100 protein-coding genes, 2 pseudogenes and 1 riboswitch (1 of these 103 cut by a window edge) are annotated in these 113,026 nt (G+C 66.5%); of the genes and pseudogenes, 51 read left to right on the forward strand and 51 right to left on the reverse strand.

Annotated features, from left to right (window positions below; translation table 11 throughout):
- Window positions 1-374: 374 nt before the first annotated feature.
- Window positions 375-782 (forward strand): type II toxin-antitoxin system PemK/MazF family toxin, encoded by a 408-nt coding sequence (locus DBY63_RS08995; protein ID WP_108581691.1) that lies wholly within the window; start codon window positions 375-377, stop codon window positions 780-782.
- 50 nt (window positions 783-832) lie between these two features.
- On the opposite strand, the gene DBY63_RS09000 is transcribed toward DBY63_RS08995, so the two are convergent.
- From DBY63_RS09000 to DBY63_RS09015, 4 genes are all read right to left on the reverse strand, one after another.
- Window positions 833-2,095 (reverse strand): phage late control D family protein, encoded by a 1,263-nt coding sequence (locus tag DBY63_RS09000; protein ID WP_108581692.1) that lies wholly within the window; start codon window positions 2,093-2,095, stop codon window positions 833-835.
- Window positions 2,096-2,250: 155 nt separating this feature from the next.
- On the reverse strand, window positions 2,251-2,814 hold the full coding sequence (locus tag DBY63_RS09005) for a fasciclin domain-containing protein (RefSeq protein ID WP_108581693.1): 564 nt from the start codon (window positions 2,812-2,814) through the stop codon (window positions 2,251-2,253).
- A 74-nt stretch (window positions 2,815-2,888) separates the two neighbouring features.
- On the reverse strand, window positions 2,889-3,593 hold the full coding sequence (locus tag DBY63_RS09010; RefSeq protein WP_108581694.1) for an anti-sigma factor: 705 nt from the start codon (window positions 3,591-3,593) through the stop codon (window positions 2,889-2,891).
- Window positions 3,590-4,165 (reverse strand): sigma-70 family RNA polymerase sigma factor, encoded by a 576-nt coding sequence (locus DBY63_RS09015; RefSeq protein ID WP_108581695.1) that lies wholly within the window; start codon window positions 4,163-4,165, stop codon window positions 3,590-3,592. The genes DBY63_RS09010 and DBY63_RS09015 overlap by 4 nt, the downstream gene beginning before the upstream one ends.
- A 343-nt stretch (window positions 4,166-4,508) precedes the next feature.
- Between DBY63_RS09015 and DBY63_RS09020 the strand changes: the two genes are divergently transcribed.
- From DBY63_RS09020 to DBY63_RS09080, 13 genes are all read left to right on the forward strand, one after another.
- Window positions 4,509-5,249, forward strand: coding sequence for a response regulator (locus tag DBY63_RS09020; RefSeq protein ID WP_027599379.1), 741 nt, complete (start codon window positions 4,509-4,511; stop codon window positions 5,247-5,249).
- 2 nt (window positions 5,250-5,251) lie between these two features.
- Window positions 5,252-6,310, forward strand: coding sequence for an ATP-binding protein (locus DBY63_RS09025; RefSeq protein WP_077172803.1), 1,059 nt, complete (start codon window positions 5,252-5,254; stop codon window positions 6,308-6,310).
- Window positions 6,311-6,411: 101 nt separating this feature from the next.
- Window positions 6,412-7,014, forward strand: a complete 603-nt coding sequence (locus DBY63_RS09030) for an EF-hand domain-containing protein (protein WP_108581696.1) — start codon at window positions 6,412-6,414, stop codon at window positions 7,012-7,014.
- A 320-nt stretch (window positions 7,015-7,334) separates the two neighbouring features.
- Window positions 7,335-8,876 (forward strand): ABC transporter substrate-binding protein, encoded by a 1,542-nt coding sequence (locus DBY63_RS09035; protein ID WP_108581697.1) that lies wholly within the window; start codon window positions 7,335-7,337, stop codon window positions 8,874-8,876.
- Window positions 8,873-9,808 carry an ABC transporter permease gene (locus DBY63_RS09040; RefSeq protein WP_108581698.1) on the forward strand — a complete coding sequence of 312 codons (936 nt, stop codon included), beginning with the start codon at window positions 8,873-8,875 and terminating at the stop codon, window positions 9,806-9,808. Before DBY63_RS09035 ends, DBY63_RS09040 begins: the two co-directional genes overlap by 4 nt.
- Window positions 9,805-10,626 (forward strand): ABC transporter permease, encoded by an 822-nt coding sequence (locus tag DBY63_RS09045; RefSeq protein ID WP_108581699.1) that lies wholly within the window; start codon window positions 9,805-9,807, stop codon window positions 10,624-10,626. The genes DBY63_RS09040 and DBY63_RS09045 overlap by 4 nt, the downstream gene beginning before the upstream one ends.
- Entirely contained in the window at window positions 10,623-12,095 is a 1,473-nt protein-coding gene (locus DBY63_RS09050; RefSeq protein WP_256594369.1) for an ATP-binding cassette domain-containing protein, read from the forward strand. The genes DBY63_RS09045 and DBY63_RS09050 overlap by 4 nt, the downstream gene beginning before the upstream one ends.
- 962 nt (window positions 12,096-13,057) lie before the next feature.
- Complete coding sequence (locus DBY63_RS09055) at window positions 13,058-14,365, forward strand: OprD family porin (protein WP_256594370.1); 1,308 nt, start codon at window positions 13,058-13,060, stop codon at window positions 14,363-14,365.
- A 127-nt stretch (window positions 14,366-14,492) separates the two neighbouring features.
- On the forward strand, window positions 14,493-16,118 hold the full coding sequence (locus tag DBY63_RS09060; protein ID WP_108581701.1) for a methyl-accepting chemotaxis protein: 1,626 nt from the start codon (window positions 14,493-14,495) through the stop codon (window positions 16,116-16,118).
- A 277-nt stretch (window positions 16,119-16,395) separates the two neighbouring features.
- Window positions 16,396-16,608 carry a hypothetical protein gene (locus tag DBY63_RS09065; RefSeq protein ID WP_037007037.1) on the forward strand — a complete coding sequence of 71 codons (213 nt, stop codon included), beginning with the start codon at window positions 16,396-16,398 and terminating at the stop codon, window positions 16,606-16,608.
- 110 nt (window positions 16,609-16,718) lie between these two features.
- A complete protein-coding gene (locus DBY63_RS09070) occupies window positions 16,719-17,099 on the forward strand; it encodes a response regulator (RefSeq protein ID WP_007161706.1) in 381 nt (126 codons plus the stop codon).
- Between the two features lie 94 nt (window positions 17,100-17,193).
- Window positions 17,194-17,439 (forward strand): hypothetical protein, encoded by a 246-nt coding sequence (locus DBY63_RS09075; RefSeq protein WP_027599369.1) that lies wholly within the window; start codon window positions 17,194-17,196, stop codon window positions 17,437-17,439.
- Window positions 17,439-18,302, forward strand: coding sequence for a formate/nitrite transporter family protein (locus DBY63_RS09080; RefSeq protein ID WP_037007038.1), 864 nt, complete (start codon window positions 17,439-17,441; stop codon window positions 18,300-18,302). The genes DBY63_RS09075 and DBY63_RS09080 overlap by 1 nt, the downstream gene beginning before the upstream one ends.
- 56 nt (window positions 18,303-18,358) lie before the next feature.
- Here the strand turns inward: DBY63_RS09080 and fabI are convergent, their stop codons facing one another.
- From fabI to gloB, 3 genes are all read right to left on the reverse strand, one after another.
- Window positions 18,359-19,159, reverse strand: a complete 801-nt coding sequence (gene fabI, locus DBY63_RS09085; RefSeq protein WP_042134086.1) for an enoyl-ACP reductase FabI — start codon at window positions 19,157-19,159, stop codon at window positions 18,359-18,361.
- 194 nt (window positions 19,160-19,353) lie between these two features.
- Window positions 19,354-20,988 (reverse strand): lytic transglycosylase domain-containing protein, encoded by a 1,635-nt coding sequence (locus DBY63_RS09090; protein ID WP_108581702.1) that lies wholly within the window; start codon window positions 20,986-20,988, stop codon window positions 19,354-19,356.
- A gap of 145 nt (window positions 20,989-21,133) precedes the next feature.
- On the reverse strand, window positions 21,134-21,913 hold the full coding sequence (gloB, locus tag DBY63_RS09095) for a hydroxyacylglutathione hydrolase (protein WP_108581703.1): 780 nt from the start codon (window positions 21,911-21,913) through the stop codon (window positions 21,134-21,136).
- An 83-nt stretch (window positions 21,914-21,996) separates the two neighbouring features.
- Here gloB and DBY63_RS09100 point away from each other — a divergent pair, with 83 nt between their 5' ends.
- From DBY63_RS09100 to nudC, 5 genes are all read left to right on the forward strand, one after another.
- Entirely contained in the window at window positions 21,997-22,773 is a 777-nt protein-coding gene (locus DBY63_RS09100) for a methyltransferase domain-containing protein (RefSeq protein ID WP_007161712.1), read from the forward strand.
- Entirely contained in the window at window positions 22,766-23,230 is a 465-nt protein-coding gene (gene rnhA / locus DBY63_RS09105; protein WP_108581704.1) for a ribonuclease HI, read from the forward strand. The genes DBY63_RS09100 and rnhA overlap by 8 nt, the downstream gene beginning before the upstream one ends.
- Before the next feature lie 18 nt (window positions 23,231-23,248).
- Window positions 23,249-23,983: a DNA polymerase III subunit epsilon gene (dnaQ, locus tag DBY63_RS09110; protein ID WP_027599364.1), complete on the forward strand. Its 735-nt coding sequence runs from the start codon at window positions 23,249-23,251 to the stop codon at window positions 23,981-23,983.
- 414 nt (window positions 23,984-24,397) lie between these two features.
- Complete coding sequence (locus tag DBY63_RS09115) at window positions 24,398-26,098, forward strand: ferrous iron transporter B (protein ID WP_177411439.1); 1,701 nt, start codon at window positions 24,398-24,400, stop codon at window positions 26,096-26,098.
- A complete protein-coding gene (nudC, locus tag DBY63_RS09120) occupies window positions 26,095-26,922 on the forward strand; it encodes an NAD(+) diphosphatase (RefSeq protein ID WP_108581706.1) in 828 nt (275 codons plus the stop codon). The genes DBY63_RS09115 and nudC overlap by 4 nt, the downstream gene beginning before the upstream one ends.
- On the opposite strand, the gene DBY63_RS09125 is transcribed toward nudC, so the two are convergent.
- Both DBY63_RS09125 and pobA read right to left on the reverse strand, forming a co-directional pair.
- A complete protein-coding gene (locus DBY63_RS09125; protein WP_044341883.1) occupies window positions 26,890-27,666 on the reverse strand; it encodes a TSUP family transporter in 777 nt (258 codons plus the stop codon). The two genes, nudC and DBY63_RS09125, sit on opposite strands and share 33 nt — an antisense overlap.
- A gap of 78 nt (window positions 27,667-27,744) precedes the next feature.
- The gene (gene pobA / locus DBY63_RS09130) at window positions 27,745-28,929 is read right to left on the reverse strand and encodes a 4-hydroxybenzoate 3-monooxygenase (protein ID WP_044341882.1); all 1,185 of its coding nucleotides are present in this window, start codon (window positions 28,927-28,929) and stop codon (window positions 27,745-27,747) included.
- A 146-nt stretch (window positions 28,930-29,075) separates the two neighbouring features.
- Between pobA and DBY63_RS09135 the strand changes: the two genes are divergently transcribed.
- Complete coding sequence (locus DBY63_RS09135) at window positions 29,076-29,960, forward strand: helix-turn-helix domain-containing protein (RefSeq protein WP_037007914.1); 885 nt, start codon at window positions 29,076-29,078, stop codon at window positions 29,958-29,960.
- Here DBY63_RS09135 and DBY63_RS09140 read toward each other — a convergent pair.
- The gene (locus DBY63_RS09140; protein ID WP_108581707.1) at window positions 29,920-32,991 is read right to left on the reverse strand and encodes a hybrid sensor histidine kinase/response regulator; all 3,072 of its coding nucleotides are present in this window, start codon (window positions 32,989-32,991) and stop codon (window positions 29,920-29,922) included. The genes DBY63_RS09135 and DBY63_RS09140 overlap by 41 nt on opposite strands.
- A gap of 42 nt (window positions 32,992-33,033) precedes the next feature.
- A complete protein-coding gene (locus tag DBY63_RS09145) occupies window positions 33,034-34,302 on the reverse strand; it encodes a 3-phosphoshikimate 1-carboxyvinyltransferase (protein WP_108581708.1) in 1,269 nt (422 codons plus the stop codon).
- Window positions 34,303-34,506: 204 nt separating this feature from the next.
- Between DBY63_RS09145 and DBY63_RS09150 the strand changes: the two genes are divergently transcribed.
- From DBY63_RS09150 to DBY63_RS09160, 3 genes are all read left to right on the forward strand, one after another.
- Window positions 34,507-36,084 carry an alkaline phosphatase D family protein gene (locus DBY63_RS09150; RefSeq protein WP_108581709.1) on the forward strand — a complete coding sequence of 526 codons (1,578 nt, stop codon included), beginning with the start codon at window positions 34,507-34,509 and terminating at the stop codon, window positions 36,082-36,084.
- 94 nt (window positions 36,085-36,178) lie between these two features.
- On the forward strand, window positions 36,179-37,123 hold the full coding sequence (locus DBY63_RS09155) for a DNA replication terminus site-binding protein (protein WP_017640218.1): 945 nt from the start codon (window positions 36,179-36,181) through the stop codon (window positions 37,121-37,123).
- Between the two features lie 552 nt (window positions 37,124-37,675).
- The gene (locus DBY63_RS09160; RefSeq protein WP_108581710.1) at window positions 37,676-38,269 is read left to right on the forward strand and encodes a DUF1349 domain-containing protein; all 594 of its coding nucleotides are present in this window, start codon (window positions 37,676-37,678) and stop codon (window positions 38,267-38,269) included.
- 11 nt (window positions 38,270-38,280) lie between these two features.
- On the opposite strand, the gene DBY63_RS09165 is transcribed toward DBY63_RS09160, so the two are convergent.
- Both DBY63_RS09165 and DBY63_RS09170 read right to left on the reverse strand, forming a co-directional pair.
- Window positions 38,281-39,054, reverse strand: coding sequence for an L-iditol 2-dehydrogenase (locus DBY63_RS09165; protein WP_108581711.1), 774 nt, complete (start codon window positions 39,052-39,054; stop codon window positions 38,281-38,283).
- 60 nt (window positions 39,055-39,114) lie between these two features.
- The gene (locus DBY63_RS09170; protein ID WP_044341876.1) at window positions 39,115-40,422 is read right to left on the reverse strand and encodes a sugar ABC transporter substrate-binding protein; all 1,308 of its coding nucleotides are present in this window, start codon (window positions 40,420-40,422) and stop codon (window positions 39,115-39,117) included.
- A 248-nt stretch (window positions 40,423-40,670) separates the two neighbouring features.
- On the opposite strand from DBY63_RS09170, the gene DBY63_RS09175 reads away from it, so the two are divergent.
- The gene (locus DBY63_RS09175; protein ID WP_108581712.1) at window positions 40,671-41,585 is read left to right on the forward strand and encodes an AraC family transcriptional regulator; all 915 of its coding nucleotides are present in this window, start codon (window positions 40,671-40,673) and stop codon (window positions 41,583-41,585) included.
- A gap of 92 nt (window positions 41,586-41,677) precedes the next feature.
- Here the strand turns inward: DBY63_RS09175 and mgrA are convergent, their stop codons facing one another.
- The 6 genes from mgrA to DBY63_RS09205 all read right to left on the reverse strand — a co-directional run bounded on the left by mgrA (window position 41,678) and on the right by DBY63_RS09205 (window position 47,568).
- Window positions 41,678-42,715 carry an L-glyceraldehyde 3-phosphate reductase gene (gene mgrA, locus DBY63_RS09180; RefSeq protein WP_108581713.1) on the reverse strand — a complete coding sequence of 346 codons (1,038 nt, stop codon included), beginning with the start codon at window positions 42,713-42,715 and terminating at the stop codon, window positions 41,678-41,680.
- Window positions 42,716-43,248: 533 nt separating this feature from the next.
- Window positions 43,249-44,223, reverse strand: a complete 975-nt coding sequence (locus DBY63_RS09185) for a biotin-dependent carboxyltransferase family protein (protein ID WP_108581714.1) — start codon at window positions 44,221-44,223, stop codon at window positions 43,249-43,251.
- Window positions 44,220-45,092, reverse strand: a complete 873-nt coding sequence (locus DBY63_RS09190; RefSeq protein WP_108581715.1) for an allophanate hydrolase subunit 1 — start codon at window positions 45,090-45,092, stop codon at window positions 44,220-44,222. The genes DBY63_RS09185 and DBY63_RS09190 overlap by 4 nt, the downstream gene beginning before the upstream one ends.
- Window positions 45,089-46,462, reverse strand: a complete 1,374-nt coding sequence (locus DBY63_RS09195; RefSeq protein WP_042134117.1) for an acetyl-CoA carboxylase biotin carboxylase subunit — start codon at window positions 46,460-46,462, stop codon at window positions 45,089-45,091. Before DBY63_RS09195 ends, DBY63_RS09190 begins: the two co-directional genes overlap by 4 nt.
- Window positions 46,459-46,710, reverse strand: coding sequence for an acetyl-CoA carboxylase (locus DBY63_RS09200; RefSeq protein WP_027599349.1), 252 nt, complete (start codon window positions 46,708-46,710; stop codon window positions 46,459-46,461). Before DBY63_RS09200 ends, DBY63_RS09195 begins: the two co-directional genes overlap by 4 nt.
- A gap of 93 nt (window positions 46,711-46,803) precedes the next feature.
- Window positions 46,804-47,568, reverse strand: coding sequence for a 5-oxoprolinase subunit PxpA (locus DBY63_RS09205; RefSeq protein ID WP_027599348.1), 765 nt, complete (start codon window positions 47,566-47,568; stop codon window positions 46,804-46,806).
- 118 nt (window positions 47,569-47,686) lie between these two features.
- Between DBY63_RS09205 and DBY63_RS09210 the strand changes: the two genes are divergently transcribed.
- From DBY63_RS09210 to DBY63_RS09220, 3 genes and pseudogenes are all read left to right on the forward strand, one after another.
- Window positions 47,687-48,604: a LysR family transcriptional regulator gene (locus tag DBY63_RS09210; RefSeq protein ID WP_108581716.1), complete on the forward strand. Its 918-nt coding sequence runs from the start codon at window positions 47,687-47,689 to the stop codon at window positions 48,602-48,604.
- Window positions 48,605-48,741: 137 nt separating this feature from the next.
- On the forward strand, window positions 48,742-48,993 hold the full coding sequence (locus DBY63_RS09215; RefSeq protein ID WP_058790267.1) for a helix-turn-helix domain-containing protein: 252 nt from the start codon (window positions 48,742-48,744) through the stop codon (window positions 48,991-48,993).
- Window positions 48,990-50,275: pseudogene (locus tag DBY63_RS09220) on the forward strand (HipA domain-containing protein). Before DBY63_RS09215 ends, DBY63_RS09220 begins: the two are co-directional and overlap by 4 nt.
- 9 nt (window positions 50,276-50,284) lie before the next feature.
- Here DBY63_RS09220 and DBY63_RS09225 read toward each other — a convergent pair.
- Together DBY63_RS09225 and DBY63_RS09230 are read right to left on the reverse strand one after the other, a co-directional pair.
- A complete protein-coding gene (locus DBY63_RS09225; protein WP_108581717.1) occupies window positions 50,285-50,683 on the reverse strand; it encodes a hypothetical protein in 399 nt (132 codons plus the stop codon).
- A gap of 34 nt (window positions 50,684-50,717) precedes the next feature.
- Window positions 50,718-51,731, reverse strand: a complete 1,014-nt coding sequence (locus DBY63_RS09230; RefSeq protein WP_007161738.1) for a 1-aminocyclopropane-1-carboxylate deaminase — start codon at window positions 51,729-51,731, stop codon at window positions 50,718-50,720.
- A 159-nt stretch (window positions 51,732-51,890) separates the two neighbouring features.
- Between DBY63_RS09230 and DBY63_RS09235 the strand changes: the two genes are divergently transcribed.
- Together DBY63_RS09235 and DBY63_RS24725 are read left to right on the forward strand one after the other, a co-directional pair.
- Entirely contained in the window at window positions 51,891-52,361 is a 471-nt protein-coding gene (locus DBY63_RS09235; RefSeq protein ID WP_007161739.1) for an Lrp/AsnC family transcriptional regulator, read from the forward strand.
- A gap of 235 nt (window positions 52,362-52,596) precedes the next feature.
- Window positions 52,597-54,108, forward strand: coding sequence for a hypothetical protein (locus tag DBY63_RS24725; protein WP_139346978.1), 1,512 nt, complete (start codon window positions 52,597-52,599; stop codon window positions 54,106-54,108).
- Window positions 54,109-54,526: 418 nt separating this feature from the next.
- Here the strand turns inward: DBY63_RS24725 and DBY63_RS09240 are convergent, their stop codons facing one another.
- Genes DBY63_RS09240 through DBY63_RS09270 form a run of 7 tightly spaced genes read right to left on the reverse strand, consistent with a single transcriptional unit; the run spans window position 54,527 to window position 62,456 of the window.
- Window positions 54,527-55,681 (reverse strand): M20 family metallopeptidase, encoded by a 1,155-nt coding sequence (locus DBY63_RS09240; RefSeq protein ID WP_108581718.1) that lies wholly within the window; start codon window positions 55,679-55,681, stop codon window positions 54,527-54,529.
- A complete protein-coding gene (locus DBY63_RS09245; RefSeq protein WP_108581719.1) occupies window positions 55,681-57,075 on the reverse strand; it encodes a M20 family metallopeptidase in 1,395 nt (464 codons plus the stop codon). The genes DBY63_RS09240 and DBY63_RS09245 overlap by 1 nt, the downstream gene beginning before the upstream one ends.
- Before the next feature lie 14 nt (window positions 57,076-57,089).
- Window positions 57,090-58,052, reverse strand: a complete 963-nt coding sequence (locus DBY63_RS09250) for an oligopeptide/dipeptide ABC transporter ATP-binding protein (RefSeq protein WP_108581720.1) — start codon at window positions 58,050-58,052, stop codon at window positions 57,090-57,092.
- A complete protein-coding gene (locus DBY63_RS09255) occupies window positions 58,049-59,044 on the reverse strand; it encodes an ABC transporter ATP-binding protein (RefSeq protein ID WP_108581721.1) in 996 nt (331 codons plus the stop codon). Before DBY63_RS09255 ends, DBY63_RS09250 begins: the two co-directional genes overlap by 4 nt.
- Window positions 59,045-59,058: 14 nt before the next feature.
- Complete coding sequence (locus tag DBY63_RS09260; protein WP_108581722.1) at window positions 59,059-59,961, reverse strand: ABC transporter permease; 903 nt, start codon at window positions 59,959-59,961, stop codon at window positions 59,059-59,061.
- An 8-nt stretch (window positions 59,962-59,969) separates the two neighbouring features.
- Window positions 59,970-60,887 carry an ABC transporter permease gene (locus tag DBY63_RS09265; protein WP_007161747.1) on the reverse strand — a complete coding sequence of 306 codons (918 nt, stop codon included), beginning with the start codon at window positions 60,885-60,887 and terminating at the stop codon, window positions 59,970-59,972.
- 48 nt (window positions 60,888-60,935) lie between these two features.
- Window positions 60,936-62,456, reverse strand: coding sequence for an ABC transporter substrate-binding protein (locus tag DBY63_RS09270; RefSeq protein ID WP_027602319.1), 1,521 nt, complete (start codon window positions 62,454-62,456; stop codon window positions 60,936-60,938).
- Window positions 62,457-62,627: 171 nt separating this feature from the next.
- Here DBY63_RS09270 and DBY63_RS09275 point away from each other — a divergent pair, with 171 nt between their 5' ends.
- From DBY63_RS09275 to atzF, 8 genes and pseudogenes are all read left to right on the forward strand, one after another.
- Window positions 62,628-63,533, forward strand: a complete 906-nt coding sequence (locus DBY63_RS09275) for a LysR family transcriptional regulator (RefSeq protein ID WP_027599337.1) — start codon at window positions 62,628-62,630, stop codon at window positions 63,531-63,533.
- A 177-nt stretch (window positions 63,534-63,710) separates the two neighbouring features.
- Window positions 63,711-63,810, forward strand: a riboswitch (guanidine-I (ykkC/yxkD leader).
- A gap of 51 nt (window positions 63,811-63,861) precedes the next feature.
- On the forward strand, window positions 63,862-64,926 hold the full coding sequence (locus DBY63_RS09280) for a putative urea ABC transporter substrate-binding protein (RefSeq protein ID WP_108581723.1): 1,065 nt from the start codon (window positions 63,862-63,864) through the stop codon (window positions 64,924-64,926).
- 23 nt (window positions 64,927-64,949) lie between these two features.
- The gene (locus tag DBY63_RS09285; protein WP_108581724.1) at window positions 64,950-65,762 is read left to right on the forward strand and encodes an ABC transporter permease; all 813 of its coding nucleotides are present in this window, start codon (window positions 64,950-64,952) and stop codon (window positions 65,760-65,762) included.
- Window positions 65,762-66,466: pseudogene (locus DBY63_RS09290) on the forward strand (ABC transporter ATP-binding protein); the annotation flags it as partial. The gene DBY63_RS09285 and the pseudogene DBY63_RS09290, both read left to right, overlap by 1 nt.
- A gap of 65 nt (window positions 66,467-66,531) precedes the next feature.
- A complete protein-coding gene (locus DBY63_RS09295) occupies window positions 66,532-67,242 on the forward strand; it encodes an urea amidolyase associated protein UAAP1 (protein WP_108581725.1) in 711 nt (236 codons plus the stop codon).
- A gap of 9 nt (window positions 67,243-67,251) precedes the next feature.
- On the forward strand, window positions 67,252-67,887 hold the full coding sequence (locus DBY63_RS09300; RefSeq protein ID WP_108581726.1) for an urea amidolyase associated protein UAAP2: 636 nt from the start codon (window positions 67,252-67,254) through the stop codon (window positions 67,885-67,887).
- Window positions 67,888-68,078: 191 nt separating this feature from the next.
- On the forward strand, window positions 68,079-71,678 hold the full coding sequence (gene uca, locus DBY63_RS09305; RefSeq protein WP_108581727.1) for an urea carboxylase: 3,600 nt from the start codon (window positions 68,079-68,081) through the stop codon (window positions 71,676-71,678).
- Window positions 71,679-71,689: 11 nt separating this feature from the next.
- Window positions 71,690-73,492 carry an allophanate hydrolase gene (gene atzF / locus DBY63_RS09310; protein WP_108581728.1) on the forward strand — a complete coding sequence of 601 codons (1,803 nt, stop codon included), beginning with the start codon at window positions 71,690-71,692 and terminating at the stop codon, window positions 73,490-73,492.
- 53 nt (window positions 73,493-73,545) lie between these two features.
- On the opposite strand, the gene DBY63_RS09315 is transcribed toward atzF, so the two are convergent.
- The 9 genes from DBY63_RS09315 to urtA all read right to left on the reverse strand — a co-directional run bounded on the left by DBY63_RS09315 (window position 73,546) and on the right by urtA (window position 82,394).
- A complete protein-coding gene (locus DBY63_RS09315) occupies window positions 73,546-74,580 on the reverse strand; it encodes an AAA family ATPase (protein WP_108581729.1) in 1,035 nt (344 codons plus the stop codon).
- A gap of 24 nt (window positions 74,581-74,604) precedes the next feature.
- Window positions 74,605-75,648, reverse strand: a complete 1,044-nt coding sequence (locus tag DBY63_RS09320; RefSeq protein ID WP_108581730.1) for an aliphatic amidase — start codon at window positions 75,646-75,648, stop codon at window positions 74,605-74,607.
- A gap of 31 nt (window positions 75,649-75,679) precedes the next feature.
- Window positions 75,680-76,027: a zinc ribbon domain-containing protein gene (locus DBY63_RS09325; protein ID WP_042134146.1), complete on the reverse strand. Its 348-nt coding sequence runs from the start codon at window positions 76,025-76,027 to the stop codon at window positions 75,680-75,682.
- 49 nt (window positions 76,028-76,076) lie between these two features.
- Complete coding sequence (gene fmdA / locus DBY63_RS09330; RefSeq protein WP_108581731.1) at window positions 76,077-77,306, reverse strand: formamidase; 1,230 nt, start codon at window positions 77,304-77,306, stop codon at window positions 76,077-76,079.
- Between the two features lie 187 nt (window positions 77,307-77,493).
- Complete coding sequence (urtE, locus tag DBY63_RS09335; protein WP_108581732.1) at window positions 77,494-78,183, reverse strand: urea ABC transporter ATP-binding subunit UrtE; 690 nt, start codon at window positions 78,181-78,183, stop codon at window positions 77,494-77,496.
- 50 nt (window positions 78,184-78,233) lie between these two features.
- A complete protein-coding gene (gene urtD, locus DBY63_RS09340; RefSeq protein ID WP_108581733.1) occupies window positions 78,234-78,998 on the reverse strand; it encodes an urea ABC transporter ATP-binding protein UrtD in 765 nt (254 codons plus the stop codon).
- On the reverse strand, window positions 78,995-80,158 hold the full coding sequence (gene urtC / locus DBY63_RS09345; protein WP_108581734.1) for an urea ABC transporter permease subunit UrtC: 1,164 nt from the start codon (window positions 80,156-80,158) through the stop codon (window positions 78,995-78,997). The genes urtD and urtC overlap by 4 nt, the downstream gene beginning before the upstream one ends.
- A gap of 10 nt (window positions 80,159-80,168) precedes the next feature.
- Window positions 80,169-81,086, reverse strand: a complete 918-nt coding sequence (gene urtB, locus DBY63_RS09350; RefSeq protein WP_108581735.1) for an urea ABC transporter permease subunit UrtB — start codon at window positions 81,084-81,086, stop codon at window positions 80,169-80,171.
- Window positions 81,087-81,149: 63 nt separating this feature from the next.
- Window positions 81,150-82,394, reverse strand: a complete 1,245-nt coding sequence (gene urtA, locus DBY63_RS09355; protein ID WP_108581736.1) for an urea ABC transporter substrate-binding protein — start codon at window positions 82,392-82,394, stop codon at window positions 81,150-81,152.
- Window positions 82,395-82,689: 295 nt separating this feature from the next.
- Between urtA and DBY63_RS09360 the strand changes: the two genes are divergently transcribed.
- Both DBY63_RS09360 and DBY63_RS09365 read left to right on the forward strand, forming a co-directional pair.
- Window positions 82,690-86,085: an ATP-binding protein gene (locus DBY63_RS09360; protein WP_108581737.1), complete on the forward strand. Its 3,396-nt coding sequence runs from the start codon at window positions 82,690-82,692 to the stop codon at window positions 86,083-86,085.
- Window positions 86,082-86,738 carry a response regulator gene (locus DBY63_RS09365; RefSeq protein WP_108581738.1) on the forward strand — a complete coding sequence of 219 codons (657 nt, stop codon included), beginning with the start codon at window positions 86,082-86,084 and terminating at the stop codon, window positions 86,736-86,738. The genes DBY63_RS09360 and DBY63_RS09365 overlap by 4 nt, the downstream gene beginning before the upstream one ends.
- Window positions 86,739-86,756: 18 nt before the next feature.
- Here the strand turns inward: DBY63_RS09365 and DBY63_RS09370 are convergent, their stop codons facing one another.
- A complete protein-coding gene (locus tag DBY63_RS09370; RefSeq protein ID WP_108581739.1) occupies window positions 86,757-87,209 on the reverse strand; it encodes an Lrp/AsnC family transcriptional regulator in 453 nt (150 codons plus the stop codon).
- 103 nt (window positions 87,210-87,312) lie between these two features.
- Here DBY63_RS09370 and DBY63_RS09375 point away from each other — a divergent pair, with 103 nt between their 5' ends.
- From DBY63_RS09375 to DBY63_RS09425, 11 genes are all read left to right on the forward strand, one after another.
- Complete coding sequence (locus DBY63_RS09375; RefSeq protein WP_108581740.1) at window positions 87,313-87,924, forward strand: LysE family transporter; 612 nt, start codon at window positions 87,313-87,315, stop codon at window positions 87,922-87,924.
- Between the two features lie 42 nt (window positions 87,925-87,966).
- Entirely contained in the window at window positions 87,967-88,629 is a 663-nt protein-coding gene (locus tag DBY63_RS09380; protein ID WP_158541722.1) for an SDR family oxidoreductase, read from the forward strand.
- Window positions 88,630-88,732: 103 nt separating this feature from the next.
- The gene (locus DBY63_RS09385) at window positions 88,733-89,596 is read left to right on the forward strand and encodes a LysR substrate-binding domain-containing protein (protein ID WP_108581742.1); all 864 of its coding nucleotides are present in this window, start codon (window positions 88,733-88,735) and stop codon (window positions 89,594-89,596) included.
- Between the two features lie 116 nt (window positions 89,597-89,712).
- Window positions 89,713-90,756 (forward strand): putative 2-aminoethylphosphonate ABC transporter ATP-binding protein, encoded by a 1,044-nt coding sequence (locus tag DBY63_RS09390; protein ID WP_042134169.1) that lies wholly within the window; start codon window positions 89,713-89,715, stop codon window positions 90,754-90,756.
- Window positions 90,753-92,459 (forward strand): putative 2-aminoethylphosphonate ABC transporter permease subunit, encoded by a 1,707-nt coding sequence (locus DBY63_RS09395; RefSeq protein ID WP_108581743.1) that lies wholly within the window; start codon window positions 90,753-90,755, stop codon window positions 92,457-92,459. Before DBY63_RS09390 ends, DBY63_RS09395 begins: the two co-directional genes overlap by 4 nt.
- A 17-nt stretch (window positions 92,460-92,476) precedes the next feature.
- On the forward strand, window positions 92,477-93,304 hold the full coding sequence (phnX, locus tag DBY63_RS09400) for a phosphonoacetaldehyde hydrolase (protein ID WP_108581744.1): 828 nt from the start codon (window positions 92,477-92,479) through the stop codon (window positions 93,302-93,304).
- Window positions 93,305-93,330: 26 nt separating this feature from the next.
- The gene (locus DBY63_RS09405; protein WP_108581745.1) at window positions 93,331-94,350 is read left to right on the forward strand and encodes a putative 2-aminoethylphosphonate ABC transporter substrate-binding protein; all 1,020 of its coding nucleotides are present in this window, start codon (window positions 93,331-93,333) and stop codon (window positions 94,348-94,350) included.
- A 16-nt stretch (window positions 94,351-94,366) separates the two neighbouring features.
- Entirely contained in the window at window positions 94,367-95,491 is a 1,125-nt protein-coding gene (locus DBY63_RS09410) for a TIGR03364 family FAD-dependent oxidoreductase (protein ID WP_108581746.1), read from the forward strand.
- Between the two features lie 139 nt (window positions 95,492-95,630).
- Window positions 95,631-96,971: a tetratricopeptide repeat protein gene (locus tag DBY63_RS09415; RefSeq protein ID WP_108581747.1), complete on the forward strand. Its 1,341-nt coding sequence runs from the start codon at window positions 95,631-95,633 to the stop codon at window positions 96,969-96,971.
- A gap of 76 nt (window positions 96,972-97,047) precedes the next feature.
- On the forward strand, window positions 97,048-97,455 hold the full coding sequence (locus DBY63_RS09420) for an antitoxin Xre-like helix-turn-helix domain-containing protein (protein ID WP_108581748.1): 408 nt from the start codon (window positions 97,048-97,050) through the stop codon (window positions 97,453-97,455).
- Complete coding sequence (locus DBY63_RS09425; RefSeq protein WP_108581749.1) at window positions 97,449-98,156, forward strand: RES family NAD+ phosphorylase; 708 nt, start codon at window positions 97,449-97,451, stop codon at window positions 98,154-98,156. Before DBY63_RS09420 ends, DBY63_RS09425 begins: the two co-directional genes overlap by 7 nt.
- Before the next feature lie 6 nt (window positions 98,157-98,162).
- On the opposite strand, the gene DBY63_RS09430 is transcribed toward DBY63_RS09425, so the two are convergent.
- From DBY63_RS09430 to DBY63_RS09445, 4 genes are read right to left on the reverse strand one after another with little or no spacing between them, the layout of a single operon-like run.
- On the reverse strand, window positions 98,163-99,530 hold the full coding sequence (locus tag DBY63_RS09430) for a glutamine synthetase family protein (RefSeq protein WP_108581750.1): 1,368 nt from the start codon (window positions 99,528-99,530) through the stop codon (window positions 98,163-98,165).
- On the reverse strand, window positions 99,527-100,927 hold the full coding sequence (locus tag DBY63_RS09435; protein ID WP_074583680.1) for an aspartate aminotransferase family protein: 1,401 nt from the start codon (window positions 100,925-100,927) through the stop codon (window positions 99,527-99,529). The genes DBY63_RS09430 and DBY63_RS09435 overlap by 4 nt, the downstream gene beginning before the upstream one ends.
- Window positions 100,928-100,967: 40 nt before the next feature.
- Entirely contained in the window at window positions 100,968-101,723 is a 756-nt protein-coding gene (locus DBY63_RS09440) for an SDR family oxidoreductase (RefSeq protein ID WP_108581751.1), read from the reverse strand.
- 1 nt (window position 101,724) lies between these two features.
- On the reverse strand, window positions 101,725-102,501 hold the full coding sequence (locus tag DBY63_RS09445) for an SDR family NAD(P)-dependent oxidoreductase (protein ID WP_108581752.1): 777 nt from the start codon (window positions 102,499-102,501) through the stop codon (window positions 101,725-101,727).
- An 86-nt stretch (window positions 102,502-102,587) separates the two neighbouring features.
- Here DBY63_RS09445 and DBY63_RS09450 point away from each other — a divergent pair, with 86 nt between their 5' ends.
- Window positions 102,588-103,484: a LysR family transcriptional regulator gene (locus DBY63_RS09450; RefSeq protein WP_044341855.1), complete on the forward strand. Its 897-nt coding sequence runs from the start codon at window positions 102,588-102,590 to the stop codon at window positions 103,482-103,484.
- A gap of 5 nt (window positions 103,485-103,489) precedes the next feature.
- Here the strand turns inward: DBY63_RS09450 and DBY63_RS09455 are convergent, their stop codons facing one another.
- From DBY63_RS09455 to DBY63_RS09495, 9 genes are all read right to left on the reverse strand, one after another.
- Window positions 103,490-104,101 carry an RraA family protein gene (locus DBY63_RS09455; protein WP_108581753.1) on the reverse strand — a complete coding sequence of 204 codons (612 nt, stop codon included), beginning with the start codon at window positions 104,099-104,101 and terminating at the stop codon, window positions 103,490-103,492.
- Window positions 104,086-104,871, reverse strand: a complete 786-nt coding sequence (locus DBY63_RS09460) for an IucA/IucC family C-terminal-domain containing protein (protein ID WP_108581754.1) — start codon at window positions 104,869-104,871, stop codon at window positions 104,086-104,088. Before DBY63_RS09460 ends, DBY63_RS09455 begins: the two co-directional genes overlap by 16 nt.
- Complete coding sequence (locus tag DBY63_RS09465; protein ID WP_077172836.1) at window positions 104,862-105,659, reverse strand: ABC transporter ATP-binding protein; 798 nt, start codon at window positions 105,657-105,659, stop codon at window positions 104,862-104,864. Before DBY63_RS09465 ends, DBY63_RS09460 begins: the two co-directional genes overlap by 10 nt.
- A gap of 10 nt (window positions 105,660-105,669) precedes the next feature.
- On the reverse strand, window positions 105,670-106,701 hold the full coding sequence (locus DBY63_RS09470) for an iron ABC transporter permease (protein ID WP_108581755.1): 1,032 nt from the start codon (window positions 106,699-106,701) through the stop codon (window positions 105,670-105,672).
- Complete coding sequence (locus tag DBY63_RS09475; protein WP_042134200.1) at window positions 106,691-107,692, reverse strand: iron ABC transporter permease; 1,002 nt, start codon at window positions 107,690-107,692, stop codon at window positions 106,691-106,693. The genes DBY63_RS09470 and DBY63_RS09475 overlap by 11 nt, the downstream gene beginning before the upstream one ends.
- The gene (locus tag DBY63_RS09480) at window positions 107,689-108,516 is read right to left on the reverse strand and encodes an iron-siderophore ABC transporter substrate-binding protein (protein WP_244950584.1); all 828 of its coding nucleotides are present in this window, start codon (window positions 108,514-108,516) and stop codon (window positions 107,689-107,691) included. The genes DBY63_RS09475 and DBY63_RS09480 overlap by 4 nt, the downstream gene beginning before the upstream one ends.
- Window positions 108,517-108,595: 79 nt before the next feature.
- A complete protein-coding gene (locus DBY63_RS09485) occupies window positions 108,596-110,446 on the reverse strand; it encodes an IucA/IucC family protein (protein ID WP_108581757.1) in 1,851 nt (616 codons plus the stop codon).
- Complete coding sequence (locus DBY63_RS09490; RefSeq protein WP_108581758.1) at window positions 110,443-111,219, reverse strand: aldolase/citrate lyase family protein; 777 nt, start codon at window positions 111,217-111,219, stop codon at window positions 110,443-110,445. The genes DBY63_RS09485 and DBY63_RS09490 overlap by 4 nt, the downstream gene beginning before the upstream one ends.
- On the reverse strand, window positions 111,213-113,026 hold the 3' portion of the coding sequence (locus DBY63_RS09495; protein ID WP_108581759.1) for an IucA/IucC family protein. Its footprint extends 28 nt past the window's final position; only the last 1,814 of its 1,842 coding nucleotides appear in the window; its start codon lies off the right edge, out of view; its stop codon occupies window positions 111,213-111,215. Before DBY63_RS09495 ends, DBY63_RS09490 begins: the two co-directional genes overlap by 7 nt.

Raw genomic sequence — 113,026 nt, forward strand, 5'->3', positions numbered from 1 at the left:
CTGAAAACGCAAACGCACACTGAAAACGCAAACGCACACTGAAAACCACACTGAAAACGAAAATGCACGCATTAGAGGAACACTTAATGACTCCCAACGCCGAGAAGCAAACTGAAAGCTTCCTTTTCCGGTTAAGGAAAAAGGACTCGCCGACAGCTGTTAGTAGTTCCACTGTGGAACTGCTAATGGAACAGACCGGCATGAGTAGAACGGAAGTCGTACATCTTGCCTTGCGCCAGTTAGCAGATCGCTACTTGCCCAAGTACGAGCTGGACGATGGTCCACTAACCCCCGCTCAAATTGCCGCGATTCGTGCCGCTAGCCCAGCCACGCACATTCCGGAGGAGCACTTCGATAAGAGGCTATTCTAAACCATGACTAAACCCTTCCACCCACTGCCTGCACCAGGTGATATTGTTTGGTGTCACTTCCCTAGCCATTTGGATATGGGGAACCCAGGCCCAAAAAGCCGGCCAGCACTGGTCGTTGCGGTATCTTCTGGTAGTCATGCTGTAAAGGTCGCTTACGGCACTAGCCAGAAGGTAGATAAAATTTATCCGACTGAGTTTGTACTTTCACCGGATGATGGTGAGCCCTTCGCAGTAAGCGGCCTCGCCGCGAAGACCAAGTTTAATCTTGGTGATACGGTTAATGTTCCGTTTGATTCGGACTGGTTCCATGTACACGAGGGAGTTCATGTGAGCACGCCCCTCCCTAAAATGGGCGTTCTGCATGCCAGCTATATGTCCGCTGCAAGAAAGGCGCTTAGCCACGTACCCTAAAGCCAACGGGTGTAGAACTGGAAACCGGCCAATGGCCGGTTTTTTCATTCCTATGATTCCTGCATTTTGCGCCACTCCCTCTCCACCGCCCGCTTCGCCGTCGCCTTCGTCGCGTACAGATGCCGCAGCCGCCGCGGCTTGCTCTGGTCGCCCTCGGTGAGCGTGTGCTCCTTGCCGGTCTTGGGATCGCGGTAGTAGGCGATGATGCCGGTGTAGTCGCCCTGGATCTCTTCCGCCAGGTCGGCGACCAGGTCCTCTGGCAGCTTGGCTTCCAGCTCCAGGCGCGTGGTATAGCCGCCGTCCGCCGTGAGGCTGTGCTGCACATTCCCCCCGTACCAGATGATGGCGTCGATCTCAGCCTTCACGCCGTGCAGGGTGTAGGTGAGTTCAGGCATGAGCTCCGGCCGGCCCAGCGCGAGCTGGTAGGTAAGGGTGGCGGTACCGCGCTGCAGGCGGTTCCATTCGGCCCGGGCTGCGCGCAGCGCGGAGAGCTCGTCGGTGTAGGTGTGGCGCAGGTCCTTCACGTTGTCGCCGCCGCCGGCGATGGCCTCCTTCTTCTTGGCGCTGTTGACGTCGTAGTAGAAGGCGCGCACGGCGTCGTAGCTCTCGCGGTCGGCCTGCAGGTAGCTGTGCTGGTCGCCGTCCTTGCGGGTGAGGGTGACGTGTCCCAGGTCGGCACCGCTGACGGCCTTGCCGCCGCCGGCCGGGAGGAACAGCAGCCGGCCGGCTTTCACGGTGGCCACCGCGTCGTAGTCTTCACCCAGGCGGGTAAGGAGGTTGGCGTCCGATTCGCCGGTCTGGTCCAGCTGCAGGACCTGCTGCGCCTCGAGGTCGGGCGCGATGAGCGGGGTGAGTCCCTGGCGCGCGGCCAGGACACGCAGCACGGCGCCCAGGGTGGTGGAGCTGTAGCTCTGGTCGCGCTTGGTCTTGAGGCCCTTGCGCAGGTCGGCGCTGCGGGCGCGGATGCTGAGCACGTCGGGAGCGCCGCTGTGCTCGGTCTCGTCGACGACATAGCTGCCTTTGTCGATCAGGCCGGTGGTGGACCAGCCCAGCCAGAGGCGGATGGTGGCGCCCCGGGGCGGGATGGCCAGCAGGCCGTCGTGGTCGGACAGCACCAGGCTCAGCTGGTCGGCCTCGAGGCCGCGGTTGTCCGTCAGGTCCAGGCTGATCAGCCGCGGCGCGATGAGGGCGCTGATGTCCTTGCCGTCGACCAGGATCTGGTAGCGCGCCTGGGCGTAGGTGGCGCCCTGCACCAGGTCGCGGCCGAGGGTGCGCAGCTGGCCAGTGGTGGTGTCGAGCAGCTCCTGGATCACAGCAGCTTCCTCAGAAGGGTGCAGACGCGCCTTGCGCACCTGAGTAGTCAGCATGCGGTCCAGCATTGCTTACGAAGGATAGGCGCAATTGCCACGCGGCCTTTCGCTAAGTAGAAGCGGACACCCCTCAGCGGTGTCCGCACGCCTCCTGCCCGTTACTTCGGCATCAGCACGGTATCGACCACGTGGATCACGCCGTTGGACTGCATCACGTCGGCGATGGTGACGGCGGCTTTGCCGCCCTTGGCGTCGACCAGCCAGAGCTTGCCGTCATGCAGCTTCACGGTGAGGTCCTCGCCCTGGACGGTTTTCAGCTTGGTCATGCCGCCGTGCATCTTCGCCTCGGCCATCAGTTGCTTGGCGGTGTGGGTGCCGGGCACCACGTGGTAGGTCAGGATCTTGGTCAGGTCGGCCTTGTGCTCGGGCTTGACCAGGGTATCGACGGTGCCGGCCGGCAGCTTGGCGAAGGCTTCGTTGGTCGGCGCGAAGACGGTGAAGGGACCGCTGCCGTTGAGGGTGTCGACCAGACCGGCCGCCTTGACGGCCGCCACCAGCGTGGTGTGGTCCTTGGAGTTGACCGCATTCTCGACGATGGTCTTGGACGGGTACATGGGCGCGCCGCCGACCATGACGGTATCGGCGGCGAAGCTGAGCGGGGCGGTGGCACCTAGGATCGCGAGACTGGCTACGATGGCGATGCGCTTGAGCAAGGTGTGCATGGTACGTCTCCTGAGTTCTTCAGCCCTCCGGATGAGGGTGATGAATGTACGGAGCGGCCCGGCAAACGGATGCATCACAGCGCGATTATTTTTCCCTGGGCGATGACCGGTCCCGTGGGCGCGCCGGTCGGCGAGCCGGTTCGCGGTTCAAGGGAGACCGCCAGTACCGCTCCAGGCGTTAGTGCCGGTGCGAGTCCCGCGGGTACGGCCAGGGTCACGGCCGTGGCGTCCTGGAGAAGACCGAGCGAATGGGGTTTGCCATCCGCCGTGATGATCCAGGCCTCGGCGCTCCTGCCTGGCCAATCCGCTTTGCTGGCGGGCACGAACAGCAGCTGCCGGCCGTTCGCCTGCAAGGTGACGCTGAATGCCAGGCTGCCGTTACTCTGTTCCAGGCGGGCGAGCAGGGCGGGCGTCGCGACCTGGACCGGGCGCAGCAGCACGAGCAGCGCCAGCACCAGGGCAGCGGCCAGTGCCAGCCCGGTCGTCCAGCGCCACAGGCGCGGGTCGTTCCAGCGGCGGATCGGCTCGGGTGCCGGTTGTTCCGTCGGAAAAAGCCGTTGCTGGATGCCGTGCCAGACGCGAGCCGGTGGTTCGATGACCGGAAACTCATCGAGCCAGTCGGCGAAATGCCGCTGCCAGGCCGCCAGCTGCGCCTGGTAGGCAGGCTCCCGCCGCACGAGTTCTTCCACCTCCAGGCGTTCATCGGCGGACAGTACGCCGAGGGCGTATTCCGCGATGAGCAGCGCGTGCCGGTCGTTAGGAGGGATGTCGTCGTTCATAGGCCCAGGCACGCTCGCAGTTGCAGGAGGCCACGCCGAATCCAGCTTTTCATCGTGCCGAGCGCGATGCGGTGGCGGGCGGCCAGTTCGGCATAGGAATAGCCCTCGAAGAAGGCGACCCGGATATAGGTCTGCTGGTCCTTGCCCAGGGTTTTCAGACAGAGATCGATCTGGCGACGCTGGCGATGGGCTTCGAAGTCTTCGGCGACGGACTGGGTTGCCGGCCACTCGGCCAGGGTTTCGAGCGGCTCGTGTCGATGCTGGGCGCGGCGGCGATCGATGGCCTTGTGTCGTGCCAGGGTCGCCATCCAGGTCAGGGCGCCGGAAAGCGTGGCGTCGAAGGTGCTGGCCTTGAGCCAGATGGCGGTATAGGCCTCCTGCAGGACCTCTTCCGCCTCCGCGCGATCGCCCACGTACTGCAGGCATACGCCGAACAGCCTACTCGAGGTCACGCGGTAGAGCGTTTCGAAGGCCAGGCGATTGCCCTGGCCGCAGGCCTGCAGCAGGACATTGAGCGCGACGGGCTCCGGGTTCGTTTCAGGGCTGGCCGATGCGGCTGATCTGCTCGTCAAGGATGGCGTTCCGAAAGGAGGCACGGCAGTTTTTGTTTTTGTTCGCTAAGGGCCGCGTTTCGCTGAGCGCTGAAGCGCGAGTCCTGACGGCTTCACTCCCCAGCCCTCTGCAGGGCGACGGGCGATGGGTCCGATGTACCATCGAACGAATGGCTTCGCAATCGCGATCATCGTCGTGCGCCTACGGCGTCTCGCCTGCGGGTGGTTGGCTGCCTGGCAGGCTCTGGCTCCGTATCCGGCTCTTTACCACCTTTACACAAGCCTACATGCCAGGCCGTAGCTGCCCTGCAGGCTGAGCGGCTAGCATGCACGTCCAGATCGTCCGACTGTTCAGGTAGCCCCGATGTCGCTGTCATCCGAATCCCCGCGCTGGACCTCGCGCATCCTGCTGGTGGATGACGATCCGGCGATCCGCGAGTTGATCTGCGGCTATCTGGCGCGCTTCAGCATCAATGCCCGCGGGGTGGGTGATGGCCTGGAGATGCGCCGGGCGCTGGCGGAGGAGGCCTTCGACCTGGTGGTGCTGGATCTGATGCTGCCGGGAGAGGATGGGCTTTCCCTCTGTCGTTCGCTGCGGCGCGACAGCGGCATTCCCATCCTGATGCTGACCGCCCAGTGCGAGCCGGCGGATCGCATCATTGGCCTGGAGCTGGGCGCCGACGACTATATGGCCAAACCTTTCGAGCCCCGGGAGCTGGTGGCGCGGATCCAGTCGGTGCTGCGGCGGACCCAGGATGGCCGCGTGCCCCAGCGCAAGGCGCCGCGGACCAGTGTCAGCTTCGATGGCTGGAAGCTCGACGGTGTCCTGCACCAGCTGCATTCGCCGGCCGGGGTGATGGTGCCCCTGTCCAATGCCGAGGTACGGCTACTGTGGGTCTTCATCGAGCAGCCGCGCCAGGTGCTGAGCCGCGAGCAACTGCTCGATGCGACCCGTGGGCGGGCGATCGAGGCCTTCGATCGCAGCATCGATCTGCAGGTGTCGCGGCTACGCAGCAAGCTGGGTGATGATCCGCGGGCGCCGCAGTTGATCAAGACCGTGCGCGGCGAAGGCTATCTGTTCGATGCCAGGCAGATAGGGCACTAGCCGTGCGCCGCCTGGATACCCTGTTCGCCCGCCTGTTCGGGGTCTTTCTGCTGGCCATCCTGCTGGGCCATCTGCTGGCCTTTTTCTGGTTTCGGCATGGCCTTGGCGAGCGACCGCCGCCCCCGCCGCCGCCCATGGAGGGCGAGGCCGGCTTCGATCGGCCACCGCCGCCCCGGCCTTTCCCGCACCGGGAACCCGGCGTGTGGCGGCACATCGAGTGGTTTCTCGGCGGCCCGCTGATCTTCCAGCTGGGCTCGCTGGTGATCGCCGCCTGGCTCGGGGCGCGGTTGCTGACCCGGCCGCTGCGCCAGTTGACCGAGACCGCCGAGCACCTGAGTCACAACCTCGACGGTTCGCCCATTCCCGTCACCGGGCCTTGGGAGACCCGCGAGGCCGCACGGGCGCTCAATCGCATGCACCAGCACCTGCTCGAACAGCTCCAGCAGCGCGGGCGCATGCTCACGGCCATCTCCCATGACCTGCGCACGCCCCTGGCGCGGGTGAAGCTGCGCATCGAGGACATCGACGATCCGCGCCTGCACGCCCGGGTCAGCCAGGACGTGGACGACATGATCGAGTTGCTCGACGGTACCCTGAGGTACCTGCGCGAACAGCACCGCCAGGAGCGGCCCATCCTCTGCGACGTCCAGGCGCTGGTCGAGGCCATGGCCGAAGACGCGGCCGAGGAGGGCGCCCAGGTCGCCGTCCAGGGTAGCTGCCAGCCGCTGAAGGTGGCGCCCATGGCGCTGCGCTCCTGCCTGGGCAATCTGCTGCAGAATGCCCTGCGCTACGCCGGCCAGGCGGAGATCCGCCTGAGCGAGCAGCCGGAGCGGCTGATCATCTCCATCCTCGACCGTGGGCCGGGCATACCGGCCCAGTATCGGGAAGCAGTGTTCGAACCCTTCTATCGCCTGGAGGGGTCGCGCAACCGATCCTCTGGCGGGACCGGGTTGGGGCTGGCCATCGCCCGGGAAGCGGCGGCGCACATGGGCGGCGAGCTGACCCTCGGCGAAACCCCCGGCGGCGGCCTGACCTGCCAGGTGGTGCTGCCACGCCCCTGATGTATCGCCCGGCATACAAAGTGACCAAACGGCTGACATCTACCCAGCGGATACTGGGAGGCGCGGAACACTGATGTCCGCATTTCCCGGGAGAGACATCCATGATCAGCGGAATAGGCAGTGGCTACTCCAGCTACTACAGCAGTGCCAGCGCGATCAAAGGCACTGGCGCGACAGCGTCCGGCAGTAGCGTCAGCGGCAGCGAAGATGGTAATCCGTTGAAGAAGCTGTTCGGCAAGCTCGACAGCGATGGCGACGGCTCCATCAGCAAGAGCGAACTCACCACCGCCGCCAGCGCGGCGAGCGATACCCAGACGGATACCGACGAGAGCGGGGATATCGACGTCGACAAGCTGCTCGGCATGCTCGACCAGGATGGCGATGGCAGCGTCGGCGAAAGCGAATTCGCCTCGGCCTTCGCGCCGCCGCCGGGTGGGCCTCAGGGGCAGAGGGGCACCGAGCAATCCGGTGATTCCAGCGATGCCGGCATCGCCGGCCTGGGCGGTTCAGCGCCTCCGCGCATGCCGCCGCCACCGCCACCGCAGGGGGCGAGCGGGCAAGGGGACAGCGAGGCCGACTCCAGCACTCAGGACGCGTCGAGCCCCTACACGCAACTGGTCCAGGCGGTGTTGCGCCAGTACCAGAGCATCGGCAGCAACGGCAGCAGCACTGCCGCGGGCAGCACCTTGAACGTGGCCGCCTGAGCAAAGATCGGTAGTGCAGGGCAGGGCGGCCAGAGGCCGTCCGGTCCATGCACTCAGACTGCACTCAGACTGCACTCGACTTCCTGCACGACTCCGTATGCCTCCAATGGCGCTCACCCGAGCCTTCGGCCAGGTGAATTCGGCGTCACTCTCTGACGAAGCTCCTCAGCAAATTCTCCAGCTGTTTCAAGATGTTGCCATCACCAGCTGGCCTTGGATTCTCACGAAAACGTTATGATATAACGTGAGCCTTCATTGGCTTGGCCGATGCCCAGCTGTCGGCGGCGGGTATCGGCGCTTTCGCTCTGCTAAGGACTGTCATGCCTGTATCCCGCTCCCTTCGCCTGGTGCTGACCGCTTCGGCCCTGGCGACCCTGGTCGCCTTCGTGCCACCGCTGTCCAGCGCCGAGGAACGCGTCTTCGACGTAGTCGGCCCTTTCGAGATCGGTGGGCTGGACCCGTCGATTTCCGGTTTCGTCTTCCAGCGCATGCAGATCACCGAGACCCTGCTCGAAGCCGATGCCCAGGGTAAGCCGATTCCCGGACTGGCAGAGCGCTGGACCGAATCGGCGGATGGCCTGACCTGGCGACTCGCCCTGCGCCAGGGGGTGAAATTCCATGACGGCAGCGCGCTCACGGCCAAGGCCGCGGCGGCTGCCCTCGATGCGGCGCGGGGCAAGCCGGGGGTGCTCAAGCAGGCGGGCATCGAGTCGGTCATCGCCGAGGGCAACGAAGTGGTGATCCGGCTGGCGAAACCCTTCAAGCCCCTGCTGGCACTGCTGGCGCATTCCTCCACCAATATCCTGGCGCCGGCCGCCTATGACGCCGAAGGCAAGGTGCAGAAGATCATCGGCACGGGGCCGTACCGGCTGACCCTGCTGGAACCGCCGCAGCGCCTGGCCGCCGAACGTTTCGAAGGCTACTGGGGCGCCAAGCCGGAGATCGCCCGGACAACCTACCTGGCCGCCGGCCGCGGTGAGACCCGCACCCTGATGGCCGAGAGCGGCGATGCCGAGCTGGTGTTCCAGCTCGACCCGCCCAGCATCGCCCGCCTCAAGCGCTCCAGCAGCCTAAAGGTGCTGATCGAGCCAGTCCCGCGGGTGGTGTTGCTGACCCCGAACTCCGGCGCTGGTGCCACGGCGCCGGTCGAGGTCCGGCAGGCGCTCAGCCTGGCCATCCAGCGCGACGGCGTCGCTGCCGCCGTGTTGCGGGCGCCGGGTACCGGGGCGACCCAGTTGTTCGCGAAGAACGTGCCCGCCTGGCACGACCCCGCGCTGGCGCCGCTCGCCTACGATCCGGCGGCGTCACGCAAGCTGCTGGCGGGGCAGGGCTGGACCCCCGGCGCCGATGGCATCCTGCAAAAGGACGGCACGCCACTCAGGCTCAAGCTGCTGACCTACTCTGATAGACCCGAGCTGCCGCTGATCGCCACCGCCCTGCAGGCGCAGTTGCGCGAGGTGGGTGTGGACGTAGAGGTCGCGGTGCAGAACTCCAGCGCCATCCCGGCCGCGCACAACGATGGGTCGCTGCAACTGGCGCTCTATGGCCGCAACTTCGCCTTGGTGCCGGATCCCCTGGTCACTTTGCTCAATGACTTCAGCCATGGCGGCGCCGAATGGGGGCCGCTGGGCTGGCAGAACCCGGCCTTCGACCAGGCCCTGGCCGCGCTGCTGGCCAGTGATGATCCGGCCGAGCAACAGCGCCAGCGCTATGCCGCCATGGCCCAGGTGCAAAAGGATCTGCCGGTGATTCCGGTGGCCTGGTACCGCCAGACGATGGCCGTCTCCAATGCCGTCGAAGGCGCTGCCATCGATCCCTTCGAGCGTACCTTTGGCCTGAGCACGCTGCGGTGGGCCCAATGACCCGGCTGCTCGCCTTTCGCCTGCTGCAGGCGGTCCTGGTCGCCCTGCTGGTGGGCGGTCTCACCTTCCTGTTCATGAACCTGCTGCCGGGCGATGCCGCCTACCGCATCGCCGCCGGACGCTACGGCTATGACCTGGTGGATACCGCCGCGGCCGAGGCGGTGCGGGCCGAGCTGAATCTGGATCAACCGTTGCTGTGGCGTTTCTTCGCCTGGATCGGCGATCTGCTGACCCTGGATCTCGGTCATTCGCTGGTCTCCGGCAAGCCGGTGATGGACGTCGTCGCCCACGAACTGGGCAGCTCCATCCGTTTGGCCATCGGCGCCGTGTGCCTGTCGCTGCTGCTGGGTCCGCCGCTGGGCGTGATGGCCGGTCTGCGCCCGGGCGGCCTGCTGGACCGCGGCCTGCTGGTGCTGACCACGGCGATCCGCGCACTGCCGCAATTCGTCCTGGGCGTGATCTTCGTGCTGCTGTTCGCCATCTCCTGGCAACTGTTCCCGGCGGCCGGCCACGGTACCTTCTGGCACAGCGTCCTGCCCACGCTGACCCTGGCGCTGGGACTGGCCGCGGTGTCGTCGCGGGTCGCCCGGGATGCCACGGTGGAGGTGGCCGCATCCGCCTACTACCGCTTCGGCCGCCTCAAGGGCCTGAGAGGCGCTGGCGTCTTCCTCCGCCATGGCCTGCGCAATATCGGCGTGCCGGTGGTGACCTACCTGGGCGTGCAGCTGGTGTATCTCATCGAAGGCGTGGTGGTGGTGGAGACGCTGTTCGCCTGGCCGGGCATCGGCCACGGCCTGGTCCACGCCATCGTCCAGCGCGATGTGCCCATGGTACAGGGCACCGCCCTGGCGATGGGGCTGCTGTTCGTCATCCTCAATACCCTGGTCGATCTTGCCAACCACCTGATCGATCCGCGCGGGAGAAACGCATGAATCTCGACGCTACCGTCGCTTCGGCGGCGCCTCCGGTCAAATCCTCCGCGCGTGGGCTCGGCCTGGGTCTGCTGGCGGCCCTGATCGCCTTTGCCGTCCTCACCCCGTTGCTCTGGCAGGGCGACATCGCCCGCCAGGACTATGAGGCGATCCTCGCGGCGCCCAGCAGCGCCTATCCGCTAGGCACCGATCACCTGGGTCGCGACATGCTGGCGCGGCTGGCGGTCGCCATCCGCTTCTCGCTGGGGCTGGCCTTCATCAGCGTCTGCACCGCCGCCATTCCCGGTGTGCTGCTGGGCATCCTGGCCGCCTGGAAGGGCGGGCTGGTGGACAAGCTGCTCGGCGGCCTGGCCGAGCTGTTCCTGGCGCTGCCGGGCCTGCTGCTGGTGCTGCTGATCGTCGCGGTGTTTCCCGGCTCCTTCGTCGCCCTCTACAGCGCCGTGGCCCTGGTGCTCTGGGTGGAGTACTTCCGCATGACCCGGGCGCTGGCGCGTACCGTGCTGGCCTCGCCGGCGGTGGCCGCCAGCGGGCTGCTGGGCTTCGGCCCCGTCTACATCGTCCGCCGCCACCTCTGGCCGCAGCTGGCGCCGGTGCTCCTCACCATCGCCGCCTTTGGCGCGGCTTCGACCATCATGGCCATCGCCGCTCTGGGCTTCGTCAGCATCGGCGTACGCCCGCCCACCGCCGAGCTGGGGCTGATGATCACCGAGTTGCTGCCCTATTACGCCGAGGCGCCGCTGGTCATAGGTCTGCCGATCCTGGCGATCTTCCTGACCGTGCTGTCGCTGCTGCTCATCACCGGAGGCCGCAAGCCATGACCGCCTTGCTCACCACCACGGCGCTGGAGATCCGTACCGCTGATACCCAGCTGGTGGAACCGCTGTCCATCCGCCTGGCGCCGGGTCAGGTGTTGTCGATCATCGGCGAGACCGGCTCGGGCAAGAGCCTGTTCGCCCAGGGCGTCGTCGGCAATCTGCCAGCGGGGCTAGAGGCCCACGGGCAGATAGGCCTGGCGGACGGCTTCAGCGAAGAAGGCCGCCAGAGCGGTCGCCGGACGCATTGGGGCAGGGGGCTCGCGGTGCTGCCCCAGGAGCCCTGGCTAAGCCTGGACCCGACCATGCGGGCGCTGTCCCAGGTCGCCGAGACCTATACCCAGGTGGTGGGCATCGGTCGGACCGAAGCCCGCGACAGGGCCAGCGCGGATCTGGCGCGGCTGGGCCTGGCCGGCGCCGAGCGCAAGTATCCCTTCCAGCTGTCCGGGGGCATGGCCCAGCGCCTGGCCTTCGCCGCCACCCATGCCGGCGGCTCGCCGGTGCTGATCGCCGACGAGCCCACCAAGGGGCTGGATCGCGACCGTATCGACGAGGTCATCGATCTGCTCAGGGCCATGCTCGCCGAAGGCGGCAGCCTGCTCATCATCACCCACGATCTGGAAGTGGCGCGCCGGCTGGGTGGCGAGGTGATGATCATGCTCAAGGGACGGGTCATCGAAGCCGGTCCGGCCGAGCAGGTGCTGGGCCAGCCGCAGCATGCCTATACCCGCCAGCTGCTGGCCGCTGATCCCGCTCAGTGGCCAAGACGTCCGTCGCGGCCACTCATCGACGAAGCCGTGGTCGCGGTGGAAGGGCTCGCCGCCCGGCGCGGTGGCAGGCAGCTGTTCGAGGAATTGTCCTTTACCGTCCGGCCCGGGGAAATTCTTGGGGTGACCGGGCCGTCGGGCTGTGGCAAGTCGACCCTGGGCGACGTCCTGCTCGGCCTGGCCGCGCCCGGCGCTGGAGCGGTCCGCCGTCAGCCAGGCCTCGGTCCCTTCGCCTTTCAGAAGCTGCACCAGGATCCCGTGGCCGCCTTCGCGCCCTCGGTGACCATCCGCCAACTGCTGGCGGATCTGGTGCGACTGCATCGGCTGGATGCGACGCGCATCGGTCGGCTGATGCAGCGTCTGCGCCTCGACGAGCGCCTGCTGGATCGACTGCCCGGCAACATTTCCGGCGGTGAGCTGCAGCGCTTTTCCCTGCTGCGGGTGCTCCTGCTCGATCCGGCGCTGATCTTCGCCGACGAGCCGAGCTCGCGGCTGGATCTCATCACCCAGAAGGAGATGATCGAGCTGCTGGTTGAAACCGCCGATGAATCCGGAACCGCCATCCTCTTGGTCAGCCATGACGAAGACCTGGTGGACGCCGTCGCCGATCGGCGCATCCACCTGGCAGATCCGGCGCTTGCGCGGAGTCTGGTGGATCGGCAATCCCGTTCCAGGGGGATGGAGGTGGTCTCCACCGCTCAGGAATAGGGTTTTCGCCGGCATCCCTTGGCGCCGGCTTCACCCTCCCAGCCAAGAGCGCCTCCTGACACCCGGCGGCCACAGTCGCGTGTTGCGTGCAACGGCCGCGGCTAACAGCCCTGGGTAGCGGGCAGGAGGTGGCCACACCCTGCTTCGAGCGCCGCAGATTCAACTTGGTATTACTTTATTGCAAGTTGCCGGTAATGCGCTTTGGGTCAGTTAGAGCGGAATCTCGGTTGGCGGCACAACACTGGGCGACTTGATCTAGGTTTTTCGTCGACCTTTGTTTGGTTGGGGCGTCCACTGCGAAGTTCGCAAGTTTCCGCTGTTCAATTAAGGCATTCTTATAATACGTCCGCTTTTTATCGTCAGTGCTAGTTGGTTGTCGGCGGCTGTTGGCGCTAAAAGCCTTGGTGTCTCAAATGTCCAAATTTGAATTTTGAGTGAAAGAGCGCCTTATTACTTGACGCATGCTGAAAAGAAAAAGCAGCATTATGCATCCCGTGTAGACGTGCCCCTCTTGCAATCGACTGCGCCAGGCGATTGCAAGGCGGTGTCCGTACAAGAGAACGCTCTAGCAATGAAGTTCATGTGACGACTGATTTCTACACCCTTGGTTGGGCAAGAGTACAAAAGTTTATGTGGCCCATTTTGACAAGGGCCTCAAGTTCTAGCGAAGGGCTGAATTAGTCAGCTTGCAACTCCGCTTTTTGGCGCTAAGGAACTGATGATTCTTATATCCGCAGTCTTTTCTTTCTGGTAGTCGATTCGCCAGCGCAATGACCTGATTTTAGAGTCCGTACTGGGGAGTGCGGGCTCTCTTCAACGCGCATATCAAGCCTCGCCGGTGCGGCTCTGCTCTCCGGCGCGCGTCTGGCTGCGCGTCTTCAACCACTAGTAGTCGCCGACAATGAATAGGGGAAGTTATGCAAAGCTCGCGTTATCAGAAAGGAGCTATATCCAATAGCCCTTTGACCAGTTTCAGCCGATTCTTCGGCCCCTGGACGCTTGGGGTGGTGGGCGGCTGTACGCTGCTGCTTGGCTGCAAGGCAGCCTTCGCCGAGGGCTTGGTCGACGACAGCAAACTGGTGCTGACGGTACGCAACTTCTACTTCAACAGTGACCGCGCCAACGGACGGGCGAACCAGGAAGACTGGACTCAGGGTTTCCTGCTGGACTATCAGTCAGGGTTCACGCCGGGCCCGGTGGGGGTCGGGATCGATGCCTTCGGTTACCTGGGCCTCAAGCTCGATGCCGGCCCGGGGCGCCGTGGCACCGGTAACTTGCCCGTCCATGCCGGGAAGGAGCCGGCTGACGAATATTCCCGTGCCGGCGCTGCGCTGAAGCTGCGTCTGGGCAATACCGTGGTGCGCTATGGGCAACAGGCGCCCACGGCGCCGGTGTTCGCCATCAGCACCAGTCGCCTGCTGCCGCAGACCGCCACGGGTTGGAGCCTGCTCAGTAACGACGTGACGGATCTGTTGCTGGAGGCAGGGCATTTCACCTCTTCCACCGATCAGGTCAGCACCAACCGCAACGGGGATCTCTGGGCCGGATACGCACGGCAGCGCGCCGACCACATCGATTTCGCCGGTGGCAAGTACAGCCCGGTCAAGGGCGTCAGCCTGTCGCTCTATGCGGCGCAGCTGGATGACATCTGGAACCAGTACTACGGCAACCTGAATCTGGTGAAGGCGCTGTCCGGCACCCAGGCGCTGACCTTCGATGCGAATCTCTATCGCACGCGGGATACCGGAGCGGCCAAGGCGGGTCCCATCGACAATACCTCCTATAGCCTGGCCACCGCCTTCAGCCAGGGGCCGCATACCTTCACCCTGGGCTGGCAGCAGATCCATGGCGATACGCCGTTCGACTATGTGGCCCTGGGCGACAACGACCGCCTGGGCGGCGGAATCTTCCTGGCCAACGCCGTCATGCTCTCCGATTTCAATGCCCCGGGCGAACGCTCCTGGCAGGCGCGCTACGATCTCAACTTCAAGACGCTCGGCGTGCCCGGCCTCAGCCTCATGACCCGCTACCTCGAGGGCAGTGGTATCGATGGCCGTGATCTGCCGGCCAACAGTGCCTATCGCGGGCTCTATGGCGCCGACGACCACGAGCACGAAATCGACCTGGAGGGTCGCTACGTGCTGCAGTCGGGCGCGGTCAAGGGGCTGTCGATCCGGGTCCGCCAGGCCTGGCACCGCGGCTCGCCATCCACCGGCGGTTCGGTCAATCAGCTACGGGTCATCCTCGACTATCCGCTGCAATTGCTCTGACGCTACCGTCCTCCAAATGGACGCCGCAACCGCTGGCAAGCGGTTCGCGGCCGTCCGTCGCCCCTGGCTTAAGGGGGCACCGCTGCGCCGATATCCCTAATAGTCATTTTATTAGGGATGCCCACCCATGAATCTTCGCAGCCTGAACGTCGCGCCCCGCGCCGTGCTGTTCTTTTCCGTGATCGTCCTGATCGTCTTCGCCCTCGGCGGCGTCGCCGTGGTGCAGATGGGCAAGCTGTACGATGCGGAACAGGAGGTGGAGACCAATTGGCTGCCGGGCAACCAGCTGGCGGCGAAGATGAGTGGCGGATTGCTGCGGCTGCGCCTGGAAAGCCTCAGGGCCACCACCACGCCGGATCCGCAGCTGCGGGCCCAGACCGTCGCGGCCTTCCCCGGCTATCGCGAGGCCTTCTTCACCGCGGTCAAGGACTACGAAAGGACCGTGGCCGACGCTGAAGATCGCCAGCTGTACGCCGCCGTGGTCAAGGGCGCCGAAAGCTACCGGACACTGCTGGATACCTTCGAACCCAAGTTGCGCGCGGGCGACAACGAAGGCGCCATCGCCCTGATCAACACCTCGATCCGTCCGCTCACCAACGCGCTGGAAAAGACCATCGCCGAGCTGAACGCTTTCAACGAGCGCGGTGCCAAGGCCGCTGGGCAGGCGGCCGGTGCCACCTATGCCAACGGCCTGCTCTGGGTCTATGGGCTGATCGGCCTGACCATAGCGGCCACCGTCGTGCTGGCCGCGCTGCTGATCCGCAGCATCACCCTGCCGGTGGGCGAAGCCCTGCGCATCGCCCAGCGGATCGCGCGCAAGGACCTCACCGAGCGCATCACCGTGGTCGGCCGTGACGAGGCTGCGGGGATGTTGCAGGCGCTGGCCCAGATGCAGGGCAATCTGCGCGACACCGTTTCCCATATCGCCGACAGCTCGACCCAGCTGGCGTCCGCAGCGGAAGAAATGACCGCGGTGATCGATGAAGCCGGGCGCGGTTATGTGCGGCAGAACGACGAGGTCAATCAGGCTGCCAGCGCCGTGACCGAGATGAGTTCGGCGGTGGAGGAGGTCGCGCGCAACGCCGCCGATGCGGCCAGCACCTCGCTGCATACCCAGACCCTGACCAGCGATGGCCTGGACAAGGTCACCCGCACGGTCCAGTCGATCGAGGCACTGGCGCAGAACGTGGCCAGTACCAGCGAGCAGATCCAGGCCCTGTCCTCCCGTGCCCAGGACATCAACGCCGTGGTCGAGGTCATTCGCGGCATTGCCGAGCAGACCAACCTGCTGGCGCTGAACGCCGCCATCGAGGCGGCCCGGGCGGGCGAGCAGGGCCGTGGCTTCGCCGTGGTCGCCGACGAGGTACGGGCGCTGGCCCATCGTACCCAGCAGTCGACTCGCGAGATCGAGCAGATGATCGGCGCCATCCAGAGCGATTCGTCGCTGGCCGTAAAGGCCATGGCCGAGAGTCAGCAACTGGCGGGCGAGTCCACCTCGGTCGCCCAGTTGGCCAATGTGTCCCTGGAACAGATCGCGGCATCCATCTCCCAGATCAACGACCGCAATGCGGTCATTGCCACCGCCGCCGAGGAGCAGGCCCAGGTGGCCCGCGAAATCGATCGCAACATCACCAGCATCCGCGACCTGGCGACCCAGAGCGCGACCGGAGCCACCCAGACCGCCAGCGCTAGCGCCGAGGTCTCCAGGCTCGCCACCGGACTGAATCGCGTGGTGCGGGAATTCGCCGTCTGACCTGGCATCGTCGCGCCGTTCCCGCCTAGCCCGGGCAGGAAGGGCGCGCAGCCTCCCGCTGCATCTTTGCCTCAGTCACCCATGCTGCAATAGCCTGACTACTACCCGTCGCGCGGCACTCTTCCAAGCGGCGGCGGGGCCTCTGGCACGCCCGCTCGGCGCTGGCACACCCGCCAGACTGTCTTTAGTATCCCGTTACATCGCGTCTGGCATCCGGTAGAGAACGAATCGGCGCTTGGCCTGCCTAAACAGTGTCCAATCAACCCGGAGTCCTACCATGAACGCGAAGAAAATCTCTGCCCTGATGTTTGCTGGTCTGATCGCCGCCAGTGGCGCTGCCTTCGCCACCGAAGGTGCAGGCAATCCGCCGAAGGCCAACAGCGCCGGTATGGGCACCCCGGCGGGTCAGAAGACCGGTGAAGGCGCAGGCGCCGCTACCGGTGCTGGCAAGACCACGCTCAACGAGCAGGGCCAGAAGCAACAGCAGTAAGGTCGAAGGGTCGCTGGCACCGCCGGCGACCCTGAACCTGCGTCTAGAATGGAACTTTACAGGCCTCTTGTGTCCAAGGGAGCCGAGCGTGTGGGTACAGGGGTCGGATGGTGAGTGCGGAACAGAGCAAGGTTGTCCTGGTCGTCGAGGATGAACCGCAGATTTTGATGATTCTTGCGGATTATCTTTCCGAACTGGGCTACACCGTCCTGCAAGCCCCCTCGTCGCTCGAAGCCTTCCGGATCCTGGCCGGGCGGCCACGGCTGGATCTGCTGATCACCGATTTCCGTCTGCCCGACGACGTGTCCGGCGTGATGATCGCCGAGCCGGCGCTCAAGCTGCGCCCCGACCTCAAGGTCCTCTTCATCAGCGGCTATCCCGCCGAAATCATCGACACCGGTTCGCCGTTGCTGGGCAAGGTCCCGCTGCTGACCAAGCCTTTCTCGCTCGAGCGTCTCCACCTCCAGGTGCAGAAGCTGCTCGGCGCCTGATCCTCGCCATCGCCACAGATCGTTTTCCTGCCTGGGCAGTCTATTGATCAGGTGCGACCAGTCCGGTCGCCTCAGGTTGGAGACATCGGCGTCCATGGCTATCAAGCATTTCGATCATCACGAAGCGATCTCGTCTGCCGTTCCGGCTGAACAGGGTTTTGAAGCGGTCATCGCCGTCAAGGCGCGGCGCGATGACGCCCGCCCGACCTTTCACAAGGTCGCCACCGAACGGCATTTCGATCTGGCCTCCGAGGCGGAAGAAGCCGCTGATGCCGCGCTCAATCGGGTGACGGAAATCGGCGAGAACGATGAGCTTCTCTGGGACGAGCAGGCCGTCTGATGAAGAGAGACCAGGAGCAGGGCGAAGAACCTCGACAGACCCAGGAATCCACTCCGGAAGATCCGGAGCTGAGTCGTGAAGAAGAGGAGGATGTCGGCGAGAGTCAGCTGCCTCGCGCGGTGGTTCTCCACGAGATCATCCGCACCCAGGGTGATCATGAACTGGAGCGGACGATCGCGGCGTTGTTCTGGTCGGCACTAGCGGCCGGTTTGACCATGGGCCTGTCGTTGATGGCGATGGGGTTGCTCAATGCCAACCTCCCCGAGGGTGGCTACAGCAAGGTTATTGCCAGCTTTGGCTATTCGGCCGGCTTTCTGGCGGTGATCCTGGCTCGTCAGCAGCTGTTCACCGAAAACACGCTTACGGCAGTCCTGCCGGTGATGAGCGAACCAACGCTGCACAACTTTGGCCGTCTGGCCAGGCTGTGGAGCATCGTGTTGGTGGGCAACCTGATCGGTACCATCTTGGTGGCCTATGTGGTACTCCACCTGCCGCTGTTCGACGCCAAGACCGACGCGAAATTTCTGGAAATCGGCACCCATGTCATGGAGAACGACGCCTCGGCGATGTTTGCCAAGGGCATAGTGTCGGGCTGGATGATCGCTACCATGGTCTGGATGCTGCCAGCAGCAGAGAACGCCAGGATCTGGATCATCGTGCTCATCACCTACCTGATGGCCCTGGGTGACTTCACCCACATCGTGGTGGGTAGCGTCGAGGTGGCCTATCTGGTCTTCGCAGGTGAGGCGAGCTGGAGCGATTTCCTGCTGACCTTTGCCGGACCGACCCTGGCCGGCAACATCGTCGGCGGTAGCCTGATCTTCGCGCTGATCAGCCACGCCCAGGTGCGTAGCGATACCTGAACGCAAAAGGGCCGGCAAATTGCCGGCCCTTCGCAGTGATCAGGTAGCTGCCGCGATCACTCGTCGTCGTTCAGCTGACCCATGGCGGTGGTGTTGAAGCCACCGTCGACGTAGAGGATCTCGCCGCTGATGCCCGACGCCAGGTCGGAGCAGAGGAAGGCGCCGGCATTGCCGACTTCGTCGATGGTCACATTGCGACGCAGGGGCGTCTGACGCTCGTTGGCGGCCAGCATCTTGCGGAAGCTCTTGATGCCCGAGGCGGCCAGAGTGCGGATGGGACCGGCGGACACGGCGTTGACGCGGGTGCCTTCCGGGCCGAGGCTGCCGGCCAGGTAACGGACACCGGCCTCGAGGCTGGCCTTGGCCATGCCCATGACGTTGTAGTTGGGCATGGTGCGCTCGGCGCCCAGGTAGGACAGGGTCAGCAGGCTGCCGTTACGGCCGCGCATCATCTCGCGACCGGCCTTGGCCAGGGCGACAAAGCTGTAGGCGCTGATGTCGTGGGCGATCTTGAAGCCGTCACGGGTGGTCACGGCGGTGAAGTCGCCGTCCAGCTGGTCGCCCGGGGCGAAGCCGACCGAGTGGACGATGCAGTCCAGACCATCCCACTTCTTCGCCAGCGCGGCGAACACGGCTTCGATCTGGGCGTCGTCGGCAACGTCGCAGGGGAAGCACAGCTCGGGATTGGAACCCCAGCCCGCGGCGAATTCTTCGACGCGACCCTTGAGCTTCTCGTTCTGGTAGGTGAAGGCCAGCTCGGCGCCTTCGCGGTGCATGGCCGCGGCGATGCCGGAGGCGATGGACAGCTTGCTGGCGACGCCGACGATGAGAACGCGCTTACCGGCGAGAAATCCCATGGTTTTTTCCTCTTCTGTGTTGATTCCCGGGCAGCAGCCTTGGGCTGAGGTCCGGGTTGGGCAGGGCTCTGCGCAGGTCAGAGCGAGATCTTGGCCTGACTCCGCTAGGGGTCAGGCACGGGTGGGGCGGTAAGGTAGCAGGTCGATACCCGGGACAAAAGCGCTGGTTGACCGCTGCGGTGAGCGGTCGCGCCTCAGTTGAGGAACAGCGTCAGGGTCTGACCGGGGGTCAGGGCGGAGGCGATGCGCGGATTCCAGTCCTGCAGCGCCTGCACGCCGATGTTGTAGCGCTTGGCGATCTGGTAGAGCGAATCGCCCGCCTTGACCCTGTAGTAGGTGGGCGCGGCCTTGGCGGTCTTGGTCGCCTTGGCGGCGGCCTGGGTGGTCTTGACGGTATAGGACGCCGGCATCGCCACGGCGGAGGCGCTGCTGCTGCCCGTGCCGTGCAGCTTCAGGGTCTCGCCGACCTTGAGGCCGCGCTTGCCGAGATCGTTCCAGCGCTTGAGGTCGGCCAGCTCCACCTCGTTGGCCCGGGCGATGGACCAGAGGCTGTCGCCGGTGCGGACCTTGTAGGTGCGCACCACGGGCTCTTCGGCCACGGCGATGGTTTCCAGCGGTGTCGTGGTCTTGCCGGTCTCGCGGCGCGGGATCATCAATTCCCGGCCTGCGGACAGGCGGCTGCTGCTGTTGAGCTTGTTGAGGGCGGCGAGCTGCTCGACGCTCACGCGATTGCGCTTGGCCACGCTGCGCATGGTATCGCCGCGGCGCACCCGGTATTCCTGCCACTGCACCACGGCGTCGGGGGTGATGTTGGGCAGGGTCGCAACCAGGCGCTTGGCCTTTTCCGCCGGCACCAGCAGGTGCTTGGGGCCGTCCATGGTGACGCGCTGGGTGTAGGCGGGATTCAGGCGATAGAGTTCGTTGGCATCCAGGTCCGCAAGCTCGGCCACCCGGGCCAGGTCCAGGTGCTGCTTGATGTCCACCACTTCGAAGTAGGGCTCGTCCGGGATGGATTCCAGGGCCAGACCGTAAGCGTCCGGGTTGCGCACGATCTGGGAGACGGCGAGCAGCTTGGGCACGTAGTCCTGGGTTTCCGGAGGCAGCGACGACAGATTCCAGTAGTCGGTGGGCAGGCCAAGCGACTGGTTGCGCTCGATGGCGCGGCTGACCGTGCCTTCGCCGGCGTTGTAGGCGGCCAGCGCCAGCAGCCAGTCGCCGCCGAACATGTCGTGCAGCTTGCTCAGGTAATCCAGGGCGGCATTGGTCGAGGCGGTGATGTCGCGGCGACCGTCATAGAAGCGGGTCTGGCGCAGATTGAAGTACTTCCCCGTGGTGGGGATGAACTGCCACAGCCCGGAGGCGGCGCTGCGCGAGAGGGCGTTGGGGTTGAAGGAGCTTTCCACCACCGGCAGCAGGGCCAGTTCCAGCGGCATGTTGCGCTCTTCCAGGCGCTCGACGATGTAATGCAGATAGGGCGCACCGCGACTGCACGACTGCGCGAGGGCGGCTTCGTGGCTGGCGTACCAGAGGCGCTGGCGATCGATGCGCGGGTTGGTGCCGTTGTCGCCGGCGCCCTGCAACTGATAGCCGTCCCGTACCCGGTCCCAGATGTCGCCACTGGTCGCTGCCGCGGTCGGCGCCTTGCGCAGCCATTCCGGCGGGCGCTGGATCTTGCTGGGCGTCATGTGCAGATCGGCCTGGTAGGCACGATTATCGGGCTGCTGATTGCTCTGACAGCCGGCGAGGAAGACGGCGAGGCAGAGCGCCGAGACTTTGAAGGAGGTGGCCAGCACGTCTATTTCGCGGGTTTTCGGCGTCGCTGGCGGCATCGGTCTGGGCTTTCCGGGAGCTGAAGGATGGGCGATTCTAGGAACCGCATCCCGGGGGGTCAAGGAACAACCCCTTGGCCTGTGACCTGTACGACGACCGAAAACCCTGGGTTTCAGCGCTCTGGCAGGATCTGGGCAATAGGTGTCAGAACGTGTCCTTCCAGCCGCGCAAGGCGGCGAAATAGGTATCCTCCGACGCCTCGGCCGGCACCCCGCGTTCTTCCTGAAGGCGTTGGCGCACGCTGCTTTCGCCGGTTCTCAGGAAGGGGTTGATCTGGCGTTCGCGGCCCAGGCTGGAGGGCAGGGTGGGGCGCTGGGCGTCCCTGAGTTGCCGGGTCTCGGCCAGGGCCTCCCGGACCGCGACATTGTCCGGCTCCACTGCCTCGGCGAAACGCAGGTTGTTCAGGGTGTATTCATGGCCACAGTAGATTTCGGTGGCGTCCGGCAACTCGGCCAGGCGCTGCAGCGAGCCGAGCATCTGGCTGGGCGTGCCTTCGAAGAGGCGGCCACAGCCGGCCGAGAAGAGGGTATCGCCGCTGAACAGCAGGGGCCGCTTGCCAGGGACATGGAAGGCGATATGGCCGGCGGTATGGCCAGGCACGCGCAGGACTTCGAAGCGGGCGCCCAGCACCTCCAGTTGCTGGCCGTCGGTGAGCGGCAGATCGACCGCGGCGATGCGTTCGTCGGCTGGCGCGCTGACCCGGGCGCCGCTGCGCCCCTTCAGGGCGGCGATGCCACCGGTGTGGTCGTTATGATGGTGGGTGATCAGGATGTCGGAGAGGCGCCAGTCCGGATGGGCGTCGAGCCAGGCCAGGACGGGGGCGGCATCGCCGGGATCGACCACGACCGCCTGTCTTGTCGCGGCGTCCTTGATCAGCCAGATGTAGTTATCGTTGAAAGCGGGCAACGGAAGGATGTCGAACATGGATGGGCTCTCTGGTCGGACGGCTGGCCCCTAGGGTAGCAGTCGGTGGAAGGGCTTAGGCTTCAGTATGAGAGGACCAGACGATGCACGATGAATTCTCCGCCCAGGTCGATCCGCGCTGGCTGAAATTGATGAGCTCGGCACGGGAATGGCTGGCCGGCCCGCTGGGCCAGTTGCTGCTGGAGCAGGAGCGGGTGCTGATCGATGAAGAGCTCAAGCGTCACTTCGGCAGCTATCTGATCCATTACGGTCCGCACCCCGAGGCGCCGGCCAATTGCGGCCAGCTCCGCCATGCGGTGCGCATCGGTCCGCCGCTGGGGGATGTCGACATCGTCTGCGAGGAGGGCGCCTGGCCGCTGGGTGAGCACGCCGCCGACGTGGTCCTCCTGCAACACGGTCTGGACTTCTCCCTGGCGCCCCATCGGCTGTTGCGCGAAGCGGCTCTGAGCGTGCGCCCGGGCGGGCATCTGGTGGTGGTGGGCATCAACCCCTGGAGTCTCTGGGGCATGCGCCATTACCTGGCCCGGGACGCCCTGCGCAAGGCCCGTTGCTTTGGCCCCAGCCGGGTCGGCGACTGGCTCTCGGTACTGGGCTTCGCGCTGGAGAAACGTCGCTTCGGGTGTTATCGTCCGCCGCTTTCATCCCCCAAGTGGCAGCAGCGGCTGGCCTGGATGGAGCAGGGCGAGGCCGAACCCAACTGCGAACAGGCGGCGGGGGCGGGCTTCTATCTGCTGTCGGCGCGCAAGCTGATGTTCGGCCTGCGCCCCGTGCCCCAGGCGCGCAAGGAACCGCGTGGCAAGCTGGTGCCCATGCCGGTGGCCAAGATCAGCCGCCGCGAATCGAGTGAATCCAATGAGTGACGATATCGTCGAGGTCTTTACCGACGGCGCCTGCAAGGGCAATCCCGGCCCGGGCGGCTGGGGTGCCTTGCTGAAATTCAAGGGTGCGGAGCGCGAGCTCTGGGGTGGCGAAGCCAACACCACCAACAATCGCATGGAGCTGATGGCGGCCATCCAGGCGCTGGCGGCGCTCAAGCGCCCCTGCCAGATCCGCCTGACCACCGACTCCGAGTACGTGATGAAGGGCATCACCCAGTGGCTGGTGAACTGGAAGAAGCGCGGCTGGCAGACCGCCGCGCGCCAGCCGGTGAAGAATGCCGAATTGTGGCAGGCCCTGGACGAGCAGGTTCAGCGCCATCAGGTCGAGTGGTGCTGGGTGCGCGGCCATACCGGCCATCCCGAGAACGAGCGGGCCGACCAGTTGGCCAACCGCGGTGTCGATGAAGTCCGGCAGGCCAAGCAGGCCGCCAGGGCGTAACCAGCCAAGAGGTTAGCGATGAGATACGTAGTTCTGGATACCGAAACCACCGGCATGCCGGTGACCGATGGCCATCGAATCATCGAGATCGGTGGGGTGGAGGTCATTGGCCGGCGGCTGACCGGGCGGCACTTCCATGTCTATCTCAATCCGGATCGTCAGATCGACGAAGGCGCCATCGCGGTCCACGGCATCACCGACGAATACGTGGCCGACAAGCCGCGCTTCGCCGAGATCGCCGACAGCTTCTTCGAATTCATCGAAGGCGCCGAGCTGGTCATCCACAACGCGCCCTTCGACGTGGGCTTCATCAACATGGAGTTCGCCCGGCTGGGCGCCCATCCCGAGCGGGCCGACATCACCCAGCACTGCTCGGTGCTCGACACCCTGGTCATGGCCCGCGGTCGGCATCCCGGGCAGCGCAACAGCCTGGATGCGCTCTGCAAGCGCTATGGCGTAGACAACTCCAACCGCGAGCTGCACGGCGCCCTGCTGGACGCCGAGATCCTCGCCGACGTCTACCTGGCCATGACCGGTGGCCAGACCAGCCTGTCCCTGGCCGCGCACGGCCAGGAAGGCAATGGCGATGGCAACTACGTCATGCCGATCCGGCGGCTGCCGGCCGATCGCCAGCGCACGCGCGTGATCAACGCCAGCAGCGCCGATCTCGATGCCCATGCGGCGCGCATGGCGGCCATCGAGAAGAGCTGTGGCCGGACCCCGCTCTGGCTGGCGGGCGCCGGAGCCGAATAACGCCTTCCTCCCTTCTCCTCAGCGCCCGGTCAGTGCCTGACCGGGCGTTCGCGTTCGTCCGAATAAGCTGAAAGACCTCACAATTTTCAGCTATTGTTCAACTAAGATGCTGCAGGCTGGTCATTTGAGCCCGCATGAAGCCTCGAATTTCGAATTGCGCGGAACTTTATTGGTTCCTGAAAATCATATGACGATTCGGAATTATCGCTTCGCTTTTGTGGATTTACAGGTCTAGCGTTCCAGAGCAAGGTTCCCTGGCGTGGCGTGAGGTCGAATCCCCGTCCGCCTGGAATGATTAGTGTGGCCCGGTCAGGAAGACGCAGGTACCTAGGCTCCAGTTGGAATAGCAAGCCTTTCTTCCCGTTTTAAAATGGCGTTGGCGAGGTTGTAATGGCGCAGGAGGCGTAAGGCACTATGGTGACCGGAGCAAGAGCTTTGAGCTTGGTCCGCGAACAGCTGTTCGCGACCATAGAGGAAGCTGAATCCCATCTTGAACGATTCATCGTCGAGCGGCACTGCAGCAGCCTGTTGCAGCGCGCGGTCGAGAGTATCGGCCAGATTCGCGGCGCCCTGACGCTGATCGAGCTGGCAGGCGCCCAGTTGCTCGCCCATCAGACGCTGCAGATTGCCAACGACATCCCGGCCGGCGCCGGTCCCGAGCATGACGAGCACCTCATGGCGATCTGCCGTGGGCTGCATGTCCTGCGCCGCTATCTCGAACAGCTGCGCAGCGGCCAGGACGAGATGCCCGAATTGCTGCTGCCGGCGATCAATGCCCTGCGCCTGGCGGGCGGCGAACCCGAACTTCCGGAAAGCTATTTCTTCAGCGTCCGCCTCGATCAGCGCCCGCTGATCAGCGCCACCACGCGCCTTGGCCTGCGCGAGCGTCAGGCCCAGGCACGCCGGATGCGCCAGATGTACCAGGTCGGCCTGCTGGGCTTCCTGCGCGACGTCAATGGCGTAGCCAGTCTGCGCCTAATGGCGCGGGCGCTGGAGCGCTCCGCGGCGCTGCTGCACGATCAGGTCGGCGGCTACCTGCCCTGGGTCGCCGCGGCTACCGTCGAGGGCTTCGCCCAGGGTCGCCTGACTGCCACCCGTGAACGCAAGCAGCTGTTCGCCCGGGTGGATCGCGAATTGCGCCAGATGCTGGGCAACGAATTGCACGAGCCCGCGCGCAGCACTCTCAAGGAGTTGCTGTATCTGCTGGCGCTGGCCGGTGTCGAAGGCGCCCATCCACAGGAAGTCATGAATGCCTACGGTTTCGAGCGACTCGGTTTCACCGACGCCCAGCTCGAAGCCGGCAAGAAGCGTCTCGCCGGTCCGGGTCATGCCGTGATGCATTCGCTGTCGGCCGCCATCCGCGAAGAGCTGGAGACGGTCAAGGACCTGATAGATCTCATTGAAACCGAGTTGCGCAACGGCGCCGAGCAGAATCGGCTGCCACGCTCCGACAACTTCTCCCGGCTGTATGTCCAGGTCGGCCTGCTCGGCAAGACGCTGGAGATGGTTGGCCAGGAGAATGCCGGCCAGGTCCTGCAGCAGTGCCTGCCGAATATCTCCCAGTTCCGCGACAAGTCCCTGGTGCTGGACGATCTCGCGCCCCTGGCCGATGCCCTGCTGCTGGTGGAAAGTCTGCTGGGCCAGCCCGAAGGGCAGGGCTCGCTGATCGACGTGCCGCTGGAAGCCGATGGCGTCCAGGTCAGTGTCGCCAATTACCAGCTGGGCGAAGCCCAGGCGCTGTTGCATCGGGAAGCCTACAAGGGCCTGACCGACGCCAAGCGCGCCATCGGTGCCTTCCTCGATTCGCGGGGCGACGCCCTGCACCTGGCCACCGTGCCGGCGCTGCTGGATACCGTCCGCGGGGCGTTGTTCTTCCTGGGCAATCCCCGGGCGGCCGAGCTGGTGCGTGCCTGCACCGGTTACATCCAGCGCTGCCTGATCGAGGGCGGCCAGGCCTGTGAGCCGGCGACCCTCGAGGTGCTGGCGGATGCCCTCAGCAGCATCGAATTCTTTGTCGAAAGCGGTGGCACCGAGAGTCAGGACGGTACCCCGGAAATCCTCGATATCGCGGCGCAAAGCATTCACGCCCTGGGCTGGACCTCGGCTGCGGCATGAGTGTCTGGCAGCCCGGCTGGTTCCAGACTGCCCAATCCTCTGGCGGTTGGCTGGTCGTCCATAGCGGCCAGGCGTTTCTGACCTCGGGTGCGGACGTGCTCTTCGCCAGCGACGATTCGCGGGTGCAGGGATTCGAAGGAGAGCGCCACGGCCTTGGCCAGTGGCAGGCCCAGCCGGTCACCCTGCTCGAGCTGGACACCCCGCCGGACATCGAGGGCTGCGTCTGGCAACCCTTGCGGCCGCTGATGCTGCAATCGCCCCATGCGCTGTTCAAGTTGCTGGGCTATGCCAATCAGATCGGGACCTGGGCACGCCAGCATCGCTTCTGCGGACAGTGCGGTACCCGCACCTTCGCCCTCGATGGCCAGCGCGGCCTCAAATGCCCGAATTGCCAGCTCACCCAATATCCGCGCCTGTCGCCGAGCATGATCGCCCTGGTCACGCGCGGTGACGAGGTACTACTGGCGCGGTCGCCCCGTTTCGCGCCCGGGGTCTTCAGCACCCTGGCCGGCTTCGTCGAGCCGGGCGAGTCGGCGGAGGCCTGCGTGCACCGGGAGATCATGGAAGAGGTGGGCGTTTCGGTCACCAACCTGCGCTACCAGGGCAGCCAGAACTGGCCCTATCCGCATTCCCTGATGCTGGGCTATCACGTCGATTACCTGAGCGGCGACATCCGCTGCCAACCGGATGAAATCGAAGATGCCCGCTGGTTCCACCTGCGCGAGTTGCCGACGCTGCCGCCGGCCTTTTCCATCTCGCGCTTTCTGATCGATCGCTATCGGGTCGAGCGCCTAGGCGGCGCTGAACCAGTGCTGCCAGATTAGCTTGACGGTCAGCGCCAGCACGACGCAGATGAACACCGGGCGGATGAACTTGGCGCCGCCGGCGATGGCGCTGCGCGCGCCCAGGTAGGCCCCGAGGGTCAGTGACAGACCCATGGTCAGCCCCAGCACCCAGAGCACCTGTCCCAGGGCGATGAACATCACCAGGGCGACCCCGTTGCTGACGAAATTCATGGTGCGCGCCACGCCGCTGGCCTTGAGCAGATCCAGGGGATAGAGCAGCAGGCTGCTGACCGTCCAGAAGGCGCCCGTGCCTGGCCCGAACAGGCCGTCGTAGGCACCCAGCGTCAGGCCCTGGGGCCATTGGCGCCGTTGCGGCACGGGCGCATCGCTGAGCACCGGTGCCTTGGGCGTGCCGCCGAACAGCAGATAGAGGGCGCAGCTGAACACCACGACCGGCAGCAGCTGATTGAGGAAGTCCGCGGAGAGATGGTGGGCCACCAAGGCGCCGACCCCCGCACCGAGGGCGGTAGCCAGCAGCGCATGCCGCCACTGACGGGGATGGAACAGCTTGCGGCGGTAGAAGGTGTAGGCGGCGGTAGCGCTGCCAAAGGTCGAGCTGAGCTTGTTGGTGCCGATCGCCAGATGGGGCGGCACGCCGGCCATCAGCAGCGCCGGCACCGTGAGCAGGCCGCCACCGCCGGCGATGGCGTCGATGTAACCGGCGAGGAAGGCGACCCCGGCGAGCAGCGTCAGGGTCATGGGGTCCAGGGCGAATTCGAGCATGAGGGTAGGGCGCCAGGTGGAACGGGGGCGCCATCATGCATCAGACGCGCAGCCGTCACCACCTGCGGGCGACCTCGATCAATCCAGGGCGGGGAAGGGCAATCCGACGTAGTTTTCCGCGAGGGTCGTGCGACCCGCTCTGGAATCGAGCAGCGCCTGGAGTTCGGCGTCCTGCACCCGCTGGGTGAAGGCATCGGTATCCGGAAAACGGTGCAGGGCGGTGGTCATCCACCAGGAGAAGCGCACTGCCGCCCAGATCCGCTTCAGGCAGAGCGCCGAGTAGCGTTCGAGGCAGCTGGCGTCGCCGCTGCGATAGGCGCGTTCCAGCAGCAGGTGCAGATTGCGCACGTCGCCCAGGGCCAGGTTGAGTCCCTTGGCGCCGGTGGGCGGGACGATATGGGCGGCATCGCCGACCAGGAACAGCCGGCCGTACTGCATGGGTTCGACCACATAGCTGCGCAGCGGGGCGATGCTCTTTTCCAGCGAGGGACCGGTCACCAGCTGGGCCGCCGTCTCGGCCGGCAGGCGCGCCTTGAGTTCCGCCCAGAAACGCTCGTCCGACCAGTTCTCCACCGAATCTCCGGCTTCCACCTGCAGGTAGTAACGACTGCGGGTCGCCGATCTCATGCTGCATAGCGCGAAGCCACGCGGGTGATTGACGTAGATGAGTTCGTCGGCGGCAGGCGGGGTATCGCTCAGCAAGCCCAGCCAGCCGAAGGGATAGACCCGCTCGTATTCGGTGAGTACGCCGTCCGGGATGCTGCGGCGCGAAACGCCATGGAAGCCGTCGCAGCCGGCGATGTAATCGCAGTCGATGCGCAGCGTCTCACCGGCGACCTGGCAGGTGACATGAGGACGCTCGCCCTTGAGTTCGTGGGGCTGGACCTCGCTGGCCTGGTAGAAGGTAGGGGCGCCGCTGGCCTGGCGGGCGGCCATCAGGTCGCGGGTCACCTCGGTCTGGCCATAGACGGTGACGCAGCGTCCGCCCAGCAGATCGTTCAGGTCCAGTCGCTCGCGCTGGCCGTGGATGGCGAACTCCACGCCTTCATGCACCTGGCCTTCCTGTTCCAGCCGCCCGGCGACGCCGGCCTGGCGCAGCAGATCGACCGTGCCCTGTTCGAGCACGCCGGCACGGATGCGGCTGAGTACGTGGTCGGCGCTCTGGCGCTCGACGATGACGTTGTCGATACCCGAGCGGGTGAGCAGCTGGCCCAGCAGCAGTCCGGAAGGGCCCGCGCCGATGATGACGACTTGGGTGCGCATGGAGTCTGTCCTCTTGTCTGGCGTGATCGCCGTTTATTATGGGGCTCCGGTATTTTTGGACGGTTTTCTCTGGTATCGACAGAGACCTTTGCGAAACTTTCTGGTACTTTTCAATGATTCGTGCGGCTATCGCCCAAGGACTGACGATGACCACTGCCTTGCCACCCATCTTCAAGCTGTATGGCGAGGCCCAGGCTTGGCCAGCGCCGGACCTGCTGCACTGCGAAACCATCGAGAGTCGCAGTCGGCTGCATGCCTGGCATATCGAAACCCATCGTCATGCGGATCTCGCGCAGTTGCTCTATGTGCGCCAGGGCGGGGTGCGCCTGCAGCTGGAAGACTGGCAGGGCGAAAGGACCGGGCCGCTGCTTGTGGTGCTGCCGGTGTTGTGCGTGCATGCCTTCGAATTCGAGCCTTCGGTGGAGGGCTTCGTGGTCACCCTGCCGGTGCCTCAGCTGGAGCGCCTGAAGCAGCGCTGCCAGAGAGCCGGGCAGGGACTGTTCCTGGCCGCCGGGTGCCTGGACCTGAGCGGACCCGACGCCCCCTGGATCGACCAGTTGATCGGTCAGCTCGTCGCCGAATACGAGGGCCACAAGCCCGGTCGCGAGGTCATGCTCGAAGCCCTGCTCGATAGCCTGGCGATCTGGCTGTTGCGGCAGCATCGGCCCGAACAGGGCGCGACCCTGCCACGACGCGCCGAACAGCACCTGGGACGCTTTCTGGCGCTGGTGGAGCAGCACTATCGCGAGCACTGGAGCCTGGGGCGCTACGCGGCGGCGCTCGGGATCTCGGGAGTACACCTGAACGGCCTCTGCCGGCAGCTGGCCGGAGCCTCGGCGCTGGCCATCGTGCACCAGCGCCTGCTGCTGGAGGCGCGCCGCACCCTGACCTACACCCAGGCATCGGTGGGCGAGATCGCCGATGCCCTGGGCTTTGCCGATCCCGCCTACTTCGCCCGCTTCTTCCGCCGCGGCACCGGCCAGAGTCCGCTCAGTTATCGCCGTCTTGCGGGCCAACAGCCGCCGAGCTGAGGGGCAGGGGATCGGCTGCCAGGGTTTCGCCGACGCGCGTGGCCAGAGCGTCGAGATTGAAGGGCTTGGTGATCAGGGTCATGCCGGGGTCGAGATAGCCTTCCAGGTGGGCCCCCTCGGCATAGCCGGTGGCGAACAGTACCTTGAGGCCGGGCCGGCGCTGCCGCGCGATCTCGGCCAGCTGGCGACCGTTCATGCCCGGCAGGCCGACATCGGACAGCAGCAGGTCGATGGGGCGGCCGCTTTCCAGCAACGGCAGCGCGCTGCGCGCGTCTTCGGCCTGCAGGGTCGCGTAGCCCAGTTCGCGCAACAGATCCACCACCATCTGCCGGACCACGGGTTCGTCTTCCACCACCAGCACGGTCTTGCCGGCGCTGTGAGCGGTGACCGTAGGGGAGGCCAGCCGCGGCGGCTTGACATCGGCGCCCAGGTAGCGGGGCAGGTAGAGGCCCACGGTCGTGCCCTGGCCGGGCAGGGAATCGAGCCGGACATGCCCCTTGGACTGCTTGGCGTAGCCATAGATCATCGATAGCCCCAGGCCGGTGCCCTGGCCGATGGGCTTGGTGGTGAAGAAGGGGTCGAAGGCGCGTGCCATGACCTCGGGTGGCATCCCAATGCCGTTGTCCGTCACCAGCAGCGCCACATAGTCACCGGCGCTCACGGCGTCCAGGCCATTGCCGCTGTCGCTGAGATAGACATTGCGCGTCTCGATGCGGACGGTGCCGCCATGAGGCAGAGCATCGCGGGCATTGATAACCAGGTTGAGCAGGGCGCTTTCCAGTTGGTGAGCATCGGTGAGCGCCTGCCAGAGTCCGGCGTCCAGCTCGAGCTGCAGGACGATATCGCCGCGCAGACTGCGTAGCAGCAGTTCCTCCATGGAGCGCACGCAGTCGTTGACGTGAATGGGCTGCAGATCCAGCGCCTGGCGCCGGGAAAAGGCCAGCAACCGCTGGGTGAGGGCGGCCGCGCGCTGGGCGGAGGTCAGCGCCGAGTGCAGATACTGGTCGAATTTGTCCTGGCGACCGGCCTTCTGGTGCCGCTGCAGCATGTCGAGACTGCCCATGATGCCGGTCAGCAGATTGTTGAAGTCGTGGGCGATGCCACCGGTGAGCTGACCCACAGCTTCCATCTTCTGCGCCTGGCGCAACTGCTCCTGCAGCTCCTGCTGCTCGGTGACGTCGCGCCCCACGGCGTAGATCAGCTCGTCTTCGGCGCTGGCGGTCCAGTCGAGGATGCGATAGCTGCCATCGCGGCCACGCAACCGCGCCCTGAGATTGGCCGAGCCCTGCTGGCGGCCCAGGCTGCGCAGGGTATCGAAGACCTGGCGCTGATCGTCGGGATGGATGAGTTCAGTGAGCTGGATGCTGGCCAGATCGGTCTCACGCCGTCCCAGCAGGCGGGTAGCGGCGCTGTTAACCGTCTTCACCTCGCCATCGGCGCGGCAGATCACCATGAGGTCATGGCTGATGCGCCACATCCGGTCACGCTCGCGGGTGCGCAGTTCGATCTGTTGCTCCAGCTCCTGGCGCGAACGGGTGAGGACCTCCCGCGCATCGACGATGCTCTGGATATCGGTGCAGGTGCCGAACCATTGCTCGATGCGGCCCTTGGCGTCACGCACCGGTTGCGCCCGGCCGAGCACCCAGCGGTAGCGCCCGGAGCGATGCCGCAGGCGGTATTCGATGTGGTAGGGCTCGCCGGTGCTGAGGCTGTGGTGCCAGACCTTCCAGGTGCGCTCCTGGTCGTCCGGGTGGAAGACGTTGGCCCAGCCTTCGCCCTCCGTGGAGCCTTCCGGCACTCCGGTGAATTCGTACCAGCGGTTGTTGAAATAGAAGTGGTGGCCATCGGGGCGGGTGGCCCAGACCATCTGGTCGATGGAGTTGATGATGGCGCGCAGCTGCGCCTCGTTGCGGGCCAGCTCCTGAGCCTGACGGCGATGATTGCTGATGTCGATGAACAGCACCGCGAAACGATCGCCCGGCAGCTTGTGGGCGCGCACCTCGTACCAGTGTTCATGCTGCAGGTGCAGCAGGATGTCGAACTGGGTGAATTCGGCATCGCCGTTCATGAAGTCGACATAGGCAGGCAGCAGGTCGGCTTCCAGCTGCGGCAGGGATTCGCGCAGCGTCCGCCCCAGGACCTGATCCAGGGGGATGCCGGTGAGGGTGGCGAAGACCGGATTGACCTCCAGGAAACGGAAATCCTCCATCCGGCCAGCGGCATCGCGGATCGCCTGGGCCATGTAGAAGCCCTCGCGCATGCCGTGGTACAGCTCCTGCAGCCAGAGATCGCGTTCGGTGATGGCGGCTTCGTTGAGCTTGCGCTCGGTGATGTCGTAGCACACGCCCAGATAGCGGCCGCCGCCCTGGCTGGTCATCAACTGGCCGCGCCGACCGAGCCAGCGCTCCTCGCCGGTGTCGGCACGGCGAATGCGGTATTCGAGATAGTCGAGGGCGTCGTCGTCCGGCGCCGCGGTCAGGGTTCGCAGGCTGGAGACGTCGTCGGGATGCAGCTGCCGGATCAGCTCTTCCAGGGGATAGCTGCGGCGGACCGGTAAGCCCCACAGCTGGCAGAATCCCGAGGACACCAGCAGTCGGGCCTCGCCGGGTAACAGCTCGAAGGTACCGACGCGCCCGACCTCCTGGGCCAGTCGCACCCGCTCTTCGGCTATCAGCTGATCGGTCCTGTCCTGCAGCACATGCACGAAGCCGAGCGGGTGCTCGGCGTCCTTCAGAGCGGTAGTGGCGATCTCCACCCAGCGTGGCGTACCGCCCTGCACCGTGATCCAGCCGGCGCCCTGGCCGTGCTCGTCGACCAGCGCCTGATGCAGGGCGGTGGTCAGGAAGGCGGCGTCCCGACCCGACGTCAGCAGATCAGCGAAGCGCTGGCCCCGGGCTTCGCTGGCCGGCCAGCCACATAGCAGCTCGGCCCCGCGGTTCCAACGCTCGATGCACCCGTCGCGGTCGGTGATGACCAGAGCGTGGGAGGTCAACTGCAAAAGCGCCTGCTGTTCGAGCAGAGAGGTCGACATGCGGGGATTCCATTCAGCGAGCGGGCGTGTGACGGGCGTTACCTAGGCTTCGATACCCTCGCTCAGCTGGACGTTCAAACTGCGCAGGGCATTCCAGTATTCAGGATAGGTCTTGCCGACGCATTCGGGGTCCAGAATGCGGATGCCTGCCACCTTCAGGCCGGCCAGGGCGAAGCACATGGCGATCCGGTGGTCGGCGTGGGTCTCGATCACGGCATCGGTCCGGGTACCGGCCAGGGCAGGGTCGGCCGCCACCAGCAGGTCATCACCCTCGACGCTGGCGAGACCGGCGCGAATGGCGTTGAGGCCGTCGTGCAGGGCCGCCACCCGGTCGCATTCCTTCACGCGCAGATTGGCCAGGCCCACGAAGCGCACGGGGGTCTCGTTGAAGGCTGCCAGGACCGCCAGGGTAGGAATGGCATCCTGCATCTGCGAGCCGTCGATGACCGCCGGCAGCCGAGGGAAGGCGGCGATGTGGTCGAGGGCCTTGGCATCGGGCTGGGTGAAGGCGTCGTCGGCCACCCCCAGGTCGATGGTTCCGCCGGTGAGGGCCTGGGCTGCCCAGAGATAGGTGGCGGCGGAGGCGTCCGGCTCGATGAAGTAGTCCCGTGCGACGTAGCCGGTCGGGGCGACCCGCCAGGTGGCGGCGTCCAGCTGCTCGACCTGGGCGCCGAAGGCGCGCATCGCCTCGACGGTCAGGTCGACATAGCCACGGGCACCGATGTCGCTGCCGCGCAGGGCGACGTCCACCGGTTCGCTGCCGAGCGCGGCCAGCATCAGCAGGGCGGAGACATACTGGCTGGACAGGCCGGCATCCACCTCGAAGCGGCGCGCGGTGAGACGGCCCTGGCCGGTAACGGTCACCGGCGGGCAGCCGCTCGGCGCCTCCACCTGGATGCCATTGGCGCTCAGGGTCTCCAGCAGGGGACCGATCGGCCGCTTCTGCATATAGGCGTCACCGGTCAGGGTCACGGCGCCGTCGACGGTGGCCACCGCCGCGGTCAGGAAGCGCACCGCCGTGCCGGCATTGCCGAGAAACAGCGGTGCTTCCGGTTGCTGCAGGCGCCCGGAGCTGGTCACCACGAAGGTAGTGGCGTCGGGTTCGTCGACGGTGACACCCATCTGCCGCAGCGCCTCGGACATGTGCCGGGTGTCATCGCTCTTGAGAGCGCCGGTCAGGCGGCTGGTGCCCTTGGCCAGCGCTGCCAGCAGCAGGGCGCGGTTGGTGATGGACTTGGAACCGGGTGGGGCGACCCGTCCATGCAGCGCGACGTTGGGCGGGGTGACGGTGATGTAGGGTCTGGCGGACATGGGGGCTCCAAGCAACTTCGCGACGGCCACAACGGCGGATCGTAATGGGGGCGCCATGATGCCATTTCAGACCGCCCAGGCCAAAGCACCCGTACTTTAATACCACCCCTATAGGGACCGTGGCTTTCACCTGATACCCCTATTGTCACGAACGGGTCATCAAGGCGGGGTAGTGCTAGCCTTTTTCCGCCAGAGGCCGTTGCCATGTCCCTTATCCGTCCCGATCGTCGTCGCGTTCTGCAAGGCCTGGGTGCCACGCTGCTGTTGCCCGCCCTGGGCCAGCGAACCTGGGCCGCACCGGCAGGGCGCCCGGGAATACCCGATGGGGTCCAGGCGGGGGATGTCACCGGCGGGCAGGCGCTGATCTGGAGTCGGACGGATCGTCCGGCGCGGCTGCTGGTGGAGTGGGATACCCAGGAGAGCTTTCGCTCCCTGCGCAAGGCGACGGGTCCCGTCACCACGGCGGCCCAGGACTATACGGCCCGCATCGACCTGGCCGGGCTGCCGGCCGATCAGCACATCTTCTACCGCGTGCGCTTCGAAGACGTAGACAGCGGCGCGCTCAGCGAGCCCGTCATCGGCCACCTGCGCTCGGCGCCCAGCCAGCGCGGGGATATCCGCTTCGTTTGGGGCGGCGACACCGTGGGGCAGGGCTTTGGCATCAATCCCGACATCGGCGGCATGCGCATCTACAACGCCATGCGCGAGCGGCGGCCGGACTTCTTCCTGCACAGCGGCGACACCATCTATGCCGACGGCCCGGTCCCGGCCCAGCTGACGGTGGAAGAGGGCCGCATCTGGCGCAACCTCACCACCGAGGCCAAGAGCAAGGTGGCGGAAACCCTGGACGAATTCCGCGGCAACTATCGTTACAACCTGATGGACGCCCACCTCAAGAGATTCAACGCCGAGGTACCCCAGGTGTGGCAGTGGGACGACCACGAGACTACCAACAACTGGTCGCCGAGCAAGACGCTGGATGATCGCTACCGGGTCAAGGACATCAATGTCCTGAGCGGTCGGGCCCGCCAGGCCTTCCTGGAATACGCGCCCATGCGGGGCGTCTCGGCCGACGGGGCAGGGCGCATCTATCGACGGATCGCCTATGGCCCCCTGCTGGATGTCTTCGTGCTGGACATGCGCAGCTATCGCGCCGGCAATGACAGCAACCTGGGTAGCGAGGAGGGCGGGCAGGGCGCCTTTATGGGTCAGGAGCAACTCGACTGGCTGAAAAAGGAGCTGCAGGCGTCCAAGGCGACCTGGAAGGTGATCGCGGCCGATATGCCCATCGGGCTGCAGGTCCCGGATGGCAAGGACGCGCAGGGCCAGGCGCGCTGGGAGGCGATCGCCAATGGCGATCCCGGAGCCCCCAAGGGGCGCGAGCTGGAAACGGCCGACCTGCTGCGTTTCATCGCCCGGCAGGGGATCCGCAACACCGTCTGGCTTACTGCGGACGTGCATTACTGCGCCGCGCACCACTATCACCCGGACAGGGCGGCCTTCCAGGGTTTCGAACCCTTCTGGGAATTCGTGGCGGGGCCGCTGAACGCCGGCAGCTTCGGTCCCAATCCGCTAAATGCCACCTTCGGGCCCGAGGTGGTGTTCCAGAAGGCGCCGCCTCAGGCGAACACCTCACCGCTGAGCAACTTTCAATTCTTCGGGGAGGTGGAGATCGACGGCAAGACCGCCGAATTGCAGGTCACCCTCAGGGATCAGGACGGCCGTCCGCAATTTACCCAGAAGCTACAGCCCCTGAATAGCAATACCACCCCTATAGCATAAACACATTTAGTGATGATCCTCTGCACAGCTATCAAGAAGAGGCCCAAGTTCTTGTAAATGCTACAATCTGGTAGTTATCAGGTTGGAGTTGGCCATGCACGAAGACATCAAGAGCGCGTTCGAAGACCTCAAGCGGAGCATCGCCATCTTCAATGAGCGCTGGCCCGGGAAGGTGATAGCTGCCCGGGTCTGGCGGCTGCCGCTGCTGGCCCAGCAGCGGGTGCCTGACCACATCGCGGCGGAGTCCTTCGAGGGCAGCGCCGCGGTGGAACTCACCCGCGATGCCTTGCTGGCCTTCCACCTGCAACCCGGCCAGGCACCGGGTACGGTCAGCCGACTGCCCGGTTATATCGCCCTGGCCGAGCCGCTGATGGAGGAGATCCTGGCCATCAATACCTGCAAGGCCGCCTTCAGCGCGGCGATCGAGCAGACACGCCTGGAGCTGGAGCTGGCGCCGGAGGCGCGGCCCCGCATCATGCGCAAGGCCCTGGGTGGCGCCTTCAATACCAAGCAGCTGATCCGCAAGGTGCATGGCTTTCCCGATCCGGTCCGGCAGCTGACCTTTACCTGGGCCGGGCACACCGCAGGGGGAGAGCGGGTCAAGGTGGCCAAGGTGCGCGAGCAACTCAAGACCCTGGCCATGGCCCGTGCCGACCGGGAGCGGATCGCTCTGGATCGCACTCCGGAATGGCAGGAACACCAGGCACTCAATCGCATGGCGGACGATGACATCCTGGTCCGCCACAAGAAGATCGCACCGCATCCCCGGGCGATGCTCTGGTTCGGCGAGGAGAGTCGCTATGACGCCATGATCCACGCGAACCTGCCTGTGTTCGTGGTACCGGCTCAGGACGGCATGCAGGTCGTCGATCTGCGCGACTTCGACCGGACTCAGCGCGGGGCCCTGCGACCCGACATCAAGCCGCGGCGCGAGGTGCTGGCCACGCGGTTGCTGTACCTGCCCACCGACAACCCGGAACGGCCCGCCGCCCAGCGCAACAACGAAGCGACGCTCAAGCGCTCGACCTACAGTCGCTGAGCCCCGATGACGTTACCGAGCGGGTGGATGTCGTAACCAGATCCTTCATGGCCGAGTGAAAAGGTAACGAAATCCTCCGCAACAGTTGCCTGCACATCAGCCTCGAATCAGATAAACCCAGTATTTTCAACGACTTATGAATGTTGGCACGGCGAGTGCTTTATTACTGGCACAAGAACAACAAGATGCGCCGCTAACCGCCCACAACAAGAACAAGACGGCCAAGGCTCGCGAACCGATCATTTTGGAACGCTCCAGAGCAACCAAAGTAATCTGTTCACTTCCCACCTCGTTGGTGGGGCGTACTAAAGATCGATGACGTCGACGTCCGACAACAAAAACAAGAGGACAGCAGACGTACTTGAACGGGGGAGCCTCAGGGCTCCCTTTTTTCATGCCTGCAAAAAAGTCGCTGGAGGGCAGGGAATGGCGCCTGGCACGGCGCTCAGCGCTCTGCTCGCGGTCCTCGCAGTACGATTTACCGTCTGGCTTTGGCGCATCGGGCATCCGTGATCTATCGTGAGCGCAGCCCATCCGCCGCGGATACCTGTCATGACCCTTGCGAAGACCCTGCCTGCCCATTGGCTGAACGAGCCGACGCGCTGGTCCGATACGGACGGCCTGCTGCATATCAGCACCGATCGCGAGACCGACTTCTGGCAGAAGACCCAATACGGCTTCGAACGTGACAGCGGACATTTCCGGGGTTATGCGGCCGGCGCGGATTTCACCGTGCAGGTGCGGATCACCGGGACCTTTACCGAGCTGTACGACCAGGCCGGTCTGATGGTGCGGCAGGGCAGCGAGCGCTGGTGCAAGACCGGGCTCGAGATCAACGATGGCATTGGCCATCTGGGCAGCGTCCTCACCCTGGGGCATTCCGACTGGGCCCTCGGGCCGATGCCGGATGCGGTCAGGGGATTCTGGCTGCGCATGACGCTGCACGCCGAGGTGCTGCGCCTCCAGTATTCCCTGGATGGCCAGACCTGGCCGCTGTTGCGGCTGTGCCGCTTCGCGAGCGAAGAGGGCGCGGCGCTGCAGGTCGGGCCCTATTGCTGTTCGCCGCAGCGCGAGGGCCTGGAGGTCAGCTTTGCCGACCTGCAGATCGGGCCGGCGATCGTCAAGGAACTGCACGACCTGAGCTGACCGCGCGGCGATCAGCTCATCCAGTTGCCGCCGTCGACGTTGTAGGTCTGGGCCACCACGAAGTCGCTGTCACTGGACGCCAGGAACAGCGCCATGCCGACCAGGTCCTCGGCGGTTCCCATCCGGCCGTAGGGCACGGCTTCGCCGACCAGGCGCTTCTTCTCGCCCAGCGGTCGTTGCTCGTAATGGGCGAAGAGGGCGTCCACACCTTCCCAATGCTCGCCATCGACCACGCCCGGGGCGATGGCATTGACGTTGATGCGGTGCTTGATGAGGTCGAGGCCGGCCGACTGGGTCAGGCTGATCACCGCCGCCTTGGTCGCGCAATAGACGGCCACCAGGGCTTCGCCGCGGCGACCGGCCTGACTGGCCATGTTGATGATCTTGCCGCCATGCCCCTGGGCGATCATCTGCCGGGCAGCGGCCTGCAGGGTGAACAGGGGGCCGGCCACGTTGATGGCGAATAGCCGGTCATAGCTTTCCCGCGAGATCTCGACGATGGGTGCCAGGTCGAACAGGGCAGCATTGTTGACCAGGATGTCGAGCTTGCCGGCGGTAGCGACCACCTGGGCGATGGCCGTGTCGATGGAGGCCTGGTCGGTGACGTCCATGGCCAGGGCGTAGGCGCGCTCGCCCAGTTCCTCGGCCGTTTCGTGGGCTCTATCGATGTTGATGTCGGCGATGGCCACCGTCGCGCCTTCCCTGAGGTAGGCCTGGGCGAAGGCCTTGCCGATCCCGCGCGCGGCACCGGTGATCAGGGCGCTTTTTCCTTCCAGTCTGTTCATGGTCTTGGCTCCAATCGAGAGAAGCCGACCGCGCGGTCGGCTTCTTGGGGTAGAAAGGGATTACTTGAGATAGCCCGCGCGTTTCATCTCGCGGGTCGTCGAGGTCTGGGCCGCGTTGAGGGCCTGTTCGACGCTCATCTGGCCGGTGAGGGCAGCCGAGAACAGCTTGCCGACCGAGGTGCCGATGGCCTGGAATTCGGGAATGGTCACGTACTGGATGCCGACATAGGGCACCGGCTTGGCCGAGGGATGGGCCGGGTCGGCGTGCTGCATCATTTCCAGGGTGATTTTGGCGAAGGGCGCAGCGCTCAGGTAGGCCTGGCTGTAGGTGGACTGGCGAGTGCCCGGCGGGACGTTGGAGATGCCGTCCTGCTCGGCCACCAGCTGGATGTATTCCTTGGAAGTCGCCCAGGTGATGAAGGTCTTGGCCGCCTCCTTGTGCTTGGCGCTCGCCGGGATCGCCAGCGACCAGGCATACAGCCAGGACGAGCCCTTGTCGGTGACCTCATGGGGCGAGGCGGCGAAGCCGACCTCGTCCGCCACCTTGCTCTGGCTCTTGTCGGTGGTGAAGGAACCGGCGACGCTGGCATCTACCCAGAGCGCGCACTTGCCGCTGTTGAACAGGGCCAGGTTCTCGTTGAAACCGTTGCTGGAAGCCCCGGGCGGGCCGTACTTCTTCATGTTGTCGACATAGAAGTTGGCCGCTGCCGTCCACTCGGGACTGGTCAGTTCGGGGTGCCACTGCTCGTCGAACCAGCGCGCGCCGAAGGCATTGCCCATCAGGCTGAGCAGCGCGACGTTTTCCCCCCAGCCGGCCTTGCCCCTCAGGCAGAGGCCGTATTGCTCCTTGTCCGGCTGGTTGAGCTGGCTTGCGAACGCGGCGAGTTGCGACCAGGTCGGCTTGTCGGGCATCTGCAGGCCGGCGGCCTTGAACAGGTCCTTGCGGTAGTAGGTGACGGTGCTTTCGCCATAGAACGGCAGGGCATAGAGATGGTTGTTGACCGACAGCCCCTGGCGGACCGCCGGGAAGATGTCTTCGACGTCATAGCTGGCAGGCAGGTTGTCGAGCGGCTCCAGCCAGTTCTTGGCCCCCCAGAGCGGGGTTTCGTAGGTGCCGATGGTCAGGACATCGAATTGGCCACCACCGGTAGTGATGTCGGTGGTCAGTCGCTGCCGCAGCACGTTTTCTTCGAGCACCACCCAGTTGAGCTTGATGTCGGGGTGCCGTTGTTCGAACACCTGGGACAGCCGCTGCATGCGCACCATGTCGCTGTTGTTGACGGTGGCAACGGTGACCGATTCGACGGCCTGGGCAATACCGGTCAACCCGAGACCGGCCAACAGCAGCAAGGCGATAGGGCGCTTCATCTTCTTCTCTCCGTGACTGCCACAACGGGCAGCTTGTTGTTGTTATCAATGACTGGCCGCCGATATAAATCTGATCTCGACAGCGCAGCTGGAGAGGATTACAACAGCAGGGCCAAGCCGCTGGCTAACCTGGCACTGACCGATTACCGATACATTTTTGACCTGGATCGCCGAGCGCACCGAGGTCAAAAAAGCATCGATAGCCAGGCCGGCCGGTGCGGGCCTACAAGAACGAGCAGAGGTGCATCATGAAGGCGACCGCCTTCCTCAAGGCGCGGCCGGCAGAGCTGGAAGTGATCTTCGCCGCGCCCGACCAGAGCTTTCGCTGGTACGAGCACGACTATCCCTACGCCTTGGCGCGCTGGAATCATCATCCGGAATACGAGATCCACCTGATCCGCCAGGGCAGCGGCCGGCTGCTGGCCGGCGACTATGTCGGACCCTTTGCCGCAGGTCACGTGGCCATGATCGGGCCGGATCTGCCGCATGACTGGATCGGCGATCTGCCGCGCGGCGAGGTGATCGCCGGCCGTGACGTGGTCATCCAGTTCAACGGCGAACTGTTGCGCTCGCTGAGCGCCGTGGCGCCGGAACTGGGCGATTATCTGCCGTTGCTGGAGCAGGCCCGACGCGGGCTGGAGTTCAGCGGCGACACGGCCCGCGAAGCGGCTGCCTTGATCGAGGCGATCGGCCAGGCCCAGGGCGCCGAGCGGCTACTCAGGCTGTTCGCCTTGCTGGGCTTACTGTCCCGGGCGCCGGGAAGCGAGAGGCTCGTCCTGGCCAGTGCCTGTTATGCGCCGGCGCTGGATGCCCGCAGTTCCGCACGGGTACATCAGGCCTTCGACTATCTGCTGAGCGAACTCACCGAGGATATCCGACTGCCGGTGATCGCCAGGCGCGTCGGCATGAGCGAGGCGGGGTTTTCACGCTTCTTCAAGAAGGTCACCGGCCACGGTTTCATCGAACTGGCGCGCAAGCTGCGCATCCAGCGAGCCTGTCGGCTGCTGCTGCAGGCGGAGTTGTCCATCGCCGCCATCTGTTTCGAGGTGGGCTATTCCAACCTGTCCAATTTCAACCGGCATTTCCGCAACGAGACCGGACGGACGCCCAGTCAATACCGGCAGGAGCAGATCGGAACCCGGCGTCAGCAGCCGCATGGGTGAGGGCGGGCGAGGGTGGTCATGCCCTGGGCCGGTAGGCGCTCATAGAGGTAGGCGTACCTGGCCCTGGAGCGCCAGATACGCCGAACACAGCCTTATTCCGCGCTGGACGGCTTGGCCCAGAGGTTGATGTCGCCTTCGACCGCATGGGTGTCGATCTCGGCCAGTTCCTCGGCGGTAAAGCTCAGGTTGTCTAGGGCCGCGACGTTTTCCACGATCTGTTCGGGCCGACTGGCGCCGATCAGGGCGCTGGTGATGCGCGGATCGCGCAGGGTCCAGGCCAGGGCCAGCTGCGCCAGACTCTGGCCGCGGCGCTTGGCGATGGCATCCAGGGCGCGGACCCGGGTCAGGTTCTCGGCAGACAGATGGCCTTGCTGCAGCGACTGGCCACCGGGCTGATTGACCCGGGCTTCGGCCGGAACGCCATTGAGGTACTTGTCGGTCAGCAAGCCCTGGGCCAGTGGCGTAAAGGCGATCACGCCGCTGCCGATTTCCTCGGTCGCATCCAGCAGATCCTTTTCGATCCAGCGATTGAGCAGGTTGTAGGCCGGCTGGTGGATCAGCAGCGGGATCTTCCAGTCGGCCAACAGCTTGGCCATTTCCCGGGTCTTGGTCCCCGAATAGGAGCTGATGCCGATATAGAGCGCCTTGCCTTGCTGGACCGCGGTGGCTAGGGCGCTGGCGGTTTCCTCCAGTGGCGTGTGTTCGTCGAAACGGTGCGAATAGAAGATGTCGACGTAATCCAGGCCCAGGCGCTTGAGGCTCTGGTCCAGGCTGGCCAGCACGTATTTGCGCGAGCCGCCACCTTGGCCATAGGGCCCGGGCCACATGTCCCAGCCGGCCTTGCTGGAGATGATGAGCTCGTCGCGATAGGCGGCGAAGTCTTCGCGCAGCAACCGACCGAAATTGATTTCGGCGCTGCCATAGGGCGGCCCGTAATTGTTGGCCAAGTCGAAGTGATTGATGCCCAGATCGAAGGCGGTACGCAGCAAGGCACGCTGACGATCCAGTGGCGTGGTATCGCCGAAGTTGTGCCAGAGGCCCAGCGATAGCGCCGGCAGCACGAGCCCGCTGCGACCCACGCGGCGGTAAGGAATACAGTCGTAGCGATCGGAAGCGGCTTGATAAGCCATTCAAAACTCCTCGGGATGGAATACTTGTTGGAAACCCAGGACATTCGCGCGTGGTGACACAGGCGGAGGCGCGACCATCGGGAAAGAGCTCCGGGAACGGACGCCATCCGATTAAAGCTGTCGACGGCATCTTGTACAAACGGCCGCTGCGGAATTTGCGCTGCAGGTGTGCGGTAAGCGGCGATCTGAATCCCTGAAGCAGTAATGTCTGGCAAACTGGCAAGGCGGTAGCGGATTTTAGAAAGCCGCCAGCGTGAAAAGGCAGACACTCGGTGCAGCGCGCCATAACCATAACTTCGCATAATGTATATTATGTTAAATTGAATATGGACCTAGACTGACAACTGCCCTTTGCCATCCCCTCCAGTCTTTAACCTTATCCCTGATTCGGCCACCTGCTTCGACTCCGGCTTCCCTACCCTGGCCCTGTCGATCAGCGATCAGGATCTCCTTGAATGACGATCCTGAAAACGCGTCCGTTACGAACGACGCCTTCAGGATCTCTCGACTGATCACCGGCTGCCATCGAGTCCCTAGTTCGCCAACAGCTGCTCCAGTCGCTGCAGGCGCTCCTTGTACACACGCCGTGCTGCCAACGCGTCTTCCAGGGTTACCGCCACGAATCGCGCCTTCTGGTTCGGCTGCAGCTGACCGATCAAATCCAGGTCGCTGCTGATGACCGTGCCGATCATGGCGTAGCCGCCACCCGACACGGCGTCTCGGTGCAGGACGATGGGTTCGAGGCCCGCCGGTACCTGGATCGAGCCGATGGGATAACAGCTGTCGACGATATTGGACGGATCCGAGCCGGCACCAAAGGGTTGTTCGCGCGGCGTGAATTGCAACGGCCGGCCGCCCTTGAATCTGTAGCCGATTCGATCGGCTTCGGAGCCCACCGTCCAGGTATCGGCGAAAAAGGCCTCGGCGGCGTCTGCGGTCAGCCGGTGATGATAGAGCCCCGGCACTACACGCAGGGTCACCTCGCCACCGCAAGCCGGCACCAGGTCGACTGGCAACCGGATGCCAGCCTTGGCGCCTGTCGCTGGGCTTCCGACAGTCAGTTCGTCGCCCGCGGCGAGCCTTCGACCCTGGAAGCCACCGAGGCCGCCCAAGGTGTACGTCGAGCGACTGCCCAGCACCTCGGGCACGGCGAAACCACCCGCCACGGCCAGATAGCCACGGGCGCCAGCCTTGAGGTAATCGAACTTGAGCACCTGGCCGGCGCGCACGCTGAAGGCTTCGTCCAGTGGCATTTCGGCGCCGTCCAGGCGTGGCGTCATGCGCGCGCCGCTCAGGGCGACCAGGGCGTCTTCGGTAAAGTGCAGCTCCGGGCCGAGCAAGGTGCATTCCAGGGCGGCGGCGCCGGGTGCGTTGCCCACCAGCAGATTGGCTGCGCGCAAGGCGTAGCTGTCCATGGCCCCGGACGGCGGGATGCCCAGGTGGTAGTAGCCTTCGCGACCGAGATCCTGGATCGAGGTGGCCAGGCCGGGTTTGAGTACCTTGATCATGCCGGCTCCTCCATCAGGGTGCGCGGATAGCCACGGGGATCGTCGAGAAAGGCGTCCAGGGAAAAGTCCACCGGACGGATATTTAGGGTGAAGCTACCCTCCTCTACCTCGGCCAGCACCCGGTCGTATTCGGCGCGGTCGATGGCGCGGAAACGGACGATGTCGCCGGGCCGGAAGAACACCATGTGGTCCTGCAGGTAATCGAGGCGCTGGGCCGGATCGTAGATGGGCGCCGGCGTCACGCCGAACATCTGGTAGCCGCCGGCGCCTCGTACCGAATAGATGCAGCCGAAGCAGCCGCCGTGGCCGAGGGTCTGTTTGGGCGTGTCGGTGCGGGGTCGCAGGTACTTGGGTACCTGCAGCTGCCGCTCGGCCTCGACCATCTGGAACATGAACGGCAATCCGGCGACGAAGCCCACCATGGAGACGAACCAGGGCGCGCCGCTGTGGGCCTCGATGAAGGCCTCGACATCGGCCAGGCCGTTGATGCGGGCGGCGTATTCCAGATCGGTAGCGGTCGGATCCTGGTGGCGATCGCGAAAGCGCATCAGCGTCTCGTGGGTCCAGGGGTCGTTGTAGAGCACCGGGATCTCGATCAGCCGCGTGGCCAGTTGGCGCTCGGCCACCGCCTGGTCTTCCACGCCCTGGACGGCGGCCAGCAGCCGGTCGGGCGGCAGGACATCGGGATCGAAGCGGATCTGGAAGGAGGCATTGGCCAGGCAGATGTCGTGGATGCCGGGCAGTTGCAGCGCCTGCACCGCACGGGTCATGGCCAGGCCACGGAAAAACGCCTCCAGGGACATGCTTTCGGACAATTCGACGAACAGGTGCTCGTCGCCGCCGAAGCTATAGCGGATCGCAGTCGTCATGCGGGAATCTCCTCGGCCAACCAGTGTTCCAGGGTACCGGTGTCGAAGCGGGCTTCGATCACCCAAGGTTCGTCCAGCAGGCGGCGATGCAGACTGGCGGTAGTAGCCATGCCGGTCAGACGCAACTGGTCCAGCGCCTGGCGAGCACGGGCCAGGGCCTCGCCGCGATCGGCGCCATGGGCGATGAGCTTGGCCAGCAGCGAGTCGTAATAAGGCGGCACTCGGTAGCCTGCATAGAGATGACTGTCGACGCGGATGCCCGGACCCTGCGGCCAGGCGAGCTGCTCGACGGTCCCGGGGCTGGGAAAGAAATTGCGCGCCGGATCTTCGGCGTTGAGTCTCAGCTCGATGGCGGCGCCCTGCAGATGGATGTCTTCCTGGCGCAGCCCCAGGGGTTCACCTCCGGCGATGCGCAACATGGCCTGGACCAGATCAATGCCGGTGACCATCTCGGAGACCGGATGCTCCACCTGGATGCGGGTGTTCATCTCGATGAAGAAGAACTCGCCGCGGGCTTCGTCGAACAGGTATTCCAGCGTGCCGGCGCCCCGATAGCCGAGGCTTTCGGCCAGGCGTACCGCGCTGGCGCAAAGGGTCTCGCGCTGGGCGGCGCTCAGGACCGGCGATGGCGCCTCTTCCAGGAGCTTCTGCCGGCGCCGCTGCAGCGAGCATTCGCGCTCGAACAGATGCACGGCGCGCTGGCCATCGCCAAGGATCTGCACCTCTATATGCCGAGCGCGCTCAATGAAGCGCTCCAGATAGAGGGCGCCGCTGCCAAAGGCGGTCTGGGCTTCACGCTGGGCGATGGGAAACTCCCGCGCCAGCTCGGCGGCGTCGCGCGCCAGGCGGATGCCCCGGCCTCCTCCTCCGGCCGATGCCTTGATCAGCAGCGGATAGCCCACCGTCGCGGCTGCCGCTATGGCGGCCTCTATATCGGCCGGTTCGCCGGCAGAGCCCGGTACCACCGGGACGCCGGCCGCCAGCGCGGTGCGCCGCGCCTCGGCCTTGTCGCCCATGCGGCGGATGATGTCACCCGAAGGGCCGACAAAGATGGCACCGGCCTCCTCCACCGCATCGGCAAAGGCGGCGTTCTCGGCCAGGAAGCCATAGCCGGGATGCACCGCATCGGCGCCGCTGTCTCGCAAGGCCGTGAGCAGAGCCTCTATATTGAGGTAGCTGCGATCCGCCCGCGCCGGGCCGATCACCACCACGGCATCGGCCTGGCGCGCCGCCAGCGAATCCCGGTCAGCCTCGCTGCAGGCCAGTACCGTCTCGATGTCCAGCGCCTTGGCGGCGCGCAGGATCCGGACGGCGATCTCGCCGCGATTGGCCACCAGCAGACGGCGGATGCCGCCCCCTGTCGTATTCACGAGGCGGCTCCGTTCAGGGTGGCCAGCAACTGACCCGGCTCGACCGGATCCCCGTCCTCGACGGCGAAGGCCGTCAGGGTCCCGGCGACCTCGGCGTGAACCTCGGAGAATTGCTTCATCACCTCGACCAGGCCGATTACGGTGCCGGCGGTGACGGTTTCCCCGACATCCACATAGGGCGCCGCATCGGGCGTGGGTTTGCGATAGAACGTTCCGGGCAGGGGCGAGAGCACCGAATGTTCGGCCATGACGATTCCTCTTCTAGGCAATGTTGTCGGAAAGGCAGGCGTAGCTAAGGGCAGGAGGACCCGGCATCTTGGCGCCGGTGTCCGCATGGAAAACTAGCCGGCGCCCGGGGCGCGGATGGCGATGCCGGCGGCCTCCAGGCGCTGGCGGATGGCCTGGGCCAGGCCCAGCGCCCCGGGGGTGTCGCTGTGCAGGCAGATGGATTCGAAGGCCACCTCGACCTCGCCCCCCTCCACCGTGGCGACCCGTCCCTGCTGGCAGGCTTTGAGCACCCGGTCGGCCACCGCCTGAGGATCCAGCGCGCCCATGCGCCGGACCAGGACGATAGAGCCGCTGGCGTCGTAGTCCCGGTCGGCATAGAACTCGCGTACCAGGGGCTGGCCCAGCTCGCGACCGATTCGCCAGGTGGCCGAATCGGGCAGGCAATAGAGCAGCAGCCCGGGTTCGAGGCGTTGCAGCGTCTCCACCAGCAGCCGGGCCGCCGCCTCGTCCCGGGCCAGGTGCATGAACAACGCACCATGGGGCTTGAGGTGCTGCAGCCGCAGGCCATGCAGCCGGGCGAATTCACGCAGGGCGCCGAGCTGATAGACGATATCGGCCACCAGTTCGTCGGCAGGCATCTGCAGGGGCCGACGGCCGAACCCCACCAGGTCGCGATAGCCCGGATGGGCACCGATGGCCACGTTGCGGGCCTTGGCCTGCTGCACGGTGCGCTGCATGAGGCCGGGATCGCCGGCATGGAAGCCGGTGGCGATATTGGCCGAGCTGACCAGGTCGAGCAGCTGGTCGTCCACGCCGTCGCCCAGCGTCCAGGCGCCAAAGCCCTCGCCCATGTCGGAATTGAAATCCACCTCGATCATTGCGGTATTCCCTGGCAGCGGTGCGTTGTCCTCGACCTTAGGACTGCTCTGCCCCCTTGGGAAGATTTATTATCCAAAGCCCAGTGTTCGGAAAAATCGATACCTCAGGACAGTCGCCATGGCCCTCACCCTGCGCCAACTCCGTTATTTCACCGCGACGGCAGAACTGGGGCAGATCTCCCAGGCGGCCATCCACCTGAACATTTCCCAGTCGGCGGTGACCAGCGCCATCCAGGAACTGGAGGGCCTGCTGAGCACCAGTCTGTTCGTCCGTTCGGCGCAAGGGATGGCGCTGACCGATGCCGGTCGGCATTTCCTCAACCATGCCTATGGCATTCTTCGCGGCGTCGACGACGCCCTCAGCAGCGCCCTGCCCGATCACCGCGCCAGCGGCGAGTTGCGCATTGCCGCCAGCTACACGGTGATCGGCTACTTCCTCCCCCACCACCTGCAACGCCTGGCGCAGCTCTATCCCGAGGTGACGGTGGCGGTACACGAGCAGGAGCGCCAGGCCATCGAAGAGGCGCTGCTGGACAGGCGCATCGACATGGCGGTGGTGCTGACCGCCAACCTGACCCACGAGGACATCGTCTCCGAGACGCTCTTCAATTCCGAACGCCGGCTCTGGCTGCCCAGTGGCCATCCCTTGCGCGATCGACCCAACGTCAGCCTGGCCGATGTCGCCCGCGAGCCCTATGTCCTGCTCACCGTCGACGAGGCCGAACAGAGCGCCATGCGCTATTGGCGCCAGGCCGGTCATGAGCCCCGGGTGCGGTTGCGTACCAGCTCGGTGGAGGCCGTGCGCAGCATGGTGGCCAACGGCAGCGGTGTCGCCATTCTTTCCGATCTGGTCTATCGGCCCTGGTCGCTGGAGGGCAAGCGGCTGGAGACCCGCACCCTGGTGGAGCCCATTACGCCCATGAGCGTGGGGCTGGCCTGGCATAGGGAACATTCGCTGACGCCGGCCATGCAGGCCTTTCGCAGCTACTTCCACAGCGCCTTCCTGGCGCCCCAGCAGTTGGGTGCGCGGCGATGATTGCAGGGATAAATCCTCACGAGCGAAAGGATTCGATCCGTATAACCGTCTGAATAGCTAAAATCCTCACGACCTTGAGGATTGCACCGGCTATCCCTTTGGCGTTAGCCTGATCCTCACGCTCGTGAGGATAAATCATGCAGGTGCTACTCAAGAATGCCGCCGACCTCGGCGCCCTCGTCCGCCAGGCACGCAAGGCCCAGGCCCTGCGCCAGGACGACGCCGCCGGTAGCCTCGGCGTCAGTGAAAACTTTCTCGGCAAGGTCGAGCGCGGCGGCGAAACCGTTCAGTGGGGCAAGCTGTTCCAGGTACTGGAAGGCCTGGGCGTGCGCCTGATCGTGGATCTGCCCCCCGAGGTGGAAGCCCAGCTGGATACCCGGACACCATGAGGCGTGAACTCCTGGCCTGGATCGACGACCAGCTGGTGGGTCGGCTGGCTGACGAGAACGGTATCTGGTCGTTCCAGTACGAATCCGGTTGGCAGACCTTCGGACTCTGTCCGCAATTGCCCTTGCAGCCAGAGCCGCTGATCGATGGCAGTTCGCAGCGACCGGTGCAGTGGTACTTCGACAACCTGCTACCCGAGGAAGGCCAGCGGCAACTGCTCGCCCAGGATGCGCGCCTGGAGGCCGCCGATGCCTTCGCCCTGCTCAGCTGGTACGGCGCCGAGTCCGCCGGCTCCCTTACCCTGCTCGCCGAAGGCCAGCGCCTGCCGCCGGGGGATCGCCGCCCCTTGAGCGACGCCGACCTCTCCCGACGGATCAAGGCCATGCCGCAGTTGCCACTGACCCAAGAGGCGCACAAGCGCATGTCGCTGGCCGGCGCCCAGCACAAGCTGGCGGTGATCCTTGATGAGCAGGGGCTGCAGGAACCCGTGGGCGCCCTGCCCTCGACCCATATCCTCAAGCCGGACCATCCCCACGAAGCCTTCGCCCATTCGGTGATCAACGAGTGGTTCACCATGCGCCTGGCAGGTATGGCCGGGCTGATCGTTCCTGCCGTCGAGCGCCGCTACGTGCCCGAGCCGGTCTATCTGATCGAGCGCTTCGACCGCGTCCGCACCCCGGGCGGCTGGCAGCGACGCCATGGCATCGACGCCTGCCAGGTGCTGGGGCTGGATCGTCATTTCAAGCACCAGGCAGGCAGCGTGGAGCGGTTGGCCGAGCTGGCACGGCTGTGCGAAGCGCCCGCCGTGACCCGAACGCGGCTGTTCAATTGGCTGGCGTTCAACGTGCTGGTGGGCAATACCGATGCCCATCTGAAGAATCTGGGCTTTCTGGTCTCACCGCGGGGACTCGCCCTGGCGCCCTGCTATGACCTGCTCTGTACGGCCGTATACGAGAGTCGCGCCTTCGACCAGCAGCGCTGGCCGGACGCAACCACCCTCGCCTGGCCGATCCTGGGTGAAAACCGGCTGGCGGCCATCGACCGCGAGCGATTGCTGGATGCCGCGGAGGTGCTGGGTATCAAGCGCTCGCCGGCCGCCGCCCAGTTGCAACGCCTGCGCCAGCGCCTGCCCTCCCAGGCCCAGCAGTTGCTGGAACAGACCGAGCGGGAGAATCAGGTTCTGGCCGCCACGCGACGGAGTTGCGGGCAGTCTTCGCCGGCGAGTTGCGCTGCCTGCGGGCGATCAGGGCGCTGATCGCCGAACAGGTCGAGCGGCTGGCCTGACGGCCACCCTTAAAGCGGCAACACCGCCAGCAGGCGCTCGCGTCTGAGCTGCTGTAGGCGGGCGACCAGCTCGCGCGTGGGGGTGCCGCTGGTGAGCCGTTGCAGGCGTTGCCCGGCGACCGATCCCAGCCATTCCAGCTCGTTAAAGCCTTCCGGCTCGACCGCCAGCAGCAGGCAGTCACCGCCCAGCCGGGACAACAACCCCACGATCCGGCTGCGTGGACCCTGCGCCAGCCACTCCTCGTGCAACCCGACGGCGTCCTCCAGTTGCAGCACCGGGAGGTCGCTGCAACCGGGCAAGCCGCTGCGCAATTCAGCCGTCACGGCGGGGTCGAGATCGCCATGCAGGATGACCAGCGCCACGGCCGGTCGGAGGTCGTCTACCGCTGTCCAGGGTTGGCTCGTCATGCTGGACCTCCTCGTGACCGGTCGAAGCCTGGGCTCAGGCGAAGGCGTTGTGATAGGCGTTGAGCGCCGGTGCGCCCCCGAGGTGAACATAGAGCACCCGGCTGCCCTTGGCGATCTCGCCACTGCGCGCCATGGCGATCAGCCCGGCCATGGATTTGCCCTCGTAGACCGGGTCGGTGAGCATCCCCTCCATCTGCGCGGTGTAGCGGATGGCCTCGACGGTGGGGCCATCCGGCAAGCCGTAGTCGGGGCCGCAGAAACGCGGCTCGATGATGACGTCCTCGTCGCGGATCTCCTTGTCCAGGCCAATCATCTCGGCGGTGTTGCGCGCGATTTTGGTCACTGCGGCGCGGGTCATCCCGGCGTCCGCCGCCGTATCGATACCGATCAGGCGACGCTCGCGCTCCTGGGCGCGAAAGCCCACCACCATGCCGCCCTGGGTCGAACCGGTGCAGGTGGCCGTGACCACGGTATCGAAGAAGAGGCCCTGGTCGCGCTCCTGCGCCGCCAGCTCGTCGGCGAAATGGGCATAGCCGAGGCCACCCAGGGGATGGTCCGAGGCGCCGGCGGGAATGGCGTAGGGCTTGCCGCCCTCACGCCTCACCTCGTCCAGGGCGCGCTCCCAGGTGGCTTTCACCGCGGTGGAATAGCCCTCGCCTTCCAGCAGCGTCTGGGCGCCCATCAGGCGGGACAGCAGGATGTTGCCGACCTTGTCGTAGACCGGGTCTTCCCACTTGGTCCATTCCTCCTGGACCAGCCGGCACTTCATGCCCAGCACCGCGGCGACGGCCGCTACCTGGCGCGTGTGGTTGGACTGGATGTTGCCGATGGACACCAGGGTATCGCAGCCCTGCGCCAGGGCATCGGCGGCCAGCCATTCCAGCTTGCGCACCTTATTGCCGCCATAGGCGAGACCGGAGGAGACGTCGTCACGCTTGGCCCAGAGTTCGATACCGAGGTCCTTCGACATGCGCTCTAGCTTGTGCAAGGGCGACGGGAAATAACCGAGCTTGACGCGGGGAAAACGTTTTTCGAGATCCAGGGACATAGCAGCGACTCCAGTGGTGAGAGAACGCTTTCAATGCTAGGGAAAACGTTGAAAAAGGTGCTTTCGAATGAGCGGTACGAAATCTGCTTTCCTTTTGGCTACCTCGATTTCCTCCCATAGACGTTCTTCCAGAGACCACTTTTCAAGGAGAATCTTTCGATGAGCGAAGCTGCGGAACTCACCTCGGTCGAACGCAAGATCCTGCGCGCTCTGCAACAGGACGGACGGCTCAGCAATGCCGAGCTGGCGCGCCAGGTTTCCCTGAGCCCAAGCGCCTGCTGGAACCACACGCGCAAGCTGTTCGAGAGCGGGGTCATCACCGGTGTCAGGGCCCATGTGGACCCCAAGGCGGTGCAACGGGAGACCGCAGTGCTGGTGGGCGTGGTGCTGGACAGGTCGACCCCCGAATCCTTCCAGGCCTTCGAGGCGGCCGCCCGCGCCCTGCCCCCGGTGCTGGAGTGCTACCTGGTGGCCGGCGACGTGGACTACTTCATCAAGCTCAGGGTCAAGGACATTGCGGCTTTCAATCGCCTGCACAGCGAGCGGCTGATCGCCCTGCCCGGCGTGCGCCAGGTGCGCACCTTTTTCGTGCTGAACGAGATCAAGACCGATGGGTTGTTGCCTATCTGATTTGGCGGGTGGCGCCTAGGGAGGGACGGGTACCGAGCGGCGCCCGTTCAGGAGCGGTGTCGGCTTCCGAAATTGTTGTGAAATTTTGGGGATGCCTAAACCGGAATCAGCTAATGACAGGAATCGATCCAAAGCTGCCGGTGGTGAAGAGGTGGTATCAGGTAACATCGACCTGAACGAGCGGTCTGGGTTATACCGTCGGCTAGAGAACCACCTCCTTACTGCGGACGACTTCATGAAGTTCGGCTCCTTACTTGGAAACCGCTTTTCCCCCAACAGCTTTACCTACCTACTATGCTGGCTGGCGGTACTCTGCTGGACCGCCTCATTGTTTCTTCCGGCCCTTGGCTCCAGTCCTGAAAAGCTGTTCAGAGGCAAAGATTTGTTGGCTATCGGCTGGGTGGCTTTACTCGCCGGAAATGTGGCCTGGCTTGCAAACCTATGGTTCCTCTGGGCAGTCGTGCGGGTGCTGCGTCAGCGCTCGGCAAGTTTGCTAGCGCTATTGGCGCTAGGGTGCGCGCTTGATACATGGCGGCTCACGTGGTACTTGCTGAACGAAGGCGGCACTAAGGCTCAAGTGTATGGGTACGGATGGGGAGCAGTATTGTGGCTACTGGCGATGACGCTATTGCTAGCCGCAAGCGGCAGTGTGCCTGAACGCTCAAACGATGGTTCACCGGCAGCCCGTAGAATCCGTTGGTTGAAGCCGATAGGGTTGTTGCTAAGTGCGGTGGTAATTATCTCGACAGGTACGTTGTCAACTCTCCAGCATAATAACAGCAGCAAATTCGAGCAGGAGAGGCTCCAAGGTTACGCCTTCAAGCGCAGCCCAGTCTGTAGTTTGGAAGTAGCCGCCGTTCAATCCCCACTGACAGGGTTTACTGGGCCTATGGAGCTGGACCTAGCAAGCACACAGCTATCAGGCCCTTATCCATTTATCCGCCTGGAAAGTATGTTGTCGTGGGGTGTTCCCAGTATCAGGAGCGGTGGACGAGACTTTAGATTACTCTCCATAGGCAAGGAAGTATTGCTCATGTCGACCCCTGCGCAAGGCGATGCCGCTGCGACCTTGACCATCCGCGAAAATAAGACATCCTTGGTGGCTACGCTGAATGCACTGGATGGAGGCCAGGTATTTTCACAACAGTGGAACGAGCAGCCCGATGGGGAGCACTGTCCCGAATTCTCGCCCTTCCCTTCGTCCGGCCGGCAGCCTCGCAAACTGTTGACAGATGCCTTAGGTTTGGCGCCTGTAGCACCGGAAACAACAACCTGGACAGCCGAAAGCACACAGGGAGTGGTCATCGGCCACCTAGAGCCTTCCAGCACCTTCGCTGCTGTGCCGAACGAAGGTTGCCCGGCCAATACGGGTTGGACTGCCAAAGCCAGCACTGGATCAATGCCAGAAAGGAACTTAGACGCACCTTTCCAGATCGCAGAGCGACGTTACTATCCGGACCGCTCTGCCGGCCGGCGTGTCTTGTGCATAGGGCAGGTCGCTTACCTGTACGACATTCACAGCGTGAGTAAGGGGCTGACCGTGCAGCTTCAACGGCGTGATTTAAAAGATTTTCGAATGATATGGAAAACGTACATCCGTATTCCTTCCGACGTATTCGGTGACAAGGGGATTGACGTAAAAATTAATATTATTAATGAGCAAGATGGTGGCATCATTCTAAGTATGACGCACACACCTACGGGGGAGGCAATGCTGATCAAAGCCAAGGTTTTTTTCGCACCGTAAATTGACCTTCAGCGGATCTATCTATCACTAGACGCGCCGACAGCAACAAACATATCTTGTGTTGACGCCGACATCGTAGTTACTAGGATTACATGGCCGCTTAGGGTCGATAGCAGGCCTTCGAGCTGTTCACACTATTAAAGGCAATCCCTAAACTCCTAAACTGTTCACGGAAAATTCTGCAGGCAGTCTCAGCTATTACAACCAGATCCTAGGGCCGTCGCGTGAATTGCCACTAACAGTCGCCGCAATTTCGAAAATCTAGGTTCTGTACGAAAAATCGCCGAGCGAAGGTCAAGCGAAGCCTTTTTCAACGAAGCATCACCAAGCACAGGCATTTTTCGTACAGAGCCTAAAGCCGCCAATTGAGGCCCTCGCCGGCTGGGAGTCGCACCTGTTTCGGAAACCGGCAAGAGGATCAGGCCTTTACGGCCAGAGCCAGGATGGTGGCGACCAGCGCCTGGGTGCGCGGAACCAGGGTGTCGAGCACCAGGAATTCGGCATCGGTATGCACCTTGCCACCGACCGGGCCCAGGCCACAGAGGGTGGGCACACCCAGGCTTGCGGTAAAGCCGGAATCGGCGCAACCACCGGTGAACTCCCCCTCCACGCTGAAGCCAATTGCCTGCGCCTCGCGCTGGTAGAGCGCCAGCAGGTCACGGCTCAGGTGCTCTTCCATGGGCAGGAACAGGCCGGTGATGGTGACGCTGGCCCGGGTTCCCGGCAGCTCTTCTTCGGCGACGATGGCCTCGATGCGCGCCTGCAGTTCGGGCCAGTCGGCCAGGGCCACGAAGCGCACGTCCAGCCGCGCGGTGGCGCTGGGCGCGACGGTATTGCTGGACGTGCCGCCCTCGATGAGGCCGACGTTGGTGGTGATGCCGCGCCCGTAGTCGGTCAGGGCATGCAACTTGATCACCTTGAGCGCGAGGGCCTGGATAGCGCTGGCGCCTTCGGCGTGGTTGACCCCGGAATGAGCCGCCCGCCCGCTGACCTTAATGGTGAGGCTGGCGCCCCCCTTGCGCGCCTTGACCACGTTGCCGCTGACCCGTCCGGGCTCGCAGTTCAGTACCGCCCGGGCCGCGCGCGCCGCGGCTTCCAGATGAGGGCGCGCCGTGCCGGAGCCGATCTCTTCGTCACCGGTGTAGAGCACCCGTACCGGGAATGGCAGCTCGCCGGCACGCTTGAGCGCGCGCAAGGCGAAGCAACTCGCCACCAGGCCACCCTTCATGTCCGCGACACCGGGGCCGTAGGCCTGGCGGGCATCCTGGGTGAAGCCGCGGCTGGCCACGGTGCCCGGCGGAAAGACGGTGTCGCGATGGCCCAGCAGCAGCACCGCGGCGCCCGTGGCAGGCCCCACCTGGGCGGCGAGGATGTCACCGAAGTCGGTCACCGGCGTCCGGGCGACCTCGATGCCATCCTCGGCCAGGGCCGCGACGAGCACCGCGCCGACGGCATCGACGCCGGCCTTGTCATAGCTGTTGGAATCGGTGTCGACCAGGCGTTGCAGGAGGCTGGTCATGGGTTCGCGCTGGGTGGCGAGCCATTCCAGGGCGGCGGTCTTGGCAAGGGACATCAGTTGCGGCTCCAGCGATCGCCCAGGTCCCAGAACAGGCCAGCCATGAGTTGCAGCCCCTGCCGCGCGACCGGGGCCAGGAGGTGCTCGTTGGGCGCGTGCTGGGAGCAGGCGGGATAGGAATGGGGTACCCACAGGGTGGGCAGGTCGAGGATGTCGGCAAAGATGTCGTTGGGCAAGCCGCCACCGAAGTTGGGCAGCAGCGCCGGCTTCTCGCCCAGGGTGCGGGTCAGGGAGGTCAGGGCCCAGTCCACCCAGGGATTCTCCGGGTCCAGCCGCGAGGCGTGGAGGATCTCGTCCTTGGCACGGGTGACCCGCACCGCGGCGAAACCCCGCTCGGCCAGGTGCGCCTCGATCAGCGGGATGAAGGTCGTGCAGTCGCAGCCGGCGACGAAGCGGATCTGGCAGTGGGCACGGGCAGTACCAGGAATGGCATTGACCGGTGCCTCGGGGTTGCCGGTGGTGAAGGCCAGCAGTTCGAAGGTGTTCCAGCCGTAGACACGTTCGGCCGGGGTCAGACCGGGCTCGCCCCAGTGGGGATCGATGGCCGGATCGCCCGGCGCGCCGCCCACCTCGATGTCGGCCAGGGCACGGCGCACCGGTGCGGGCAGCTCGGTGGGCTTGAGCCCCGCGACCTGGATCTGGCCCTGGGCATCCACCAGGCTGGCCAGGGCATGGGCGAGGATGATGCCGGGGTTGGCCAGCAGCCCGCCCCAGTTGCCGGAGTGATGGCCGCCTTCGCGCAGGTCCAGATGCAGGTCGAAGTTGAAGGTGCCCCGGGCACCCAGGAACAGCGTGGGCCTGGATGCCGAGACCCGCGGACCGTCGGAGGCGATGAACAGGTCGGCGGCAAGGGCCTGGCGCTGCTCCTGGCAGAAGGTGCGCAGGCCGACCGAGCCGATCTCCTCGCCCATTTCCAGCAGCAACTTGACGTTGTAGCCCAGGCGTCCGCCGCGCGCGGCGATCACCTGCTCCAGCGCCGCCAGGTTGAGCAGGTGCTGGCCCTTGTTGTCGGCGGTACCGCGGCCGTACCAGCGCTCGCCCTGCTCCACCAGCGTCCAGGGCGCGAGGCCTTCGCGCCAGCGGCTGGCATCGCCGCGCACCACGTCGCCGTGGCCATAGCTGAGCAGGGTCGGCAGCGTCGGGTCCTCGATCCGCTCGGCGATCAGCAAGGGCCCCTTGCCGGCGACCGGGTTGTCCAGCCGGCGACTGGTGAAGCCGAGACTGGCCACGTAGGGGGCGATGAAGTCATCCAGGTAGCGGCCCAGCTCCGCCTGGCGCTCGGGTTCCTGGCTTTCGGTGGGATGGGCCACGGCGGTGGCGAGCCGGGCACGGAAGGCGCCGCTGTCGAAGTGCGCGGCGGCAAGCTCAAGGGCATGGGTACGGCTGGTCATGACGGACTCCGGGGTCAGGCGGGCTCGGACAGGTGGCAGCGCTTGCTGCCGCCGGGGATGGTTTCGCGTTCCGGATAGCGCTCGGCACAGGGGCCGAAGCAGCGCGGGCAGCGGGGATGGAAGGCGCAGCCGCTGGGCGGCGAGATGGGATTGGGAAAGCTGCCGCCCAGGCCCAGCGCCGGGAGCCCCAGCGCTGGATCAGGGGTGAGCACCGCGTCCAGCAGCGCCCGGGTATAGGGATGCGCCGGCTGGGCGAACAGCGCCGCCCGCTCCCGCTCCTCGACGATCTTGCCGAGGTACATCACCGCCACCCGGTCGGCCAGGTGTTCCACCACCGCCAGGTTGTGGCTGATGAGCAGATAGGTCAGGCCGAATTCTCGCTTGAGTTCCAGCAGCAGGTTGAGGATCTGCGCCTGCACCGAGACGTCCAGCGCCGAGGTGGGTTCGTCGCAGATCAGCACGTCCGGGCGCATCACCAGGGCGCGGGCGATGGCCACCCGCTGGCGCTGGCCGCCACTGAGCTGGCCGGGATGGCTGTCGGCGGCGCGGCGCGGCAAGCCCACCACGTCGAGCATCTCCGCGACCCGGCGTTGCTGCTCGGCGGGCGTGCCCAGGCCATGCACCTTGAGCGGCAGCGCCACGATCTCGCGCACCGTCTTGCGCGGATTAAGCGACGAATAGGGGTCCTGGAAGATCGGCTGGATGTGCCGGGCCATGCGCTTGCGATCCACCCCGCGCAGGTGCTCGCCACCCACCAGGATGTCGCCGCTGGTGGGCGCCAGCAGCCCCAGCAGCAGCTTGGCCAGGGTGCTCTTGCCGCACCCCGATTCCCCCACCAGCCCCAGGGTCTCGCCGCGATAGAGCCGCAGCGAGATGCCATCCACCGCCTTGAGGGTGGCCGGCGGGCGGAACAGGCCGCGACCCAGGGTGAATTCGCGGCGGATGTCGCACAGCTCCAGGGCGATCTCGCGGCTCATCGCACACCTCCGACCCGGCGCAGGGGCTCGCTGGGCAGGGCGAAGTGGCAACGCGCCAGGTGCGCGCCCTCATCCAGCAAGGGCACGCTGTCGGTGCAGGCCGCCACCGCCTGCGGGCATCTATTGCGAAAGGCGCAGCCGTGCTGCTCGCCGACCAGGCTGGGGACCAGCCCGGGAATGGCGCCCAGCGGCTGCCCGGGACGAGTCCGGCCCGGTACCGGGATGCTTGCCAGCAGGCCGCGGGTATAGGGATGTCGGGGGGCGGCGAAAAGCTCGGCGGCCGGTGCCTGCTCGACGATCTGGCCGGCATACATCACCGCTACCCGGTCAGCGATGCGCGCCACCAGCCCCAGGTCGTGGGTGATGAAGACGATGGCCGTGCCGAATTCCCGCTGCAGGTCGCGCAGCAGGTGCAGGATCTGCGCCTGGATGGTGACGTCCAGCGCCGTGGTGGGTTCGTCGGCGATGATGAGGTCCGGCTCGCAGAGCAGCGCCATGGCGATGACCACCCGCTGGCGCAAGCCGCCGCTGAGCTGGTGCGGATACTGGCGCAGGCGCTCGCCGGCGTTGCTGATGCCGACCTTTTCCAGCATGGCCTCGGCGCGGGCCCAGGCGGCCTTGCGGTCCAGCCTGCGGTGACGCCGCAGCACCTCGGTGAGCTGGTCGCCGATGCTGTAGGCCGGATTGAGGGCGGTCATGGGCTCCTGGAAGATCATCGCCAGGCGATTGCCGCGCAGGTCGCGCATACCCCTCTCACCCAGGGTCAGCAGGTCGTGCTCGCCCAGCGTCAGCCGCGCCGCCTGGCGCCGGGCCTGGCGCGGCAGGAGGTCCATCAGCGCCAGGGAGGTGAGCGACTTGCCGCAGCCGGATTCGCCCACCAGGCAGAGCATCTCGCCCCGCTCCACCTGCAGGTCCAGGCCGCGCACGGCGTGTAGGGTATCGTCCCCCAGGGGAATGTCGATGCGCAGGTCTTTAACGTCGAGCAGTGCCATGGTCAGTCCTCCGCTTAGTTGCGCCCGCTGGGCGCGGCCAGATCCCGGATGCCGTCGCCGAACAGGTTGATGGCCAGCACCAGCAGCATCAGGGCGATCCCGGGGATGGCGATCACCCAGGGCGAAAAGAACATGTAGGGCTTGCCTTCGGCGATCATCAGGCCCCAGGACGGCAACGGCGGCTGCACGCCCACGCCGAGAAAGGACAGGGTCGCCTCCAGCAGGATGGCGTGGGCCATCTCCAGGGTGATCACCACGATCAGCGCCCCCAGCAGGTTGGGCAGGATCTCGCCGACGATGACCCGCCAGGGCGAACAGCCCAGGGCCTGGGCAGCGGCGACGTATTCGGCGTCGCGGATCTGCTGCACCGCGGCGCGCACCACCACGGCGAAGCGATCCCACAGCAGGCAGCCGAGCAGGATCACCACCACCTTCAGCGAGCCGCCCACCAGCGAGGCGGCGGCCAGGGCCACCATCACCACCGGCAGGGCCAGGCGGGTGGTCACCAGGTAGCTCACCAGGGCATCGACCTTGCCACCGTAATAGCCGGCGAGCACCCCAAGCAGGGTACCGATGGCGCCGGAAATGAGCGCCGCGGCCAGGCCGATGAACAGCGAGATGCGTGCGCCATAGAGCAGGCGGGACAAGTAGTCGCGGCCGAGCTTGTCGGTGCCCAGCGGATGGGCCCAGGTGCCCTTGGCCATCCATACCGGTGGTTTCATCCGCTGCATCACGTCCTGGGCATAGGGATCGTGGGGCGCCAGCCAGGGTGCGGCCAGGGCGGCGAACACGATGATGACCAGCAGTACGGCGCCGAGGGCGAAGCCGCGGTGGCCGAACCAGCGGCGCAGCTGGCGACCCAGGGTCGGTCGTGGGGGCAGATAGTCGTCGAGCACGAAGGGATTGGCGACGGTCATGGGGCCTCCTAGCGCACGCGAATGCGCGGGTCGAGCAAGGCGTTGAGCAGATCGGCCAGCAGCGTCAGCACGATGTAAATCAACGCGATCAAGAGGACGATGGCCTGCACCACCGGGAAGTCGTTACGGGCGATGGCGTCCCAGGCCAGCTGGCCGATGCCCTGCAGCGAGAACACCGCCTCGATCACCACCGAGCCGCCCAGCATGAAGCCGAACTCCACCGCGGCCAGGGCCACCACCGGGATCAGCGCATTGCGCAGGGCGTGCTTGAACAGCACCCGTGCCGGACTCAGGCCCTTGGCCCGGGCGGTGCGGATGTAGTCGGCGCCCAGCACGTCGAGCATCCCGGCACGGGTCAGTCGCATCAGCGAGGGGGTGGCGTAGTAGCCCAGGGCGATCGCCGGCAGGATGAAGTGCTGCCAGCTGGTATTGCCGGACACCGGCAGCCACTTGAGGGTCACGGCGAAGACGACGATCAGTACCAGGGCGAACCAGAAGCTGGGCATCGCCTGGCCAAAGGTCGCCAGGGTCAGCGCCAGGCGGTCGATCCAGGTGTCGCGCTTGACCGCGGCCAGCACCCCGAGCGGGATGGCGATGAGCAGCGCCACCAGCAGCGCGATGGCGCCCAGGGTCAGGGTGATGGGCAGGCGGCTGGCGATGAGATCCCGCACCGACTCCTGGAAGAAGAACGACTGCCCCAGGTCCAGCCGCAGCAACTGCCCGACCCACTCGACGTACTGGGTCGCCAGGGGTTTATCGAGTCCGTGTTGATGACGCACCACCTCGATCTGTTCGGCGGTGGCTTCGGGGCCGGCGATGGCGGTGGCCAGATCGCCGGATAGGTGCAGCAGAAAGAAACTTATGAGGGAAACGGTAAAGGCCACGGCCAGGGCGATACCCAGGCGGCGCAGGAGGTATGCTGACATGCTCGGCTCCTCGGCTAGGAGCGCCCCCGTGCGGGGCGCCGGGACGGATCAGTTCCAGTGGGCCAGGGCGAATCGCGGCAACTCGTCCGGATAGGGCTGGAAGGCCAGGTCCGAGGTGAAGGCGTAGTTGATGGAATAGTTGAACACCGGTGCCCAGTAGGCCTGCTCGGCGATCCGCTGCAGCGCCTTGCGGTAGTTCTCCTTACGCACGGCCGGGTCCATGGCGGTGTCGGCCACCTTGAGCCAGTCGATCACCTGGGGATCCTTGGCCACGTCGTCGGCATTGCCCTTGAAATAGACGCCGGTGGCCGCCGAGGCATCGGCGATGGAGAAGGAGCCCCAGGCGAGAAAGGCCATGGGCACCTTGCCGGCGCGCTGCTGGTCACGCAGCGCGGCGTATTTCAGATAGCGCAGCTTGGCGTCGATGCCCACCGCGCGCAGGTCGCCGATCAGCGCCTCGACCACGTCGCGGTCGCGGTAGGCGAAGATCTCGGTGCTGAAACCGTTGGGGTAGCCGGCGGCCTTGAGCAGCGCCTTGGCCTTGGCCGGGTCGTAGGGGTAGCCCGGCACCGCCTTGGCGTCGCAACCGAATTGCTCCGGATAGCAGGCCACCTGCAGCGGCTGACTGCCGCCCCCCATGAGCTGACTGGCGATGGCTTTGCGGTTGATCGCGTAGTTGACCGCCTGGCGCACCTCGGCTTTGGCAAAGGGCGAATCCGGGCTGGAGGCGCCCTGGGCATCCATGCTGAGGAAGCCGATCCTCATGCTGGCCCCGCTTTCCACCGTGAGATTGGGCGCGGCCTTGAGTTGCTCGGCCTGGTCCGGCGCCACGCGCCAGGCCCAGTCGATGCCGCCGGTCATGAGTTCGGCGAGTCGGGTTTCGGCGTCGGGAATGACGCGGAACTGGATATGGCCGATGCGTGGCTGCCCCTGGGGGCTGTCCTTGAAGTAGTCGGGATTGCGTTCCAGCGTGACGCCCTGGCCGCTGGTGACCGCGACGATGCGATAGGGCCCGGTTCCCACCGGCTTCTGCGCGAAGCCCGCCAGGCCTACTTTCTGGAAATACTTGCCGGGATAGATGGGCAAGGGATTGGCCAGGTATTCCAGCGCGGCTGGAAACGGCTGCTTGAGGTGCAGGCGGACCTTGTATTCGCCCAGCTTCTCGGCGCTCTTGATCCAGTTGACGTTCTGCTGAGTGACCACCTTGCCCTCGGGCGAGGCCACGTAGTTGAAGGTGAAGACCACGTCATCGGCGGTGAAGGGATCGCCGTTGTGGAAGGTCACGCCCTGGCGCAGATCGAAGTCGAGGGTCAGCGGATCGACCTGCTGCCAGTGGGTGGCCAGCATCGGCTTGTATTCGCCGGTCTGGGGGTCGCGGTAGATCAGGGTGTCCCAGGCCAGGTGGGCGAGGATGACGCCTTCACGGGCATCGTTGTGATAGGGGCTGACGTTTTCGGGTTCGGTGTCGGAGGCGTAGACCAGGGTGTCGTTGGCCTTGCCGGCGAAGGCCTGGCCCTGGGCCAGGAAGAGGGAAAACGCGATGCCACAAGCGAAACCTTTGAGTCCCATGCCGTCTGTCTCCGGGGCGGTGGTTGGTCAAAGGCAGGTCCGCGAAGCGCGGGGAAGGAGTTCTTGCTGAAGCCTGTTATTGGTCTCTTGACCCGACTCTAGGTCTTGCCATCCCATGCCACAAGCAGAATATTTAGATGCAAGCCATGCCTTTTCGGCAAAGGAGGCTCCATGCAGCCCTACGGAATCCAGTCCACCGCCCTGCGCTATTTCCTCGAGGTGGTGCGTTGCGGCTCCATCAGCGAAGCCTCCCAACGGCTCAATGTCGCGGCCAGTGCCGTGAGTCGCCAGATCGCCAAGCTGGAACGCGAATTGGAGACGCCGCTGCTCGAACGCCGTGCTCGCGGGGTGGTGCCCAGCGCCGCCGGGGAGCGTCTGGCGGTGCATGCGCGAAAAGCGCAGCTGGCCAGCGAACAGGTCGCGGCCGAACTGCGCGGCCTGGCCGACCTGCGCCGCGGTCAGGTGCGCCTGGCCACCACCGAAGGCTTTTCGCTGGACTTCCTGCCCGAGGTGATCGCCGCCTTTCGCCAGGGCTACGCCGGCATCCACTTTTCCCTGGAGGTCTGCGCCCCCGCCGTGGTGACCCGCCGCGTCCAGGAAGGCGATGCCGACCTGGGGCTGACCTTCAGCCTGAGGCCCGAGCCGGATATCCGCGTCGAGGCCACCCTGAGTGGCGCCATCAAGGCGATCGTCGTTCCCGACCACCCGCTCGCTAGCCGCACCGGCCTGGCCCTGGTCGATCTGCAGCCCTATCCCCTGGCGCTGCCAACGCCGGACACGACGATCCGCCAGCTGTTCGACATCTGCTGTGGCGTCCAGGGCCTGTCCTTCGAGCCGGTGCTGGTGAGCAACAACATGCAGGCGCTCTATCGCTTCGCCGCGCTGGGCGCCGGAGTCGGCCTGTTCAGCGAGTTGAGCCTGCGCAGCCGGCTGCGCGAGGGCCAGTTGGTGGCCCTGCCGTTGCTGGACGAGGGCCTGGCGGCGCGGCGGATCGAGTTGCAGAGCATGGCGGGTCGCGAATTGCCACCGGCGGTCAATGCCTTCCGCCACGCGCTGATCGCGGCGCTGGGACGCTGAGTCAAAGCAGTGCATCAAGCCACTACGATGCACTGCAACGGGGCGGCGCGGCCGGTAGCGCAGCGCCGTCATGGCAAAGAACCAGCATGGCACGGGGCCTGGAGGCAACTGGCACGCATCTGGCAAAGACCATAGCGTGCAGGAGCACCGGTCAGCCGGTTTGATGCACCACAATCTGCAATGGATGACTAGGGTTCCGACTCGCTCGTGCGGGTGTCTGGTCCGAGAGTCGTCGACCTCTGATGGGGTTACACGGCGGGACAAAAGCCCGGGAGACACAGCGCCAGTCGCGTGCTCCTGTCCCGTCGTCCATCCTATTGGAGGTCCCATGCGCCATCCCCTGCTCGCCTCGCTCGTTCTCGGTTGTTCCCTGCTGCTTGGTGCCACCGCTCAGGCGGCGCCGCGCGACGACTTCAAGGTGTGCTGGACGATCTATGCCGGCTGGATGCCCTGGGGCGAAGCCCAGGCCCAGGGCATCATCGACAAGTGGGCCAAGAAATACGGCATCCACGTCGAGGTCGTGCAGCTCAACGACTACGTCGAATCCATCAATCAATACACCACCGGCCAGTTCGATGGTTGCGCCATGACCAACATGGACGCCCTGACCATTCCGGCCGCGGGCGGCGTGGACAGCACGGCGCTGATCGTCAGCGACTACTCCAACGGCAACGACGGCGTGGTGATGAAGGGCAAGGGCAAGACCCTGGCCGACCTCAAGGGCCAGCAGGTCAACCTGGTGCAATTCTCCGTCTCCCACTACCTGCTGGCGCGGGCGCTGCAGAGCGTGGGGCTGAGCGAAAGGGACCTGACCACCGTCAACACCTCGGATGCCGACATGGTGGCCGCGTTCCAGACGCCTGACGTGCGCAACGTGGTGACCTGGAATCCGCTGCTGGCCGAGGTCAAGGCCCAGCCCGACACCACCGAGGTGTTCGATTCCAGCAAGATTCCCGGCGAGATCCTCGACATGCTGGTGGTGAACACCGCCACGCTCAAGGATAACCCCGCCCTGGGCAAGGCCTTGACCGGTGCCTGGTTCGAGATGATGGCACTGATGCAGGCCCACGACGCCAAGGGCAAGGCCGCCCTGGAAGCCATGGCCAAGGCCTCGGGCACCGACCTCGCCGGCTTCCGGGCGCAGCTGGACAAGACCCGGCTGTTCGCCACGCCCGCCGAGGCCCTGGCCTTCGTCAAGGACCCCGCGCTGCCCACCACCATGCAGCGCATCGCCCACTTCTCCTTCGAACACGGCCTGCTGGGCCAGGGCGCGCCCAGCGCCGAGGCCGTCGGCATCGCCTATCCGGGCGGCAAGACCAGCGGGGACGCGGGCAATCTCAAGCTGCGCTTCGATCCGACCTTCGTACAGCTGGCCGCCGACGGCAAGCTCTGAGCCCCGCCGCGAGGACGACGCCCATGCGCTTCATCAATCGGCATCCCGATCGGGGTGGCCGGCTCCTGCTGGTCCTGCTGCCCTTCGCCCTGCTCGCCCTGCTCTATCTGGTGGGCTCGGCCACCCGGCTGGCGGAGAACCCCAACGACAAGCTGCTGCCCAGCGTGGCGCAGATGGCCGATGCGGTGCAGCGCCTGGCCTTTACCGCCGACGTGCGCACCGGGGCTTATCCGTTCTGGCAGGACACCCTGGCCAGCCTGCAACGCCTGGGGCTGGGCCTGGGGATCGCCGCGCTGATCGCCCTGGTGGTGGGCATCGCCGCGGGCAGCCTGCCCCTAGTCGGCGCGCCGCTGTCGCCACTGGTGACGGTGCTCTCGATGATCCCGCCCCTGGCGATCCTGCCGATTCTCTTCATCGTCTTCGGCCTGGGCGAACTGGCCAAGGTGATGCTGATCGTGGTGGGCGTCACCCCGGTGCTGATCCGTGAGCTCGACCAGCGCGCCCGGGAGTTGCCCCGCGAGCTGCTGATCAAGGCCCAGACCCTGGGCGCCAACAGCTGGACGGTGATCCTGCGCCTGGTGCTGCCGCAACTGCTGCCGCGCCTGCTCATCGCCCTGCGGCTGCAGCTGGGCGCCGCCTGGCTGTTTCTCATCGCGGCCGAGGCCATCGCCGCCACCGATGGCCTGGGCTATCGCATCTTTCTGGTGCGGCGCTACCTGGCCATGGACGTGATCCTGCCCTATGTGGCCTGGATCACCCTGCTGGCCTGGCTGCTGGACGCCGGTCTGCGCCTGCTGACGCGACGCGCCTTTCCCTGGTACGGGGAGGGTCGCTGATGATCGAGGTCCGCAATCTCTGGCAACGCTACGGCGAGCAGGTGGTGCTCGAAGGCCTCAACCTGCAGGTGCGCGAAGGCGAATTCTGCGCCCTGGTCGGTGCCTCCGGCTGCGGCAAGTCCACCTTCCTGCGTCTGCTACTCGGTCAGGAGCGCCCCAGCCGGGGCGAGATCCGCATCGATGGTCAGCCGCTGTCAGCGGAACCTGATCCCGAGCGGGGCGTGGTCTTTCAGCGCTATTCGGTCTTTCCCCACCTGAGCGTGCTGGACAACGTCGCCCTGGGCCTGGAATTGCCCAGGTCCCCGCTGCTCGGCCGGCTGCTGGGTACGGCCAAGCGCCAGGCCCGGGAACAGGCCGCCGCCCTGCTCGAGCGCGTCGGCCTGGGCCAGGCGCTGGGCAAGTACCCGGGGCAGCTGTCCGGCGGCATGCAGCAGCGCCTCGCCATCGCCCAGGCGCTGATCGTCCGGCCGCGCATCCTGCTCCTGGACGAGCCCTTCGGCGCCCTCGACCCCGGCATCCGCAAGGACATGCACGCCCTGCTGCTGGAGCTCTGGCACGAGCGCCCGCTCACGGTGTTCATGGTCACCCATGACCTGCACGAGGGCTTCAGCCTGGCCACCCGGGTGCTGGTGTTCGACAAGGTCCGCCAGGACCCGCAAGCCCCCGGTGCCTATGGCGCCCGCATCACCTACGACCTGCCCCTGACCGCCAAGACCCCGCCCGTACATGCGGCCGGGACGCGGCCGGCCCTTATCTGACGAGGTTGCCCATGACTGAAGAACTGCTCTACCAGGAACGCGTCCCCGGCGGCGGTACCGCCTCCTTCATCCTGCGCCGCGGCCAGACCCTGCGCCTGACCGACGTGGAAGGCGGCGCCAATGTCAGCCTGCTGCTGTTCAATGCCGATGACCGCAGCGAGCGGCTGAATCTGCCGGATACCCTCAAGGGCCAGCACACCGCCCGTCTCACCGCCGGACACTGCCTCTATTCCGACATGGGACGGGTGCTGGCGGCCGTGGTGCGCGACACCTGCGGCTGGCACGACAGCTTCGGCGGCGTGGCCAATGCCGCCGAGGTGGCCGAAAAATACGGCGCGGGTCGCTACCAGGAATTGCGCAACGGCCTCCACCGCAACGGCACCGACAACCTGCTGGTGGAACTGGCCAAGTGGGGCCTGGGGTTGGAAGACCTGCTGATGACCCTGAATCTGTTCAGCCGGGTGGACGTGGATGCCGAGGGCGCCTTTGCCTTCGTGCCTGGCAACTCCCGCGCCGGCGATCTGGTCGAGCTCTATGCGCCCATGAACACCCTGGTGGTGCTGACCGCCCTGCAGCATCCGCTGGACCCGGATCCGGTCTATGCACCACGCCCGGTCGATCTCGCCCAGTTGCGCGCCGCGCCCGAGGCGGCCGAGCGCTGCCGCACCTCGCGCCCGGAAAACGAGCGCGCCTTCCAGAACACCGCCCGCTACTTCCTCTGAGGCCCCGCCATGACCCTGATCGCCAGCACCAAACGCCCGGAAGATGCCAGCTACCGCGCCGTCCTGCCGGCCGGAGCGCCCTACCTCAAGGAGGTCAAGGCCGGCCAGACCCTGCGCATCCATGACCTGGAAGGCAACCAGGCGGTGGACACCCTCTTCTACGCCGCCGCCAATCCCCAGGAGCGCTACGATCCCCAGCGCACCCTGAGACGCCAGGGCCGGGTCTATCTGTCGACCGGCAGCGTGCTCTATTCCAACCTGGGCAATCCGCTGCTGACCATCGTCGCCGACACCTGTGGCCGCCACGACACCCTGGGCGGCGCCTGTTCCCAGGAGAGCAACACGGTGCGCTACGCCCTGGACCGCCGGCAGATGCACAGCTGCCGCGACAACTTCCTCTGCGCCGGTGGCCATGACGGGCGCCTGGGCAAGCGCGACATCGGCGCCAACATCAACTTCTTCATGAACGTGCCGGTGACCGCGGATGGCGGCCTGACCTTCGCCGATGGCATCTCCGGCGCCGGCAAGTACGTGGAATTGCGCGCCGAGACCGACGTCATCCTGCTGATCTCCAACTGCCCGCAGTTGAACAACCCCTGCAACGGCTGGAATCCCACCCCGGCCGAGGTGCTGCTATGGGACTGACCCGCGTACGCCAGCTCTGGCAGTGGCTGCGGCCGCACCTCTATCGGCTGTGTGAAGTCCGCGCCGGACGCTACGGCTACCGCGGCAAGCGCTAGACGCCGACTGACCCACCGCCCTCGCGCGGCCTCTTGGGGACGACCCCGAGAGCTTTTATCTGGCGGGACGGCCCGCCGCCTTCGAGGACGCCTCGAATGTTCACCACCCTGCTCATCGCCAACCGTGGCGCCATCAGCTGCCGCATCCAGCGCACCCTGCGCGACCTGGGCGTCGCCGCGGTCGCCGTCTACAGCGAAGCCGATCGCGCCAGCCGCCATGTCAGCGAAGCCGACCAGGCCTTCAGCCTGGGCGAAGGCGCCGCCGCGGCCACCTACCTGGACACCGCCAAGCTGCTCGAGGTCGCGCGCCAGAGCGGTGCCCAGGCCATCCACCCCGGCTATGGCTTCCTCTCCGAGAACGCCGCCTTCGCCGAAGCCTGCGAAGCCGCCGGCATCGCCTTCGTCGGTCCCACCCCCGAGCAACTGCGCACCTTCGGACTCAAGCACACGGCGCGGGCCCTGGCGCGCGCCCAGGGCGTACCGCTGCTGGAGGGTACCGAGCTGCTGGAGACCCCGGAGGCGGCCCTGGCGGCCGCGCAGGAGATCGGTTATCCGGTGATGCTCAAGAGCACTGCCGGCGGTGGCGGCATCGGCATGCGCGTGTGCCGCACGGACACTGAACTCGCCGAGGCCTTCGACGCCGTGCGCCGTCTCGGCCAGAACAACTTCAGCGACGCCGGCGTCTTCCTGGAGAAATACATCGAGCGGGCGCGGCACCTGGAGGTGCAGGTGTTCGGCGATGGTCAGGGCGAGGTCCTGGCGCTGGGCGTGCGCGATTGCTCGGTACAGCGCCGCAACCAGAAGGTGCTGGAGGAAACCCCGGCGCCCAACCTGCCGGCCGGCATGGCCGAGGCCCTCTGCGCCGCCGCGCTGGAGCTGGCGCGCGCGGTGCGCTATCGCAGCGCCGGTACCGTGGAGTTCGTCTACGACAGCGCCGCCGACCGCTTCTACTTCCTCGAGGTGAACACCCGGCTGCAGGTCGAGCACGGCGTCACCGAGCAGGTCTGGGGCGTGGACCTGGTGCGCTGGATGATCGAACTGGCCGCCGGCGACCTGCCGCCGCTGGCAACCCTCGCCGCGGGGCTGCAGCCCCAGGGCCATGCCATCCAGGCGCGCCTCTATGCCGAAGACCCGGGTCGTGACTTCCAGCCCAGTCCGGGCCTGCTGACCCAGGTCGACTTTCCACCGGCGGATGGCCGGGCGCTGCGCCTGGACACCTGGGTCGAGGCCGGCTGCGAGATCCCGCCCTATTTCGATCCGCTGGTGGCCAAGGTCATCGCCTGGGCCCCGGACCGGGACTCGGCTCGGCAGCGTCTCGACCAGGCCCTGGCCGCGACCCGGCTCTATGGCGTGGAAACCAACGGCGACTACCTGCGGCAGATCCTCGCCGCCCCGCCCTTCGCCAGCGGCCAGCCCTGGACCCGCTGCCTGGAAGGCCTGACCTACCAGGCCACCACCCTGGAGGTGCTCAGCGCCGGCACCCAGACCACGGTGCAGGACGCCCCCGGACGCCTCGGCTACTGGTCGGTGGGCATTCCCCCTTCCGGCCCCATGGACGACCGCGCCCTGCGCCTGGGCAATCGCCTGCTCGGCAACGACGCCCGCGCGGCCGCCCTGGAAATCACCCTGGCCGGCCCGACCCTCAAGTTCAACACCGAGGCCGTGGTGGCGGTCACCGGCGCGGCGCTGCCGATCCTGCTGGATGACCAGCCCCAGGCCATGGACAGCGTCTTTCGCGTACCCACGGGTGCCATTCTGCAACTGGGCGCCATCACCGGCGCCGGCGCCCGCAGCTATCTCTGCCTGAGAGGCGGTCTGGACCTGCCCGAATACCTGGGCAGCCGCAGCACCTTCACCCTTGGCCAGTTCGGCGGCCACGGTGGCCGCGCCCTGCGCGCCGGTGACGTGCTGCACCTGCACCCGCTGACCGACGCGCACACGGAGGCCCGGCTACCCGCCGCCCTGACCACCCAGCTCGCCGAGACCCGCACCCTGCGCGTCATCTATGGCCCCCATGGTGCACCGGACTATTTCAGCCCGGCCTATCTGGACCTCTTTCTCGCCACCGACTGGGAGGTACACTTCAACTCCAGCCGCACCGGCGTACGGTTGATCGGACCCAAGCCGGAATGGACCCGCGAAGACGGCGGCGAAGCCGGTCTGCACCCATCCAACATCCACGACAATCCCTATGCGGTCGGCGCCGTGGACTTCACCGGCGACATGCCGGTCATCCTTGGCCCGGACGGCCCCAGCCTGGGCGGCTTCGTCTGCCCGGTCACGGTGATCGAGGCCGATCTCTGGCAACTTGGCCAGCTCAAGGCCGGTGACCGTGTGCGCTTCCTGCCGGTGGACCTGGCCACCGCGCGGCGTCTGCAGCTGGCACGCCTGGCCGAGGAAAGCGGCTTGCAGCCGCAGGCGGAGATCGCCATCTCGCCCGAGCGTGGCGATCCCGTGGTGCTGGACCTGGGCCAGGGCGCCGAGCGCCTGGTGGCGCGGCTTTCCGGGGATACCCATCTGCTGCTGGAGATCGGCCCACCGGAGCTGGACCTCGCCCTGCGCTTTCGCGGCCATGGCCTGATGCAGGCGCTGGCTGCCCTGGCACTGCCCGGGCTGTGCGAGCTCACCCCCGGCATCCGCTCGCTGCAGGTGCACTACCAGCCCGAGGCCCTGCCCCTGGCCGAGTTGCTGGCGGCGGTCAGTCGCTGCTGGCAGGCGCTGGGCGATGCCCAGGACCTGCGGGTACCCTCGCGCATCGTCCATCTGCCGCTGTCCTGGGACGATCCGGCCTGCCGCCTGGCCATCGAGAAATACACCACCACGGTACGCAAGGACGCGCCCTGGTGCCCGAGCAACCTGGAGTTCATCCGCCGGGTGAATGACCTGGAGTCGCTGGAGGCGGTCAAGCGCATCGTCTTCGACGCCAGCTACCTGGTGATGGGCCTCGGCGATGTCTACCTCGGTGCACCGGTGGCCACCCCCCTGGATCCGCGCCATCGGCTGGTCACTACCAAGTACAACCCGGCGCGCACCTGGACCGCGGAAAATTCGGTGGGCATTGGCGGCGCCTATCTGTGCGTCTATGGCATGGAAGGCCCCGGCGGCTACCAGTTCGTCGGGCGCACCCTGCAGATGTGGAATCGCTATCGCGAAGTCGAGGCCTTCCACGGCCAACCCTATCTGCTGCGCTTCTTCGATCAGATCCGCTTCTATGAAGTCTCGGCGGAGGAATTGCTGCGCATCCGCGCCGACTTCCCCCTGGGTCGGGTACCTCTGCGCATCGAAGAGAGCGAACTGTCCCTGGCCGACTACCAGGCCTTTCTGGCCCGCGAAGCCGAGGGCATCGCCACCTTTCGCGGGCGCCAGCAGAGCGCCTTCGCCGCGGAGCGGCAACGCTGGATCGACTCCGGCCAGGCGCATTTCGACAGCCAGGAAGCCGCCGTCGAAGCGACCGAAGACGCCCCCCTCGCCAGCCACCAATTGGCCCTGGAAAGTCCGGTGGCCGGCAATCTCTGGCAGGCCCAGGTGCAACCGGGCGATCAGGTGGAAGCCGGCCAGCCGCTGCTGATCCTGGAGTCCATGAAGATGGAAATCCCGCTGCTCGCCCCCTGCAGCGGCCGGATCCACGACCTGCAGGTCCAGCCCGGCTCGCCGATCCGCGCCGGCCAGCGCCTGCTGGTCATCGACAAGACGTGAAGGAAGCCACCATGACATTCGATCTGCGCCTCGACACCCTGAGCGCCGCCTATGCCGCCGGTACCCAGACACCACGAGTCCTCATCGCTGAACTGCTGGAAAGAGCCGCCCAGCTCAATCCCGAGTACCGGCTGTTCATCCACCTGCTGACCCCGGCCGAGCTGGAGCCCTATCTCGCCGTCCTGGACGACCGCGATCCCGCCGAGCTGCCGCTCTATGGCATCCCCTTCGCCATCAAGGACAACATCGACCTCGCCGGCATCCCCACCACGGCGGCCTGCCCGGCCTATGCCTATGTGCCCGAGCGCTCGGCGACCCTGGTGGAGCAGCTGGTCGCCCTGGGCGCCGTGCCCCTCGGCAAGTGCAATCTCGACCAGTTCGCCACCGGCCTCAATGGCACCCGTTCGCCCTATGGCGCCTGCCGTAACAGCGTCCACCCGGCCTATCCTTCCGGCGGCTCCAGTGCCGGGTCGGCCCTGGCCGTGGCCCTGGGCGTCGCCAGCTTCGCCCTGGGCACCGACACCGCCGGGTCGGGGCGCATACCTGCGGGGCTGAACAACCTGGTGGGCCTCAAGGGCAGCAAGGGATTGCTGTCCACCGCCGGCGTGGTGCCCGCCTGCCAGACCCTGGATTGCGTGACCTTCTTTACCGCCACCGCCGCCGAAGCCAGCACCCTGCTGGCGCTCACCGCCCGCCTCGATCCGCGCGACCCCTACAGCCGCGCCAATCCGCAGTGGAACGACGCCAGTGCCTTCGGCCGACCGCGGCCCTTTCGCTTCGGCGTCCCGACCCAGCTGGAATTCCTCGGCTGCCCGGAAAGCCCGGCGCTGTTCGCGGCCGCCAAGACGCAATTGGAAGCCCTGGGTGGCGAAGCCGTGCCGCTGGATCTTGCGCCCTTCCTGGAAGCCGCGCGCCTGCTCTATGAAGGTCCCTGGGTGGCCGAGCGCTACAGCGTGGCCGGCGACCTGATCGAGACCGAGCCGGACGCGGTGCTGCCGGTGATTCGCGCCGTGCTGGAAAAGGCGCCCGGCACCACGGCAGTGGACGCTTTTCGCGCCGGCTATCGCCTGCAGGCATTGAAAGCCCAGTGCGATGCCCTGCTGGCCGAGCTGGATTGCGTGCTCACCCCCACCTATCCACGTCCGGTGACCCTGGCCGAACTGGCCGCCGAGCCGGTCGCCCGCAACGCCGATCTGGGCTACTACACCAACTTCATGAACCTGCTGGACTACGCCGCGGTGGCCGTGCCAGCCGGTGTCATGACCAATGGACTGCCCTGGGGCGTGACGCTGTTCGGCCGGGTCTTCACCGACCAGTACCTGCTGAGCCTGGCCGCGGCCCTGCAGGACGCCCAGGGCCTGCCCCTGGTTGGCGGCGCCCTCCCAGGCGCCAGCCTGCCGGCACGCCCTGCCCGCCATGACCGCGCCCGCCTGGTGGTCTGCGGTGCCCACCTGCAGGGACTGCCGCTCAACGGCCAGTTGCTCGCCCGCGGCGGCCGACGCCTCGCCCTGACCCAGAGCGCGCCGCACTATCGCCTCCACGCCCTGGCCGGCGGCCCGCCGCTCCGTCCCGGCATGGTCCGGGTCGCCGAAGACGGCGCCGCCATCGAGGTGGAAGTCTGGGAGCTGCCCAGCAGCGAACTGGGCAGCTTTCTCACCGGCATCCCCGCCCCGCTCGGCCTGGGCAAGGTGGAACTGGCCGATGGCAGCTGGGAAACCGGCTTCATCTGCGAGCCCTACGGCCTCGCCGGCGCCGAGGACATTACCGACCATGGTGGGTGGCGGGCGTGGTTGGCAAGTCGCAGCGCCCACTAGCGCAGCCCCAGGCTCGGGAACCCGGATCGGGTCCCGAGCCCGGTGGGAAGCCCTCAGCCGGCGTCTACCTCACGCACCACCAGACGCTCCCCCTCCTGGATCGCCAGCAACCGGACGGCCAGCGGCTGCGCCAGCAGACAGTCTGCCACTGCCGGCTCCAATAGCCGGCGCAGCCGCCGGACCAGACCGCGCGCGCCGAAGCGGACATCGTGACCACGCGTCAGGAAGGCCCTGGCGCTGTCGTGCAACTCCAGGCTTTTTCCCCGGCGGCCCAGACGCTGATTGAGCTTGTCCAGCTCGATGGCGAGCAGCCCGGGTAGCCAATCCTGGTCGATGTGCTCGAAGGCCAGGATCCGCTCGATACGATTGAGAAATTCCGGATCGAAGTGCCCATGCAGCGCCTCTTCCAGGATCGCGCCGGGATCCGCCGACAGCTTGAGCCAACGACGCCAGCCGCGCGCGAAGCGGGCATGCTGCTGCTGGACGGCGCGGGCGCCCAGGTTGCTGGTCATGAAAATGAGGCTGTTGCGAAAGTCCAGGCGCTTGCTGCCGGCGCTGAGCACCAGTTGGCCGCTGTCGAGCACGTTCAGCAGGGTACGGATGACCTGGCGATCGGCCTTTTCCAGCTCGTCGAACAGCACGATGCCAGGGCGGCCGTAGCTGCCGGCGATAGCCTCGGCATCGAACAGCGTGGTGCCTTCCTTGCTGCCCACGTAGCCGGGCGGCGCGCCGGCCAGGGCCGCAGCATAGTGCTCCTGGGCCAGGGTGTTCATGTCGATGCGGCAGAGGGCGTCCGCGCGGCCGTGGATGGCCTGGGCCAGCAGGCGCACGATCTCGGTCTTGCCGACGCCGGTGGGGCCAAGGAACAGACTGACACCCAGGGGCCTTTCCGGATCGCCGATGTCGGCCTTGACCACCTTGAGCAGGGCTTCCACCTCATCGAGCACCCTGGCCTGGCCCAGGATGCGCGCTCGCAGCAGGGCCATGACCGCTGCCGGCTCGAACAGGAAGCGCGAGGGCAAAGGCCCCTGTCCCTCGCGGGCGAGCTGGCCACGGTTATGCTCGATCAGGTCATTGACGAAAGGCATGGCTCGCTCCTCGCGCCGCCAGCGCTAACCCAGTTGACGTTCCTGACCGGGATGCGGCAGCTCGCCCACCGGGCAGTCCGCCACCCCGATGGTGGAGCGAGTCATCCGCTCGACGTCGGCCTGGGCCTTCTGCGCATCCAGGACCCAGGTGCGATAGAAGTCGAAGGGACAGTCGGCCACGCCCTTGTCGCCATCGCCGGAGTTGTAGATCCCGGTGTAGCCGCGATGCAGCAACTTGAACAGGTGGTTCTGCGACTGGTCGTTCGCGCGCGCATCGCGGATCTGCGACACCGAAAGCTGGGCGTACTGGATGCCCATCTCCTCCTCCCCGCATTCGCCCAGGGTGCGGCCATCGAAGCCGATCAGCGCCGAATGGCCGAAGTAGCTGTACACCCCGTCGAAGCCGGTGGCGTTGGCCACCGCCACGTAGCAGTTGTTGGCCCAGGCCATGGTCTTGGCCATCAGCACCTGCTGCTCCTTGGCCGGGTACATGTAGCCCTGGCAGCGCACGATCAGCTCGGCGCCCTTCATCGCACAGTCGCGCCAGATTTCCGGGTAGTTGCCGTCATCGCAGATGATCATGCTGATCTTCAGGCCCTTGGGACCTTCGCTGACATAGGTGCGGTCACCGGGATACCAGCCTTCGATGGGGCACCAGGGAATACACTTGCGGTACTTCTGCACGATCTCGCCCTGGTCATTGATCAGCACCAGGGTGTTGTACGGGGCCTTGTGCGGGTGCTCCTCGTGCCGCTCGCCGGTGAGGGAAAAGATCCCCCAGGTCCTGGCCTCGCGGCAGGCGGCGGCGAAGATCGCCGTCTCCTCGCCGGGAATGGTCGCGGCGGTGGCCATCATCTCGTCGCGGTCGTACATGATCCCCATGGTGCTGTATTCGGGGAACACCACCAGGTCCATGCCCGGCAGGCCGAGCTTCATGCCCTTGATCATCGCAGCGATCTGCTGGGCGTTGGCCAGCACCTCCGCCTTGCTGTGCAGGCGCGGCATCCGGTAGTTGACGACAGCTACGCCGACGGTGTCGGGGCTGCTGGAAATATCGCCATGGCGCATTGGGTTGCTCCTCGAAGGGATGACGCGGAGATCAGTGACTGATCATCCAGGGCCGATTGGACGGACTGGTCTTCAGCCCATGGGGATTGGCCTTGCTGCGCGCCACCGGCTTGCTCGGGGCGCAGCAACTGCAGCCGGCACCGTGGCTGCGCTTGGCCTTGTATTCCTCCAGCGATTGGGGGGCGTGGCGCGCACGTTCGTTGGTCTCGTGGGCACGGCGCTGGCCCCCGGCCAAGGTAGCCAGGCCGGGGGCACTGAGGATCACCCGAGGGCTGGGCGCGGCACAGTCGGGGCAGTTGCAAGGATCGTCGCGCTGGGCCATGGGCCGCAGCAGGGTGAAGTCACCGCAGTGCGGGCAGTCGTATTCGTAGATCGGCATGGCGAACTCCTGGCGGGCTGGGCACGGCGGAGGGCCGCGCCCGGGCGGCTCACTTGTCGTAGGCGATGGGCATGTCGATGCTGCCGTCCAGGTAGCGGGTAGGCCCGGCGGCGCTGGGGTTGATGTCGAATTCGAAGATGTCCGTCGGTAGCCAGAGGGTGGCGCAGGCGTTGGGAATGTCGACCACCCCGCTGATGTGGCCCTGAACCGGCGCCGAGCCCAGCAGCGAATAACCCTGCGCGCCGCTGTAGCCGAACTTCTTCAGGTACTCGATGGCATTCAGGCAGGCCTGCTGGTACGCCAGGTTGACGTCCAGGTAGTGCTGCTTGCCGGCGTCATCCACCGAGATGCCTTCGAAGATCAGGAAGTTGTTGTAGGTGGGCACGATGGGGCTGGGCTTGAAGATGGGATTCCTGATGCCGTACTTGGCCATGCCGCCCTTGATCAGCTCGACCTTCATGTGCACCCAGCCGGCCATCTCGATGGCGCCGCAAAAGGTGATCTCGCCGTCGCCCTGGCTGAAGTGCAGATCGCCCACCGAAAGGCCTGCGCCTTCCACATAGACGGGGAAGAAGACCTTCGAGCCCCGCGACAGGTCCTTGATGTCGCAGTTACCGCCATGCTCGCGCGGCGGCACGGTGCGTGCGCCGGTAGCGGCTGCCGCGTCGCGGGCCGCGCCAGTGAGCTTGCCCATGTGAGCGGTCGCGGCGAACGGCGGGTTGGCCAGGGGCGGTACCCGGGTCGGATTGCTGTCGATCAGCTCCTGCTCGCGGGCATTCCAGGCGGCCAGCAGCTTGGGATCCGGCAGGCAGCCGATCAGGCCCGGGTGAATCAGGCCGGCGAAGCGCACCCCCGGGATGTGGCGGCTCCTGGTGAACATGCCCTCGAAGTCCCAGATGGATTTCTGCGCCGATGGAAAGTAATCGGTGAGAAAGCCACCGCCGTTCTGCTTGGAAAAGAAGCCGTTGAAGCCCCACTGCGACTCGGCCTTGGCGCCGATGTCGAGCAGATCGACCACCAGCAGGTCGCCCGGCTCGGCGCCCTTCACGCCCACCGGCCCGGACAGGTAGTGCACGGTCGACAGGTCGACATCGCGCACGTCGCTGGCATCGTCGTCGTTCTTGATCGCGCCGCCGGTCCAGTCGTAGGTTTCCAGGATGAAGTCATCCCCCGGCTTGACCCAACAGGCCATGGGGATGTCCGGATGCCAGCGGTTGTGGACGTTTTCGTTGTCGGTGGCGGCCTGGTTGAGGTCGACCTGGATCAGGGTGTCGGTCATCGCGCAGCTCCTGGCTGTTGGCGGTAGCGGGAGGGTTCCGGCTCAGTCTCGGGGCTGGGGTCGGGGCTGCAAATACGTTGGATGACGTAGGCGCAAGCCCAGGCTGGACGAGGCGCAGCTGACGTTTCGCGGGCATGCGCGAAGCGGCCGCCGTGCTGCTGCAGGGCGGCCGCGCAGAGCGCCGGAGTCAGACCGACAGATAGCGGCTGATGGTCGCCTCGTCGACCTTGTCGCGGGTTTCCTCGACCACGAAGCGGCCCTTCTCGATCACCAGGAAACGGTCGGCGATGTCGAGGGTGAAGGACAGCACCTGCTCGGAGACCACGATGGTCAGGTCACGCATGCTGCGGATCTCCTTCAGGGTGCGGGCGATGTCCTTGATGATCGAGGGCTGGATGCCCTCGGTCGGCTCATCCAGCAGCAGCACCTTGGGATTGGTGGCCAGGGCGCGGGCGATGGCCAGTTGTTGCTGCTGGCCACCGGAGAGGTTGCCACCCTTGCGCTGGCGCATCCCGTGCAGCACGGGGAAGAGCGCATAGAGGTCGTCCGGTACCCGGCCCCGGGCCGAGGCCGGCAGGCCGGTCTGGATGTTTTCCAGCACCGTCATATGGGAAAAGATCATCCGCCCCTGGGGCACATAGGCGATGCCGCGCTCGACACGCTGGTGGGTCTCCAGCCGGGAGACGTCCTGGCCGTCCACCGCCACGTGGCCGCTCCAGGTCGGCAGAATGCCCATCAGGCTGCGGAACAGGGTGCTCTTGCCCATGCCGTTGCGGCCCATGACGGCGACGATTTCCTTGTGCGCCACGTCCAGGCTGAGGTCGTAAAGGATGCGGCTCTGACCGTAGCCGGAGACGAGGTTCTGGATGGTGAACATGACCGGGATCTCCCGTGATCGACTGCAGGAAAAGGGCTGGAGGCGAAGGCTCAGTGCCCCAGGTACACCTCGATGACCTTGGGATTGCTCTGCACCGCCTCCATGCTGCCTTCGGCCAGCACCTTGCCCTGGTGCAGCACCGTGACCTTGTGGGCGATGCTCTTGACGAATTCCATGTCGTGCTCGATGACCAGCACCGAGCGCCCCTCGCTGATGCGGTTGAGCAGCTCGGCGGTCTGGGCCCGTTCGGACACGCTCATGCCCGCCACCGGCTCGTCGAGCATCAGGAGTTCCGGGTCCTGCATCAGCAGCATGCCGATCTCCAGCCACTGCTTCTGGCCGTGGGAGAGCAGATCGGCCTGCTGGTGCAGCAGGTCGGCGAGAAAGATCTCCGCGGCCACCGCCTGCACCCGCGCGACCACCGCGGCGCTGCGCTTGAAGAACAGCGCGCCGAACACGTTGCGGCCTTCGGGATAGGACATCTCCAGGTTCTCGAACACCGTGAGATTCTCGTAGATCGAGGGGTTCTGGAACTTGCGGCCGACACCTGCGCGAACGATGTCGAATTCCTTCATCCGGGTCAGTTCCCGACCGTTGAATTCGATGCTGCCGGCGGTGGCGCGGGTCTTGCCGCAGATCAGGTCCAGTACCGTGGTCTTGCCGGCGCCATTGGGGCCGATCACCACGTGCACCTCGTTGCGGTCGACATAGAGATTGAGGTCGTTCACCGCCTTGAAGCCGTCGAAGGAGACGGTCAGGCCTTCGATGGCCAGTACCGGCTTGGCGAGCTGGAAACCGACGGGACTGGTATTCATGGCGTGGTCTCCAGGCGGGAGGCTTTGGTTGCCGTGGGTGGCGCTGACAAGGCGGCGGGCGCGCCCGCCGGCTGGCGTTTCAGACGCGCCACCAGACGCTGGCCATGGCTCTTCCACAGACCGGCCAGGCCATTGGGGAAATAGAGGACGACCACGATGAAGAGTCCGCCCATCAGGTACAGCCAGAGTTCGGGGAAGGACTCGGAAAAGTAGGTCTTGCCGAAATTCACCAGCAGCGCGCCGTACACCGCGCCCAGCAAGGACAGCCGCCCGCCGACCGCGGCGAAGATGACCATCTCGATGGAGGGCACGATGCCGACGAAGGACGGCGACATGAAGCCCACCTGCAGGGCGAACATGGCGCCGCCCACCGCGGAAAAGGCCGCGGCCAGGCAGAACACGAAGATCTTGAAGCTGGCCACGTCGTAGCCGGAGAAGCGCACCCGCTCCTCCTTGTCGCGCATGGCCACCAGCAGCCGGCCCAGCTTGGAGGCCAGCACGAAGCGGGCGAGCAGGATGCAGCCGAACAGCAGCGCCGCGTTGACGAAGTAGAGCACCACCTTGGCGCTGTCCGAACGGATGTCCCAGCCCAGCAGCGTCTTCAGGTCGGTGATGCCGTTGACCCCGCCGGTGAGGCCCTGCTTACCGATGATGAGAATGGTCAGGATGGCGGCGATGGCCTGGGTGACGATGGAAAAATACACGTCCCCTACCCGCCGCTTGAACATCGCCAGGCCGATGATGAAAGCCAGCAACACCGGGACCGCGATCACCGCCAACAGGGTGAAGCCGAAGCTGTGGAACGGCTGCCAGAGCCAGGGCAGTTCGGTGATCTGGTTCCAGTCCATGAAGTCCGGGATGCCGGGCGTGGACTGGATCCGGGTGCTCTCCGGGTCCGAGGCCTCCAGTTTGAGGAACATCGCCATGCAATAGCCGCCGAGGCCGAAGAAGATGCCCTGCCCCAGGCTGAGGATGCCGCCATAGCCCCAGCAGAGCACCAGCCCGACCGCGACGAAGGCATAGGTCAGGTATTTGCCGACCATGCTCAGGCGGAAGATATCCAGGGTCAGCGGAAACACCAGCAGCATCAGCGCGGCCAGTACCAGTAGGCCGAAGGCGCCCTGCCGGCCACCCAGCAGGTTGTCGATTGCCTTGTTCATCATGGACTCCCTACTTGCGGACTTTTGCCGAGAACAGCCCCTGGGGCCGCAGCATCAGGATGAGGATCACCGCCGACAGGGTCAGCACCTTGGCCATGGAACCGGACAGGAAGAATTCCAGCAGCGACTGCGCCTGGGCGATGCCAAAGGCGGAGGCGATGGTGCCGAGCAGACTGGCTGCCCCACCAAAGACCACCACCAGGAAGGTATCGACGATGTACAGCGAGCCCGAGGTCGGGCCGATGGAGCCGATGGTGGTGAAGGCCGCGCCCGCCACCCCGGCTACGCCGCAGCCCAGGGCGAAGGTCAGGCGATCCACGCGGCGGGTGTTAATGCCCACGGCGCGGGCCATCACCCGGTTCTGCATGGTGGCGCGCACCTGCAGCCCCCAGCGCGAGCGATACAGCATGAAGAACAGGGTCAGGGTCAGCAGCGCGGTCACGACCATGACGAACAGGCCGTTCTTGGGGATGTCGATGCTGGCGGTCGGACTCCAGGAGCCCATGATCCATTCCGGCAGTTCGGCGCTGACCTCGCGGGCGCCGAAGACCGAACGAAACACCTGCTGCAGGATCAGCGACAGGCCCCAGGTGGCCAGCAGGGTGTCCAGCGGGCGCTGGTGGAGCCGGCTGATCATTGCCCACTCCACCAGCCAGCCGATGGCCCCGGCGACGAAGAACGCCAGGATCAGGGCGAAAAAGAAGTAATAGGGCTGCAAGGCCGGAAACAGGTGCAGGGTCAGCGAAGACATCACGTAGGTGGTGTAGGCCCCCACGGTGAGAAATTCGCCGTGGGCCATGTTGATCACGCCCATCTGCCCGAAGATGATCGCCAGTCCCAGCGCCATCAGCAGCAACACGCAGAACACCGAAAGGCCGTTGAAGCCCTGCATCACGGCGATCGCGCCGAAGTCGGATAAGCTTTCCATGGAGATCTCCCCGCGAAGGTGGACGGAGGCGTCGGTGAGGCGACGCCTCCGGTCAGGCAAGGCTTATTGGTAGCCTTTGGGGAAGGGATTGGGCTCGATCAGATCGGCGGATTCGTGGACCACCTTGAAGGTGCCGTCCGGCTGGATCTGGGCGATACGCGAGCGACTCCAGAGGTGATGGTTCTCGTGGACCTTCACATAGCCTTCCGGGGCGGTTTTCAGCTCCAGGCCCGGAGACGCCGCGACCACCTTGTCGACATCGAAGCTGCCGGCCTTCTCCACCGCCATTTTCCACAGCCAGGGACCGAGATAGGCCGCCTGGGTGACGTCGCCCACCACCGCATCCTTGCCGTACTTGGCCTTGAAGGCCTCGACGAAGGCCTTGTTGTTGGGATTGTCCAGGGTCTGGAAGTACTTCATCGAGGAGTAGAAGCCGGCCATGTTCTCGCCGCCGATGCCGAGCATTTCATCCTCGGTCACCGAGAGGGTGAGCAGATTCTGCTTGGCCGAGGTGATCCCAGCCGCCTTGAGCTGCTTGTAGAAGGCGACGTTGGAACCCCCGACTACCGCGGCAAAGACCACATCGGGCTTTTTCAGCTTGATCTTGTTGGTCAGGGAGCCGAACTGGGTGCCGCCCAGCGGGTAGTACTCCTCCCCCACCACCTCGCCATGCAGCACGTTCTCGATGTGCTTGCGGGCGATCTTCATCGAGGTCCGCGGCCAGATGTAGTCCGAGCCCACCAGGTAGAAGGTCTTGGCGCCCTTCTCCTTGGCCAGCCAGTCCAGCGCCGAGAGGATCTGCTGGGTGGCTTCCTGGCCGGTGTAGAAGACGTTCTTCGACTGCTCGAGGCCCTCGTAGAAGGTCGGGTAGTAGAGCAGGCCGTTGTCCTTCTCGAAGATCGGCAGCACCGCCTTGCGCGACGCCGAGGTCCAGCAGCCGAACACCGCCGCGACCTTGTCGGCCTCCAGCAGCTTCTTGGCCTTTTCGGCGAAGGTCGGCCAGTCGGAGGCGCCGTCTTCCTGGATGATCTTGACCTGCCGCCCGAGCACCCCGCCCTGGGCGTTGATCTGCTCGATGGCCAGCCGCTCGGCCTGGATGGCCCCGGTCTCGGAGATGGCCATGGTGCCGGTGGCGGAATGCAACTGGCCGACGGTCACGGTGGTATCGGTCACGGCCAGGCCCGTGCTATTGGCGGCGTCCGCCATCACGCCCTGACTGAACACGCTGGCTGCCAACAGGGACAATGCCGCGGCGCCCAGTGCCAGGCGTCGCGGAAGACTGGATTTCACGCCCGCTGATCTGTGCATCTTGTCGCTCCTCTAGGTGATGTGCCGGTCGCCCCCAGGGACCGGGACTGCGGCTTGCGCTGCGCAGCAAGGATGGGCTGGGACAGCCGGCGCGGAACATACGCAGGATGACGTAACGGCCTACGTCATCTGACGTACAGCCCGCTGCAACGCCCTGAGGCATGCTCTGTCTGTCGCGCGCCCGCGCGGAGCACGCCAAGCCGGGCAGACCGTGGCCACGGAGGGGCAGGACGCCAAGACGACCGAGGCATGGAACTTGCCTGAACACCGCCACGCAGACCCCAGGAGCCCTGCCGTGCAGCAGACCGGGACGCAACGCATCGCCAAGATCCGCAGGGACTACAACAGCTGGGTGGCCGACGAGACGCTGGAAGACTACGCCCTGCGCTACACGCCCCGGTCGTTTCGCAAGTGGTCGGAGTTCCGCATCGCCAACACCGCGCTGGCCGCCGTGTCCTTTCTGGCCCTGGAAGCCATCGGTGGCGCCCTGGCGATCAGCTACGGCTTCACCAATACCCTCTGGGCGGTGCTGGCGGCGAGCCTGGTGATCTTTCTTACCGCCCTGCCGATCAGCTACTACGCGGCGCGCTACGGGGTGGACATGGACCTGCTGACCCGGGGTGCCGGCTTCGGCTACATCGGCTCGACCATCACCTCGCTGATCTACGCCAGCTTCACCTTTCTGTTCTTCGCCCTGGAAGCGGCGATCATGGCGCTGGCCCTGGAGCTGTACTTCCGCATTCCGCTGGCCCTGGCCTATGTCATCTGCTCGATCATCGTCATCCCCCTGGTGACCTATGGCATCACCCTGATCAATCGCCTGCAGCTCTGGAGCCAGCCGCTCTGGCTGACCCTGCTGCTGTTGCCCTATGCCTTCGTCATCGCCAAGAATCCCGGGGCCCTGGCGGACTGGACCACCTTCGCCGGTCGCGAGGGCGAGGCCGGGGCCTTCAACCTGCTGTCCTTCAGCGCCGCCTGTACCGTGGCCCTCGCCCTGGTGACCCAGGTGGGCGAACAGGTCGACTACCTGCGCTTTCTGCCGGAAAAGACCGCGCAGAATCGCCGGCGCTGGTGGGCGGCGCTGCTGATGGCCGGTCCCGGCTGGATAGTGCCTGGCGCCCTGAAGATGCTGGCCGGCGCCTTTCTGGCCTTTCTCGCCCTGCAGCACGAGATTCCCCTGGAGCGCGCCGCCGAACCCACCCAGATGTACCTGGTCGCCTTCGGCTACGTGTTCGCCTCACCTGGCTGGGCCATGGGGGCCATGGTGCTGTTCGTCATCGTCAGCCAGGTCAAGATCAACCTGACCAATGCCTACGCCGGCTCTCTGGCCTGGTCCAACTTCTTCGCCCGGGTCACCCACAGCCACCCGGGACGGGTAGTCTGGCTGGTGTTCAACGTGCTGATCGCCCTGATGCTGATGGAGCTGGGGGTGTTCGAGGCCATCCAGGAGGTGCTCGGGCTCTATGCCAACATCGCCATCGCCTGGATCGGCGCCGTGGTCGCCGACCTGGTGATCAACAAGCCTCTGGGGCTGTCGCCCCGGCACATAGAATTCAAACGGGCGCACCTCTACGACATCAACCCGGTCGGCGTCGGCGCCATGCTGCTCGCCTCGCTGCTTTCCGGTCTGGCCCATGCGGTGCTGTTCGGCGCCCTGGCCCAGGCTGCCTCGCCCCTGGTGTCCCTGGTCTCCGCCCTGATCTGCGCGCCGCTGCTGGCCTGGCTCACCCGGGGTCGCTACTACATCGCCCGGACCAGCGTGCTGAAATTGCTGCACCCCGCGCAGGTCCATCTGGAATGCGTGCTCTGCACCAACGCCTTCGAGCGCGAAGACATCGCCTTCTGCCCTGCCTACGGCGCGCCCATCTGCTCGCTCTGCTGCGCCCTGGATGCGCGCTGTGGCGATCTCTGCAAACCCAGGGCGCGCCTGGCCGAGCAGGTCGACACCCTGCTGCGCTGGCTGCTGCCGAACACCTCGGTGCCGCGCCTGCATACCCGCCTGGCGCACTACCTGGGCGTGCTGCTGGTCTTGGTCGGGCTGATGTTCTGCGCCCTGGCGCTGATCTACAGCCAGGTTTCCCAGGGCTTGCAGGTCGATGAACGCCACCTGTTGTATCAGGGCTTCTTCAAAGCCTTCATGGTGCTCACGCTGTTTGCCGGCGCCCTCGCCTGGTGGGTGGTGCTGACCCGCGAGAGCCGCCATGTGGCGCTGGAGGAATCGAACCGGCAGACCGCGCTGCTGATGCAGGAGATCGAGGCGCACCGCAAGACCGACGAAGCCCTGCAGCGGGCCAAGGAGGCCTCGGAAGCCGCCAATGCCGCGAAGAGCCGTTACGTCACGGGCTTGTCCCACGAATTACGCACGCCGCTGAACAGCATCCTCGGCTACACCCAGATCCTGCAGCGCGATCCGGCCAGCAGCCACCGTCAGTTGGACTCCCTGGCCACCATCTACCGCAATGGCTCGCACCTGCTCTCGCTGATCGACGGCCTGCTCGACGTGGCTCGGATCGAAGCGGGCAAGCTGCAGCTAGAACCCTCGGAAATCCCCTTTCCGGAATTTCTCGAACAGCTGCAGCAGATGTTCACCCCCCAGGCCCAGGACAAGGGCCTGAGCTTTGCCCTCGAGGTCGACGGACGCCTGCCCGCCGTGGTGCGTGGCGATGAAAAGCGGGTGCGGCAGATCCTCATCAATCTGCTCGGCAACGCCGTGCGCTACACCGACCAGGGCGGCGTGATCCTGGCGGTCACCTATGCGCGGGAAACCGCCACCTTCGAGGTCATCGACAGCGGCCTGGGCATCGCCGCGGAACAGCTGGAGCGGCTGTTCCAACCCTTCGAACGGGGCGATCCGCTGCGCCAGGACAACGGCCTGGGACTGGGCCTGACCATCACCCGCATGCTAGTGACGCTGATGGGCGGCGCCTTGGACGTGACCAGCACACCCGGCCAGGGCACCCGCTTCGTGGTGCGCCTGTTCCTGTCCGAAGTACGGGTGCCCCGGGCGCTGGTTCACGTCGAACACAGCATCAGCGGCTATCAGGGCCCACGGCGCCGGGTGCTGCTGGTGGACGACCATCTGGATCACCGCCGGGTGCTGGCCGGCATGCTCGAACCCTTGGGCTTCGAACTGGCGGAGGCCGCCAATGGCCAGGACGCCATCCGCCAAGTGGCCCTCTGGCAGCCGGACCTCATCCTCATGGATCTTTCCATGCCGCTGCTGGACGGGTTGGAGACCAGCGCGCTGATCCGCCGCAACGGCCTGTCCAGGGCGCCGATCATCGTCATTTCCGCCAATGCCTTCGCCGTCGATCGCGAACGCAGCACCGCGGCCGCCTGCGACGATTACCTGGCCAAACCGGTCCATACGCCGCAGCTGCTGGAAAAGATCAGGACGCACCTGGACCTGACCTGGCTGGAGCGGACCGCCGAACCGCTTGGCAGGCGATCGGTGTCGCTCCAATCACCGAGCGTAGCCAATCTGAAAGCGTTACAGGAGCTGGGTGCGCTGGGCTATGTGAAAGGCATCCACGCCTGCCTGGATCGCATCGAACGCGAGGAGCCAGCCAGCGCTGTCTATGTCGATACCCTGCGCGCACTGGTCAAACGCTTTCAGCTCAACGACTTCAACCGCCGGGTCAAAGACGCGCTGCAGCCGGCCGACCTGCCCCTGGAAGGAGAGAATCCATGACCGCCGCCCTACCGCCCAGCGTGGTGCTGATCGTCGACGACACCCCGGACAACCTCGCCCTGCTCTCCGACGCCCTGGACGCCAGCGGCTACATGGTGCTGGTGGCCCTGGACGGCGCCAGTGCCCTGGAGCGCATGCAGCGCCGCCGACCGGACGTGGTGCTACTGGATGCCATGATGCCCGGCCTGGATGGCTTCGAGACCTGTCGACGCATAAAGGCCCAGGCCGAACTGGCTGATATCCCGGTGCTGTTCATGACCGCCCTGACCGAAACCGAGCATGTGGTGGAGGCCTTCGCCGCGGGCGGCATCGACTACGTGACCAAGCCACTCAAGACCGATGAGGTCCTGGCACGGGTCGCGGCCCACCTGCGCACGGCGCGCGAACTCCAGGCGGCGCGCAGCCTGCCAGCGAGCCGCCCGGACGCCAGGACCGCGCTGGACCTGGCACCGCTCAGCAGCCGCTACCAGCTGACCGGGCGCGAGGTCGAGGTGCTGCACTGGGTCGCCTGCGGCAAGACCAATCGCGACATCGGCGACATCCTCGGCCTCTCGCCCCGCACGGTGAACAAGCACCTGGAGCACGTCTACGTGAAACTCGGCGTGGAGACCCGTACCGCGGCGGCCACATTGGCCATTGCGGCGTGTCGGTAGAAAAGAAACGAGCCGACGCTAGGCACGCTCGTCCTTGGCCGTGTCCATGACGATGTAGCTGACCACCGAGTTCACGTGCGGCAGCACGCCAAGTACCTGGGTATGGAAAGCGCGGTAGGCCAGCATGTCGGCCACCTCCACCCGCAGCAGGTACTCCACGGCGCCGGTGACGGTGTGGCACTCCACCACGAAGGCCGAATCGCTGATGGCCGCCTCGAAGGCATCCAGCTCTTCGCGACCATGGCAGGACATGCCCACGGCGACGTAGACGATGAAGCCGATGCCCATCCGCGTGCGGTCCACCACCGCCCGATAGCCCTTGATGATCCCGGAGCGTTCCAGCTCCTGCACCCGCCGCAGGCAGGCCGAAGGTGACAGGCCGACCCGCTCAGCCAGCTTCACGTTGGTCTGGCGCGCATCCTTTTCCAGCTCACGCAATATTCGACGGTCAAGACGGTCAAGATCAGTCATTCATTGCACCCGAGAAGCCTTATTGCTTATCTATGCAATCTTAAACCAATGGATGCGCAATAAAATAGCCATCCAATATCGTCACTCCACAACAATCTTGTCCATGACTGACCTCAGCGTTCTCCTGCCCTTCCTCCTTTTCGGCCTCATCATGACCGCTACGCCCGGACCCAATAACGCCCTGGTACTGGCCAGTGGCGCTCAGGTCGGGATACGCCGGACCCTGCCCCTGGTCCTCGGCATCGCCCTTGGCGTGGGCCTGCAGCTGGTGGTAATCGGCCTTGGGCTGGGCGCGTTTTTCCTGGCCCTGCCAGGGCTGCATCTGCTAGTGAGTGCCTTGGGACTCGGCTACCTCCTGCTATTGGCCTGGCGGATCGCGCGCAGTGGTCCGATCCGGCTCGACGCGGAACCTGCCGCGCCCATGGGATTGCTCGCCGGCGCGGCCTTTCAGTGGATCAATCCCAAGGCGTGGACGGTGTCGATCAGTGCAGCGGCAGCCTATATCCCGGTCGAGCATCACGCCCCGAACGTGATACTGGCTGCACTGCTGCTGGCCATGCTGAGTCTTCCTGGCGTCGGTGTCTGGGCGCTGGTCGGCAGTGCGCTGCGCGGATGGCTCGCGGATGCGCGGCGCGCGCGCCGCTTCAACCTGGGCATGGCAGTCGCGCTGCTGGTATCGACCTTGCCACCGCTCTACCAATTGTTCGCCGCCTGAGTCTTCGCGAACGTCGCGCGCCTGCATACAGGAAACCGCCTAGTGTCCTGCCATACCCGCACCGCCCTTGTCTGCGAAGGTCACCAGGGCCTCGGCGGCCTTATCGCCGAAGCCTTGATCCGCAATGGTGTTAGGGTGATTCGGGCGTCCAGTGACCCCCTGGGCGCCGCCCAGACCGATAGTGTGCAGCTGGATTTCCTCGTGCCCGCGTCGGTACGTCATTGCGCCGAGCACCTCGCGGCGATCGGCTGCCAACCGGACATCCTGGTGCTCAATGCCCCTGCGCTGCCTGACGGCTACAGTGCCGGGCTGGACGACGCTGCCTGGGCGCGGGCGTGCCAGCTGTTGTGGACCGGACCTCTCGCGCTGGTACGCCGGCTGCTACCGGGAATGCTCCAAGGTGGCAACGGCAGGCTGATCTGGCTCACCTCCTGCGCGGCGCATCGCTTCGTCGCGGGACAGGCCATCGCAACCTCGTTGCAGAGCGGCATACATGGGCTGGTACGCACCCTGGCCGCCGAATACGATGCCCAGGGCCTTAAGGTCAACGCCCTCATCCCGACCGCCAGGTCGTCACCAACCGCGCTGGCAGGCCAGCAGACCGCCTCCCTCGCCTTTGCTCGCTATGTGGCCTTTCTCGCCTCGGATGCGGCCGCCTACGTATCGGGGCAGTTGCTGGTCGCCGACGTGGATGCCGTCCCGTAGCTCAGCCGCAGCGGGTGGACTGCCTCTTCCGGGCCTGCGATCAGGCGGCTAAGGTGTGCGCCTCGTCCCTTCCCGTAGTCGTCTTTCCGGAGCCTGACCAACCATGCTCAGCCAGGAGCTCAAGGCGTTTCACATGGTCGCCCGGCTGGGCAGCATCACCCAGGCGGCCAAGAAGCTTGGCCTGAGCCAGCCGACGGTGACCACCCAGATCCGCAACCTGGAAGCCCATTACGGCATCGAGCTGTTCCATCGCGGCGGCCGGCGGCTGATGCTCAGCGAGGTAGGGGTGCAGTTGCTGCCCAGAGTGCAGGAGCTCCTGCAACGCGAAGCCGACATCGACTTCCTGCTCCGCAACAGCGGCCAGCTGCAGGGCAGATTACGTCTCGCCGCCACCGCGCCCTATTACATGCTGGATCTGCTGAGCGCCTTCCGGGCGCGTCATCCACGCATCGAGGTGACCCTGACCATCGGCAACTCACAGCAGGTGGTGGAGGCGCTGGAAGACTATCGCGTCGATCTAGCGGCGTCATCGCAACTGGAGCAGGACCCGCACTTCAGTCGGCTGGTCCTGGGCGAGGATCCGCTGGTACTGACGGTGCACCGCAGCCATCCCCTGGCCGGACGCCACCTTTTACCGCCCGCCGCCCTGGCCGGTGAGTGCCTGCTGTGTCGCGAAGCGGGTTCCGTCACCCGCCAGCTCACCGAGCGTTGGCTGGCGGCGGCCGGCGTGCAACTGGGCAGCCTGCTGGAGATCGGCAGTCGCGAATCGATCCGCGAGGCGGCGCTGCGTGGCCTCGGGGTGGCGGTGATCGCCCGGCACGAGGTGCCGGATCATCCCGCCCTGCGGGTGATCGAGCTGGAGCAAGCGCCCACCATCACCGAATACCTCTATTGCCTCAAGGAGCGACGCCAGGCACGTCTGCCAGCGGCCTTTCTCGCCGTGGCCCGGGAACGCGCCCAGCGCTGACCGGCGCTACCCAAATTCGCCGATACCACTATCGGCAGGTTTGGCTCAACTGCCATCAAGGCGTCGCGCCCGGCGCCCAGCATTGACCTCGTCTCCCGCTACCCGAGGTCACCGCCATGGCTACCGTCGATCTACGCCTGACTGGACTGCACAAGCGCTTCGAAGACTTCGTGGCGCTGGACGGCGTCGACCTGGAGGTCACTGCCGGCGAGCTGGTCTGCCTGCTCGGACCCTCCGGCTGCGGCAAGACCACCCTGCTGCGCTGCATCGCCGGGCTGGAGCGACAGGACGCCGGACACATCCTCTTCGGCGGACGCGACGTCTCGCGGCTGCCGCCGCAAGCCCGCGACTACGGCATCCTGTTCCAGTCCTATGCGCTGTTCCCCCACCTCGACGTGGCTGCCAACATCGCCTATGGCTTGCAGGGCTGGTCAAGAGCGGACATTCGTGCGCGGGTGGCCGAATTGCTGGAGCTGGTCGACCTCGGCGGTAGCGAGCGCAAGCATCCCGGCCAGTTGTCCGGCGGCCAGCAGCAAAGAGTCGCCCTCGCCCGGGCGCTGGCGCCCCGCCCTTCGCTGTTGCTGCTGGACGAGCCGCTGTCGGCGCTGGACGCCCAGGTCCGCGAGCGCCTGTGCGGCGAGTTGCGCGCCCTGCAGCGCCGACTCGGCATCACCACCCTGATGGTCACCCACGACCAGGACGAAGCCCTGCTGATGGCCGATCGCATCGCGGTGCTCAACCGGGGCCGGGTCGAGCAATACGCCGCCCCGGACATCCTCTATCGCCAACCGGCGAGCCCCTTCGTCGCCGCCTTCATCGGCCAGGGCAATTGGCTGCCCTTCGAGGGGCGCGCAGGCGTCGCCTGGATCGGCGAGCGCGCACTCCAGGTGGCGACGGCCCTGCCCACGGGGCCAGGGCGGCTGTTCTGCCGACCGGAGGCGATCCAGGTCAATCCGCCGACGCCTCAGCCCAATCTGCTAGCGGGTCGGGTGCGGGAGCGGGTGTTTCTCGGCAACCGCTGCCGCCTGGGCTTCGAACTGGATAGCCTGCCCGGCGTGCCGCTGACCGCCGAACTGCCGCCGGAGGCGGCCAGCCTGCTGCCCGGCGGCGCCCTGAACGTCGCCCTGCCCCCACATGCCCTGCAGGTGTTCGCCCCATGATCCTCGCCCGGCGTCTTGCCCTGCCGCGTCTCTCGCGCCGCCCCGCCAGCGATCTGGCCGACCGGGTCTTCGTCCTGGGTGGCCAGGGCCTGCTGCTGGTCCTGCTCCTGCTAGCCGTGGTGCTGCCGCTGCTGGCCATCTTCTGGCGCGGCCTGGCCGGCGATCCGGGTCAGGGCGGCGGCCTGCCCAGTGCACTGGAGTTCCTTGTCAGCGCGCACTTCCGCTGGTTGCTGGGCAACAGTCTGGCCACTGCCGGCACGGTGGTCGCCCTGGTGGTGCCGGTGGCCTATCTGTTCGCCTATGCCCTGCAGCGCGCCTGTCTGCCGGCCAAGACACTCTGGCGGGGCTTGTCGCTGTTACCGCTGCTGGCGCCGTCCATGCTGCCCGGCATCGCGCTGATCTACCTGTTCGGTAACCAGGGGCTGCTGCGCGGACTGGTAGCCGACAACATCTACGGCTTCTGGGGAATCGCTCTGGGCCAGGCGCTCTATACCTTTCCCCATGCGCTCATGGTCCTGCTCGGGAGCCTGGCGCTGGCCGATGCGCGGCTGTTCGACGCCGCCGCCAGCCTGGGTGCCTCGCCCTGGCGGGCCTTTCGTACCCTGGTGTGGCCGGCGACCCGCCAGGGTGTGTTTGCCGCGAGCTGCCTGGTGCTGAGCCTCTGCATCACCGATTTCGGCGTGCCGGTGGTGGTGGGTGGCAACTACCAGACCCTGGCACTGGAAGCCTACAAGGTGGTCATGGGCCAGCAGCAATTCGGCCGCGGCGCCCTGATCGGTCTCTGCCTGTTACTGCCGGCGCTGCTCAGCTTCGCCGTGGATCTCTGGCTGCGCCGCCAGCGCGGTGCCCTGGATGGTCGAGCACAGGTCTACCGCTCGCGACCGGCGCCACTGCGCGACGGCGGCCTGCTCCTGCTGGTGGTGCTGGTCTGCACCCTGCTGGTCGGGGTCTTCGGCACCGCGGTCTATTCGTCGCTGGTGCGCTTCTGGCCCTACGACCTGTCCCTGTCGCTGCACAACTACGCCTTTTCCGACCTGCCGGGCGGTTGGCAGGCCTATGGCAACAGCCTGGTCCTGGCCAGCAGCAGCGCCCTGCTGGGCGGACTGCTGATCTTCACCAGCACCTACCTGCTGGAAAAGACGCCCCAGACCGCCCTGACCCGTCTGTTGCGGCTGCTGTGCTTCATCCCCATGGCGGTACCCGGGCTGGTACTGGGACTGGGGTACGTCTTCTTCTACAACCTGCCGGCCAATCCGCTGCACGGGCTCTATGGCGGCCTGCCGCTGCTGGCGGTCTGTACGGTGGCGCACTTCCTCACCACGGCCCAGCTCACCGCCGCCACCGCCCAGCGCCAGCTGGATGACGAGTTCGAAGCCGTCGCCCGCTCGCTCAAGGTGCCCCTGGCCCTGCACTTCCTGCGGGTGGCCCTGCCGCTGTGCCTGCCGGCGCTGCTGGACAGCATCCGCTACCTGTTCGTCTCGGCCATGACCACGGTATCCGCCGCCATCTTCCTCTACAGCCCCGACAGCCTGCTGGCCGCCATCGCCGTGCTCAATCTGGACGATGCCGGCAACGTCGGCGGCGCCGCCGCCATGGCCACCCTGATCCTGCTCACCAGCGCCGGCGTCTCGCTGCTGCTCGCCGGACTCTCCCGTGGGCTGCTGCGCCACACCCAGGCCTGGCGCGCCCCCACCGCTTCCTGACCCCAAGGACCTCGCCCATGGACTATCAAGCCCCCACCCGCCTGCAGGCCGCCATCCTGGACTGGGCCGGCACCGTGATCGACTTCGGCTCCTTCGCGCCCACGCGCATCTTCGTCGAGGCCTTCGCCGAATTCGACGTCGAACTCAGCCTCGCTGAGGCCCGAGTGCCCATGGGCCTGGGCAAGTGGGATCACATCCGCGCGCTTTGCGATCAGCCTGCGGTGGCCGAGCGCTTCGCCCGCCGCTTCGGCCGCCTGCCCAGCGATGCCGACGTGACGGCGCTCTACGAGCGCTTCATGCCCTTGCAGATCGCCCGGGTCGCCGAGCATTCGGCGCTGATTCCCGGCGCCCTGGAGGCCATCGCCGCCCTGCGCGCCCGCGGGCTGAAAATCGGCAGCTGCTCCGGCTATCCGCGCACGGTGATGACCCGGGTAAATGAATTGGCCGCCGCGGCGGGCTATCGACCCGATCACGTGGTGGCCGCCGACGAGGTGCCCAAGGCCCGTCCCGGACCGGCCCAGGCGCTGGCCAACGTCATCGCCCTGGGCATCGACGACGTCGCCGCCTGCGTCAAGGTCGACGACACCGCGCCCGGCCTGCTCGAAGGCCGTCGCGCCGGGATGTGGACGGTCGCGCTGCGCTGCTCCGGCAATCACCTGGGCCTGTCCTGGGAGGACTACCAGGCCCTGCCCGCCGCGCGCCTGACCGCGGAGCGCACGCGGATCGACGCCCTGCTCGCCCCCAGTCGTCCGCACTACCAGATCGACACCCTTGCCGAGTTGCCGGTGGTGGTGGCCGACATCGACACCCGCCTGGCCCGGGGCGAAAGCCCTCAGGCCAGCTGACCAGCCCTTCCCGAGGAGATCCGACCATGTTCCTGCGTACCGCCCTGGCCGCTACCCTGGCCTGCGCCTGGCTGCTACCCGCCCAGGCCGCCACCGAACTCACTGTCTACAGTGCCCTGGAGGTCGAGCAGCTAAAGCCTTACCAGGAGGCCTTCGAAGCCCAGCATCCGGACATCCACCTCAAGTGGGTACGGGACTCCACCGGCATCGTCACGGCCAAGCTGCTCGCCGAGAAGGATCGCCCCCAGGCCGATGTCATCTGGGGCCTGGCCGCCTCGAGCCTGGCGATCCTGGAAAAGCAGGGACTGCTGCAGCCCTATGCGCCGCAGAACCTGGCGCAGATCGGGGCGCGCTATCGCGACGCGGCCAATCCGCCGGCGTGGGTGGGCATGGATGTATGGGCAGCGACCCTCTGCGTGAACCGCGTCGAGGCGGAGCGCCAGGGCCTGCCGCTGCCCAAGACCTGGGAAGACCTCACCCGTCCCGAGTACCAGGGCAAGATCGTGATGCCCAACCCGGCTTCCTCCGGCACCGGCTACTTGGACGTCAGCGCCTGGCTGCAAATGTTCGGCGAGGCCAAGGGCTGGGACTACATGGATCGCCTGCACCGGAACATCGGCCAATACACCCATTCCGGCTCCAAGCCCTGCAAGCAGGCGGCAGCCGGCGAGTTTCCCATCGGCATTTCCTTCGAATACCCGGCGGTGCAACTCAAGCGCAAGGGCGCGCCCCTGGAGATCGTACTACCCGCCGAGGGCCTGGGTTGGGAGATCGAGGCGACCGCCATCGTCAAGGGCACCGAGCATCTGAAGGCGGCGCGCAAACTGGCTGATTTCTCGGCGAGCTCGGCGGCCATGAATCTCTACAAGGCCAATTTCGCCGTCCTGGCACAACCCGGTATCGCCACGCCCATGGCCGAGCTTCCCGCCAACTACGAGCAGCGCCTGGCCCCCAATGACTTCGCCTGGGCCGCACAGAACCGCGAGCGCATCCTCGCCGAATGGCGCCAGCGCTACGACGGCAAATCCGAACCGCGCAAACCTTGAATCCGGGAGTCTTCTCATGAGTCAGCACGAATGTGATCTGCTGGTGGTCGGTGCCGGTATCCTCGGCCTGGCCCACGCCTGGGCCGCGGTTCGCCGCGGCCTCAGGGTAAGGGTCATCGAACGCAGCCATACGCCGCTCGGCGCATCCATCCGCAACTTCGGCCAGGCCCTGGTCACCGGTCAGGCGCCTGGCAACATGCTGGAGCTGGCGCAACGCTCGCAAAGGCTCTGGGCCGAACTGGCGGGTGCGGCGGGACTATCCCTGCTGCAGCGCGGATCCCTGCTGTTCGCCCGCACCCCTGCCGAAGAAGCCCTGCTCGACGCCTTCTGCGCCGGACGCGCCCGGGAGCTGGGCTATCGTGTCGAGCTGCTGCGCGGCGCAGCGCTCGACCACCTCTACCAGGGCCGCTTCGCCCACCACCGCGCCGCCCTGCATGGCCTGGACGATCAGCAGCTCTATTCCCGCGCGGCGCTGCCGCAGATCGTCGAGTTCCTGCGCGGCCTGGGGGTGGAATTTCATTTCTCCACCCTGGTACGCGATGTGACACCGGGCGCAGCCCTGACAACTGCGGGCCGTTTCACCGCCGGCCACATCCTGGTCTGCTCGGGACACGACTACCAGACGCTGCTGGCCGAGCAACTGGCGACCCTGGAACCCCAGGTCTGCCGTCTGCAAATGCTGCGCGCCCGCTGTACCCGTCCACTGGATCTGCAGCACGCGGTGCTGACCGGGCTGAGTTGCGTGCACTACGGCGCCTTCGCCGATCTGCCGGAAGCCGCGGCGATCCGCGCGGAAATCCGCCAGCAACAACCGGAACTGGCGACCCTGGGCATCCACCTGCTGATGAGTCCCACCCCACAGGGCGACCTCATCATTGGCGATTCCCACGACTACGGCAGCGATGCGTCGCCCTTCAACGCCGAACACGTCGATCGTCTGCTGCTGGAATTGGCGGAACAGACGCTGGGCGACCGCCTGGAGGTGCTGGAGCGCTGGCAAGGCGTCTACGGTGCCCGTGGACCCGGGCCCTACAGCGTGCTGGAGGTCGATCCGCAGATCACCGCCGTATTGATGCATACCGGGCTCGGCATGAGCATCGGCCTGGCGCTGGGGGAGCGAACGATCGCCGAGTTGTTCTGAGCCCCCACCGGTATGAGGCGTTCTCACGCCCTGCGCCAATGAGCTGCAGTACCCTTCGGACGCGGGGCCTGCTATCTAGGCAGCATGAGCCGTCACGGCATGCTGCCGAAGACCCCCGTTCCGTTAGTCCAGGTTGAAGATGCCTTCCTTTCCCACCGACCGCTACGACCATCCCCTGTCCACCCCTTCCGCCCACGCCGCCGAGCGCTATCAGGCCGGCGTGGACCTGCTGCTGTCGCTCTGGCCCGGGGCGGCCGAGGCGCTGGACGAGGCGATCGCGGCCGATCCTGATTTCGCGCTGGCGCTGGCAGCACGGGCGCGGCTGCAGCTGATCGACAACCAGGCCGGCGCGGCCCGGGAGACCATCGCGCGGGCGCAGCGGCTGGTCGAGCGGCTTGGCACGGAGCGCGAGCGCAGCCATGTCGAGGTCCTGCGGCGACTGATCGGCGGGGAAGGCGCGCGGGCGCTGCAGGGCGCGCTGGAACATGCCGAGCGCTGGCCACGCGACATCCTGATCCTTGGCCTGCCTCTGGGGGCCTTTGGCTTGCTGGCGTTTTCCGGGCGGGCCGATCACGACCAGGCGCGGGTCGACCTCTGCGAACGCCATGCCCGCCATTTCGCCGCGGACGACTGGTGGTTCCTGACCTACCGCGGCTGGTCCCATGGCGAGAACGGCGATGTGGTCCGCGGTCGAGTGCTTGCCGAGCGGGCGCTCGAGCTGCGCCGCCACAACGTCAATGCGGCCCATGCCCTGACCCATGTCCTGCACGAATCCGGCGACAGCCAGGCCACGCAGGCCCTGATCGCCGGCTGGCTGCCCGAGTATCCGCGCCACGGCACCCTGAATGGGCATATCGCCTGGCATGGCGCCCTGGTGGCCCTGGAACAGGGCGACAGCCAGGGCGCGCTGGACCTCTATCAGCGCTTCGTGGCGCCGGCGGCGTCCACCGCCGGCCCGCTCAATCGGGTCAGCGACAACGCCTCCTTTCTCTGGCGCCTGGGACTCTATGGCCATGAGGTGCCCGCCGAGCTCTGGCAGGCCACCGCCGCCAGTGCGGAGGGGCTGTTCCAGCAACCGGGACTGGCCTTCGCCGACGTCCATATGGCGCTGATCGCCGCAGCGATCGGGGATCGTCTGGCGGTGGAAGCCCGTATCGCTGGACTGGAAAGCCGCCTGCGCGACGGCGGCCTGGCCGCCGGACCGGTAGTCCCCCTGCTCTGCCGCGCCCTGCTGGCTTTTGCCGAGGAGGACTACCCAGGTTGCGCCTGGCTGCTGGAACCGCTGCGCGCGGACGTCGCTCGCATCGGCGGCAGTGGCGCCCAGCGCGAGGTCATCGAAGACACCCTGCTGGTTGCACTCATGCGCGCCGGGGAGCACGCCAAGGCGCTCGCCCTGCTGGACGAGCGCCTGCATCGACGGCCCTCGCGGCGGGATGAGCAATGGCGGACGGCATTGGAGAGTCGCAAGCGCGACCGCTAGAGAAGACGAGATCGACGATCTTTATCTGCAGACACAATATTTATATATTTAAATCTGCAGATTGAGGAGCATTGCCATGCTACAGGCGGCCATCGCGACAGCTGACTTTTCGAAGAGCCAAGGTACCGTTGGCCTCAGGACAGCGCTCAACATCCTCGACAGGTGGCAGGCCTCCAGCGAACAAAGCTGCCGCATCCTGCGTATCTCACGCAGCACCTATGCGCGCGCACTGCAGAAGGATCCGGCGTGGTCGGTCAGCCTGGATACCGATCAATTGCAACGTATCAGCCTGGTCCTGAACATTCATTCCGCCTTGCGCGTGGTCTTCGACAATCCGGAAAACGTCTATGGCTTCGTCGCCATGGACAACCACAACGACTTCTTCAATGGCCGGTCGCCCCTGGAGATCATGGCCCAGGGCGATATGATCGCCCTGTACGAAACCTTCCGGCGTATCGACGTGCTGCGAGGTGCAGGGTGGTAAAGCTGGAGGATCTGCCGCTGCGCAAGGGCGCGCCTCTGCAGGGACACCGGCTGGTCAACTCCAAGTTTCCACCCATCGCTCTATTCGATGACGTAGCCGATGCCGAAGATTTCGAAACGCTCTACCAGCTCCAGGTGCTGACCAACCCGCGTCTGCAGAACGAGCTGGGACGTCTGGAGCTGATCCCGCGTGACCAGATTCCCTTCGGCATTCCCGGCTGTTCCTATGCAACGGCCCTCTTCACCCACGTCAACCCTGCAGGTTCGCGCTTCAGCGATGGCAGCTTCGGCGTTCTTTATCTCGCCGATCACGCCGATACGGCGCTGGCCGAGGTTCGCCATCACCAGGAAGCCTATTGGTCGAAGGTGCCGACGCTGAAGTACGAGCGCTTCGTCTTCCGCAATCTGGCGGTGAGCTTTTCCGACCAGGGACTGCGCGACGCCCTGGTGCTGGACGCCGCCGATCCCATCTATGAGCCCGACGACTATGGTGCGGCGCGCAGCCTGGGCGCCGCCGCCAAACGCACTGGCTGCCCAGGTCTGCGCTATCGCTCGGTACGCCGTGCCGCGGGTCATTGCTGGGCGCTACTGACTCCCCGGCTGGTCACCGCTGTCATCCAGGCGGCGCCGGTCGAGATGATCTGGAACGGCGGCATCATCGCCATCAACCGCATCACCGCCGTGCCGGGCGAGGCTGGCTGACCGCCCTCACGCGTGGGTCAGATACCAGCGCCAGTCCTGCTCGCCCACCTCGGCCATGAATTGCCGGTATTCCGCGCGCTTGATGGCCAGGTACACCTCGACGAAGCGCTCCCCCAATGCCTCCCGGATCCAGCTGGAGCGATCCAGCGCCTGTAGCGCGGTCAGCCAGTCGGTGGGCAGGAAGTCGGTGGCCTGCTCGTAGCCGTTGCCGACAGTGGCCGGGCCCGGGTCACGTTCATCACGGATGCCCTCATGGATGGCGGCGAGGATGGCCGCGGCCGCCAGATAGGGATTGGCATCGGCGCCACAGATGCGGTGCTCGATGTGACGACTGCTGGCCGGACCGCCAGGTACGCGCAGGGACACGCTGCGGTTGTTGACCCCCCAGCTCTTGGCCAGCGGCGCATAGCTGTTGGCCTGGAAACGCCGGTAGGAGTTGGCGTTGGGACAGAAGATCGCCAGGGCATCCAGCATCCGGTGCTGCATGCCACCGATGGAGTGGCGCAGCAGTGGCGTGCCCTGCGGATCCTCGCTGGCATAGAGGTTGTTGCCCGCGGCATCCGCCAGGCTGACGTGCAGGTGCAGGCCACTGCCGGCCTGGTCGCCGAACGGCTTGGCCATGAAGCAGGCCTGCAGGCCATGACGGTTGGCGACCCCCTTGACCAGGCGCTTGTAGCGAATGCCCTCGTCGATGGCCTGAAGGGCATCGACGCGGTGCAGCAGGGTCAGTTCTAGCTGGCCGGGGGCGTATTCGGAGATGGCCGTGCGCACCGGCAGGCCCTGCACCTCGCAGGCGGCGTAGAGGTCATCGAGAAAGGGCTGCAGCTGCTCCAGTTCGTAGACCCCATAGACCTGCGGCGAGCCGGGTCGCACGCCATTCATCTGCAGCGCCGGTTGCGGCCGGCCCTGGGCGTCGCGGGTGCGGTCGAGCAGATAGAACTCCAGCTCCACCGCCATCACCGGCTGGAAGCCGTCGGCCTGCAGCCGCTCGATCACCCGCACCAGGGCATGCCGGGGATCGGCGGGGGTGGCCGGCAGCCCCTGGGTCGGGTGCATGCTCACCTGCACCTGACCGGTCGGGGTGCTGCGCCAGGGTTGCAGGGTCAGGCTGCCGGGCAGCGGATAGGTCCAGCAGTCGACATCGGCGACCTCCCAGACCAGGCCGGTGGCCTCGACGTCTTCCCCCTGCAGGGTCAGCGCCAGGATGGAGCTGGGCAGCGGCCGGCCCTCCTCGTAGATGGCCAGCAATTCGTCACGGTGCAGCAGCTTGCCGCGCGGCACGCCATTGGCGTCGATCAGCATGAGTTCGATGCTGCGCACCTCGGGGTGGGCGGCGAGGAAGTCACGGGCTTCTTGGGCATCGGCGAAGTTCATGGCTGACACTCCCGGGCGCCGGGCAACGCCAGGAGCTCGCCAAGAGCCTGGTCGAGGGTGGCCAGCAGGCGGTCGACGTCCGCCGCTTCGAGATCCGGGCAGCACAGGGTCATGTTGTGGAAGGGGGTGATGAGGATGCCCCGGTTGATCAGGTAGAGGTGCAGCGCCTGCTGCAGACTGTCGTGGAAGGCGGCTTCCGCCTCGGCGCCGGTGGTGGGCGGCGTGGCGCAGAACTGGAATTCGCAGCGGGCGCCCAGCTCCGTCACCGACCAGGCCAGGCCATGGCGGGCGATCACCTCGCGCAGGCCGGCGGCCAGTCGCGCCGCCAGCGGCAGCATTCGCGCATAGGCGGCCGGGGTCATGACCTCTTCCAGGCTGACGCGCAGGCAGCGCATGGCCAGGGCATTGGCCGACAGCGTCGTGCCCATGCCGCTGTGCCCATGGCCGTGGCTGGTCTCGCTGGCGTGCTGCTGCGCCAGGCGCATGGCCTGGGCCATCTCGTGGCTGCAGCCATAGGCCGAACAGGGCACGCCCCCGGCGATGGGCTTGCCGAAGGTGATGAAGTCCGGCTGGAGATTCCAGGCGCGGGTGCAGCCACCGGGACCGGTGGACAGGGTATGGGTCTCGTCGATGATCAGCAGGGTGCCGTATTGCCGGGTCAGGGCGCGGACCTGCTCCATGAACCCCGGGGCGGGCAGCACCATGCCGATGTTGGTCATGGCCGGCTCGCAGATCAGCGCGGCGACGTCGCCTTTCGCCAGTGCCGCCTCCAGCGCCGCGAGGTCATTGAAGGGCACCGCTCGGCTGGTCTCGGCCAGGTTGTGGGCCTGGCCGATCAGGCCGCCGCGGTGCACGGTACGCCCCTCCTGATGGCGCACCATGACATCGTCGACGGTGCCGTGATAGCAGCCGTCGAACACCAGCAGCATCTTGCGATTGGTGATGGCGCGCGCCCAACGGATGACATAGCGGTTGGCATCGGTGGCGGTGGTCGCCACCTGCCAGAACGGCAGGCCGAAGCGCTCGGCGAGCAGTTCCCCGGCGACCACGGCATCCTCACCGGGCAGCATGGTCGTGAGCCCGCGCGCGCCCTGCTCGGCCAGGGCCCGGGCGATGGGTGCCGGTGAATGGCCGAACATGCTGCCGGTGTCGCCCAGGCAGAAGTCGACGTACTCGTGGCCGTCGACGTCATGGAAGCGCGAGCCCTGGGCATGGCTGACGAACAGCGCGCTGGGCATCGACCAGTCGTTCATCCAGTGCATCGGCACACCGCCGAACAGCGAGTGCCGGGCCCGCTCGGCCAGGGCCAGGGACTTGGGATTGCGCGCCAGGAAGCGCTCGCGTTCGGCCGCGACAAAGCTCTGCACGGCGGCTTCGCTGATACCACTGGTGGTCATGTCGAATTCCTCTTGGGGTGGAGGGCGGATCGGCCCGGGCTCAGTGCCCGGCCGAGACGCCGCAATCGATGGCCAGGTCCGCGCCGGTGATGGAGCGGGCGGCGGGTTGGCACAGGAAAAAGGCCAGCTCGGCGACCTCCTCGGGCTGGATGAAGCGCGCCGCTTCACCTTGCGGATACTTGGCCAACAGGTCCTGCAGGTAGGCGGCGGGATTGCCGTCGCCATAGCGCTCGGCCTGAAAGCTCAGCATGGGCGTCGCCACATCGCCGGGCGAAATGCTGTTGCAGCGCACCCCGCTGGGCGCCAGATCCAGTGCCAGGGCCTTGGTCATCAGGGTCACCGCACCCTTGCTGGCGCAATAGACGGCGGCATTGCGATTGCCCTGGCGACCGGCATCGCTGCTCAGGTTGACGATGGCGCCCCGGGTGTCCCGCAGCGCGGGAATGGCCGCGGCGCAGAGAAAGAAGCTGGCCTTGAGATTGACGGCCAGCACCAGGTCGAAGTCTTCCTCGCTGAAGGTCTCGGCCGGGCCTTCGCGCCAGACACCGGCGCAATTGACCAGGGCATCGAGCCGACCAAGGCGGTCCAGGGCGCTGGCGACCACCTCCCGGCTGGCGCTGGCCTGGCGCAGGTCGGCGGCGTGCTGGCCGGCAAGGCCGCCTTCGGCCTCCAGCGCCGCCAGGGCCGCGCCATCGAGATCGGTGCCGAAGACCTGCCAGCCCGCCTGCAGAAAGTGCGCACGCACCGCCTGGCCGATGCCCCCCAATACCCCGCTGATCAGCACGACTGGCTGCATGTCAGGCCCCCTTGTTTTCGATGCGGCTGTTGCCACCGTCCACCACCAGGTATTCCCCGGTGATGTAGCTGGCCTCGGGCGAAGCCAGGAAGGCCACAGCCGCGGCGACCTCGGCGGGACGACCGGCGCGGCCCACGGGCACCCGGGTCGCGGCCTGCAATTCTTCCGGCAGGCTGGAGGCGGTCTCGATCCAGCCGGGCGCCACGGCGTTGACCGTGATGCCCTGCCCGGCCACCTCCAGCGCCAGGCTCATGTTCATGCCGACCATGGCCGCCTTGGCCGCGCTGTAGGCCGCGGCCTGCGGAATGCCCGCCCGGGTGCCGGTGGCGGAACTGACGTGGACGATGCGGCCATAGCCGCGCGCCTGCATGCCGGGCAATACGGCGCGGGTCAGCAAGAAGGCCGTGGTCAGGTTGCGCGCCAGGGTCAGATTCCAGTCGGCCAGGGTCATCCGCGCCACCTCGACCAGGGGCTCGGGACTGCCCTGCATGGCCATGCCGGCATTGTTGACCAGGATGTCGATACGGCCCCAGCGCGCCTCGGCCCACTGGCAGAACTCGCCAACGGCCGTCTCCTCGGTGAGATCCAGCGCCCGGCCTTCGGCGGTGAAGCCGGCGGCGCGCAATTCCACCACCCGCTCCGCGATCCGGGCACTGCTGGCGGTGACGATCAACCGCGCCCCCGCCGCACCAAGGCGCCGGGCGATCGCCATGCCGATACCGGCTTCGCTGCCGGCACCGCTGATCAGGGCCACCTGGCCCGCCATCGACTCGCTCATAAGGCTGTCTCCGTTGTGGTCTGGCTGGACTCTAAGCCGGTCTGACTGATACAAAAAGACGATCGTTATCAGCGAAATTGACAACCATGGCCTTTACCAGCGAAACGCTCAGGGTCTTTCTCGCCGTGATTGACGAAGGCTCCTTTTCCGCCGCGGCTCGTGTGCTGGGGCGGGTGCCCTCCGCGGTGAACATGGCGATCTCCCAACTGGAGGCCGAGCTGGACTTGGTGCTGTTCGATCGCGCCACCCGCAAGGCCTTGCCGACCCCCGCCGCGCGCGCCCTCGAACCCCAGGCGCGGCAGGTGGCCAGCCAGCTCACGCTGCTCGACGCCCATGCCCTGCAATTGCATGCGGGGCTGGAACGGCGCTTCGTGCTGGTGATGGCGCCGGAGTTGCAGACCGGCGCCTGGAGCCGCCCGCTGGTGACCCTGGCCGAGGAATTTCCGGCCTTGGAAATCGAGATCCGCTCGGCCGCCCGCGCCGAGGCGATCCGCCTGCTGCACGAGGGCAGCGTGGACATGGCGCTGATCTTCGAGCGCCCGGGCATCAACGCGCTGGAAGGTTTCGCCGAGGCTGGGAGCCAGTTGCTCACGGCGGTGGCCGCGCCCGGCTATCCCGCCTCCCGCCAGGATCGGCCACTGGGCGAAACGCTGATGGCCGATACCCGCCAGATCGTGGTGGCCGGGGGCGACCGTAATGCCTCGGACCCGCAGATCGTGCTGTCGCAACGGGTCTGGCTGACCGACAGCTACCTGGCGACGCTGGACCTGGTGCAGGCCGGGCTGGGCTGGGCCTATCTGCCCCACCCGCTGGTGCGGCCGCTGATCGCCGCCGGCCTGCTCGAGCAGGTGCAATTCGACAACATGGCCAGCCAGATCCGCCGCTGGATCGACGTCATCTGGATCAAGAATCGCCCCCTGGGCCTGGGCGCGCGCCGCTACCTAGAGTTGTTGCGCGAGCAGATCGGCACCAAGCCGGAATAGCGGCTTCAGCGCCCTTCGGTCAGCCGCTGTAGCAGCTGCGCGCGCCGTGCCTGGTCCGCGGCCTCCTTGGCCAGCGCACCGGGCAGCAAGGCTGCGGCCCGGGCGGGCGACAGGACGAACAGGCCATCGTCGTCTCCGAGGGCCAGGTCACCGGGGCAAACGCGGGTCTCGCCGAGCTGGAGTTCGACATTCAATTCGCCCAGCGCCTCGCCACCCTGGGTGGTGACGGCGCTGATACGGCGATGGAAGACCGGCAGGCCGAGTTGACGAAGAGCCTGGACGTCGGTGATGGCGCCATTCACCACCACACCGGCCAGGCCCTTGATCAAGGCGGCCAGGGTGCGCAATTCGCCCCAGCAGGCGCAGTGGGGATCGCCCACGGCCTCGATCACCAGGACGTCGCCCGGGCGACTGGCGATCAGAGCCTCGCGCAACAGGGCGCCATGGGGCAAGGGGATGCGCGCTGTCACCACCCGGCCCAGCAGGCGCGTATTGGCCACCACCGGCTTGAGTTCGGGCAGATAGCCCCTGCGCCCGAGATGGCCCAGGGTCGAGGCGGCTACCTCGGCGTAGCCGGCGATCAGCTCGGCCGGCAGCTCGCTCAGGGGGCCGGGCATATGGCCTCCCGGGGACGGATCAGCGGGCAGTTGGTGCAGTATTCGGCAGGCGCCGTGGCCTGGTAGTAGAAGCAGCAGGTGCGCCGGAAGCGAACGGGGCGCCCAAGGGTATTGGCCGTCGCAGGCCGGCGGAACTGCGCCAGCGGATTGGTTTCCAGCCCCAGCTCCGCCGGCGTGGCCGCCAGCAGCCAGGCGAAATCCTCGGCGCAGCGGGCGCGAATGGCCGGATCCTCCAGTTCGGCGAGGCGCCGGTCGTACAGCGAATAGAGCCGCACCGCGGCGTTCTCCCAGAGGATGCGGGGCGAGACGCGGCCAACCCGCGCCAGGGTCTCCCAGAGCGGCCGCAGCAGCTCGCCGAACAGGGTGCGGGCCAGCAGTGCTCGGGCCGTGGCGTGATCCTCCAGGGCGGGCAGCGGCCGGGTATCGCTCAACGGCAGGGCCGATCGCCAGCGCCCCTGGACGTGGCCATCCTCGATCCAGACATTGCCTGGCGTCAGGTCCAGGCACCGGTCATAGGCCGACAGGGCCTGGAAGGCCACCCCGGTGGTGAGAAAGCCCAGCCGTTTGGTCAACAGCGACGCCGCGACCCGCCGGGTAGGCGCTGCCATCCGCTCCGCCAGGTCGTCGAGCAACTCGGCGCAGCGTGCGGCGTCCAGCCAGGCGGCCACCGGCTGGCTGTGCTGCCCGTCGCGCTCACTGGCTTCGCGCAGGCCGAAGGTGGCGCGCAACTCGTCCCGCTGGGCGCTGTCGAGGGCGGGCCTCAGGCACATGGCGGTACCTCGCGACCAAAGGGAATGCACAGCGGCGTGCCGAAATAGGGATCGGCGATGATCCGGCATTCCAGGGCGAACACTTCCCGGACCAGGGCTTCCGTCAATACCTCTGCGGGTGCGCCCTGGGCGAAGGCACGACGCTGATGGACGGCGACCAGGTGATCGGCGTAGCGGCAGGCGAGATTGAGATCGTGTAGCACCATGACGATGGTCTTGCCCTCCTCCCGATTCAGCTGACGTAGCAGGTCCAGCACCTCGATCTGGTGCGCCAGGTCCAGGTAGGTGGTGGGCTCGTCCAGCAGCAGGCAATCGGTGTCCTGGGCCAGGGTCAGGGCGATCCAGGCGCGTTGGCGCTGACCGCCGGAGAGGTCGTCCACCGGCCGCTCCGCCAACGCCAGCAGGTCGGTGAGGCGCAGCGCCTTGTCCACCGCCGCGGCATCGTCCGCCGACCATTGGCGCATCCAGTTCTGGTAGGGATAGCGGCCCAGGCTCACCAGTTGCCGCACGCTGATGCCCTCGGGCGCCACCGGGGTCTGCGGCAGGACCGCCAGTTGCCGGGCCAGGGCGGCGGTGGACTGCCGGTGGATGTCCTGGCCGTCGAGCAGCACCTGGCCCTGGCGCGGTTCCAGCAGCCGGGCACAGGCCTTGAGCAGGGTGCTCTTGCCGGAGCCGTTGCTGCCGATGAGAACCGAGACACGCCCCGGCGGTAATTCGAGGTCGAGGGCCTCGATGATGGTCTGGGTGCCGTAGCCGAGGGTCAGGCCGCGGCTGGCCAGGGTTGCCATGAAGACTCCTTCAGGGACGCTGCCGGATCAGCAGGTAGAGGAAAAAGGGCGCCCCCAGGGCGGCGACGAAGATGCCGGCCGGCAGATCCAGGGGCAGGAACAGGGTACGACCCAGGAGGTCGGCGAGCATCACCAGCAACGCCCCCACCAGGGCCGCCATCAGCGCCTGAGCGGCGAAACCCGCGGGCAGTAAACGGCGGGCGATATGGGGCGCGATGAGCCCGACGAAGGCGATGGCGCCCCCCCAGGCGATGGCTACCCCGGCCAGGGCCACGGCCAGCGCCAGCAAGGCCGCGCGTTGCCGCTGCAGGCGCACCCCGAGACCGCGGGCCAGGTCGTCATCGAGTTGCGCCAGCACGGCGTGGCGCGCCAGGGCCGCCAGCGGCAGCAACAGGACCAGCCACCACAGCCCCAGGGCGCGCACCTCCGGCCAACTGGCACCATAGACGCTGCCGGTCAGCCAGACGTAGGCGGACAGCGTGGTGGTCAGCGGACTGAACACCAGCAGGAAGGTGGTGGCCGCGGCGAGCATGGCCGACACCCCTACCCCCACCAGCACCAGGCGTAGCGGCGAGGCGCCATGATTCCAGGCCAGGCCATAGACCAGCAGCGCCGCCAGGCCCGCGCCGAGCATCGCGGCCAACGGCAGGCCATGGGGCCCCAGGCTGCCGGCCAGGACCGCCAGATAGAAGACCGCCCCGGCGCTGGCGCCACTGGTGATGCCCAGCAGGTCCGGCGAGGCCAGGGGATTGCGCACCTGGCCCTGCAGCAGCAGGCCGGACACCGCCAGGGCGCTGCCGACTAGGGCCGCCAGCAACGCCCGCGGCAGGCGCAGCTGGGTGACGATGAAACCCAGGCCACCGCCCTGCCGTTCGACCAGCGCGGCGAACACCTGGGTGGGTGTCAACCAGACCTTGCCCAGGCAGAGGCACAGCAGCAAGGCCGCCAGGGCCACCAGCGCGGCGACGACCAGCCGTCCCAGGGTGGCCGGGGCCAGGCGGCGGGAGAAACGGCCGAGCCGCCAGACGATCTCAGCGGCCATGACGGCCTCCTCGACGCGCCAGATGGATGAAGAAGGGCCCGCCGAACAGCGCGGTCATGATGCCCACGGGCACCTCCTGGGGCAGGATCACCACCCGCGCCAGGCTGTCGGCCAGCACCAGCAGCAGGGCCCCGCCCAGGGCGCAGCCGGGGATCAGCCAGCGATGCTCGTGTCGCGCGCGGGCCAACAGCCCGCGCACCAGGTGCGGCACCATCAGGCCGATGAAGCCGATGTTGCCGGCCAGGGCCACGGCGCTGCCGGCCAGGCAGATCACCAGCACCCCGGCCAGCAACCGGATCAGCCCGATGGGCTGGCCCAGGCCGCGGGCCAGGTCATCACCGGCGACCAGTACATCCAGCTGCCCGGCCAGGACCCCGGCAGCGGCCAGGGCCAGCAGGCTGAACACCAGCAGGGGCGCAGCCGTGGCCAGGTTGCGCTCTCCCACCGAACCGGCCAGCCAGAACAGCACGCTGTCCAGCCCCTCCTGGTTGATCACCAGCAGCGCCTGGCTGAAGGCGGTGAACAGGGCCGCCAGGGCGGCGCCGGCCAGCACGATGCGCAGCGGTGTCAGGCGCGCCTGGCCCCGGTTGCCCAGGGTCCAGACCAGGCTGCCGGCCACCGCCGCGCCCAGCAGCGCGCAGAGTATCCAGCTTTCGGTGCTGGACAGCCCCAGCAGGGTGATGCCCAGCACCAGGGCGAAGGTGGCGCCGGCGTTGATGCCGAACAGCCCCGGCGAAGCCAGGGGATTGCGCGTCATGGCCTGCATCAGGGCACCGGCCACCGCCAGGTTGGCGCCCACCACCAGGGCGACCAGCAGGCGCGTCAGCCGGGTGGTGTTGACCAGGGTTGCATCCAGCCCTAGCGAGGGGTCCTGCACCAGGGCCGCCACTACGCTAGTGGGCGCGATCCAGCGGGCGCCTACGGAGAGACTCAGCACGGCGATCAGCGCCAGGGCCAGGGCGAGCAGCAGCAGTCTGAGGGGTGCGCTCATGCGGCCCCCTGGTCGACCAGGACGCGCTCGATATCGTCCAGCAGCCGATTCGCCGCGAGCAAGCCGCCGCCCAGGCTCCAGGCCACCCCATCGACCCGCCAGACCTGCCCGCGCCGGGGGGCGCTCAGGCGTTGCCAGAGCGGATGCTCGAGCAGACGCTCGTAGTTGCGCTGCACCGCGGCCTGGTCGGCGCGCAGGAAGACGAAGAAGACGTCGGCCTCCACCACCGGCAGACTTTCCCGGGAGGTCAACTTGATCGAGGGTGCAGCGCTGCCCTGGCTGGCCGACGGCCAGGCGAAGCCCAGCTCGCTGAGTACCCGGCCGGCGAAGCTGTCGGGCAGGTAGCTGCGCAGGTGATCGGCGCGTACATCCAGGACCGCCACCGTCGGCGGCCACTGGGACCCGTAGTGGCGTTGCAACGCCTCGCGCAGACGGGCGATGCGCGCCTGCCAGGCCTGCAGCAGGGCCGTGGCCTCCGCTTCACGCCCCGCGGCGGTGCCCAGGGCCAGCAAGGTCTGCTTGAATTCGAAGACCTCCTCCAGCATCACCACCGGGCACAGCTGCTGCAGCAAGGGAGCGATCCGGCCATGGCGAAAGCGCGAGGCGACGATCAGGTCGGGCGCCAGCAGCGCCAGGTCCTCCAGACTCGGCTGGGTCTCCAGGCCCAGCGAAGGCACTCCTGCCAGCGCCGGGCGCAGGTAGCGATAGACCGGTTTCTCGCTCCAGGACTCCACCACCCCGCAAGGCCTGAGCCCCAGGGCCACGGCGCTGTCGGTGGCGCCCTGGAACAGCGTGGCCACCCGGGTTGGCTGCGCGCAAGCCATGCCTGGCTGCAGCGCCAGGCCGGTGGCGAGCACGCCGCCGAGCCCGAGCAGGCGGCGGCGGGTTACTACTGAGGAAACACTAGGGGGCATGGCTCACCTGATGAAAGGGATTGACCACCCTGCCCTTGCCGAACGGCATGCTGCCGGGCCCACCGGCCCGCTCGATCATCGGGCGCAGCAGCCACTTCTGCGGCCAGTCCGGTGCCTCGAACAGCGTCTCCCGAAGCAGCGCCCGGGCCTCGGCGTCGAAGTCCAGGGCCGCGATGCGTTCTTCCAGCACCTCGCGCAGCAGCGTCCAGGCGGCGGTCAGCGGGACAGCGTAGCAGCTCGCGACGGTCTCGAAGATGGCCCTGAGGTTGACCTGGATGCCCAGGGTCTGGAACCAGAACAGCAGGTCGCGCGGATGCTCGTGGTAGAGCGTCTGGGCATGACCGGGCTTGATCCGGTATTGCGGATCGGCCAGCCCCTGGCGCCCCAGCCAGGGCACGTACAGGCGCAGGGAATCGTGGTCGCGTAGCAGCAGGCCCTGGATACGTCCGGCGCGCCAGACCAGCACGGCATTCTGCCCGTGCACCTCGCCGAGCAGGCCGAGGCGGAACAGCCGCAGGTTGAGATCGATGAAGCTGTGGCACAGCTCACCCAGCAACAGCTGGACATTGGCCGGGGTCGGCGCCAGCGCCCGGGCCGCCAGCCAGTCGTCGAAGAAATGCCGACGGCTGCCCGGCAGTGGCGTACCGAGCGCGGCCATGGGCAGCAGGCGGCAATCGGGATCGGCCAGCAGCGCCGCGGGATAGCCGCGCACCATGGCCGAGAGATGCCGCGGTGCCTCGTCGAACAGGGTCGCTGCCGGTGGCATGAAGGCCCACCAGCGCGACTCGTCGCACAGGTGCAGGCTCTCGGCGAGCACCGGGTCCAGGGCCCGCGCCTGGCGCAGCAAGGCTTCGCTGCGCGAGCCGTTGATCATCTTCACCGCCGGCAGGTAGCGCGAGGCGCCCAGGGAATGCACCGCCATGGGCAACTTCAGCTGGGTCACGCCCGCGCCCTCCTCCATCAGCATGGATCTCAGCGATGAGGTCGCGTGGCAGCGAGCGCCGGCAAAGTCCAGCTGCTGGCAGACGCCACTGGCGAAGGCCTCGTCCAGCCGACCCGGCAATCCCCTGGCGAGTTGCCAGGGGTGTACCGGCAGCGCCACATGACTCGCCGCCAGGCCGCGCCGCTGCAATTCGGCCTGCAACTCGGCCAGCGCCGCCGGGGTCAGCAAGTCGGCCGCCGGTCCCTGGGAAGCGGCCGCCACACCCTCTCCGCACAGCAGCTGATCGCGGCGCACCGCGACCCAGGCCAGGCGCACGGGTTGGCCGAATTCGGCCTGGTAGGCCTGGTAGTCGGTGTCGCTCAGCCCCAGCTTGGCCTTGGCCAGGGGGTGATAGGGTCGATCCCGCAGGGCCGCCCAGCGTTCCAGTTGCAGGAAGGCGGCCTGGCCGTCGCCCTCCAGCAACGGCCCCGGGACCAGGGGTTGTTCCAGGGACAGCCGGGTCTGCCGCAGACTGGTGGCCAGGGTCTCGCGCAACAGCGCGATGCCCCGCGCCTGCTCGGGATCGGCGGCCGCCTCGGCGAACACCAGGGAGACGAAGGCCTCCGGCGTGAGGGTGCTCCAGGCGTCGCCCTGGCGCGCCAAGATCGGCGTACCGGGCACCTTCACCCAGGCCTGGGTAATGCCCGGGCGCACCCGCGCGGCGATGAAACGCTGCTCGCGGGAATCGCAGCAGCACTCCCAGAGGCGCTCCTCCGGGGCGGCCGGCTGCAGCGCGGCGGGATGTTCCGTGGTCGCGGCCGCCAGGGTCACAGGCATGGGGGCGAAGACGTCTTCGGCCAGCAGGCAGTCGAACAGGTCCTGCAGGATCAGGTCGGTGGCGAGGGTCTGGGCGTTCATGGGGATTCTCCGCAGGAATGGGCGGTCAGGCGGGCCTGCAGGGCCCGAAAGGCGATGCCGCGCTCGTCGCCGAGCACGAAGGTGGTGACGCCCCGGGCGCGCCAGAGGTCGAGGTCCTCCGGCTGCCGGGGGATGGCGCAATAGGGCGTACCCTGGCGCTGGGCGGCGGTCCAGGTCTGGCGCAGGGCCTCCTGCACCGCGGGATCGGCGAGGTGCCAGGGGCGGCCGAGGGATTGCGACAGGTCCGCCGCCCCTTCGAGCAGCAGGTCCACCCCCGGCACCGCGGCGATTTCCGCCGCCCGGGCGACGCCGGTGGCACTTTCGATCATGGCGACCACCAGGATCTGCGCATTGGCGCGGTTCACGTAGTCGGCCAGGCTGGTCTTGCCGAAGGAGCCCGGGCGACCGGCATTGAGGCTGCGCTCGCCCTCCGGGTGGTATTTGCAGGCGCGCACCGCGGCGGCCAGCACCGCCGGGTCCTCCACGCAAGGCAGCACGATCCCCTGGGCCCCGGCATCGAGCAGGCGCAAGAGGCGCTTGGGCTCGGCGTCCGGCACCCGCACCAGCGGCGTGAGGTCGTAGCTCTCGGCGGTGCGGATCATGTTCTCCAGGGTTTCCGGATTGATCAGCACGTGCTCCATGTCGATGATCACGAAGTCGTAGCCGGCTTCGGCGATCAGCTCGATGCTGGCGGGCGTGGGTAGCGAGGCGAACAGGCCGTGGCTGGGCGTGCCGGCCGCCAGGGCGGCCTTGAGTCGATTGCGCCTCAGCATGCGGCGGGCCGATAGGGATGCAGCGGGTTGGCCACCGCCTTGAAGCGCCGCTCGCCATCGCCCAGCAGGCGCCGCTTGGTCAGCTCCTCCACCTCGAAGGTGGGAGCGAAGACGTCGAACAGCGCATAGCGGTCCCGGTGCTGGGGATGGGCGCGCTGGTAGTCGAGGATGACCGTGGCGGTCGCCCGCCAGAAGTCGGACTCGGCCAGGGCGAAGTGCTGGCGCAGGAACACCGCCAGCTCGCCCAAGGCGATGAAGAAGAAGGCATCGCAGGTGAAGTCGCGCACCGCCGCCACGTCCTCGGTGAGGATGAAGGAGTTGCGGTTGATCCGCGCATGGCTCGCCGGCAAGGGCTCCAGGGTCGGGCGCAATTCCGGGCGCGCCAGGTGGCGCTCGGCGTAGCGCACGCCGTCGTGGAAGTCCTTGAGGGCGATGCGCAGCGGCCAGCCGTCGCGGTGGATCAGCACGATGTTCTGGCCGTGGGACTCCATGCCGATGCCTTCGGCGTGGAGCATGTGCATGAGCGGCGTCACCGTGACCTTGAGCAACTGCTGCAGCCAGGCGTCGAGGCCGTGGCGCTCGATCCAGGCGGCGACGAAGGGCCATGGCGCGCCCTGGCCGTAGCGATTCTCCACCTGAGTCAGGCCGTTGAAGGGTACCGCCTGTTCATCCGCGCGCAGATAGGCATGGATGCTCTCGCGCCAGACGGCGCCGAGGGTGCCGTAGACCTGCCCCGCCCGGCTGACCGGCAACGCACGACTGTCGTAGGCGGCGCCGGCGATCTCGCCGAGCACCACGAAGTCCAGGTCGCGGGCCGTGGCATCGGTTGCGATCAGGCGCTGCAGCCAGTCGGTGATGAGCGGGCCGTTGAGCACCGTGTGGCGCGCCAGGATGCGGGTGCTGGAGGTGTTGGTCAGGCACATCGCCAGCTTGACGTAGGGTCGCTCGGGCGCGCTGCGATTGGCCAGGGTGCGGATGGACTGCTGGGCCGCGTACTGGTCGCGGGAGGTGCCTAGGTAGAGCAACTCGCCGCTCACCAGCTCGGGCTGGAACAGCGCGGCCAGGTGTTGCTCCCATTGCCAGGGATGCACCGGGATCAACTGATAGTCGTCCAACGACCGACCCTGTTCGCGCCACTCGGCGGCCAGGGCCGTCCAGCGCTCCACCCCGAACTCCGCGGCGATGAAGGCCGGAAAGTCTAGGCGGCGGGAGTGCCCCACCGAGGCCCGCGCGCGCGCCAGGGCCAGCCAGACCAGCTTGATCGGCTCGCCGAATTCCGGTCCGTAGCGGCGATTCTCCGCCAGCGAGAAGCCGATGCGCGACTTGTAGCAGGGGTGGTAGCCATGGGCGTCCATGAAGTGCCGCTCCAGGGCGTCCACGTCCAGCTCGTGCGCCGGGCGTTCAGGACGATAATCCTGACGGCGCGACTGCAGGTCCTTGAGCAGCGTCTGCTCCAGCTCCTGGACGAAGCGCGGCCACAGCGGCGAATCGCTCTGCTCGCCGAGCAATTCGGCCAGGGTCTCGTGCAGCGTCGGCGCGCGGCTCCCCTGGGCATCCTGGCGCACTAGCCGCTGCGGATCCAGGCGGATCAGGCCGAAGCTGGCATCTGCGGGCGCATAGCCCAGGTACTGCACGGGTGTGCCATCGGCGGCGGTACCGGTCAGGCGGTACTGCGCCTGACCATCGGCCACCGACTGCACCTGGGCCCTGAGCACCTCTTCGTAGATCAGCGTCTGCAGCAGCTGCGCCACCACGCGCTGCTCGACCTGGCGATAGAGAGCGGCATCGGCGGGCGACGGCCAGGGCT

The organism is Pseudomonas sp. RIT411, from assembly GCF_003057735.2.
GTDB lineage: Bacteria > Pseudomonadota > Gammaproteobacteria > Pseudomonadales > Pseudomonadaceae > Chryseomonas > Chryseomonas oryzihabitans.

What these genes read in the sequence shown, in the direction of transcription:
- DBY63_RS09175 (WP_108581712.1), top strand. Translation starts at nt 40,671, where the DNA reads ATGAAGGCGACCGCCTTCCTCAAGGCGCGGCCGGCAGAGCTGGAAGTG.
- mgrA (WP_108581713.1), bottom strand. Translation starts at nt 42,715, where the DNA reads ATGGCTTATCAAGCCGCTTCCGATCGCTACGACTGTATTCCTTACCGC.
- DBY63_RS09365 (WP_108581738.1), top strand. Translation starts at nt 86,082, where the DNA reads ATGACCGCCGCCCTACCGCCCAGCGTGGTGCTGATCGTCGACGACACC.
- DBY63_RS09005 (WP_108581693.1), bottom strand. Translation starts at nt 2,814, where the DNA reads ATGCACACCTTGCTCAAGCGCATCGCCATCGTAGCCAGTCTCGCGATC.
- urtA (WP_108581736.1), bottom strand. Translation starts at nt 82,394, where the DNA reads ATGCACAGATCAGCGGGCGTGAAATCCAGTCTTCCGCGACGCCTGGCA.
- dnaQ (WP_027599364.1), top strand. Translation starts at nt 23,249, where the DNA reads ATGAGATACGTAGTTCTGGATACCGAAACCACCGGCATGCCGGTGACC.
- DBY63_RS09250 (WP_108581720.1), bottom strand. Translation starts at nt 58,052, where the DNA reads ATGAGCCGCGAGATCGCCCTGGAGCTGTGCGACATCCGCCGCGAATTC.
- uca (WP_108581727.1), top strand. Translation starts at nt 68,079, where the DNA reads ATGTTCACCACCCTGCTCATCGCCAACCGTGGCGCCATCAGCTGCCGC.
- DBY63_RS09125 (WP_044341883.1), bottom strand. Translation starts at nt 27,666, where the DNA reads ATGCTCGAATTCGCCCTGGACCCCATGACCCTGACGCTGCTCGCCGGG.
- DBY63_RS09215 (WP_058790267.1), top strand. Translation starts at nt 48,742, where the DNA reads ATGCAGGTGCTACTCAAGAATGCCGCCGACCTCGGCGCCCTCGTCCGC.
- DBY63_RS09155 (WP_017640218.1), top strand. Translation starts at nt 36,179, where the DNA reads ATGCACGAAGACATCAAGAGCGCGTTCGAAGACCTCAAGCGGAGCATC.
- DBY63_RS09075 (WP_027599369.1), top strand. Translation starts at nt 17,194, where the DNA reads ATGGCTATCAAGCATTTCGATCATCACGAAGCGATCTCGTCTGCCGTT.
- DBY63_RS09255 (WP_108581721.1), bottom strand. Translation starts at nt 59,044, where the DNA reads ATGGCACTGCTCGACGTTAAAGACCTGCGCATCGACATTCCCCTGGGG.
- DBY63_RS09445 (WP_108581752.1), bottom strand. Translation starts at nt 102,501, where the DNA reads ATGAGCGAGTCGATGGCGGGCCAGGTGGCCCTGATCAGCGGTGCCGGC.
- DBY63_RS09390 (WP_042134169.1), top strand. Translation starts at nt 89,713, where the DNA reads ATGGCTACCGTCGATCTACGCCTGACTGGACTGCACAAGCGCTTCGAA.
- DBY63_RS09415 (WP_108581747.1), top strand. Translation starts at nt 95,631, where the DNA reads ATGCCTTCCTTTCCCACCGACCGCTACGACCATCCCCTGTCCACCCCT.
- DBY63_RS09080 (WP_037007038.1), top strand. Translation starts at nt 17,439, where the DNA reads ATGAAGAGAGACCAGGAGCAGGGCGAAGAACCTCGACAGACCCAGGAA.
- DBY63_RS09145 (WP_108581708.1), bottom strand. Translation starts at nt 34,302, where the DNA reads ATGTCCGCCAGACCCTACATCACCGTCACCCCGCCCAACGTCGCGCTG.
- DBY63_RS09205 (WP_027599348.1), bottom strand. Translation starts at nt 47,568, where the DNA reads ATGATCGAGGTGGATTTCAATTCCGACATGGGCGAGGGCTTTGGCGCC.
- DBY63_RS09010 (WP_108581694.1), bottom strand. Translation starts at nt 3,593, where the DNA reads ATGAACGACGACATCCCTCCTAACGACCGGCACGCGCTGCTCATCGCG.
- DBY63_RS09100 (WP_007161712.1), top strand. Translation starts at nt 21,997, where the DNA reads ATGCACGATGAATTCTCCGCCCAGGTCGATCCGCGCTGGCTGAAATTG.
- DBY63_RS09490 (WP_108581758.1), bottom strand. Translation starts at nt 111,219, where the DNA reads ATGCTGAGGCGCAATCGACTCAAGGCCGCCCTGGCGGCCGGCACGCCC.
- DBY63_RS09035 (WP_108581697.1), top strand. Translation starts at nt 7,335, where the DNA reads ATGCCTGTATCCCGCTCCCTTCGCCTGGTGCTGACCGCTTCGGCCCTG.
- DBY63_RS09320 (WP_108581730.1), bottom strand. Translation starts at nt 75,648, where the DNA reads ATGCGCCATGGCGATATTTCCAGCAGCCCCGACACCGTCGGCGTAGCT.
- DBY63_RS09190 (WP_108581715.1), bottom strand. Translation starts at nt 45,092, where the DNA reads ATGACGACTGCGATCCGCTATAGCTTCGGCGGCGACGAGCACCTGTTC.
- DBY63_RS08995 (WP_108581691.1), top strand. Translation starts at nt 375, where the DNA reads ATGACTAAACCCTTCCACCCACTGCCTGCACCAGGTGATATTGTTTGG.
- DBY63_RS09475 (WP_042134200.1), bottom strand. Translation starts at nt 107,692, where the DNA reads ATGAGCGCACCCCTCAGACTGCTGCTGCTCGCCCTGGCCCTGGCGCTG.
- DBY63_RS09045 (WP_108581699.1), top strand. Translation starts at nt 9,805, where the DNA reads ATGAATCTCGACGCTACCGTCGCTTCGGCGGCGCCTCCGGTCAAATCC.
- DBY63_RS09435 (WP_074583680.1), bottom strand. Translation starts at nt 100,927, where the DNA reads ATGACCACCAGTGGTATCAGCGAAGCCGCCGTGCAGAGCTTTGTCGCG.
- gloB (WP_108581703.1), bottom strand. Translation starts at nt 21,913, where the DNA reads ATGTTCGACATCCTTCCGTTGCCCGCTTTCAACGATAACTACATCTGG.
- rnhA (WP_108581704.1), top strand. Translation starts at nt 22,766, where the DNA reads ATGAGTGACGATATCGTCGAGGTCTTTACCGACGGCGCCTGCAAGGGC.
- DBY63_RS09285 (WP_108581724.1), top strand. Translation starts at nt 64,950, where the DNA reads ATGCGCTTCATCAATCGGCATCCCGATCGGGGTGGCCGGCTCCTGCTG.
- DBY63_RS09060 (WP_108581701.1), top strand. Translation starts at nt 14,493, where the DNA reads ATGAATCTTCGCAGCCTGAACGTCGCGCCCCGCGCCGTGCTGTTCTTT.
- DBY63_RS09020 (WP_027599379.1), top strand. Translation starts at nt 4,509, where the DNA reads ATGTCGCTGTCATCCGAATCCCCGCGCTGGACCTCGCGCATCCTGCTG.
- DBY63_RS09275 (WP_027599337.1), top strand. Translation starts at nt 62,628, where the DNA reads ATGCAGCCCTACGGAATCCAGTCCACCGCCCTGCGCTATTTCCTCGAG.
- DBY63_RS09270 (WP_027602319.1), bottom strand. Translation starts at nt 62,456, where the DNA reads ATGGGACTCAAAGGTTTCGCTTGTGGCATCGCGTTTTCCCTCTTCCTG.
- DBY63_RS24725 (WP_139346978.1), top strand. Translation starts at nt 52,597, where the DNA reads ATGAAGTTCGGCTCCTTACTTGGAAACCGCTTTTCCCCCAACAGCTTT.
- DBY63_RS09170 (WP_044341876.1), bottom strand. Translation starts at nt 40,422, where the DNA reads ATGAAGCGCCCTATCGCCTTGCTGCTGTTGGCCGGTCTCGGGTTGACC.
- DBY63_RS09480 (WP_244950584.1), bottom strand. Translation starts at nt 108,516, where the DNA reads ATGGCTTGCGCGCAGCCAACCCGGGTGGCCACGCTGTTCCAGGGCGCC.
- DBY63_RS09225 (WP_108581717.1), bottom strand. Translation starts at nt 50,683, where the DNA reads ATGACGAGCCAACCCTGGACAGCGGTAGACGACCTCCGACCGGCCGTG.
- DBY63_RS09030 (WP_108581696.1), top strand. Translation starts at nt 6,412, where the DNA reads ATGATCAGCGGAATAGGCAGTGGCTACTCCAGCTACTACAGCAGTGCC.
- DBY63_RS09265 (WP_007161747.1), bottom strand. Translation starts at nt 60,887, where the DNA reads ATGTCAGCATACCTCCTGCGCCGCCTGGGTATCGCCCTGGCCGTGGCC.
- DBY63_RS09300 (WP_108581726.1), top strand. Translation starts at nt 67,252, where the DNA reads ATGACCCTGATCGCCAGCACCAAACGCCCGGAAGATGCCAGCTACCGC.
- DBY63_RS09200 (WP_027599349.1), bottom strand. Translation starts at nt 46,710, where the DNA reads ATGGCCGAACATTCGGTGCTCTCGCCCCTGCCCGGAACGTTCTATCGC.
- DBY63_RS09140 (WP_108581707.1), bottom strand. Translation starts at nt 32,991, where the DNA reads ATGTCGACCTCTCTGCTCGAACAGCAGGCGCTTTTGCAGTTGACCTCC.
- DBY63_RS09185 (WP_108581714.1), bottom strand. Translation starts at nt 44,223, where the DNA reads ATGATCAAGGTACTCAAACCCGGCCTGGCCACCTCGATCCAGGATCTC.
- DBY63_RS09450 (WP_044341855.1), top strand. Translation starts at nt 102,588, where the DNA reads ATGGCCTTTACCAGCGAAACGCTCAGGGTCTTTCTCGCCGTGATTGAC.
- DBY63_RS09090 (WP_108581702.1), bottom strand. Translation starts at nt 20,988, where the DNA reads ATGCCGCCAGCGACGCCGAAAACCCGCGAAATAGACGTGCTGGCCACC.
- DBY63_RS09410 (WP_108581746.1), top strand. Translation starts at nt 94,367, where the DNA reads ATGAGTCAGCACGAATGTGATCTGCTGGTGGTCGGTGCCGGTATCCTC.
- DBY63_RS09485 (WP_108581757.1), bottom strand. Translation starts at nt 110,446, where the DNA reads ATGAACGCCCAGACCCTCGCCACCGACCTGATCCTGCAGGACCTGTTC.
- DBY63_RS09375 (WP_108581740.1), top strand. Translation starts at nt 87,313, where the DNA reads ATGACTGACCTCAGCGTTCTCCTGCCCTTCCTCCTTTTCGGCCTCATC.
- urtE (WP_108581732.1), bottom strand. Translation starts at nt 78,183, where the DNA reads ATGTTCACCATCCAGAACCTCGTCTCCGGCTACGGTCAGAGCCGCATC.
- DBY63_RS09230 (WP_007161738.1), bottom strand. Translation starts at nt 51,731, where the DNA reads ATGTCCCTGGATCTCGAAAAACGTTTTCCCCGCGTCAAGCTCGGTTAT.
- DBY63_RS09165 (WP_108581711.1), bottom strand. Translation starts at nt 39,054, where the DNA reads ATGAACAGACTGGAAGGAAAAAGCGCCCTGATCACCGGTGCCGCGCGC.
- DBY63_RS09240 (WP_108581718.1), bottom strand. Translation starts at nt 55,681, where the DNA reads ATGTCCCTTGCCAAGACCGCCGCCCTGGAATGGCTCGCCACCCAGCGC.
- DBY63_RS09430 (WP_108581750.1), bottom strand. Translation starts at nt 99,530, where the DNA reads ATGAACTTCGCCGATGCCCAAGAAGCCCGTGACTTCCTCGCCGCCCAC.
- DBY63_RS09460 (WP_108581754.1), bottom strand. Translation starts at nt 104,871, where the DNA reads ATGTGCCTGAGGCCCGCCCTCGACAGCGCCCAGCGGGACGAGTTGCGC.
- DBY63_RS09455 (WP_108581753.1), bottom strand. Translation starts at nt 104,101, where the DNA reads ATGCCCGGCCCCCTGAGCGAGCTGCCGGCCGAGCTGATCGCCGGCTAC.
- DBY63_RS09405 (WP_108581745.1), top strand. Translation starts at nt 93,331, where the DNA reads ATGTTCCTGCGTACCGCCCTGGCCGCTACCCTGGCCTGCGCCTGGCTG.
- DBY63_RS09440 (WP_108581751.1), bottom strand. Translation starts at nt 101,723, where the DNA reads ATGCAGCCAGTCGTGCTGATCAGCGGGGTATTGGGGGGCATCGGCCAG.
- DBY63_RS09280 (WP_108581723.1), top strand. Translation starts at nt 63,862, where the DNA reads ATGCGCCATCCCCTGCTCGCCTCGCTCGTTCTCGGTTGTTCCCTGCTG.
- DBY63_RS09295 (WP_108581725.1), top strand. Translation starts at nt 66,532, where the DNA reads ATGACTGAAGAACTGCTCTACCAGGAACGCGTCCCCGGCGGCGGTACC.
- urtC (WP_108581734.1), bottom strand. Translation starts at nt 80,158, where the DNA reads ATGAACAAGGCAATCGACAACCTGCTGGGTGGCCGGCAGGGCGCCTTC.
- DBY63_RS09050 (WP_256594369.1), top strand. Translation starts at nt 10,623, where the DNA reads ATGACCGCCTTGCTCACCACCACGGCGCTGGAGATCCGTACCGCTGAT.
- DBY63_RS09160 (WP_108581710.1), top strand. Translation starts at nt 37,676, where the DNA reads ATGACCCTTGCGAAGACCCTGCCTGCCCATTGGCTGAACGAGCCGACG.
- DBY63_RS09420 (WP_108581748.1), top strand. Translation starts at nt 97,048, where the DNA reads ATGCTACAGGCGGCCATCGCGACAGCTGACTTTTCGAAGAGCCAAGGT.
- nudC (WP_108581706.1), top strand. Translation starts at nt 26,095, where the DNA reads ATGAGTGTCTGGCAGCCCGGCTGGTTCCAGACTGCCCAATCCTCTGGC.
- phnX (WP_108581744.1), top strand. Translation starts at nt 92,477, where the DNA reads ATGGACTATCAAGCCCCCACCCGCCTGCAGGCCGCCATCCTGGACTGG.
- DBY63_RS09150 (WP_108581709.1), top strand. Translation starts at nt 34,507, where the DNA reads ATGTCCCTTATCCGTCCCGATCGTCGTCGCGTTCTGCAAGGCCTGGGT.
- DBY63_RS09235 (WP_007161739.1), top strand. Translation starts at nt 51,891, where the DNA reads ATGAGCGAAGCTGCGGAACTCACCTCGGTCGAACGCAAGATCCTGCGC.
- DBY63_RS09260 (WP_108581722.1), bottom strand. Translation starts at nt 59,961, where the DNA reads ATGACCGTCGCCAATCCCTTCGTGCTCGACGACTATCTGCCCCCACGA.
- DBY63_RS09245 (WP_108581719.1), bottom strand. Translation starts at nt 57,075, where the DNA reads ATGACCAGCCGTACCCATGCCCTTGAGCTTGCCGCCGCGCACTTCGAC.
- DBY63_RS09040 (WP_108581698.1), top strand. Translation starts at nt 8,873, where the DNA reads ATGACCCGGCTGCTCGCCTTTCGCCTGCTGCAGGCGGTCCTGGTCGCC.
- pobA (WP_044341882.1), bottom strand. Translation starts at nt 28,929, where the DNA reads ATGCGCACCCAAGTCGTCATCATCGGCGCGGGCCCTTCCGGACTGCTG.
- DBY63_RS09065 (WP_037007037.1), top strand. Translation starts at nt 16,396, where the DNA reads ATGAACGCGAAGAAAATCTCTGCCCTGATGTTTGCTGGTCTGATCGCC.
- atzF (WP_108581728.1), top strand. Translation starts at nt 71,690, where the DNA reads ATGACATTCGATCTGCGCCTCGACACCCTGAGCGCCGCCTATGCCGCC.
- DBY63_RS09210 (WP_108581716.1), top strand. Translation starts at nt 47,687, where the DNA reads ATGGCCCTCACCCTGCGCCAACTCCGTTATTTCACCGCGACGGCAGAA.
- DBY63_RS09115 (WP_177411439.1), top strand. Translation starts at nt 24,398, where the DNA reads ATGGTGACCGGAGCAAGAGCTTTGAGCTTGGTCCGCGAACAGCTGTTC.
- DBY63_RS09135 (WP_037007914.1), top strand. Translation starts at nt 29,076, where the DNA reads ATGACCACTGCCTTGCCACCCATCTTCAAGCTGTATGGCGAGGCCCAG.
- DBY63_RS09370 (WP_108581739.1), bottom strand. Translation starts at nt 87,209, where the DNA reads ATGACTGATCTTGACCGTCTTGACCGTCGAATATTGCGTGAGCTGGAA.
- urtB (WP_108581735.1), bottom strand. Translation starts at nt 81,086, where the DNA reads ATGGAAAGCTTATCCGACTTCGGCGCGATCGCCGTGATGCAGGGCTTC.
- urtD (WP_108581733.1), bottom strand. Translation starts at nt 78,998, where the DNA reads ATGAATACCAGTCCCGTCGGTTTCCAGCTCGCCAAGCCGGTACTGGCC.
- DBY63_RS09470 (WP_108581755.1), bottom strand. Translation starts at nt 106,701, where the DNA reads ATGGCCGCTGAGATCGTCTGGCGGCTCGGCCGTTTCTCCCGCCGCCTG.
- fabI (WP_042134086.1), bottom strand. Translation starts at nt 19,159, where the DNA reads ATGGGATTTCTCGCCGGTAAGCGCGTTCTCATCGTCGGCGTCGCCAGC.
- fmdA (WP_108581731.1), bottom strand. Translation starts at nt 77,306, where the DNA reads ATGACCGACACCCTGATCCAGGTCGACCTCAACCAGGCCGCCACCGAC.
- DBY63_RS09315 (WP_108581729.1), bottom strand. Translation starts at nt 74,580, where the DNA reads ATGCCTTTCGTCAATGACCTGATCGAGCATAACCGTGGCCAGCTCGCC.
- DBY63_RS09325 (WP_042134146.1), bottom strand. Translation starts at nt 76,027, where the DNA reads ATGCCGATCTACGAATACGACTGCCCGCACTGCGGTGACTTCACCCTG.
- DBY63_RS09385 (WP_108581742.1), top strand. Translation starts at nt 88,733, where the DNA reads ATGCTCAGCCAGGAGCTCAAGGCGTTTCACATGGTCGCCCGGCTGGGC.
- DBY63_RS09465 (WP_077172836.1), bottom strand. Translation starts at nt 105,659, where the DNA reads ATGGCAACCCTGGCCAGCCGCGGCCTGACCCTCGGCTACGGCACCCAG.
- DBY63_RS09395 (WP_108581743.1), top strand. Translation starts at nt 90,753, where the DNA reads ATGATCCTCGCCCGGCGTCTTGCCCTGCCGCGTCTCTCGCGCCGCCCC.